The following is a 111,002-nucleotide window of genomic DNA, read 5'->3' as shown; positions in this document are numbered from 1 at the left end:
TTAGTTGCGCACCTCACGAATTGAAGACAGGATACATCCAAAGATAGAAAACGATCGGGAGGACTGGATGAGACTGCTCGGGAGGCTGGAACTCGCCGCTGCCGCATGCTTGCTTTGGGCCAACGCCGCCGCAGCTGACACGATCGTCAAGTGGTTGCACATCGAGCAAGATCCATCCCAGGTGAAGGTCTGGGAGGAGGTCGCGCGCGCCTATGAGGCGTCGCATCCGGGCGTCAAGGTCGAGATGCAGTACCTCGAGAACGAGGCCTATAAGGCCAAACTGCCGACCATCCTGCAATCCAAGGATCGGCCGAACATCATCTACAGCTGGGCCGGCGGCGTCCTGAAAGCGCAAATCGAGGCTGATGTCCTCGAGGACATTACCGATCAGGTGAAGGGTTACAGCGACAGCCTGACGCCGGCGGCGCTCGCCGCCTTCACCAGCAATGGCCGGATCTATGGCCTGCCCACCGCGGTGTCGCAGGTCGGCTTTCTCTGCAACAAGGAACTGATGGCCAAGGCCAAGGTCGATCCCGCAGGGATCAAGAGCTGGGACGATCTGCTTGCGGCCGTGAAGACGTTGAAGGCGGCCGGCGTGACCCCGATCGTGGTTGGCGGCGCCGACAAGTGGCCGTTGCACTTCTATTGGACCTATCTTGCGGTGCGTATCGGCGGCAAGCCGGCGTTCGATGCGGCCCTGCGGGGCGAGAATGGCGGCTTCGCCGGCGAGACCTTCCAGAAATCCGGTGAGCTGTTCAAACAGCTCGTCGATCTCCAGCCGTTCCAGAACGGCTTTCTCGGCTTCAAGAATCCGCAGGCCGTCGGCTATTTCGCCGATGGCAACGCGGCGATGACGCTCGCGATCAGCACGGTCTATCAATCGCAGCGCGCGCTCGCCGCGGACAAGGTCGGATTGAGCGAAGAGAAGATGTGCTGGTTCGACTTTCCGGTGGTGGCCGGCGGCAAGGGCGCGCCGTCCGACACGCTCGGCGGCATCACCGGCTGGCTGATCACCAAGAACTCCCCGAAGGAAGCGGTCGATTTCTTGAAGTACTTCATCTCGAAGGACGTGCAGACGCGGCTTGCGGCAGGCAACTTCATCATCCCCGTGGTGCAGGGTGCGGATGCCGGCTTCAAGAGCTCCTTCATGAAGCGGATTGCCGCCAATCTGGCGAAGTCGAACTACCACCAGAACTTCTACGACCAAAGCCTCGGCCCCTCGGTCGGTCGCGTCGTCAACGACGTCACCGCTGAGATCGCCGGCGGCAGCATGAGCCCAAAAGACGCGGCTCAGGCGATCGAGGCGGCGTGGAAGCAGGGGAACTGACGTGGCGCGGCGGATCGCGAGTTCGCCGACGATAGGCGTTGCGGAGACATCGTTCTCGCCGCTCGTGGTGCGCGGCCCGAGCTGGGATGGCCGCTTCACCGTCCTGGTCCTGTTCCTGCCGCCGGCGCTGCTGTTGTTCACGCTGTTCGTGGTGCTGCCAATCGGCGAGGCCGGCTGGTACTCGGCCTTCAACTGGAACGGTTTCGGCAGGCCAACCAACTGGATCGGCTTCGACAATTACCGCTTCGTGTTCCAAACGCGGGCGTTCTGGCTCGCGCTCCGCAACAACGGCATGATCATCGTGGTCTCGCTTGCGATCCAGCTGCCGCTGGCGCTGTCGCTGGCCCTGATGCTTGCGGAACGTTTTCGCGGGGCGGTGGCGCTGCGCATGCTGTTCTTCATGCCCTATATCCTGGCCGAGATCGCGACCGGGCTGATCTTCAGCTTCGTGTATGATGGCGACTATGGTCTCGTCGCCTCGATCTGGCGCACCTTCGGAGCCGAGCCGCCACATCTCCTGGCCTCGACTGACACCGCGATGCTGGCGGTGCTGATCGTAATCGTCTGGAAGTACTTCGGCTTCCACATGATGCTGTTCATCGCGGCGCTCCAGAGCCTCGACAAAAGTTTGATCGAAGCCGCCCGGATCGACGGCGCGACACGATCGCAAACCCTGCGCCATGTCATCATCCCCTTGCTTTATCCGACCATCCGGCTCTCGGTGTTCTTCGCTATCATCGGCTCGCTGCAGCTGTTCGACCTGGTCATGCCGCTGACGCGCGGGGGGCCCGCGGATTCCTCGAACACGCTGGTGAGCTTCCTCTACAACAATGGCATCTCCCGCATGCGGGTCGGCTATGGCAGCGCCATCGGCGTCATTCTGTTCGTGATCTGCGTCACCTTTGCCTTCACGTACAAGCGATGGTTCATGCGCGATGAGTAGGGCCGAGACCACCCAAACAGCGCTCGATCCCGCCCTGCTGTTCAAGGTGGTGTTCCTTGCCGTTGTCGCCGTCGTCGTGTTGGTGCCGCTGCTCGCGACCGTGCTCGGCGGCTTCAAATCCCTCGGCGAATTGCGCGTCAATCCGTTTGGCCTCCCTGATCACTGGGAGTGGCAGAACTATGCCGACATCCTGTTGTCAGCGCGCTACTGGCAGCTCTTGCGCAACTCGCTGATCATCTCCACGCTGGCGGTGACATTGACCCTGATTGTCGCCTCGATGGCGGCGTTCACCTTCGCCCATGTCAGGTTCTACGGCAGCTCGATGTTGCTGAGCTACCTGACGCTCGGCCTGCTGTTTCCGGCAGCGACCGCCGTGTTGCCGCTCTTCATCAGGGTCCGCGATCTCGGGCTGCTCGATACCTATTTGGGCGTCGCGCTGCCGCAGGTGGCCTTTAGTCTCGCCATGAGCGTGCTGCTGCTGCGGCGCTTCTTCAAGGACATTCCCTACGAACTGCTCGAAGCGGCGCTGGTCGACGGCTGCAGCTACATCAAGTTCTTCCGCTACGTGACGCTGCCTTTGTCGCGACCAATCCTGGCGACCGTCGGTACCATTACCTTCGTCAACAGCTGGAACGCCTATCTGTTGCCGCTTGTGATGCTCAACACCGATGCGCTCTATCCATGGCCGCTCGGCATCATGGTTTACCAAGGCGAGTATTCCTCCGAGTGGAACCTGATCCTGACCTTCATCACGCTGACCATCCTGCCGACGATCATTTTCTTCCTGCTGGCTCAGAAGCACATCGTCGCCGGCCTCACGTCAGGCGCGGTCAAGGGATGAGTCCATAGCTCACGGAGAACATAATGAGAAAAGTAGGGGTCGGAATCGTTGGCTGCGGCTATATCAGCACCGCCTATCTGACGGCAGCCCAGCGCTTCCCGATGATGGAGATCAAGGCGGTTGCCGATATGCGCAGCGACGCTGCGGAGCGCCAGGGCGCCGCCTTCGGATTGCCGGTGATGCGGGTCGATCACTTACTCAAGCGCGATGACATCGAGATCGTCATCAATCTCACGGTGCCGCTGGCCCATACCGATGTCAGTCTCGCGGTGCTGAATGCCGGCAAGCATGTCTATTCCGAGAAACCACTCGGCATCAACGTGGCGGAAGCCCGCAAGGTGATGGAACTCGCCGCCGAGAGAAACCTGCGCGTCGGCTGCGCGCCCGACACGTTCCTCGGCGGTGGGCACCAGACCGCGCGTAAGCTGATCGACGACGGCGCGATCGGCACGCCTGTGGCCGGCAGCGCCTTCTTCGGCTGCCCCGGCCACGAGCGCTGGCATCCTGCGCCGGGGTTCTATTATCTGCGTGGCGGCGGGCCGATGCTTGACATGGGCCCATACTACATCACCGATCTCGTGCAGTTGCTCGGCCCGGTCGCGAGCGTGATGGGTTCGACCGCACGGCCGAAATCGGAACGCCTGGTTACCAGCCAGCCCAACAACGGCACGCTGATCCCGGTCGAGGTTTCGACCCATGTCGCGGGCACCCTCGAATTCGAAAGCGGGGCGGTCGTCTCGGTCACGATGAGCTTTGACGTGCCGAAGCACCGGCACGCCCCGATCGAGATCTATGGCGACAAGGGCAGCATGCTGGTGCCGGACCCGAACCGCTTCGGGGGCGAGGTGCAGGTCGCAAAGACCGGCGGCGACTGGGAGGCCGTGCCGCTGACGCACGGTCATGTCGATGGCGAGTTCCGTTCCATCGGCGTCGCCGACATGGCATCCGCAATCCTGAACGACCGGCCACATCGTGCGAGCGGCGCAATCGCGTTCCATGTGCTGGAGGTGATGGAGGCGTTCCAGACCTCCGCCGATGAAGGGCGACGCGTCAAGATCGAGAGCAGCGTGGAGCGACCGGCGATGCTGCCGGCCGGATGCGAGACCGGGCAGATCGACTGAGGACAGAAACATGCGCAGCGCAATGATTGTTTGGGGCGGCTGGCCGGGACATGATCCCGATCTCTGTGCCTCGATGATCCGGGGGTGGCTGAAGGCTGAAGGCTTCGAGGTGCGGATCGAGACCACGACGGCGGCGTTCGCTGATCCCGCAATTCACGATCTGTCACTGATCGTCCCGATCTACACCATGTCGAAGATCGACAAGGCGGAAGCGCTCAACCTCTGCGCGGCGGTGCGGGGCGGCGTCGGACTCGCCGGCCATCACGGCGGCATGTGCGATGCGTTCCGCGAGTCCGTCGACTATCAGTTCCTATGCGGCGGGCAATGGGTCGCGCATCCCGGCAACATCATCGACTACAAGGTCGATGTGACGAAGCCGGATGATCCCATCATGAGGGGGCTGAAGAGTTTCGAGCATCGTTCCGAGCAATATTATATGCATGTCGACCCCGCCAACGAGGTGTTGGCGACCACGACTTTCACCGGCGAGCACGCACCCTGGATCGAGGGCGTGGTGATGCCGGTGGTCTGGAAGAAGCGATACGGCGCGGGCAGGGTGTTCTATTCCTCAGTCGGCCACCGTGCCTACGAGCTCGACGTACCGGAGATCCGAACGCTGATGACGCGCGGGATGTTGTGGGCGGCACGCGAATGACGGCCGGCGCGACCCAGCCGGCGATCCGCGCCACGCTTGAGGACGTCGCGCGCGCGGCCGGCGTTTCGCTTGCCACTGTCGATCGTGTCGTCAACCGGCGCGAGGGCGTGCGGGCCAAGACTGTCGCGCGCGTGGAGGCCGCCGTCGCCAAGCTCGGTTACCGCGCCGACGTCGCGGCCGCGCGGCTCGCGCGTGGGCAGAGTTTTCGTTTCGCCTTCGTGTTGCCGACCGGCAGCAACAGCTTTATGACCAATCTGACCGAGCAGGTGCAGCGCACCGCGGACTGGCTTGCAGGTCAGCGCGGCTTCATTGATATCCTCAATGTCGACGTGTTCGATCCGGATGTGCTGGCCGGCGCGCTCGAAAACCTGTCGCCGGTCTATCAGGGCGTCGCCGTCATCGCGCTCGATCATCCGAGGGTGCGCGCAGCTATCGACGAACTCGCCGCGCGCGGCGTTGCTGTGGTGACCCTTGTGTCGGACGTGCCGAGCTCGCGCCGCCTGCACTATGTCGGTATTGACAACCCGGCCGCGGGGCGGACTGCGGCAACGCTGATGGGACGTTTCCTCGGTAGCCGCGAGGGAACCGTCGCTGTGATTGCGGGATCGTTGTCGCTGCGCGATCATACCGAGCGGCAGTTCGGCTTTCACCAGATCCTGTCCAGCGAGTATCCGAACCTGCTCGCGCTACCGGTCCTCGAAGGCCGCGACGACAGCGAGCGCACGCGGAAGCTTGCTGGTGCGCTGCTCACCCGCCATGCCGATCTCCGCGGCATCTACTGCTGCGGCGCGGGGAACCGCGGCATCGCCGATGCGCTCGAGGCCTCGGGCCGCGCGCGCGAGGTGGTCTGGATCACTCATGAGCTGACCCAGTACACGCGGCGTTTCCTGGTCCGCGGCACGCTGGATGCGATCATCAACCAGGATCCCGGCCACGAGGCGCGGTCCGCGGCGCGCGTCCTGCTCGCGCATTGTTCGGGTGAGCCGATCAGCGCCGACCAGGAACGCATCCGCATCGACATTTTTCTGCGGGACAATCTGCCGTAACTTCGGGTCCGTGGGGTCGCACGGTCGTGAGCGCCTCGATGCCATGGCGATCGGCGATGTGGGCGTGGATCAGGAGCCGTCGGCGGTCGACCGCCCCTCGATCCAGGTGTCGAGCACCCGCAGGTCGTCGTCGAGATGCACGAGGCTCGCGAGATGTCCGGGCGCGATGCGACCGAGCTCCGTGTCGCGCCGCAGGAACGTCGCCGGAACGCGCGAGGCCATCGCAAGCGCATCGCCGAGGGCTAGCCGCGCGACCTTGACGGCATAGCGTACAGCTTCGTCCATGGTCAGAACTGATCCCGCGAGCGTTCCATCGTCGAGCCGCAGACAGCCGTCCACGCTGCTCACACGGCGGCCCTGCAGATCGAACTGGTCGGGCCCGCCGGCCGCCGGCGGCATCGCATCGGTAATCAGCATGAAGCGGTCATGCCGCTTGGCGGCGAAGGCAATACGCAAGTTCGCGTCGTGCACATGGTGACCGTCTGCGATGATTCCAACGAAAGCATCGGTGAGATCGAGCGCGGCGCCGACCATGCCCGGCTCACGTCCGGCCGGCGCACTCATCGCATTGTACAGATGGGTGAACGCGCGCGCTCCGGCCTTCACGGCGGCGCACGCCTGATCATAACTTGCGTCGGAGTGGCCGAGCGAGACCAGCACGCCGTGCTGTACCAGTTCGGTGATGCGCTCCACGGCGACCCGGTTGGGGGCGAGCGTCAGCATGACCGCGCCGCAATTCGCCGCGGCGATCGTCGTGACGTCGCCGGGTTCGAGGTCGCGGATGTACCTAAGCACATGCGCACCCTTGCGGCGCGGATCCAGAAACGGTCCCTCCAGATGGATGCCAAGGGTGGCCGGGGTCAGATGGCGCGCCCCGCGCGTGGCTGCAATCGCCGCGGCCATCACCTCCGTCGCGTCGGTCACCAGCGTCGGCAGTAGGCCGACGGTGCCGTGCTTGCGATGGGCAGCGGCGATGCGGGCGATGCCTTCGGGCGTCGGGTCATCGTTGAACAGGACGCCGCCGCCGCCATTCACCTGCACATCGATATAGCCGGGCGCAAGCAGGCCGCCGCCGAGATCGCGCACGGCGCCGCGAGGTTTCTCGGAGTAGGGGACGATCGCGGCGATGCGCCCGGCTTCGACGACAACCGCGTGGTCATCGCGAAAGCGTTCGCCATCGAAAATGCGCGCGCCGGACAGAACGATCATCAAAGGGTCTCCGTCACCTTGCGAAGGTTGCGCGGACGGTCCGGGTCGCGCCCGAGCCGCAGCGCAAGCGCCTCGGCAAGGCGGTAGAAGCGGTGGATCATGACGACGGGCTCCAGCAGGGTCGCCTCGACTTTCGCCGTGGCAAGACGATGGGCGTCGTCCGCGCCGCCCGCCTCGATCGCGATCACGGTCGCGCCCGCATCGGCTAGCGTCGCGAGCGTCGGCAGCATGCCCTGGCGGGCCGCGTCGGACGGCAGAAAAGCGATGACCGGAAAGCCGGACTCCACGAGCTCGGCCGGGCCATGCAGCACCTCAGCCGCGGAGTAGGCTTCGGCATGGATCGCACAGGTTTCCTTGAGCTTCAACGCCGCCTCCGCGGCGATCGCGAGCGTCGCGCCGCGGCCGAGCACGAAAGCACTGCGGGCATTCGCGAGCTGCTCCAGCATCTCCGTGGGCGGTGCCGCCGTCTGTCCGCGCAAGATCTCCGGCAGGCCGGAGAGAGCATCTGCGAGTTGCTGATCCTCGCGCCAGGCTGCCACGAGGCTGGCGCCTGCGGCGAGACCTGCGACCATCGACTTGGTCGCAGCGACCGAATGTTCTGCGCCCGCGCACAACGGCAGTAGAACCTCGGTCTCTTCGGCGAGTGGCGAGGCCACGTCATTGACCAATGCAACGGCCAATGCTCCGCCGCGTCGCGCCGCGCGCTGCATGTCAACGATATCGGGGCTGCGCCCGGATTGCGAGATCGCCACGGAAACGCAGCCCCCAAGCCGCATCGGCGTCCGATAAAGCGTCGCGATGGACGGGCCGATGGAGGCGCAAGGAATACCGGACGCGATCTCGACGAGATATTTCAGATAGAGCGCACAGCAATCCGACGAGCCGCGGGCAATGGTCGCAACGAGCGGCGGATCCAGTGCCCGCAGCCGCGCTCCAAGCTCGGCGAGCCGATCGACATTGTGACCAAGCTGACGCCCGACCGCTTCGGCTGCCTCGCCGATCTCCCGCAGCATGGTGCTGGTCATCGGCGCGCCTTTCGGATCGGCGGTGACAGAGTGAGTTCGGAGACGAAATCATAGGCGTCGGCGCGGTACCAGGATTTCGTGAATTCGACGCAGGAGCCGTCGGCGAGATAGGCGATCCGCTGGATATAGAGCGCCGGACTGTTGTGCGCGACACCGAGCAGGTCCGCATCCGCGTCGCAGACGAGCGTCGCACGCAAGCGCTGCAGGCCGCGGGTTGGCTTGAAGCCGCGCGAGGCGAGCGCCTCGTAAAGCGAGGCGCCGACGGAGTCCGGTTCCGGCAGATAGCGCATCGGGATGGCGGCGCGCTCGATCGCCATGGGTGAGCCGTCGGCCAGCCGCAAACGGCCGAGTCGGAATACGCGTTCGTTCGGCCCTGCGCCGAGCATCATGGCCTCTTCCGGCGTCGGCAGGAACACGCCGCGCTCGAGCTCGCGCGAACTCGCTTCCAATCCGCGCAGCCGCATGTCCTCGGTGAAGCTTGTCAGGCGCGAAGAGGGCTGTTCGACGCGTGGAGTTGCGCGATGAATGAAGGTGCCGGCGCCGTGGCGGTGATACAACACGCCTTCGTCGATCAGATCCGCAATCGCCTTGCGCAAGGTCGTGCGCGATACGTCGAGCAGCTCGCACAATTCGCGCTCGGCCGGAAGTAGTTGCGTCTCCGCGAAACGTCCGGTCTCGATCTGGCGCCGAAGCGCGTCGACCACCGCGCGATAGAGTTTCTGGCCTGGTGCGGCCTCCACCATCATGGACATGAGGCGTCGTCCGCGAGTTTTCCGCCGGCAAGCAGGATCGCACCGTCGACTGCGTCGCGCCGAGGCTGGGAGAGGCGCTGCGCGACATCAGGCGGCAGAAAGGGACGCAAGGGCTCACCGAAGCCGCCAGCGAGCGCGATGCGTTCGGCACCGAGTGCACCCAAAGCATTCGCGAGCGCCGCAATCGCGCCGGCGGCTTCGCCGACAATTTCACGCGCGCGTCCATCGCCAGACCTGGCGACCTCCAGAATCTGGGGTGCGAAGGCGCCATAGTCGCGGGGCCTTGCATCCGATGCCCACCGGCTCATTCGCAGCGGATCGCTATCGAAATGACGCGCCAGCGCCGTTGCGAGTCCGCTCGCCGGTTCGAGGCCGTCGAGCGCGCGCAAGGTCGCGCGTAGCGCCGCTTCACCGAGGCGTGCAGCGGACCCGTCGTCGCCGAGCCAGAAGCCGCGGCCGCCGATGATGGTCGTCTTGGCTCCAACGCGAGCGATGCCGGCCGAGCCCGTGCCCGCGATGATCAGGCCGCCATCGCCAAGGCCGTTGGCGCCGACGCAGGCCGCGACCGCATCATTGACGGCGACGACGCGCGCAAAGCCGGGCAGGGCAGCAGCAACGCGCTCCGCTTCCTTCTCGTCCGAAAGCCCGGCGAGGCTGAGGCCGACCGCGATCTCCTGAGTGGCAGTACCGCCGGCGATCGCAGCCTCAATGGTTTCGCGGACGACCCGCATGGCCTCGTCGAAATCGAGATAGATGTTCGACGCCGGCCCGAGCCCGCGCCCCAGCTCGCGGCCGGACGAATCCCGCAGCCTCGCGCGGCAGCGCGTTGCGCCACCGTCCACACCGAGGAAGAACTGCGTCGTCGCCAAGATGCCTCCTAAAAAATACCATAACACCTCTAGACAAGTGGTATGTCACGCGCCTAAAACAAATACAAGAGGTATCTACCATTGGTATTCACGATGCCGATACTGCCGAGCTTGGAGACGGACGCGGAGGAGTGGGATGACACCGGCGCTGCCGCGATGACTGACGAGGCGGCGTTCGCCGAGGCGATGCTTGCATCCTACCGTCGTGCGATGGCGTCGGTTTCGGCTGTCTCCAGCGACATCCGTGCCGCCGCACGTCGCCTCACGTCGATCTGGCGTGAAGGTGGGCGTCTCGTCTACACGGGCGCGGGCTCCTCCGGCCTTGCCGCGGCCGAAGACGCAGCCGAGCTTCCCGGTACTTTCGGCCTCGATGCGAGTCGTATCGCGATCGTCTTGCCCGGTGGCACCGACGAGCCGTTCCGCATCGATGGCTCCGCGGAGGACGATGCCGCCGCAGGTGAGCAGGCCATCGCGGAGCTTGGTGATCTCACCCGCGACGCTGTGATTGCCGTATCGGCGAGCGGCTCGACCCCATTCACCGTCGCCGCCGTCGCAGAGGCGCGCCGCCGCGGCGCGTTTGTGATCGGTATCGCACATCATCAGGGCTCGCCCTTGCTCGTTGGTGCCGACGCGCCGATTCTGCTCGAGAGCGGCGAGGAGGCGTTGCGCGGCTCGACACGGCTCGCCGCCGGAGCGGCGCAAAAGGCCGCGCTTGGCATGCTCTCATCATTGATGGGATTCGGGCTCGGCCACATCCATCAGGGCCTGATGGTCAATCTGAAGGCTGATAATGCGAAATTGCGCGAACGGGCGCGCGGGATCGTCGCGACGATTGCTGGTGTCAGCGATGCCGAGGCGGAAGGCGCGCTTCGCAAGGCGGGCGGCGAGGTCAAGCCGGCGGTCCTGATTGCCTGCGGTGTTAGCGTTGGCGCAGCCGTCACATGCCTCGCCGCCGCAGGAGGCCGTATCGATGAGGCCTTGCGCCGCGCGGCAGTCAGCGGAGCAGTCATGGGCGAGAAACCGAACGAACAAGGGAGCGTAGCATGAGACGGACATTCAAGGCTGGAATGGGAGCTGGAGTCGCCGCGGTGGCGTTGTTCGCGGGGCTCGCGGTCGCCCAAGCAGGCGCGCTGAAGATCGAGAGCTGGCGCAATGACGACGCCGACATCTGGAATTCGAAGATCATCCCTGCCTTCAACAAACACTATCCCGACATCAAGATCGAATTCGCGCCCTCCGCGCCGAAGGAATACAACGCGGCTCTCAACGCTCGCCTCGACGGCGGGACGGCCGGCGACCTCATCACGTGTCGCCCGTTTGACGCCTCGCTCGCGCTCTATCAGAAGCACCAGCTCGACAGCCTCGACGACCTCAAGGGCATGGACAATTTCTCCGATGTCGCCAAGGCGGCGTGGCAAACCGACGACGGCAAGACCACCTTCTGCGTGCCGATGGCATCCGTCATCACCGGCTTCATCTACAATAAGGAAGTCTTCGCCAAGCTGGGTCTTGCCGAGCCGAAGACCCTCGACGAATTCCATGCGGTGCTGGAGAAGCTGAAAAAGGACGGAACCTACATCCCGCTTGTCATGGGCACTGCGGACCAGTGGGAGGCCGCGACCATGGGATTCCAGAACATCGGTCCCGACTATTGGAAGGGCGAGACCGGTCGCACCAATCTGATCGCGGGCAAAGAGAAATTCACCGACCCGCAATACGTCGCGGCGTTCAAGGAGATCGCAGGCTGGGCGCCGTATCTCGGGTCCGGCTTCCAGGCGCAGACCTATGCCGACAGTCAGAACCTGTTCTCGCTCGGCAAGGGCGCGATCTATGCCGCCGGCTCCTGGGACATCTCGACGTTCCGAGGCCAGGCGCAATTCGCCATGGGGGCGTTCCCGCCGCCGCAGCCGGCCGGCACGACGGATTGCTATATTTCCGATCACACCGACATCGCGATGGGCGTCAATGCGGCATCCAAGAACAAGGAAGATGCCAGAAAGTTTCTGGAGTGGCTGACAACCCCGGAATTCGCCACGATCTACGCCAACGCGCTGCCCGGCTTCTTCCCGCTCGCCAAGACACCGGTGAAGATTGATGACGACGTCGCCGCAACGATGGTCGGATGGCGACAGACCTGCAAGTCGACGATCCGTAATTCGTATCAGATCCTGTCGCGCGGTACGCCTAATCTGGAAAACGAGCTCTGGAACGTGTCCGCGCAGGTCGTCAACGGCAAGCTGACGCCCGAGGCCGCGGCCAAGCAACTGCAGGACGGCCTCGACAAGTGGTACAAGCCCGCAAGGTGATGCCGGTCCCTCTCTCCGAAACGGCGGGGAGAGGGAGCCGTGCTTGTCTTGTTCGATCGGTGCTGCACACTCCGCTAGGTCTTGCCACAACGCGCAAGCGCGGAGAGGATGAGCACGCGCTGTAGGTCCGATCTTCTTCTGTCATGCCTGAACCGGTCTCCAACATCATCTCCCAGATGCCGCGCCTAAGACTCGCGGCCCTTCTGCTGTTCTTTCTCGGACCGGCGCTCGCGGTCTACAGCCTGTTCTCGATCTACCCGCTGGTCGCGACGATGGCGTTATCGACCTATACCAGCGACCCGTCGGGAGCCCGGCATTTCATCGGGATCGCCAATTTCCAGGCGTTGCTCGGCGACGCGTTGTGGTCGAAGCCGTTCTGGAACGCCTTCCGCAACAATCTGATATTCTTCGCCGTGCACATGTGCGTGCAGAATCCGATCGGCATCGCGCTGGCCGGACTTCTGAGTCTGCCGGGCCTGAGGTTGAAGGGCTTCTACCGCACCGTCATGTTTCTTCCGACGATGCTCTCGGTCGTCATCGTCGGTTTCTCCTGGAATCTGATTCTCTCGCCGCTCTGGGGCGTGGCCGCCGGCGCCTTGAAGACGGTATGCCTGGGCTCCCTGTTCGCCCCCTGGCTCGGCCTCGAGTCGAGCGCGCTCGTCACCCTGTCCCTCATCTCAGTCTGGCAATTCGTCGGCATCCCGATGATGCTGATCTATGCGGCCTTGCTCAACATCCCCGACGAATTGATCGATGCGGCGCGGGTCGACGGGCTCGGACATTTCCGCATCTTCTTGCACATCAAGCTTCCTCTCGTCCTGCCGACGATCAGCCTGGTCTCGATCTTGACCTTCGTCGCCAACTTCAATGCTTTCGATCTGATCTACTCGGTCAAGGGCGCGCTCGCGGGGCCGAATTTCGCGACCGACATTCTGGGCACGTTCTTCTATCGCACCTTCTTTGGAAACCAGCTCCAGCTCGGCAATCCGACGATGGGCGCCGCGGTCGCGACCATCATGTTCTTCATCATCCTGGTCGGTCTCTGTCTTTATCTCGTCCTCGTGCAGCGGCGCATCCGCCGCTACGCATTCTGATGGAGACGGCATGAGCGGAAAGCAACGCGCCAGGAGCTTCAGTGTCCATCTTATCCTGATCGCCTACAGCCTGCTTGCGGTCGGTCCGATCCTGCTCGTCGTGATGAATTCGTTCAAGATGCGCAGCGCCATCTTCGGCGCGCCGCTCGCTCCGCCGGACGCTACCACCTTCAGCCTCATCGGCTACCAAAAGGTTTTTCGCACCGCCCATATCCTGACCTACTATTCGAATTCGCTGATCGTCACCCTGGTCAGCATGGCGCTGGTGCTGCTGTTCGGTGCGATGGCGGCCTGGGCGCTGACCGAATACCGCTTTCGCGGTTCGACCGCGCTCGCGCTGTTTCTCTCGATCGGGATCATGGTGCCGATCCGGCTCGGCTCTGTCGCGATTCTCAACATGATGCGGTCTGCCGGCCTCAACGACACCCTGACGGCCCTGATCCTCGTCTATGTCGCGCAAGGCCTGCCGATGTCGATCTTCATATTGAGCGAGTTCATCCAGCAGATCCCGAAGGATCTGCGTGACGCCGCGCGCTGCGACGGCGTGCCGGAGATCCGCATCTTCTTCGAAGTCGTGGCGCCTCTGCTGCGCCCCGCCATCGCGACCGTCGCCGTGTTCACCATCGTGCCGATCTGGAACGACCTCTGGTTTCCGCTGATCCTGACCTCGAGCGATACGACGCATACCGTCACGCTCGGCGTCCAGCAGTTTCTCGGCCAATACATCACTGACTGGAATTCCGTGCTCGCAGCGTTGTCGATGGCGATCCTGCCCGTCGTTGTGATCTACGTGATCCTTTCGCGCCAGCTCATCGCAGGCCTCACTTCCGGCGCAGTCAAATAGGTTTGGAAAATGGCCAATCTGCGCATCGAGCACCTCAACAAGCGTTACGGCGCGACGAAGGTGCTCAACGACATCAACCTGAACATCGAGGACGGCGAGTTCGTCGTTCTCGTCGGCCCTTCAGGATGCGGAAAGTCGACGCTTCTGCGTATGATCGCCGGGCTCGACGGCGCATCGGGCGGCGACATTCATATCGCCGGCAAGCTCGTCAACGCGCTCGCTCCGGCCGAGCGGGGCATCGCCATGGTGTTCCAGTCCTACGCGCTTTATCCGCACATGAATGTGCGCAAGAACATGACCTTCGGGTTAAAGTTCACTGGTGTGCCACCGACAGAGCGCGAACGGCGCGTCGCGGAGGCCGCTCGCATGCTGCGGCTCGAGGAGTTGCTCGATCGCTATCCGCGCGATCTCTCCGGCGGCCAGCGCCAGCGCGTTGCGATCGGCCGCGCCATCGTGCGCGAGCCCGCGGTTTTCCTGTTTGACGAGCCGCTCTCCAACCTCGATGCGGCCTTGCGCGTCTCGACGCGGGTCGAGATCGCGAATTTGCATCGGATGCTGAAATCGACCATCGTCTATGTCACGCACGACCAGGTCGAGGCGATGACGCTGGCCGACCGTATCGTCGTCATGAACAGGGGCTGTATCGAGCAGGTCGGCAGGCCGCTCGATCTTTATTATGCGCCCGCCAACCTGTTCGTCGCCGGCTTCATCGGCTCGCCTGCGATGAATTTCTTTGAAGCGAAGGTCGAGCGTGTCGAGAGCGGATGTGCGCGCGTTGCTGGAGCCGGCTTTCGCAGTTTCGAGCTGTCGGCGCCATCACTTGAGGTCGGTGACCTGCTGACGGTCGGCGTCCGTCCGGAGCATCTTGGTCGCGGAGCAGACGGTCCCTTCGCCGTGGAAGGCGTTGTCGAACTGGTCGAACGGCTCGGCGAATCCTCTTTCGCCTATCTGCGCCGCGCGGACAATAGGCTGTTTGTTGCCGAGGTCCGCGGCCGGCAGACGCCGACGCCGGGCGAGCGAGCCACGCTCGTCGCGGGGGCTCGGGACGTGCACGTCTTCGATGCTTCAGGCCTGAGGGTTTCGACGCAGAACGAGGCCTAACGGTTCGGAACGCATCGGTCGGCCCGGCACGCCGGCCGATCGTAAACAGCCTTGGTGGGTGAGCATTGAAACCATGATGAGCGTCGTACGCTATCTCACCCATCCTCAAGTGAACATCGATCCGGCGATCCCCGTCCCATCCTGGGGCCTGAGCGAGATCGGAAGAACGCGCACGGAGACGATCGGGAGCACGCGTCAGCTTGCTCGCACAACGCAGATCATCTGCAGCGGCGAGCGAAAGGCGATCGAGACCGCCGAGATCATTGCCGCCAGGCTGAACGTTACCGTCGAGGTTCGCGAGGCGATGCACGAAAATGATCGATCTGCGACCGGGTTCCTGGTTCCGGACGAGTTTCAGGCGGTCGCCGATCAGTTCTTTGCCCAGCCCCACATCAGCGTCCGGGGCTGGGAGCGGGCGGTTGATGCCCAGTCGCGTGTCGTCCGCGAGGTGGAAGAGGTCCTGGCGCGAGATGAACCAGGCGACGTCCTCTTCGTCGGCCATGGTGGCGTCGGCACCTTGCTGTATTGCTACTATTCGGGTGTTGCGATCGACCGAGTCTATGATCAACCTGCCGGCGGCGGTTGTTTCTTCGCATTCACCAAGGCGTGCCGTCGCGTGCAGCATTCGTGGCGTCCCCTCGAAGACCTCTGATCGTGCCGAGGGGGTACTGCGGTTGGACGGTTGTCGGTGACAAGCTGGTCCGCTAACGGATGAGCGCTCGAGCGGACTGGTCTCGCGCACGCATTAGCGAGGCGGCGACCACGCGTCTGTTCACGTCTTCTGACGGCCGTAGATCAGGAGCATCAGGATGATCACGGCGCCGTAAATCAGCTGGCGGCCGGCTTCGGAAATCTGCATCACCGACAGGATCGACTGCAGCAGTGTGATCAGCACGACGCCGGCCACCGTGCCGAGATAGCTGCCGCGGCCGCCGAGAATATGCGTGCCGCCGAGCACGACCGCCGCGATGGAAGGCAGCAGGTAGGCATCGCCCATCGACTGCGCTGCCTTGGATGCATAACCCGCGAGCAGCACGCCGCCGAAGGCGGAGAGGGCGCCGGACAGCGCGAACGCCAGCATGGTGACGCGCCGCGTGTCGATGCCCGAGAGATAGGCGGCCTGTTCGCGGTTTCCGATCGCATAGATGGAGCGGCCGAACGTGGTGCGGGACAGCATCCAGATCGCTGCGGCTCCGACGACAGCCCAGACCAACACCGCATTGGGAAGGCCGGGAACGGCGTTGCCAGTGGCAAGATAGCGCATTGCCCTGGAGGCCGCGTCCTGCGGAGCGAAGCCACCGGTGTACGCGACCATCAGCCCCTGGGCGACCGCATTGGTCGCGAGCGTGATGATCATCGAAGGAATGCGCAAGTAAGCGACGCCGATGCCGTTCACGATCCCGATGGCTGCACCGCAGAGAATGCCGCAGGGAATGGCGATGACGGCACCGATGGTCCCATGGGCGGCGACCGCGCACGCCATCATCGCGCCTGATGTCACCACCCACGGCACCGACAGATCGATCTGGCCGAGCAGGATAACGAGCATCATGCCGGTGGCGATCACGCCGAGGAAGCTCGCGACCTTCAGCTGCTGCAGAAGATACTCCGGCGACAGGAAGCTGCGCGAATAGAGACTGCCCAGCAGCAGCAGGAGCAGGATGCAGCCGAAGGACGCGGCCACGGCCGGGTCGAGCCGGCGCAGCATGGCGGTCCCGCGCTGGACCGATCGGGATGCCGTCGCGTCGCTCATCCGAACCACTCCAGCCGATTGCGCACGCGAACCAGGCCGAACGCGCCGATCGAAACCGCGAGCATCAGCACCAGGCCCTGGAACAGCGGTTGCCACAACGGATCGAAGTCGAACACGAACAGGAGATCGCCAATGGTTCGGAACGCGAGCGCGCCGAAGATGGCACCGATTGCGCTGCCGCGTCCGCCCATCAGCGACACGCCGCCAAGCACCACGGCCGCGATCGAGAACAGTGTGTAAGCATTGCCGCTCGCATAGGCCGCTTCGCCTGTGTAGGAGAAGAAGGTCAGGAACAGGCCGCCGATGGCGGACAGCAAGCCGGCGAGCGTGTAGGCGGTGAACTTGGCGGCGCGGATCGGGGCGCCGGACATGTAGGCGGCGACCTCGGAGGAGCCGGTCGCGAAGGCGGCACGGCCGACGACCGACCGGCTGTAGGGCACCCAGATCACGAGCGCCGTCACGGCCAGGGCCATTAGACTGGTCGGCAGCACGCCGAACAGCCGCCCGGTCAAGGCATCCGCGAGCGTCTCGTTGACCGACCCTCCGGGATTGGGCCGCAGGAATAGCGCGACGCCGTAATACATCGCGCCGGTGGCGATCGTGGTCACGATCGGCTGCAGGCGCCCGAAGATCACGACGGCGCCGTTGATCATGCCGCAGAGCAGGCCGGCGCCGAGCACGCCGATCACGCCGAGCGCCGTCTCGGTTGCGGTGCCGACCACGATCCAGGAGGCGAGACAGTTGGTCAATGTCAGGATCATGCCGACGGACAGGTCGATGCCGGCGGTGATCACCACGATCGCCTGGGCCATCGCGACGAAGGCCAGCAGCGTCGCCTTGTTGGCCGCAGTCTGCACCATGTTGACGCTGAACCCGGCCGGATGGTTGGTGGCATAGATCAGGAACATCGCGACGAAGATGCCAATCGCCAGCAGCGTGCCGCGCTGTTCTGAGAACCAGTATCGCCACTCAGTCATGGCACGCTCGCTTCAGCCGGTTCGGTGTCCTGCACATTGAGGGCGCTGCTGACCAGCGCGCGTTCGGTGATGTCAGTGCCCACCAGCTCACGCTTGATGGCGCCATCATACATCACTAGCACGCGGTCGCAGCAGCCGATCAGCTCGTCATAGTCGGTCGAATAGAGCAGGATGGCGGCGCCGTCGTCGGCGAGCCGCCGCAGCAGGCGGTAGATCTCCTGCTTGGTGCCGACGTCGATCCCGCGCGTGGGATCGTTGAGCAGGATGATGCGTGGCTTGTTCATCAGCCATTTCGCGATGACGACCTTCTGCTGGTTGCCACCGGACAGCGCGCTGACGGCGAGGTCAGGGGAGGCGGTCTTGATCTCGATCAATCGGATCATCTCGTCGATCAAGGCGGACTGCCGCTGTCGATCGATGACGCCGAAGCGCGAAAAGCGGTCGAACGCGGCGGCCGAGAGATTGTCGCGCACCGACATCGGCAGCATCAGCCCCTCGGTCTTGCGGTCCTCCGGGATGAGGGCAAGCCCGATGCGTTCGGACTTGGCGGCGACGGGGCTCTCGATCTTCACGTTGTTGCCGTCAATCAGGATGTCGCCGCGGCAGTCGCGCAGCACACCGAACAGAGCGAGCAGCAGTTCGCGCTGGCCCTGGCCGTCGAGGCCGCCGAGGCCGATGATCTCTCCGGCATGCAGCGAAAAGGAAATATCTTTCAGCCGGTCGGCCCAGCCGAGGCTTCTGCATTGCAGAGCCGGCGGCCGGCCGTCGGCTTTCGGCCCGGGTTTTTCGGGAAAGGCATGCTTGTATTCGCGGCCGATCATGAGCTCGATCACTTCCGCGTCGGTTTTGGTGCCGGCGGCGAAGGTCGCAATCCTGCGGCCGTTGCGAAACACGGTGCACTCGTCCGCGAGCTCGGCGATCTCGTGCATGCGATGGGAGATGTAGAGCAGCGCCAGCCCTTCGGTGCGCAGGCGCTTCAGCACCTCGAACACCTTCGTCACATCGGACGCCGTCAGCGCCGACGTCGCCTCGTCGAGGATCAGGATCTTCGGTTGCCGGGCCAGCGCCTTGGCGATCTCGACCATCTGCCGGCGCGAGAGCGGCAGATCCTTCACCAGCGCACGCGGATGGATGTCGCCGGCGCCGGCACGTTCCAGCGCCTCCTCGGCGATTCGGCGCTGGCGTGGCCGATCGATCATGCCGAACCGCGTCGGCGGGTGGGAGATCATGATGTTGTCAGCGACCGACAGATCGGGAATCAGCGACAATTCCTGGAAGATGCAGATGACGCCCGCGTCAGTCGCCGCTGCCGGACGCGCGAAGGCGACCTCGCGGCCCTCCAGCGTCATGCGGCCTTCATCCGGCGCGACCACGCCCACCATCAACTTGATGAGCGTCGACTTCCCGGCGCCGTTCTCGCCGAGGATGGCGTGGATCCGGCCCGGACGAACCTCGAGGTCCGCCCGGTCGAGAGCGATCACACCGCCGTAGCGCTTGGAAAGCCCCTCGGCGCGAAACAGCGGCTCGGCCGCGATCATGCTTGCTCCCTTAGGGCTCGAACGAGCCGACCACGCTGGACGCGAACGCGTTCGCGTCCAGGCTCACGATCCGAGGTGACATGCGCACGACAGGTCTACCTCACTGTCGGCGGGCTGTGAGGCCTACTGGTTTTCCTTCGACTGGCCCATGATTTCCTGCGCCGTGAAGTTGATGCCGCAGGTCGGGAAGGAGTTGCCGACGAAGAAGTTATCGGACTGGGCGGGGAAGTAGTCCTGATCCTTCTTGAAGTCGGGATCCTCGACCACCGCGAGCGGCAGCTTGACCGATTGCGGCACCACCTTGCCTTCCAGCGCGGCGAGCGCCACTTTGATCGCGACCGCGACCTGCGCGGGTCCGGTGCCCGCCGAGGAGCACTTCAGGCCTTCCGACGCCTTGGTAGCGCAGAATTTGCGAAAGCCGTTCTCGGTCTCACCGCCGAACGGCACCATCTTTTGCTTGGCATCGAGCATGGCCTGCACGATTCCGGTGTCACCGCCCTGGCCGGAAATCGCATCGAACGGTCCGTTGGTCGCGATCGCATCCGCCGTCGCCTTCTGGGCAACACCGTCGTCCCATTTGCCGACCACCTCGGTGACCTGCCACTTCTTGCCGGAGCCGTCGAGGACTGCATGGAATCCGTTGTGCCTGTCGGTATCGACCGAGGTTCCGGCCACGCCGCGCACCTCGAGCACCTTGCCGCCATCAGGCACGTTCTTGACCAGCCATTTCGCCCAGAGCTCTCCAAGTCCCTTCTGGTCGACATTCACGTTGATGGCGTCTTCGGTCGCGAGAATGTTGTCGAAGGCGACCAGGATCACGCCGGCCTGCTTGGCGCGCTTGATCACCGGACCGAAGGCGGTCGGGTTCTGCGCGTTGACGACGATCGCGTCATAGCCGGAGTCGATGAAGTTGTTGATCGCCGAAATCTGCGCCGGCACGTCTTCGCCGGTCGAGACGACCTTGAATTCCTTCAGCTTGGCCTTGACCTCCGGCTGCGCCGCATAGGCCTTGGCGGTCTGGATCATCTGGATGCGCCAGGTGTTGGCGATGTAGCCGTTCGCCAAGGCGATCCGGTAGGGGCCCTTCTTGGCCGGAAACTTGAAAAACTTGGTGTCGGTGGTCCACGGCACCATGCATTGGGGATCGGACGCCGGACCCTTGACCGTCTCGGGTTCTGCCAACGCCTTGCTGGCGAAGGCTGACAGCAGCACGAGCGATGCGCAGGTTGCAAGGCATCGCGCCCTCATCGACTTGGACGACATTTGTGACCTCCCCTGTTGTTGTGGTGCCAATGCGTGACGCCAGCGCGAGATGCCTCACTTCTTTTACGGAGGTTTTCGGGCGTGGCCCGCCATCTCGACACCTCAAGGGTTACTGGCCTATGATAGCGCTGTCAATTGCCCTTGCCCGGTTTGCCGCGCGGTATGTGTCAAGCCATAGGTGAGGTCAGCACAAAAGCTCCTGGAACTACGCATCGGAGATCATGCTTCAGAAGCGTCGCACCACCTTGGAGGACGTCGCGCGCCTTGCCAATGTCAGCGCTATCACCGTTTCGCGGGCGCTGCGGCGGCCCGATATGGTCTCGCCCGAGCTGCGCAAGCGGATCGATGCGGCGGTCGAGCGGCTGGCTTACGTGCCGAACTTCGCTGCGAGCCGGCTCGCCTCCGCGCGCACGCATTCGATCGGGGTCGTGGTGTCATCGCTCTCCAACGGCATCTTCGCCGACTACCTGCAGGCAATTTATGACAGCCTGCTGCCGCTCGGCTTCCGGCCGGTGGTCGTGAGCAGCCGGTACTCGGCCGAGGAAGAGGAGGGAGCGATCAAGGCGCTCCTCGGTCAGAACGTCGAAGCGCTCATCCTCGTCGGGGTCAACCAGACCCGGGCAGCACAGCGTGTGCTGGAGCGTTCGCGCATCCCCGTCGTACAGACGTTTGAGCTCGCCGATGATCCGATCGACCTCAATGTCGGCCTGTCGCAGCGCAAGGGCGGCTATGCCGCGACCCGGTTTCTCCTGGATCTCGGGCACCAGCGGATCGCCTACCTCTCCGGCCAGCGCGACGATCGTGCGCGGGCCCGGCTCGAGGGCTATTGCGCGGCGCTGGAGGAGGCGGGACTGGACTGTTCGTCGCTGGTCGGCTGGCTGCCGGCGCAGGCGACGATCTCGCTCGGGCGCAAGCTGACATTGGACGTGCTCGCGGTCGAGGCGCCCGATGCGATCTTCTGCTGCGACGATAATATCGCGCTCGGGGCGCTGTTCGCCTGCCAGCAGGCGGGACTCGATGTCCCCGGTCGGATTTCGTTGATCGGCTTCAACGACCTCGAATTCGCCGTGGCGTCCAATCCGCCGCTGTCGACCGTGCTGACCCCGCGCGCCGACATGGGGCGCGTGGCGTCAGAGCTGGTGCTTCAGGTGATTGCCACGGGCAAGCGGCCTGCGCGGCGCCAGATCGATCTCGGCTTCGAGATTGTGGCGCGGGGCAGCACCGGCCCTCGCGGCGCTCGCCTATAAATGACAAACGCCGCCCGATGTGCCCGGGGTTCGGGAGGCTAACTGACGACCTCGGGCATCCTCTGTCTTGCGCCGTCCAGGAACGTCAGTACCGCATCTCGAACGATCTCGTTCATATCAGCAGGCACCGGAGTAGCGTAGATGAACTTGCGAATCGCGAGATAGAAGATGCGGCCATGCAGCCCCCAAAACAGCTCGGTTTCGCGCTCCGTGAGCTGGCTGGCCTGGATGTTCGCCAGTCCCAGCTCATGGCGCAGTTCGATGGTCGCCGGCTCGATGATCTCGCGGCGGACCAGGTCGAGATAGCGCCCGGCAATGCCGAACGATTTCATGCCGGAGAAGACGAAGATGCGGACCCAGTTGTACTCGAACACGCGGGCGACATAGTCCAGGTAGAACCGTGTCAGTCGCGCCTCCAGCGGCAACTCACGATCGCGGATCAGGGGAGCCCAGTCGGGTGACCAGCGGCTGAGATAGACCTCCTGGTAGACGCGTTCGATCAGCGCTTCCTTGCTCGGGAAATGACGGTAGATCGCCGAATGGGTGATGCCCATGCGCTTGGCGAGCTCGCGGGTCTGGCCCTCGAAGCCGTGCTCGGCAAAGAACCGGATCGCTTCGTCCACGATTGCCCGCTCGCGTTCGGCCGCGCGCATGTTGCGCCGCCTCGGGTGCGCCCGCGCTGCATTGCTCCGTCTCGGGGCGGTTTTCTTCGCCGCTTTCTTCGCTATCCGTGCCATTCTCGTCGATGAATTTGCGATGGGACTGTCTTGATAGCTCAAGCCGCATTTGTGACCAAATGGTCATTTCCTGTTGACCGCGCTCTGTCGCCGTGTCAGGATTTTGAGACCAGATGGTTACAAATCTGGCAATCCAGGCTGGCGAGCCGGGGGATCGAGGAAACGGCGGTGAAGGCGAGGGCTTTCAGCTATTTTCGTGCGCGCACGATTGAAGAAGCGTTCGACGCCCATGTTCGCTGCGCCGACGAAGCCCGCTACATCGCGGGCGGCCAGAGCCTCGTGCCCGCGTTGTCCTTGCGCCTTCAGGCGCCGCGGCTGTTGATCGACATCACCCATATTGCCGAACTGCGCGGCGTCAGGCGCGAAGGCGAATTCTTGCGCATTGGCGCCCTCACGCGCCATTGCGAGATGCTGAGCGAGCCACTGATCGCGGAGTTCGCGCCGCTGCTGCGGGCGGCGGCGCCGTTCGTCGCCCATCCGGCGATCCGTAATCGAGGAACGCTCGGCGGCAGCATCGCGCTGGCTGATCCGGCCGCCGAGTTTCCGGCCATGGCGCTGGCGCTCGATGCCGAGATCGAGATCGCCGGCCGCTCCGGAAAGCGGCGCGTCAAAGCCGACGATTTCTTCATCGACCTGTTCGAGACCGCGCTGGAGCCCGGCGAATTGATCGTCGCGGTCCATGTCCCGCTATTCAAATCCGGCCAGCGCATTGCGTTCGACGAGCTGGCGCGGCGGCGCGGAGATTATGCGCAGGTCGGTTGCGGCATGCTCGCGACCTACACGGACAAGCGCGTGGACGACATCCGTATCGCGTTCTTCTCAGTCGGCAGCGTGCCGACGCGGGCGAAGCAGGCGGAGTCGGTCCTGGCCGGAGCCGTCCTCGACGCTGCCCATGTCGCCGCGGCTCAGGCCGCGCTTGCGAATGATCTGATGCCGCCCGACAGCGACGACGTGCCGCCGGCGATGCGGTTGCATTTGGCCCGGGTGCTGCTCGGTCGCCTGCTCGGCCGTCTCGGAGAGGGCGCATGAGCGAGCGCGACGCCTATGTGCCTGATGAGGCCGAGGAGACTGTTCGAGTTCGTTTCGTCGTCAATGGTCGCAAGGTCGCATGCGACGCCAGCCCGCGCGAGACCCTGGTCGATTGCCTGCGGACGACGCTCGAACTGACGGGCACGCATGCCGGGTGTGAGATGGGGGCCTGCGGCGCCTGCCTGGTGCAGCTCGATGGACGGGCCGTCCATTCCTGCCTGATGTTCGCCGTACAGGCCGACGGCGCCGCCATTGATACCATCGAAGGATTGTCTGAAAGCGGCGCGATCTCCGATCTGCAGGCCGAATTCCATCGCCGCAATGCGCTGCAATGCGGCTTCTGCACGCCGGGCATGCTGGTCAGTGCCCATGAGCTGTTGTCGCAAACGGCGCGGCCGACCCGCGACGAGATCCGCGATGCGCTGTCGGGCAACTACTGCCGGTGTACCGGCTATGAGGCGATCGTCGACGCCATCGAGGCGGTGGCAAAGGCGCGCGCGTCAGCGTCTTGCGAGGATGGAGGCGTAGCATGAGTGCGCCGCTGACCTCGCTCGATCGCCCGAACTCATACATCGGCCGTTCCGTGCCGCGGCCCAACGCCAAGCGGCTGCTCGCGGGACGGGGCCGCTATGTCAGTGACCTCCGGCTGCCGCGCATGCTGCACGCGGCTTTTTTGCGCAGCCCGCATCCGCATGCGAAGATCGTCTCAATCGATTGCGAGCAGGCGCGTGCGCTCGAAGGCGTGCATTTCGTCGCCACTGGTGAGGACCTCGCCAAGATCTGTACGCCTTGGACCGGCACGCTCGATCATTTCAAAGGCATGACTTCGGAGCCGCAGCTGCCGTTGCCGCTGGATCGCGTGGCCTGGGCCGGGCAGGCGGTGGTCGCCGTCGTTGCCGAGAGCAGGGCGATCGCCGAAGACGCGCTGGAATTGATCGTGGTCGACTACAAGGAACTGCCGAGCGTGATCGATCTCGACACCGCGCGCCAGAGCGGCGCGCCGTTGGTCAATCCCGGCAGCGCCAGCAATGTCTGCTTCCGCAGCCAGCTCGACAGCGGTGGCGTCGACGACGCCTTTGCGACGGCGACCCATATCGTGGAAGGGGAGTTCTCCTTCGGCCGTCACACGGCCGTGACGTTGGAGCCGCGCGCCATCGTCGCCGATTACGATCACAGCGCCGGCATGCTGACGGTGCACCACGCCACGCAAACGCCCTATCAATTCCAGGATCTCTATTCCCGCCACTACGGCATTCCTGAGGCGCGGGTTCGCGTGATCGCGACCGATATCGGCGGCTCGTTCGGCATGAAGCTGCACGTCTATCACGAGGATATGGCGGTGGTCGGCCTCTCGATCCTGCTGGGCCGCCCGGTGAAATATGTCGCTGACCGCACCGAGTCCTTCGTCTCCGACATCCATGCCCGCGACCATCGTGTGCGCGCGCGCATGGCGCTGAACGCGGACGGGGAGATCCTGGCGATGGATGTGCAGGATCTCACCGCGATCGGCGCGTTCTCGACCTATCCGCGCACGAGCGTGGTCGAAGGCAACCAGGTGATCCGCCTGATCGGCGCACCCTATGGGTTCAAGAGTTACCGTGCCGCGCTTGAGGTGATCTTCCAGCACAAGGTGCAGACCAGCCAGTATCGCGCGGTCGGTCATCCCATCGCTTGCGCCGTTACCGAGCGGCTGGTGGACATGGCTGCGGCCCGCCTTGGCCTCGACCCGTTTGCCATTCGGGACAAAAACGTCATCGCCGACGACGCCTATCCACGGACATCACCGACCGGTTACAGGTTCGAGGCGCTGTCGCATCAGGCCTGCCTGCAGCGGCTGCATGCGATGATGGATTATGACGCGTTGCGGACCGAGCAGGCGGAGCTGCGGACGCGCGGCATCTATCGCGGCATCGGCATCGCAACCTTCGTTGAGATCACCAATCCGAGCCCTGCCTTCTACGGCGTCGGCGGTGCGCGCATCTCCTCCCAGGATGGCGCGACCGTCAGCCTTACGCCGTCGGGCGAGGTACGCTGTCTGATCTCGGTGACCGAGCAGGGGCAGGGCACCGAGGCCATCATCAGCCAGATCGTCGCCGACCAGCTTGGCGTCGTGCAGGATCAGGTCAAGGTCATCACCGGTGACACCGAAGTGACCCCGCATGGTGGCGCGACCTGGGCCTGCCGCGGCGCCGGGATCGGTGGCGAGACCGCGCTGCAGGCTGCCCGTGCGCTCAAGCGCAACATTCTGGAGATTGCGGCACTCATTCTTCAGGAGCAGCCGTCCGCGCTCGATATCATTGACGGCCAGGTCGTCGATGCATCGACGGCGACGCCGCGCCTGCCGATCGCCGAGATCGCGCGCATCGCCTATTTCCGGTCCGACACGCTGCCGCCGGGCACGCAGGCGCAGCTGACGGTCAGCCACCACTTCGCGCCGCAGGGTTACCCCTTTGCCTTCACCAACGGCATCCAGGGCTGCTCGCTGGAGGTCGACGTCGAAACCGGCTTCATCAAACTCCTGAAGCATTTCGTCGTCGAGGATTGCGGCCGCATCATCAATCCCATGCTCGTCGACGAGCAATTGCGCGGCGGCGTGGTGCAGGGGCTCGGTGCGGCCCTGTTCGAGGAATGCCGCTACAGCGACACCGGCCAGCTCATCAACGGCTCGCTCGCCGACTATCTGGTCCCGATGGCGATGGAGATGCCGGATATCATGATCGCGCATGTCGAGACGCCGACCAAGGACACGGCGCTCGGCGCCAAAGGGTGCGGCGAGGCTGGCACGGCGGCCGCCTCTGCCTGTGTGCTCAACGCGGTCAACGATGCGTTGGCGCCGTTCGGCGCATCGATCAATTCAATTCCGATCACGCCGACAACAGTCCTGAAGGCGCTCAAGCGCTTCTAAGAGAACATCATGGAGGAAATCATGCAAAAGGCCGGATCGAAGCCGACAGAGTTGAAGATCTCCCGCCGTACCGCGCTGGCCGGCCTGTCCGCGGGCGCGATGGCGGTCGCGATGCCCCGGCTCGGCCGCGCCGCCGACGACACCGTCCGCATCGGTTTCCCGACGCCGCTGACCGGGCCGTTCGCTGCGGAGGCGCGCGACCAGGTCAAATGCGCCGAGCTCGCGGTCAAGCTCGTCAACGACAAGGGTGGCATCGGCGGTCGCAAGGTCGAGCTGCTGGTGCGCGACGATAAGCTCAATGCGGGCGAGGCAGCGACCCGGACATTGGAGCTGATCGAAAAGGATAAAGTCCACGCTGTCGTAGGCGCGCTCTCCAGTGCGGTACAGCTCGCGGTCAACGAGGTGACCCGCGCGCGCGGCGTGATCTACGTCTCGATCAGCCAGTCCGACACCATCAACGAGGCCAAGGACTTCAGCAAATACACCTTCCACGAGGCGCTCAATCCCCACATGACCACCGCGGCGGTGGCGCAGCACACCTTCAAGAAAGGGATGAAGGTCGCCCATCTGGTGGCTGACTATGCCTATGGCCATGAAATGCTGCGCGGCTTCAAGCGGGCACAGGCGGCGATCGGCGCCGACAGCGTCGGCGAGATCCTGCATCCGTTCGGGGCTGCCGACTACTCGACCTTCATGCCGCGGCTGATGTCGATGCGGCCGGACGTCCTCTGCATCAGCAATTTCGGCCGCGATCAGGCCAACGCGATCAAGCAGGCCGTGGATTTCGGCGTCAAGCAGCAGATGAAGATCGTGGTGCCGGTCCTGCTGCACAATCAGCGGCTGGCGGTTGGCGCCGATGTCTTCGAGGGCGTCGTCGGCGGCGCAAACTACTATTGGGGTCTGGAGACGCAGTCCAAATCGGCCGCCGATTTCAACGGCGCGTTCCGGGCCGCGAATGGCGGCGCCATCCCGACCGACTACGGCGCCTATGGCTATTCCGGCGTGGCCTCTCTGCTGCAGGCCATGCAGGCTGCCGGCGGCACCGACACGGACAAGGTCGTCGATGCCCTGGAGAAGCTGCAATACGATCTCACCAAGGGCCCGCAGCATTATCGCAAATGCGACCACCAGTCGGTACAGTCGGTGCTGGTGCTGGAATCCAAGAAGAAATCCGCCATGGCCAATGACAACGATCTGTTTGCGATCCTGGCCAACGATGCCGGCTCCGAGGATATGCTGCGGAGCTGCAGCGAGCTCGGCCACGCGACCTGAGCCTGCCACACGCCGATGGACCTGTCGCTGATCATCATGCAGCTTTTGTCCGGGATCGCCCTTGGCGCGGTCCTGGTGATCACTGCGCTCGGACTGACGATCGTGTTCGGCATGCTTGGCGTGGTCAACTTTGCCCACGGCGCCATGTTCATGATCGGCGCCTATGCGGGCCTGTATCTCGCGTCCCTCACCGGCTCGTTCTGGTGGGGCCTGTTGCTCGCGCCGATCCTGATCGGCGCGTTCGGTATGCTGATCGAATTCGTTCTGATCCGCAGACTGTACGGTCGCTCGATCGACGATCCGCTGCTATTGACCTTCGGGCTCAGCTACGTCCTGGTCGAAGGCGTGAGGATCCTGTTCGGCAGTGACGGCATCCCGTTCCCGACGCCGTCTCAGCTCATTGGTGTCGTCGATCTCGGCGTCGGCTTCTTCCCCCGCTACCGGATTTTCGTGATCGTGATGGTGGCTGCGGTCCTGGTTCTGCTCTGGTTGATGCTGGAGAAGACCCGCATCGGCCTGATCGTGCGTGCGGGCGCGCGGGATCCTGTGATCATGCAAGTGCTCGGTGTCGACATCGGCCGGGTCTGGCTCGCCATCTTCGGTCTCGGCGTCGCGCTTGCAGCACTCGGTGGCGTGCTGGCCGGCCCGATGCGCAGTGTCAATCCGGAGATGGGTTCGTTGGTGCTGGCCGAGGCGTTCGTCGTTACCGTGATCGGCGGCCTCGGCTCGATTCCCGGCGCCGTTGTCGCCGGTCTCCTGGTCGGCATCTCCATCAGCATGGTGGCGCTGGTTGCGCCCGAGATGGCGACTATCGTGATGTTTGCGTTGATGGCGGCCGTGCTGCTGATCCGGCCGCAAGGGCTGTTCAACGTGCGGGGGAGGGTCGCGTGACCGCGCAATCCAATCGCGCCGCGGCCACAAAATCGGTGTTCGGGGCGCTCGACCGGTTCGGGGACCAGCGTGTTCTCCTGTCAATCGCGATCCTGATCGCGTTGCCGTGGCTGCTGCCCTCGCAGGCGCTGGCGGTCAACGTCCTGATCTACGGCGTCGTGGTGATGGGCTACAATCTCCTGTTCGGCTATACTGGCCTGCTGTCGTTCGGCCAGGCCGCGTTCTTCGGTTGCGGCGCCTATGTCACCGGCATTGCCATCGGCCGTTATGGCATGCCGTGGTTCGCAGCGGTTGCATCCGCCGTCGTGGTCAGCACCATTCTCGCCGCCGTCATCGGCGTGATCTCGACCCGAACCCGGGGCATCTACTTCTCGATGGTGACGCTGGCGCTGGCGCAGCTCGTCTACTACGTGGCGCTGCAGGCGTCCTCTTTCACCGGCGGCGAGAACGGGTTGCGCGGCTTCACGGTCGATCGCATCAGCCTGTTCGGCCTGCAGATCAATTTCCTCGATCCGCTCAACAAATACTACGTCCTGATGGTGTTCGCGGCGGCGGCGCTGTGGTTCCAGTCGCGGATCTTGAACTCGCCGTTCGGGGCGGTGATCGAGGCCATTCGCGAGAACGAGCAGCGCGCCCGGGCCTGCGGCTACGACGTCGAGCGCAGCAAGCTGCTCGTGTTCATGTTGTCGGGATCGATCTCGGCGCTCGGCGGCTGCATGCTGGCGTTGCATCTGTCGATCGTGCCGCTCGACATCCTGCACTACCAGACCTCAGGCATGATCGTGATGATGGTGCTGTTGGGCGGGGCGCGCAGCTTCTTCGGTCCGTTCGTGGGCGCGGCGGCGTTCCTGATCCTGGAGGACGTCATCTCGTTGTGGACTCCGCATTGGCAGATCTTCGTCGGCGCGATCTTCATCCTGTTCGTGCTGTTCCTACCGAAGGGCATCTGGGGCACGTTGCTGGAAACCCTGCCCATCGCAAGGCCGCGACGATGAGCGGCGAGCTGCTGCGTGCCGAAGGGATTGGCAAGCGCTTCGGCGGCTTCGTCGCGCTCGAGGGCATCACGGTGTCGTTCGAGGCGGGTCAGCTGACTTCGATCATCGGGCCGAACGGTGCCGGCAAGAGCACCTTCTTCAACATCCTGTCCGGCGCGCTGTCGCCGAGCTCCGGCACGCTGCATTTCAAGGGCTGCGAGTTGAACGGGCTGCCGCAGCACCGCTTCGTGCATCGGGGCATCTCGCGCTCCTACCAGATCACCAACATCTTTCCCGACCTGACGGTGCATGAGAACGTCCGCGTCGCGGCGCAGGCGCTGAGTGTGAGGTACGATGTGTGGCGCAACCGCGCGCGTCTTGCCGAATTGGGTGCGCGCGCCGACACTGCGCTCCATGCCGTCGGGCTGCTCGACCGGCGCGGCGAGCTGGCAAAATTCCTCGCCCATGGCCAGCAGCGCGCGCTGGAGATCGCGATCGCGCTGGTGTCCGAGCCCGAGCTGTTGCTGCTCGACGAGCCGACCGCCGGCATGGGACCGGAGGAGACCAAGGATATGGTGGCGCTCTTGGAGCGGCTCGCCGACCGGCGCACGATTCTGCTGGTCGAGCACAAGATGAAGATGGTGCTCGGTCTGAGCAGGCGCATTCTCGTGCTGCATCACGGCCGCTTGCTGGCAGACGGAGCGCCGGACGAGATCAGGAGCAACCCGGAGGTTCGGCGGGTCTATCTCGGACAGAGTGAAGGCTATGGCTGAAACTGCGCTGCTCGAAATCCGAGATCTTCATGCCTGGTATGGCGCCAGCCACGTCCTTCATGGGATCTCCGTTGACGTGAAGGCGGGCGAGGTGCTGGCGCTGGTCGGTCGTAATGGTGCCGGCAAGACCACGACGTTGCGGGCGGTGATGGGCTTGATGCCGCGGGCGACGGGACGGATGCGGTTTGCGGGCAGGGACCTGCTGCCGCTTCGCGCCCATCGGCGCTACCATCTGGGCCTCGCCTATGTGCCCGAGGAGCGGCGGATCGTGCCTGGGCTCTCCGTGCGCGAGAACCTGCGGCTTGGTCTGGTCGCGGCTGGAAGCGGCATCAAGGAGCGCACGGCGATCGACGAGATCGCGGAAACCTTTCCGCGCCTGAAGGAGCGTCTCGATCAGGAAGGCGTGACGCTCTCCGGCGGCGAGCAGCAGATGCTGGCGATTGCCCGTGCGCTGATCGCGAAACCGAAGATGATCCTGCTCGACGAGCCCTCGGAAGGCATCATGCCGGTGCTGGTTGAGGAGATGGGCGTGCTGTTTCGAAAGCTGCGCGACCAGGGCACGACGCTGCTGCTCGTAGAGCAGAATGTCGAATGGGCTCTACGGCTGGCCGATCGCGCCGTGATCATCGACCAGGGCGAGATGGTCTATGAAAGCAGTGCCGCGGCGCTGCTCGCGGACAAGGACATCCAGGACCGCTACTGCGCGGTCTGATCGCAGCCATTGTCTTGCGCTTGCCTTGCTTTTGAAGCGCCATCGTCAGCCGGTCTTGGTCGCATATTCGAGCGGGAGATGCTTGAACGGCTTGCGGTGTTCGCGCGGCACGGCGCCGCCAACAATGATTCTGGAGAACGACTCGAGCTCGGCGAAAAAGGCCGGCTTCAGGCTGTCGAGCTTGCTCGCATCGACCACCAGAATGCTTTCGACCGCCGTTGCGATGGCCGCCTGCTTGATCGCCGTCTCATGAAAGTTCGAGCAGCTCGCGCCGCGAACCGCGTGGACACCGCCGGCCGAGATGAAGGCCTTGTTGATGCCGAGCTTGCGCAGATAGGCGAGGCCCTCGTCGGAAGAAAAGGATTGGGAGGAGGGGTGATACAGGCCTCCCATCAGCATCACTTGCGTCCTCGGCCGTTGCGTCATGATCGCAGCGACGTTCATCGAGTAGCAGATCACCGATAACGGCAGGTCATCGGGCAAGCACTCTGCGAGCGACTGCATCGTGGTGCCGCAGTCGATGAAGACCGTATCGCCAGCCTGCAGCAGTGCCGCAGCGGCCCGGCAGGCGAGCCGCTTGTCCTGGGTGTGCTGATCGATCTCCTGCTCGATCGTGTATTTCACCGCGCTCGGTGCGGTCGCATTCACGACGTGGCCGCCAAGGCAGACCAGCGCGGCATCGGCGGTGGCCAGATCGCGCCGCACCGTCATCTCCGAGACGTTCAACAGCTGGGCTGCGTCCTTCAAATGGATCGCGCCGTTCTCGGCGATAGCGCGCCGAAGCCGCTGCAGGCGTTGGGTGCGCGCGTCGGGTTGGCCCGCAGCGCTGGGGGGAATGTCGACCATACCGTTCAATAGCCTTGCGCTCTCCCGGTTGACAATAGCGTCACACGATGTGAGAATTCAAACATGAATACGTTGCGAATATAACAACGGCGGGACGTCAATCGCCGGCCCGTGAGCGTGGGTAGCTGCGCAGCCGGGCTCTGGGAGGATGCCAATGTTACGATCCAAACAGCCGGCGCGACGGCCGCGCCTGTCGTTTTGCTAGTGGCCACGGCGGCTTTCGCGATGTCGCAGAGTGCGTCGATACCGGAGCCATCCCGCGTCCCGTTGCGCGGACGGGAGCGGCCGGTCGCGATCGAGGCCGCCGCGGTCGCGCGCAATGCGGGCTGCGCGCTCGAGCTGGATTGGGTCGACGAGATCAGGATCAATCTGTCAGCGGCCGAGCGCCGCGTCGCCAGCCTGCCGGGCCGGCGCACGGTCAAGAACGAGGCGCAGGCAGCGTGGCTGTTGAAGGCTATCACCTGCATCGATCTGACGACGCTCAATGGCGACGACACAGCCGGCCGCGTCCGGCGGCTCTGCGCCAAGGCCAGGCAGCCGGTGCGCGCAGATATTCTCGACGCGCTGGGCTTCGCCGGCCGCAAGCTGCATACCGGCGCGATCTGCGTCTATCACCGCTTCGTCGCGGCTGCGGTCGAGGCGCTGGACGGCTCCGGCATTCCGGTCGCCGCCGTTTCCACCGGCTTTCCGGCCGGCCTCGTGCCGCATAACGTCAAGCTCAGGGAGATCGAGGCTTCGGTGCAGGATGGCGCCGAGGAGATCGACATCGTGATCACCCGTGAGCACGTGCTGACCGGCGACTGGCGCGCGCTTTATCAGGAGGTGAAGGATTTTCGCGCGGCCTGCGGTCACGCACATCTGAAGACGATCCTCGCCACCGGCGATCTGAAGACATTGCGGAATGTCGCCAGGGCCTCGATGGTCTGCATGATGGCGGGTGCCGATTTCATCAAGACCTCCACCGGCAAGGAGGGCGTCAACGCGACGCTTCCGGTGTCGCTGGTGATGCTGCGGATGATCCGTAGCTATCAGGACCGCACCGGTTACAAGATCGGTTTCAAGCCGGCCGGCGGCATCTCGACCGCAAAGGACGTGCTCAATTATCAGATCCTGATGAAGGAGGAACTGGGACGCGAGTGGCTGGAGCCGTCGCTGTTCCGCATCGGCGCGTCGAGCCTGCTCGCCGACATCGAGCGCCAGCTCGAGCATCACGTCACCGGTCGCTACTCGGCCTTCAATCGTCATCCCGTGGCATGAGGACAAGGCCGTGAGCGTCGCGCAATATTACGAGACGATGGAATACGGTCCGGCGCCGGAGGCGGATACGGAGGCGCGGGCGTGGCTTGCGCGACACGGCGCAAGCTTCGGCCATTTCATCAATGGCGCCTTCGCAGCGCCCGCGGATGGCAAGCACTTCGCGACCTCGGAGCCGGCCACCGGCAAAGTGCTGGCGAAGCTCGCGCATGGCTCCGCTGCGGATATCGATGCGGCTGTGATCGCGGCGCGGAAGGTGCAGCCGCAATGGTTGAGGCTCGGGGGTCATGGCCGTGCCAGGCATCTCTATGCTCTGGCGCGGATGCTGCAGCGTCATGCGCGGTTGTTCGCGGTCCTGGAGGCGATCGACAACGGCAAGCCGCTGCGCGAAACGCGCGACCTCGACATTCCGCTCGCGGCACGGCACTTCCTGCATCATGCCGGCTGGGCCCAGCTTCAGGAGCGCGAGTTCGCGGACTACGCGCCGCTCGGCGTCATCGGTCAGATCATTCCGTGGAATTTTCCGCTGCTGATGCTGGCCTGGAAGCTCGCGCCGGCGCTGGCGATGGGCAACACGGTGGTGCTGAAGCCCGCCGAATTCACCTCGCTCACCGCGCTTCTGTTTGCTGAGCTGGCCGCGCAGGCCGGCCTGCCGGCGGGCGTGCTCAATGTCGTCACCGGCGACGGCGCAACAGGGGCCGCGCTGGTCGATCACGATGGGATCGACAAGATCGCCTTCACCGGATCGACCGAGGTCGGGCGGTTGATCCGGCAGGCCACGGCCGGTTCTGGCAAGTCGCTAACCCTGGAGCTCGGCGGCAAGTCGCCCTTCATCGTGTTCGAGGATGCCGACCTCGATGCCGCGGTGGAAGGCGTGGTCGACGCCATCTTCTTCAATCAGGGCCAAGTGTGCTGCGCCGGCTCGCTGCTGCTCGTCCAGGAGGGGATCGCCGAAAACTTCCGCCAGCGCCTGCTGCGGCGGATGGAGACATTGCGGGTCGGGCCGCCACTCGACAAGGCGATCGACATGGGCGCGATCGTCGATCCGGTTCAGCTCGACCGCATCGCATCGCTGGTCGAGACCGGCGTGAAGGAGGGCGCGCAGAAATACCAGGCGCCCGGCGAGCTGCCGCAGCACGGCTGCTTCTATCCGCCGACCTTGCTCTGGGACGTTCAGCCGTCCTCCACGGTCGCGATCGAGGAAATCTTCGGCCCGGTGCTGGTGGCGATGACGTTCCGTACCCCGGACGAGGCCGTGATGCTCGCCAACAATACGCGCTATGGCCTGGCGGCCAGCGTGTGGAGCGAGACCATCGGCCGCGCGCTCGATATCGCGCCGAAGCTCCTGGCCGGCGTGGTCTGGATCAACGCCACCAACCTGTTCGACGCCGGCGTCGGCTTCGGCGGTTATCGCGAGTCCGGCTTTGGCCGGGAAGGTGGCCGCGAGGGTATCACCGAATATCTCAAGCCGGTCGTATGGAGCGGGCGGAAGCCGCGCGCTGTGCAGCCCGCGGTGACTGAGACAGACGAGCATGCGGGTTTCGCGCTGCCGACGATCGACCGCACGCCAAAACTGTTCATCGGCGGCAAGCAGGTTCGGCCCGACGGCAACTATTCGCGCGCGGTGCTGTCACCGAAGGGCAAGCATCTTGGCGAGGTCGGCGACGGCAACCGCAAGGACATCCGCAATGCCGTGGCGGCGGCGCGTGCGGCCGAGGGGTGGGGCCGGGCAACCACCCACAACCGCGCCCAGATCCTGTATTATCTCGCCGAGAACCTGTCCGCGCGCGGCGACGAATTTGCCGCCCGCATCGCGGCGATGACGGGACTGACGGCTGCCAAAGCCAAAGCGGAGGTCGATGCTGCCGTCTCGCGCCTGTTCAGTTATGGTGCGTGGGCCGACAAATATGAAGGTGCGGTGCACACGCCGCCGCTGCGCGGCGTCGCGCTCGCCATGCACGAGCCGATCGGGGTAGTCGGCGTCGCCTGTCCCGACGAGGCGCCGCTGCTCGCGCTCATCAGCCTGGTTGCGCCGCTGATAGCGATGGGCAACCGCGTCGTCGTGGTTCCGAGCGAGCGGCATCCGCTGGTCGCGACCGATCTCTATCAGGTTCTGGAAACATCGGACGTGCCGGCGGGCGTGATCAACATCGTGACAGGCAAGCGCGATGCGCTGGTCAAGGTACTGGCCGAGCATGACGATGTTGACGCGCTCTGGGTGTTCGGTTCCAAGGAGGCCTCGGCCATGGCGGAGCGATTGTCGGTCGGCAATCTGAAGCGCACACTGGTCGATCACGGGCTGCTGACGGACTGGTACGATGCGGCGGCGTCGGAGGGCCCGATCCTGCTGCACCATGCGGTGCAGGTAAAGAACATCTGGATTCCCTATGGCGATTAGCGACGCGACAACAGGGCACAGGGACCGTTAAGGTCCTGGCCAATCAAAAAAGGGAGGGACCATGCTGAAAACGATCGATCCGCTGCTCAATGCAGATGTGCTCTATGCGCTGCGCGCGATGGGCCATGGCGACCGTCTGGTCATCTGCGACACCAATTTCCCGGCCGATTCGATCGCGCGGCAGACCGTGTTCGGCGAGCTGCTGCGTATCGATAATGTCAGCGCGGCGCGCGCTACCCAGGCGGTGCTCTCGGTGCTGCCGCTCGACACTTTCGTCGACGACGCCGCTGTCAGGATGGAGATCGTCGGTCACCCGACCGAGGTGCCGCCGGTGCAGCAGGAGGTGCAGGCGGTGATCGATCGCGCCGAGGGCAAGTCCTGGCCGCTGGTCGGCGTCGAGCGCCATGCCTTCTATGAGCAAGCCAAGAACGCCTATTGCGTGATCGCGACCGGCGAGCGCCGCTTCTATGGCTGCTTCCTGTTCACCAAGGGCGTGATCCCGCCGGACGGAGCGCAGTAACCATGGCGCAGGCAGGTGTTGCCATTCTTGGCGTGTTCGTTGCTGATCTGGCGTTTCGCGCATCGCGGCTGCCTGCCATCGGCGAGACCATGATCGGCTCGGGTTTCGCGGTCGGACCGGGCGGCAAGGGCTCGAACCAGGCCGTCGCCGCGGCGCGGGCAGGCGCCGGCGTCAGCTTCATCTCCAGGATCGGGAAGGACACCTTTGCCGAGCTCGCGCTGAAGACCTGGGCCGCCGAGGGCATCGTGCCGCGGGTCACGCAGGTGGAGACATCGACAGGCGCGGCTTTCATCTATGTGCACGAGACCCGTGGTGATAACGCCATCATCATCGTGCCGGGGGCCGCGGGTGGTATCTGCGTGGCCGATGTCGACGCGGCGGCTGATGCGATCCGCGCCAGCAAGGTGTTCGTCACCCAGCTCGAGCAGCCGGTCGAGGCGGCGCGGCATGCGCTGACACTCGCGCGCGATGCCGGCAGCATCACAGTGTTCAATCCCGCGCCAGCGATCCCGTTCGATGACGCGCTCTATAGACTCTGCGATTACGTCGTTCCGAACGAGACAGAGGCGGAGGGGCTGACCGGCATCGCGGTTTCCGATCTCGCTGCCGCGCGTCGTGCGGGCGATGCGCTGCTCGCCAAGGGCGTCGGCACCGCGCTGATCACGCTCGGCGAACGTGGCGCATTGTTTCATGCCCGGGATCGCTCGGTGCCTGTGCCGCCATTTGCTGCTGGAAAGGTTGTGGAGACCACTGGCGCCGGCGACGCCTTTGTCGGCGGCTTTGCCGCCGCGCTCGCCGGCGGCGCCGATCCGCTTGAGGCCGCGCGCTTCGGCTCGGCCACTGCTGGCATCTCGGTGACGCGGCCGGGCACGGCGCCGTCGATGCCGCGCCGCGCCGAGATCGAAGCTCTGCTCGAGGGGCAGCCTGCGTCATGATGCGGAACGATCCGATCAAGCACGTCTTCATCTGGCCCGCTGTGCTGGTCGTGCTGGCGATCTCGATCTTTCCGCTGATCTATTCCCTGACCACGAGCTTCCTGAGCTACCGGCTGATCCCGCCGATGCCGCCGCGCGTGGTCTGGCTGGGCAACTACATCCAGTTGCTGCAGGAGCCGCGCTTCTGGAACGCGATCCTGACCACGACGCTGATCGCGGTCACGGCGGTCGGCTTGCAATATGTGATCGGATTCGCCGTGGCGCTGGCGCTGAATGCGCGGATCCCCGGCGAACGCCTGTTCCGCGTCGCTTTCCTGCTGCCGATGCTGCTGGCGCCGGTCGCGGTGGCGCTGGTTGCGCGCATGATGTTCAACCCGACCATGGGGCCGCTCAACCAGTTGCTCGGCCATTTCGGCCTCGTCAACCTGCCGTTTCTGACCAACGGCCGTTGGGCGCTCGCTTGCATCATCGCGGTGGAGGTCTGGCAATGGACCCCGTTCGTGATCCTGATGCTGCTCGCGGGCCTGCAGACCTTGCCTGAAGATATCTACGAGGCGGCCGAGCTCGAGAACGCCAGCAACTGGCAGCAGTTCTGGGGCATCACCTTTCCGATGATGCTGCCGATCTCGGCCGCCGTGGTCTTTATTCGCTTGATCGAGAGCTACAAGATCATGGATACGGTATTCGTCATGACGGGCGGCGGACCCGGAGTCGACACCGAGACGCTGACCTTGTTCGCCTATCAGGAGGGGTTCAAGAAGTTCAATCTCGGCTACACCTCGGCGCTGAGTTTCCTGTTCCTGATCGCGATCACCATCATCGGCGTGACCTATCTGGCGCTGTTGCGGCCTCATCTGGAGAAGCGCCGATGAGTGCGAGCAACCTCAGAGGCCTGTCGCCTTGGTCGCGCCGTCTGATCGCGCTCGGCTGTCTCGCCTGGTGTCTGATCACGGTGTTTCCGCTCTATTGGGTGGTGGTGACCGCGTTCAAGACGCCGCCCGGAGTCGTGGGTGGCCCGACCTACATTCCCTTCGTCGACTTCGCGCCGACGCTGCAGCCCTTCATCGATATCTATCAGGGCATCCGCGGCGCGTTCTTCCATACCTTCCTGAACTCGACCATGGTCGGTTTCTCGGCAGCGCTGCTCGCCACCGCGATCGGTGCGATGGCGGCCTATGCGCTGGTTCGCTTCGAATTCAGGGTACGGCTCGGCGCCGGCCTGGCCTTCTTCGCGCTCGCGCTCGGCGGCTACCTGGCGTTCAACACCTATCTCGGCTTGACGCGGCCACAGGCACTCTTATCGGCGTTTCCGCTGGCGCTGGCCGCCGCCATGATTGCCAATCGGCTGCCGCTGCCGGGGCCGATTCTCGGCAACGAGGACATCCTGTTCTGGTTCGTCAGCCAGCGCATGTTCCCGCCGATCGTCACAGCCTTCGCGCTCTATCTGCTCTATAGCGAGATCGGCCGGCTCGGCTTCCAGCTGATCGACAGCTTTCTCGGCCTGACCCTGTGCTACGTCGCCTTCTCGCTGCCGATCGTGGTCTGGCTGATGCGCGACTTCTTCGAGGCACTGCCGATCGAGGTCGAGGAGGCCGCGATGGTCGACAATGTGCCGAGCTGGCGCATCTTCCTCGGCATCGTGGTGCCGATGTCGATGAACGGGCTGATCGCAACCTTCATGATCACGCTCGCCTTCGTCTGGAATGAATTCCTGTTCGCGCTGTTTCTGACCAACTCGCGCTGGCAGACGCTGCCGATCCTGGTCGCGGGACAGAACAGCCAGCGCGGCGACGAATGGTGGGCGATCTCGGCGGCTGCGCTGGTCGCCATCGTTCCGATGATGGTGATGGCAGCACTGCTGAGCCGGATGATGCGGTCGGGCATGCTGCTCGGCGCGATCAAGTAGCGACCAACAACGTAACGACCAAAGAAGAAGTCTGTAGAGGGAGAAAACACCATGTTGAGACGAACATTGCTGATGCTCGCGACATCGCTGGTCACGGTTTACGCGGTTGGCGATGCCAAGGCCGCGTGCAGTCCGGACTATTCCGGGGTCACGCTGACGGTTGCGACGCAAACCGGACCTTATATCGCGTCGGCGCTGAAGCTCGGTGCCGACGAATGGAGCAAGAAGACCTGCGGCAAGGTCAACGTCGTTGAATTCCCCTGGTCGGAGCTCTATCCGAAGATCGCGACCTCGCTGACCTCGGGCGACGCCACTTTCGACATGGTGAGCTTCGCCCCGGCCTGGCTGCCGGACTTCGTGCCTTACCTTACCGAGATGCCGAAGGACATGCAGTCCGGCAAGGACTGGGACGACATCGAGCCGGCCTATCGTGAGCGGCTGATGGTGTGGGACGGCAAGATCTATTCGCAGTCGATGGATGGCGACGTCCATACCTACACCTATCGCAAGGATCTGTTCGACGACCCCAAGGAGAAGGACGCCTTCAAGGCGAAATACGGTTACGATCTGGCGCCGCCGAAGACCTGGAAGCAGTATCTCGACATTGCCGAATTCTTCCAACGGCCGGACAAGGGGCTGTGGGGCACGGCGGAAGCGTTCCGTCGCGGCGGCCAGCAGTTCTGGTTCTTCTTCAGCCATGCCGCGGCCTACACCAACAACCCGAACTACCCGGGCGCGATGTTCTTCGATCCGGAAACGATGGACGCGCAGATCAACAATCCCGGCTGGGTGAAGGGCCTTGAGGAATACATCCGCGCCTCCAAGCTCGGGCCGCCGAACGCGCTGAACTTCTCGTTCGGCGAGGTCAACGCGGCCGTGGCCGGCGGCCAGGTTGCGGAATCGATCGGCTGGGGCGACACCGGCGTCATCGCCGCCGATCCGAAGCAGTCGAAGATCTCCGGCAAGGTCGGCTCGGCCGTGCTGCCCGGCTCGGACGAGATCTGGAACGCCAAGACCAAGAAGTGGGACAAATTCCCGGAGGTGCTGCCCGGTCCGTTCATGGCGTTCGGCGGCTGGCAGATCGCGGTGCCGAAGGCCGGCAAGAACCAGCAGGCGGCCTGGGATTTCGTCAAGACGCTGACCAGCCCCGAGGTCTCCGGCCAGGCCGCGATCACCGGCGGCACCGGCGTCAACCCGTACCGCAAGTCGCATACTGCGAATCTGGAGCTGTGGAGCAAGATCTTCACGCCGCAGGAGGCCAAGGAATATCTCGGCGCTCAGGCGGATTCGATCAACGGCAAGAACGTCGCGCTCGACATGCGTCTGCCCGGTTATTTCTCCTACACCGAGGTGGTGGAAATCGAGCTCGGCAAGGCGTTGGCGGGCCAGACCACGCCGCAGGCCGCGCTCGATGCGATGGCCAAGGAGTGGAACCGGCTGACCGACGAGTTCGGCCGCGACAAGCAGCTCGCCGCCTATCGCGCGGCGATGGGCCTGCCGCCGAAGAAGTAGTGTGAGCATGAATGGTCCCGGATGGCGCACGCGCCATCCGGGACGGTGCGAGAAGACGGAAAGCATGTGATGGCCGGCGTTGAGATCGATAACGTCTCCAAAGCCTATGGGTCCTACAGGATCATCGAGGGGCTCGACCTCAGCGTTGCCGATGAGGAGTTCGTCGTGCTGGTCGGCCCGAGCGGCTGCGGCAAGACCACGACCTTGCGGATGATCGCGGGTCTGGAGACGGTGACATCGGGCACGATCCGGATCGGGCAGCGCGACGTCACCGATCTGCGACCCGGCTTGCGCAACTGCGCGATGGTGTTCCAGAACTACGCGCTCTATCCGCACATGAGTGTCGCCGAGAACATCGGTTACGGCATGAAGGTGCGCGGCGAGTCCCGTGCGCATGTCGAAAAGGCGGTCAAGGAGGTCGCGCGCGTGCTCGACCTCGAGCCCTATCTCGACCGCCGTCCCAAGCAGCTGTCGGGTGGCCAGCGCCAACGCGTCGCCATCGGCCGGGCCATCGTGCGCAGCCCCGACGTGTTCTTGTTTGACGAGCCGCTGTCGAACCTCGACGCCAAGCTCAGGATCGAGATGCGCACCGAGATCAAGGCGCTGCATCGTCGGCTCGCCAAGACGATCGTCTACGTCACCCACGACCAGGTCGAAGCCATGACCATGGCCGACCGTGTCGTGGTGATGAACAAGGGCCGCATCGAACAGGCCGCCGACCCGATCTCGCTCTATGAGCGGCCATGCAATTTGTTTGTCGCCGGCTTCATCGGCGCGCCTAGCATGAACTTCATCGAGGGCGAGGTCGTCGCGCGCGATGGCGGGCTCGTGTTCACGGAGGCTTCCGGCACTGCGCTCATGCTGCCGAAATGCAGGGAGGCAGTCTACGGCGGACATCTCGGCAAGCCGGTGGTGCTCGGCGTCCGGCCCGACCATATCGCCCGCCAAGGCGCCGCGGCAGGCGCGACCGCTAGCATGATCGTGAAGGATGTCGAGCCCCTCGGCCCGCATACGTTGGTCATCGGTTCGGTCGGCCGTTTTCCTTTTACGGCCCAGATGCCGGTCGGCGTGGCAGCCGAGCCCGACCAGCGCTTCGACGTGCCGCTCGATCTGGACAAGGCACATCTATTCGACAAGGCCACCGGCAGGGTGATCGCGGCATAAGATGCGCTCGAGCCGCATGATCGCGCCGACCCGCTCCAGACGACTCGCTCGGCTCGTGCTCCGCGCAACGCGTTCCTCGGCTTCGATTGTTTGCCGCCAGAGCTCCTTCGTCTAGGATGTGCTAGCTTCGCGCGACTTTGATCCCACGATTTGGAAGCCATCCATTGAGAGCCAAGAAGTCCGGAGCTGCGTGGCGGCATGCCAATATCGGCCGCCTCCTGAACAACGCGGTACGTCGTTTCGAGGCTCGCGTTCTTGAACTGATGAGCGCAAGCGGTCATGCCCAGACGCGCATTGCCCATGTGAACCTGACCCGAAATCTCGACGTGGAGGGGACTCGGCTGACCGAGCTCGCCCGGCGCGCCTCAATGAGCAAACAGGCGATGGGCGAACTGGTCGACCAATGTGCCGAGTTCGGGCTGGTCGACCGTGTGCCCGATCCGAGTGACGGCCGCGCCCGCATCGTCAAGTTTACGCCGGCCGGTCTGGCCTGGCTCGACGCGTTTCGGGATGCCGTGGATGTCGCAGAGCGCGAAATGCGCGCGGAGCTGGACAAGGCGACCATGGATGCCATCCTGCGGGGCCTCGCAGCGTACGGGTCGACCTTCGATACGCTCGACGATGATAGATAGTCAGGTAACTTGACGATTTTGGCGGGTCGCCTTATCCTGCGGGCAATGCCTGATAGGGGAGAGGCGTCTTGGAGACACATCTGACCGCGTCCGTCCTGATTGCGGGCGGCGGGCCTTGCGGACTCATGCTCGCCAATGAGTTGGGTCGGCGAGGCGTCTCCGCCATCCTGGTCGACGAGAAGCCGGGCACGGCATTCAACCCGCAGGCCAATGCGACCCAGGCGCGCTCGATGGAGCATTATCGCCGGTTGGGTTTTGCCGACGAGATCAGGCAGGCGGGCCTGCCGGCCGACTATCCGACCGACGTCGCCTATTTCACCCGCTACACCGGCTACGAACTGGCGCGCTTTCAGCTGCCGTCTTCGAATCGTGCGACCGAGCTGATCAAGGGATTGTCGGGCTCTTGGAGCGCCGCGGAACTGCCGCATCGGGTCTCGCAGAAATTCGTCGAGGCGATCCTGCGCCGGCACGCGGAGCGGTTGCCGGGCATCCGACTTCACTACGGTCACCGGCTCGTCATCTATGCCGAACGGGAGGGCGCGATCATCGGCGAGATCGAGAGCGTCGATGGTGGTCGCCGCTTTCAGGTCCACGCCGATTTTCTGGTCGGTGCGGACGGGCCGCGGTCGACGGTCCGGCAGTCGCTCGGCATTGCCTATGGTGGCGAAACAGGGACGCAGCGCGATTTCATGGGCGGGCGCATGCTGGCCGTCTATGTCAGCTGTCCCGCGTTCTACGCAAGCATCCCTCATCCCAAGGCCTGGATGTACAACTGCTTCAACCGCGACCGCCGTGCCTTCATGGCGTCGGTGAACGGGCGCGATGAGTTCGCGTTCCACACTCAGCTGCGGCCGGGAGAGGATGAGAGCGCGATCACCATGGCCGAGGCGAAGGCCGCCTTCCAGCGCGCCTGCGGAAGGCCGCTCGACTGCGAGGTTCTGTCGTTCCTGACCTGGACGGCCGGGCACGCCTTGGTCGCCGATGGCATGCAGCGGGGCAGGGTGTTCCTCGGGGGCGATGCCGCGCATCTGTTCACCCCAACGGGTGGGCTTGGCTACAACACCGCAATCGAGGATGCCGTCAATCTCGGCTGGAAGCTCGCGAGCGTCATCAAAGGTATCAGTCCGGTCTCGCTTCTCGACAGCTACGAGATCGAACGTCGTCCAGTGGCGCTCCGCAACACCGATCATGCACGGCGGTTTGCGGATTCGCTTGGGCTCTATGCGGCCGCCCCGGAACTCGAGGACGCCACGGACGCCGGCGAGGCGGCCAGACGCGAGGCGGGCCTCTATCTCGACCAGCATGCCCGTGCCGAATTCAACATCCCCGGCATCACGTTCGGCGGCCGGTATGACGGTTCGCCGATCATCATCTCCGACGGCAGCTTGCCGCCGCCGGACGCGGCCAATGTGTATGTCCCGAGCGCCTGTCCGGGAGGCCGCGCCCCTCATGCCTGGCTCGACGATGGCACGTCGCTCTATGACAGCTTTGGCTTCGAATGGACGCTGCTGCAATTCGGTGACGTCGTTTCCAATGCTGCTCCCATCAGCGAAATGGCCCGCGCGATGAAAGCCGATCTCAAGATCATCACGCTGCCGAGGTCCTTGCGCGACCTCTACGAGGCGGATCTCGCCCTCGTCCGCCCCGATCAGATCGTCGCCTGGCGCGGCAGCGCGTCGCAGGCTGGAATGCTCGGGACGGTGCTTGCCCGTGCGCTCGGGCGGCCGGCGAGCGATCCGCCGCGTGCGGCGAATTGACCGACGGCTGCATTCACCGATCGTGCTCGGGGAGCGTTGTTGCGCCGTGCGCGGTTCCTTCTGCCAGACGAGGTATCCGAGGGCCATGAGGATTTCAGGAGTCCGGCTTTCGGCCGATCTGGTTCGGTCCCTCTTCGAGAAATTCCAGTGCTGAGTCGATTTGGGCCAGCAGACGTTCGAGTTCGGCCCGTTCGTGCATGCCCGGCTCCTCCTGCAGCCGGTCCAGCAGCTGCTGCTTGCGCGCGAGAAGTTTTGCCACAGTGGTCATGTCGGTTTCCTGAAGCGGCGCCATTTCGTCAGCCAGGAGAGGGCGGACCGCGGCGCCAAATCCGGGTCGGCAGGCCTATCCGGCTCGCTAGGGGAACCGTCCTTTGCATCGGCGTCCGCCAAACGCTGCAGGAGGATGCCGAGCCGCACAGGGAGGCCTGGCTTGTCGCGAGACAGCTCGAGTCGAAGGTGTTCTGCGATCTTGTCGCGAACCGCACGGTTGTTGTCTGGGGCAAGCGCCATTGCGGGGCCCACGATTTCCAACCAAGAAATCTGTCTTCCGGCGAAGGGTTCCTGAGATGTTTTTGGCCATTCCCGGGAACAAAGACTTACCTGCCGCGTTTCGGTCGCCTGGGGGTTGGCGACTCTGCGGGGAAATCCAACGTGCTCGGTCGAAAGTATATCGCACGGCAGGTGGCAACGCTTTTGCAGTTCGCCAACTCCACCAACAATCCGACGCTCTCAGCCGTTCTCGTTGAGAAGGCGGCCGAGTTGAAAGCGAGGGTCGATGACAGGCAACATGAGGACCTCTCCGCGTCGGCGCCCGACGTGCAGCAACAGGATTGAGGTCCGGGGCAGACTTGCGGCGCGGCTCGTCGCTCTGAAGTTCCCGGAATGAATTTGCAGCTGGCGGCGCGTGGGCGGCAGATCGACGTGACCATGCACTTCGCCAGCCTGAGGGGGTCATCGTGAATGAATTGCCTGTCATTCTCCTGGTCGAAGACGAAGAGGCGCTGCACGATTTCCTCAAGGACGCGCTGACCGACGCCGGCTTCGACCTGACCGTGTCCGCCTCGGCGGACGAGGCGCTGACGCTGCTCACGAGCGGCGTTGTCAACTACCGGGCGCTCGTGACCGACGTCAATCTGAAAGGTCCGATCGACGGCTGGGATCTTGCCAGGCAGGTGCGGGAGATCGAACCCGCTTTTCCCGTCGTCTACATCACGGGAGAAGCTGCGGATCATTGGGCCTCGCAGGGCGTGCCCAACAGCATCCTGGTCAAGAAGCCGTTTGCGCCCGCCCAGCTGGTCACGGCCATATCCCAGTTGTTGAACGTCGGGTCGGCCCATCCGCCGCTCTGAAGCTCCCCTACGTCCACTGCTGTGTCCTCTGCCGTCCACCATGTCAGCGCCAGCTACCAAGGCCAGCCGCTCAGGCGCTGAGCTCGGACATCACCTTGTAGAGATCGGCCTTGCCCTCGAAACCGATCCCAGGCAGCGGCGGCAGGGTGACGTGGCCATTCTCCACGCGGACGCTGTCCGGGAAACCGCCGAACGGCTGGAACAGGTCGGGATAGGATTCATTGCCGCCAAGGCCCAGGCCCGCCGCGATCGCGAGCGACATCTGATGGCCGCCATGGGGGATGCAGCGCGACGGCGACCAGCCATAGGACTTCAGCATGTCGAGCGTGCGCAGATATTCGACCAGCCCGTAGCTCAGGGCGCAATCGAATTGCAGCCAGTCGATCTCCTTGCGCATGCCGCCGTAACGGATGAGGTTGCGCGCATCCTGATGGCTGAACAGGTTCTCGCCGGTGGCCATCGGCTTGGCGTAGTGCTGCGCCAGCTCGGCCTGCAGCTCGTAATCGAGCGGATCGCCGGCCTCCTCGTACCAGAACAGATCATAGGCCGAGAGCGCCTTGGCATAGTCGACGGCGGTCGTCAGGTCGAACCGGCCGTTGGCGTCGACCGCCAGCCGGCAGCCTGAGGGTAGCATGCCGAGCACGGCTTCGATGCGGGACAGATCGTCCTTCAGCGGCACGCCGCCGATCTTCATCTTCACCACCGTATGGCCGCGGTCGAGATAGCCTCGCATCTCGTCCTTCAGCTTGGTGTTGTCCTTGCCGGGATAGTAGTAGCCGCCGGCGGCATAGACGAACACCTTGGGGTTGGCGGCCCGGCCGTGGGCGTCTGCCAGATATTGGAACAGCGGCTTGTTCGCGATCTTCGCGGTCGCATCCCACACCGCCATGTCTATGGTGCCGATGGCGACCGAGCGCTCCCCATGCCCGCCCGGCTTCTCGTTGCGGAACATGGTGGCCCAGATCCTGTGCGGGTCGAGATTGTCGCCGGCGTCGTTGAGCAGGCTGTTTGGCTCGGCCTCCATCAGGCGGGGGATGAAGCGCTCGCGCATCAGCGCGCCCTGGCCGTAGCGGCCGTTGGAATTGAAGCCGTAACCGACCACCGGCTTGCCATCGCGGACCACGTCCGTGATGATGGCGACCAGGCTCAGCGTCATCTTGCTGAAATCGATGTAGGCGTTGGCGATGGGCGAGGCGATAGGGTAGGTACGTTCACGGATGTCGACGATGCGCAAGGCGAGCCTCCTGGTTCGTGAGGTCGTTGTGGCACCCGATCCGGTGACGATGCCAATGCCGATTTCGTATCGGGCGAGGCGCAAACGGCATCAAGCGGTGCCATGAGCTTGGAAGCGGACCATGGAGCTGATCTGGCTCGAGGATTATCTCGAGCTTGCCCGCACCGGCAATTTCTCGCGTGCCGCCGAGGCGCGGCATCTCACGCAGCCGGCCTTCAGCCGCCGCATTCGCGCGCTGGAGGAGTGGGCGGGGGTGACGCTGTTCGATCGCGCCACCCAGCCGGTGCAGCTGACCGTGGCGGGGCGTGAATTCCAGCCGCTGGCGGCGATGCTGATCCGCCGCATCGCCGATGCCCGCGCCCATGTGCGCGAGGTTGCGGCGGCGGAAGCGGCGACGATCCGGATCGCGGCCACGCACGCGCTGTCGCTGATCTTCTTTCCGCCCTGGCTCAAGCGTCTGGAGGCCGCGGGGCTGATCTGCTGCGTGCAGCTGACCTCTGACACGCTGAGCGCGGTCGAGACGCTGCTGCTGGATGGGCGCGCGCATTTCCTGCTGTGCCATGTGCATGACGAGGTTCCGCTGCGCCTGCCGGCGAACGAGTTCGTCTCGGCGGTGGTCGCGAACGATCGCTTGATGCCCTGCGCGGCGCCGGGCCTGGTCGCGAGCGGCGCCGCGCTGTCGGACGCGCCGCTGCTCGCCTATGGCGCTGGCTCTGGATTGGGTCGGATCCTGCGCAGTTTGCTCGGCGCGCGACTGCCGCGGCTGTTGTCGGCGCCGGCGTTGACGGCGGATCTCGCCGGCGCGCTGCGGGCGCTGTGCCTGGATGGGCGCGGCGTCGCCTGGCTGCCCGCGACGCTGGTCGAAGATGATTTGAAGTCCGGCCGGCTCGTGACCTTTGCCGATGCGTCCCTCGAGGTGCCGGTCGCTGTCAGGCTGTTCCGGCCGCTGATGCCGCTGACGCCGACGGCGGAGGAGTTGTGGCGGCTCGCGCAGGAGCAGGGGAGCTGAGTGGCCGCAAACCACGGCGTCGGGGTCATCGTGGCGAGTTGCGCTGGCATTCGGCTCGGTCCGAGCGTCCGTCTGAGCACACCGGGCATCGTCCATCCGAAATCCTTTGCATCTCGCCGGGCATGATGCCGCGCTCTCGCGGCGCGCCTGGCGTCCGAGCTGTGTCGATCAGTTCGGCCCTCGCAAGACGAGGGCGCAGGGAAGGCCGGATGCAGGGCCTGCACCCATGGCCCGCCTGCATCAAAGAAAGCAGGCGGCAGTTACCACAGGTACGACCGAACACCGGCCTTCCCTGCGCGATGGTTTTGACGGCTGCTTCGCGTTCTCCCCGGTGCGCCGGGCTTGTTGGCCACCGTTGCCTGCGCGACGCGTGAGCGTCGTCGCAAGCGTAATCCTAGCGTCGGAGGATCAGGACCGCGCGACTTGACCGTGCGCGCCAGTGTTGTTCGTCGGCGAGATCAACCCGCTGCAACACCGACACGCCCACCGCATCCCGCACTCAACGTCCGTGACGACCGCGATACGCCCCTCGAGCGAGGCGGGACGTGGAAAGAGAAGCATGATTTCTGATAAAACGAAACAGGAAAATTTGGCCCGGAGGCCATAAGAGGGGTGATGCGATTGAACCGGCTTGCGAAATGAGTTTTTCGGCGCACGTCGTTTCAGCAGAAATTGCGCCTTGATCGGCGAGAGACACGAAACTGGATCGCACATCTGCGCCCAGATGATTTGCCCGACGGGCAGGACCATCGGGGCGACGATTTTCATGCGGCGCGCTTTGGCGCACTCAAGAATCACGCCGTCATCTCGTATAAGGCATAGCCAACGGTGAATTCGAAGCCCGATCTGGACTGCATCCAGTGGGTAGATGACGAAAGTCAGCAGCTTCTGGTAAAGCAAAAGATGCCCTTCGATAGGGTTACAGGCGGACTTGCTATCCAACCTTGGAAAACTAAGCGGCGTGAAAGCACCAAAAAATGCGTACGGTTTTTCTGCTTTGGCATTGTCGACCACGCGACAACGGAATCGATGAACACGATACCGACGACAAGCTCGTGGGAGTCTACAGTAGTGCCAGCGGGGCTGACGCTGCAAAGAATCGAAAGCTTCGGTTCGAAGGCTTCCGGGATTACCCCGACTGTTTTCTTGTATCCGAATATGTCCTCGATAAGGACGCCTGGAGCGAAGGATTTATCAAGTGACAGCAAGCGTAGCCCGGATGAGCGTAGCGACATCCGGGATCGTATCCCCCGCATGTCGCTCAGCTCATGCGGACTACTTGCTAGTTGCTACTCAATCAGGCGCTTGGCCCCTCGGATGAAGCGAGCACTATAATCCCGGTGATCTTGCTGCCCAAGCCTTGGTGGTCTGGCAGCTTTCCATCGCTCGGGCGTAGGCAGGGCGTGCCGTCGTGCGGGCGAGATAGTCTCGCTCGGTAGAACCGGGGACGTAGTTGCCAGTTCGCAGGCCCAGCAGCAGGGCGTAGCTCACCGAGATGTCGGCAGCAGTGAATCGGTCGCCGGCGAGATAGGGGCAATCCGCGAGGCGGCGGACAACCAACCCTAACCGGCTCTCGAAGGTCTCGAGTGCCCAGCAGGTAACCCGGGCGTCTCGCTCGGCTTCGGGCGCCAGTTCGCGGCCGACAAAGACGGTGTTCATCGGCCCGGCGAGCCCAGCCTCGCCTAAGTGGAGAAGTTGCAGATAGCAGGCAAAGGCGGGATCATCCGGAGCGACGGCAAGCGAACCTGAGCCGTGGCGGGCGAGCAGATACTCAAGAATCGCGATCGATTCGACCATGATCGTCTCGCCGTCCTGCAGTGCGGGAATGAAGCCGGCGGGGTTGATCGCGAGGAAATCGCGATCGGTTTCGACTGCCAGCAGATCGACCGGGCGCAGCCGATATGCCAATCCTAATTCCTCAAGCAGCCAAATAACACGGAAGCCACGACCTTCGCCATAGACGGTGAGCATAGTTAAGCGTTCCTGGATTAGGCTAGATATATTAACTTACATAGGTAAGCCAGTCGCGCAAGGTAATGCGCTCAAGGCTTGGCGCATATTCGTCATCCTATTAGCGCGAGCCTGCCCACTTTATGGGTTCACGACCTAGAGTCAGCAAGTGTAGCCCGGATGAGCGTAGCGATATCCGGGATCGTATCCCCCGCCTGTCGCTCCGCTCATGCGGACTACTTGTTAGTTAGCTAGTTGAAACGGAGATCCAAAGACGACCTCTCGATCCGAGCGCGCCGAGTCTTTTCACCGCACGCGGACATCGTTCGGCGGATTGTTCCTACGCACGCCAAGAGGCTTATGTGCAGTCATGCTATTGACGCAATGTCTGTCTTAGTCGGTGTGAACTAAGAACCTGTGCGCGGACCAACGAGGTTCCCCACAACGGTTCCATCGCCAGCAATTGGCGAGTCCGCAACAAACAGCCGAGTTCGATAACGCTTCGCGTTCGCTCGATCCTGTTTTGCGCATCGGGAACCGGACGATCCAGAAAAGGCAATCAAGGAGTTATGATGGTGTTCCGTTCGAGCGCCGCCGTTTGCGGCGCCGTCGTCGCGCTTAGCGTTTCCGTTACAATGGCTCGAAGTGAAACTGGTGGAGTTCATGCTGGCGCCAAAGTCAATGAAGCTTCAGGGGATGCGATCGTTGGCGCAGCATCCATGTACAATCCGTTCCGGCCCGGATGGCGGGAGGGGACCCGGAACACGGCCTCCGGCGAGCGGTACAATCCGTCAGCCTGGGCGGCTGCCATCAAGACCAGTCTGCGTCAGAAATTTGGTGGGGTCCATTATGGCGCGAAGCCAAAGTATGCCCTGGTCGAGGCAGTAGGAAAGAAGGTGATTGTGAAGATCAATGACGTCGGGCCGCTGACGCCTGGCCGCATCATTGACCTCAACGAGCGGACCATGCGTCACTTCGATCCAAGTCTGCAGCTCGGGGTCATTCATGATGTAAAGGTCAGGCCCCTCGCCGGAGACGATTGGACACCGGGACCGGTTGGCTGAACATCGCACGCGAAAGAGCGCGTCGCGCGGATCAATCGACCTTCGTCCACCGTCGGTAGAGGGGTGATCGTTGTGTGGGATGGTCGTGATCAGCGTCTATTCCAGCCCGTAGTGCCGGTGACATGAGGCGCAGATACTGTCGAGACGGTCGCTGACCTCGGCGACCGTCTTCAGGTCGTGAGCCTCGGCGGCCTGATAGGCTCTGTCGGCGGCATCTGCGAGCGTCTTGACGTAGGAATTCCATTCAGCGTCCTGCGCGCGGCCCGGGATCATCAGCGCGTTGGTGGCTTCGGCAAGCGTCGCCGCGCCGCTGGTGATGGTCTCCCAATCCTCATCCGTCTTGGGCGAGAGGTCGTGCTCGCCCTGGGCGTCGATCATCGTGCCGTTGACGCTCCAGATCACTTTTGCTGCCGGCGTGAGCACATGCTCCATGAAGGTCTTCATGTCGACATGGGCCGTGAACGGCGGCATGGAAGCCGCGCCGTCGGAGATCGACGGTGAGGAGCCCAAGACCGACAGGACGAGGGCTGAGATCATCTTTGCGGACAAGCGAGAGCCGATCATCGCTACAGCACCTGCATGGTGAAGCCGATCCAGCGTCCGCAGGCGACGACCGTGATCCAGAGCAGGATCGACAGCAGGCCCGCGAGCCGCGCCCGCAGCGGCGGCACGGCCTGTGTCTCCCATTGCGGCAGATCCTTTGCGCTGATGGCGTGGAAGATGATCATGTTCAGCCCCGCCGCGCAGATCAGGATGATCTTGGCGTCGAAATAGCCGTTGGCGAGATATTTGGTCGCGTTCGAGATGAACAGCAGGAAGCCGGAGGCGGCCGCGACCGCGAACGCACCCCAGGTCACCGGCAGGATTGCGCTCGCGAGCCGGCTCACGGGGCGCCCGACCGAGGCGAGCCCGAGCAGGCGCAAGTCGATCGCGAAGATCGTGCCGACGACGAGGCAGATCGCGATCACATGCACGGATTCAATGAAGGGAAACAGCGTGTCGCTTTCGCGGATGGCGGCGGCGACGCCGCTCTCCTCAAAGACGCCAACGAGGTCAGAAAACTGCGACATCACAACCCGGCCTGTGTGTAGGCGATCCAGCGTCCGGCAAACAGGATGCCGCACCAGACCAGGACCGAGAGCGTTGCCAACGCCTGGCCGGTGAGCCGCCGACCGTTGTCCTCAAACAGGCCCGGTGATGCGACGGCCGCCCGCTGCAACGTCGCGGTCAGCAAGACGGCAACGATGAGCAGCGCCATCTTGAGATAAAAGGTGATGTTGACCAGCGACCGGCGCGGCTCGCCGATGATCAGCAGGCTGCCGGTAATGAGCAGGATGACGAGCACCGGCCAGATCGGCGTCAGAAAGCGCTGCGTGATGACGCTCAAGCGTTGATCGCGCTCGAACAGGCGGAAGATCCGCAAGTCGACCAGCACGGCCGAGGAGAAAACGATGGCCACACACAGAATATGGATGGTCTGAAGGGTCGGGATGATCCAGGTGACGGTCTGGATGGTGTGGCTGAGCGAGGTCGCTGCCAGCCATTTCGAAAAACCGGTCAGCAGCGCTTCCATCACCTGATCACTGCTCTTCCGGTGTCAGGCTGTAGGTCAGCTCCTTGCCGTCAGGCAAGGTGACCTTGCGCAGGAAGCCACCTTGCTTGCCGTCGCGTAGCGGCAGATAGTCGAAACTCGCGTGATCGCCTGGGTTCAGCGAGCGCTTGGTCCAGCCGGAGCGGGTGAGAACCCCCGGGCTCGACACCTCGAACACCCAGGTGCCGGCCTGCGGCCCGTCCTTGGCATCGGTCTCGACCACGAAGGTGATGTGCGGGTTGGTCCAGTTGACCTGCTTGACGGTGCCTTCAACCTTCTGCGGATGGTCGCTGTCATAGGCGGCATTCGAATGATGCGCCATGGCCAGGCCGCTCGAACTGGCGACCAGGCAGGCGGCAAGAAGTGTGGCCTTCGGTGACATTTCGATCATCCCTTGTTATTGCGCGACCTTACTTCGCGGTGTGAACCGTCCCGAACGCGCCCTGCGGGTTCGGGAGGAAAACATCGTTGCCATGCTCGTCCTTGCCGGGCATCAGATCTTCCTGCTCGCATTCGCCTTCGGCAATTTCATAATGCCGATCCGGGTAGCGGCGAAAAATCCGTGTCGTCTTCCAGGTGTCGGTGAGAACGTTCGGCGCGGTGATCTCGAGATCGTCATGCATGACGTTCGGTTCGGCGAGATGGATGCGTTCGACGATGTGCATGTCGCCGTTGTTGGGAATGCCGACCGCCTCGCTGATCGCGATATAGGCCTGCGGCATGATCGCCGTGGTGTCGACCACCAGCGTGTCGCCCTCCCAATGTCCGATGGAGGTGCCGTGCAGTGACGGGTCGGGGTCCTCCGGCGGCTTGCGGCCGTCGAGATAGATGCGACGCATCCTGTTGCCGTCGACTTCGCCGAGCAGGGTGATGCGACCGGGCGTCCTCAAGAGCTCGAACGCGTTATGCGTCATCAGCATCCAGCTCGGCATGCCGTGCGGCAGGCAGTGGCTGAGCACCAGGAAGGGGCGGCCCGCTTTTTCCTCGGCGACGAGGTGCTGAACCTGCTTGAGAATGTCCGGCTTCCACGGCGGCATATTCGCCGTTTCCTGTCGCTTCTGGTCCCTGATGTCGGGAAGCCAGACTCCGCTGAGATCGGGCTCGGCAAACGCGCTTGGCGCGCCGGCGGTCACTGCGAGCACAGCCGAAACACAGCCTGCGATCGCAAACGCCTTCATCTTCTCGATAAGCATGCGAACTTCCGATGCATTCCGAGCCGCAGCATAGATCGTGCTGAGGCCAAAGGAAGCTCGTCGTGCAACAAAACGCTTCAAGATTGCGCGAAGTATCATCGCAGTTGAACAGGGTGATCGCGCTCGCGCGATTAGTTGCGGCTCTAAGGGGACGGTGAATTATTCGCGGCGATGAACGAGGCTGCGTGCGCGCCAAAGCTGCCCGCTTGCGGTCACCTGGAGTTCAACGGCGGCGTTCTTGTCGGTTGCGAAACGACCCGGCGTTCCGCTCAACCATACGCATCGCTGTTGATGCCGTATTCCTCGTAGATGGTCAGCGGGTCGCGGTCGGGACAGAGCCGGCACTTGGCCTGGGCGAGATGGAGCTTGACGACATCGGGGGCGCGGCCGTTGGCCAGGAGCTTGCGCAAATCGTCCATATGCGCGCGCGGCTGGTGTTTTTCGGGGAGCTGCTCCAGTGCCACGAGCGCAGTCGCCAGCGCTTCGGTGACGACCCAACCGTCATGACCCGTGATTCCCGGTCGCGGCATCGACGCACCTCATCCCTTTTCGGAACGCGCCTCCAGCGCGCACACTCTACCGCAATCCGCCGCGGCCGGCCATGGCAGGCTGCCAGGCCGCTTCCGGAATGGCCGCCTAAAATACGGGCGCCGTCGGCGGCTCTCGTCACGCCTCGGCGCCTGCTTGCGCGATCCGGTGCAGTTGCTCGAACAGGTCAGGCGATTCGCTGGTGCAGAGGCAGATGCCGAGCGCGGACTCGGCGCTGCCGGCGTTGAGATAGGCGTGGCCCATGGTGCTGTCGATATACATGCCGTCGCCCTCATGCAGGATCTCGGGCGCGTAGAACTCGGTGTGGACGGCGATCGACCCGCGGGTCACCATGAAATATTCCTCGCCGGCGTGGCGCAGCAGCGGGCCGAATTCCTCCAAGGTGCGGGCGCGCACCTCTGCCAGCATCGGCACCATGCGCTTTCCGATCAGGTCGGTGCATTGGTAGGTGTAGGTGTAGAACTTGGTATTGACGATCTGGCCCTGGCCGACGCGGCAGATGCTGCGGCGGGCAGTGACCGCGCGCTCGGCATCGGTACGAGGCGCAGCCGGGCTGAACAGCTCGGCGATGTCCATCTTCAGACCTGAGGTGAGCTGCAACAGCTTGTCGTAAGTCAGCGACATCAGGCCGTTTTCGACCTTCGACAGGGTCGACAGCGCCATCCCGGTCTTCTCGGCCACCTGCTTGAGCGTCAGGCCGCGAGCCAGGCGCGCCGCCTTCAGGCATTGGCCGAGCTGGGAATGCGGGCCCTCGGCCGCGACCTGATCATTCACACCGGTATCTGCCATAAGCATCCTTCGGAAAATCGTTTAGCGGATCGGACATTTTGATTGCATCGCTCGCGTGACCCGACTTTCGCGCGAAATCGCTGACATTTCAATCAAGAGCTTGGCCGGGCGGATATTTATGCAGAATTGCCGGCCGTATGCTGCATTTTCGTGCCAGCAATCTTGTTTCTCTTATGCTAAATAGTTTTCAGGTTTGGAAAGGGAAGAGCTGTGGAATCGATCTGCGACCGGACTGCCGTCGACCTGATGCAGCTGCTCAAGAGCCGGGCCCTGTCGCCGGTCGAGCTGCTGGATGCATGCCTCGCCCGGATCGCGGCGCTTAATCCCGCCATCAATGCGGTGGTGACCCTGGACGAGGAGGGGGCGCGCCGCGCCGCCAAGGCGGCCGAAGCCGCGCTTCTTAAAGGTGAGGATCTCGGGCCGCTGCATGGGCTGCCCGTGCTGATCAAGGACACGCAGGATACCGCAGGCCTGCGCACCACCTATGGCAGCCCGATCCTGGCCGACAACGTTCCCTCGGCCGACCAGGCTTCGGTGGCGCGGTTGCGCGCCGCCGGCGCGATCATTTTCGGCAAGACCAACACGCCGGAATGGGCGGCCGGCGCCAACACCCGCAATCCCGTCTTTGGCGCGACCGGCAATCCGTTCGATCCGATGCGCTCGGCGGCCGGATCCTCGGGCGGCTCGGCCGCGGCGCTGGCCTGTGACATGGCGCCGCTCGCCTCTGGCTCCGACACCGGCGGCAGCTTGCGCAATCCGGCCGCCTTCTGCGGCATCGTCGGCATGCGACCTTCCTATGGCCTGGTCGCGAGCGACAAGCGCGCGCATGGCTGGTCGAACCTGTCGACCGATGGGCCGATGGCGCGCAACGTCGCCGACACCGCGCTGATGCTGTCGGTGATGGCGAGCGACGATCCTCGTGATCCGCTTGCGTACACGCTGCCGAACGAGCCTGTTCGCGGCGTCCCTGCGCGCTGGTCACCGCCGGCGCCGGTCGCGCTCGGCAAACTGCGGCTTGCTTTCACCGAGGATTTCGGGTTCGCGCCGACCGAGAAATCCGTCCGCCGCGTGCTCCGTGCTCGCGTTGCGCGGATCGCGCCGTTGTTTGCTTCGTGCGAGGAAGGCACGCCGGACTGCAGCGGCGCCGATGAGGCCTTTGCGGTGCTGCGTGCCGGGATGTTCCTGACCAACCACGGCAAGAATTTTCGCGAGCGGCCGGAGATGGTTGGCCCCAATGTCCGCGCCAATGTTGAGGAGGGACTGCGCTACAGTCTCGACGATTACGCCAAGGCGGCGGCGGCGCAGACCCGGATCTATCGCGCCTATCAAAGCTTTTTCGAACGCTGCGACGTGCTGGTCAGCCCGGCGATCACGCTATCGCCGCGACCGTGGTCGGAGCTCTATCCGACCCACATCGACGGCGTGCCGACGCGCTCCTACTTCCACTGGCTTGCGCTGGCCTATGCCGTGACGCTGCCCGGCCATCCCGCGCTGAGCCTGCCGCTCGGCGTCGATGAGGCCGGCCTGCCGTTCGGTCTGCAGATCGTCGGCCCGCGTGGCGGCGATGCGCTGGTGCTCAGTGTGGCGGCCGCGCTCGAGAGCGCGTTTGCCGGCGATGCCGAACTGTGCCGTCCCGTGCCCGATCTCGCCAAGCTCGCCGCTGCACCGCCGCTGTCATCAGCGCCGGGCTTCAGGTCCTGGGATTAAAGCCGTGATCCGCATCCTGACGGGTCACACCGCGATCGCCACATACACACCGGATGCCGCTGCGGTATCCGCGTGAAACGAGAGGAGAGACTGATGTCCGTTCCGCCCTCATTGCCGTTCTCGCTCGTGCGCCGCGCCGCTGGGCTGGTGTTTCTGTCCGGTGAAGTGCCGCGCGCCGATGACGGCACGATTCCGGAAGGCATCACCGCGCAGACCGACCTGACCTTGCAGCTGATCGGCGAGACGCTGGCGGAGGAAGGACTGTCGCTGAAGGACGTGGTGTCCTGCACGGTGTATCTCGCCGACCGGGCGGATTTTGCTGCTTTCAACGACGCTTATCGCAAACATTTCAGCGATCCGCTGCCGGTGCGCACCACCGTCGAGGCCAAGCTGATGCTGGATGCCAAGCTCGAGATCACCGTCATTGCGGCCGAGCGCAAATAAGGAGTTCTGACGATGCGCAGCGCGATCGTTCTCGGCGGCGGCATGGTGGGTGTCGGAACGGCTCTGCATCTGCAGAGCCGCGGCTGGTCGGTCGCGCTGATCGACCGCAACGAGCCCGGCCGCGAAACCAGCTATGGCAATGCCGGCATCATCCAGAGCGAGGCGGTGCGTCCTTATGCGATGCCGCATGATATCAGCGGCCTGTTCGACATCGCGACCGGCCGCACCAATGACGTGCATTATGAGCCGCTGGCGCTGCCCTATCATCTCCGGCCGCTGCTGCAATATTGGTGGAACTCGTTCCCGAAGCGGCATGAGCAGATCGCGCAGACCTATGCGCGGCTGATCGCGCGCGCCACGCCCGAGCATGAGCCGCTGATCGCGGCCTCCGGTGCGGGCAATCTGGTGCGCCGCGACGGCTTCCGCGTGATCCATCGGGAGCAGGCGCAATTCGACAAGGAGGTCGAAGAAGCCGAAGCGGTGCGCGCGGCCTATGGCGTCAAGTTCAAGGTGCTGTCGGCGCGCGAGCTTGCGCAGGCCGAGCCTGGTCTGTCAGACAGCGGCCTCGGCGGCATGCAATGGTTGGAGCCGTGGACCGTCGCCGATCCCGGCGGTCTCGTCACCTGCTACGCCGAATTGTTCATCCGGCGCGGCGGCAGGTTCGTGCACGGTGACGCCACGACCTTGGCGCAGACCGGGACCGGCTGGTCAGTCACGACGGCCGATGGTCCGATCGATGCCGAGGCTGCGGTGGTCGCGCTCGGGCCATGGTCGCCGGAGTTCTTGAAGCGTTTCGGGTATGACATCCCGATGGTGCGCAAGCGCGGCTATCACCGACATTACAGCGGCGGCGCGCCGCTCGATCTGCCGCTGCGCGATGCGGCCTTCGGCTATCTGATGAATCCGATGGTGAAGGGGGTGCGCATCACCACCGGTGCGGAGCTGTCCGGGCCGGACGCAGAACCGACGCCGGTGCAGCTTGCCAAGGCGGAGACTGCGGCGCGGCAACTGATCGATCTCGGCAAGCCGGTCGAGCCCGAGCCCTGGCTCGGCACGCGGCCGTGCATGCCCGACATGCTGCCGGTCGTCGGACCGGCCGCAGGTCACAAGGGGCTGTGGCTGCACTTCGGTCACGGTCATCAAGGCTTCACATTAGGTCCCACCACCGGGCGCCTCCTCGCCGAGATGATGAATGGCGAAGAGCCAAGCGTCGACGCGACGGCCTGCGCGCCTGCGCGCTTCGGCGCCTGATCCACTATTTGTGATTGATCAGTTCGCGGGGCAGACAGCACAGGCTGTCGCGCGCCGCGTCCGGGCGGGAACTATCAAGCGATGCGCGCGGCTCAATGGACCGCTCAAGAGGTAAAAGAAGCTGCGCGCTCGTCGTTCTATGCCCTGTTAGGACGCCGCAGTGATCGCGGCCTTTGTCAGCCGCCGGGGTAGGATGCGGGATTGCTTGATCCGGCCAAGCCGGATAAGCTTCTTTGCCATTGGGCTTGCCGGGCCGGATGACAAAGCCCGGTTGACTTTGAGACATTTTCGCTTGCGTGAAGTTGCCAAGCTTGACGTACGTACTGACTGAAAGGGCGTCATATAGTTCGTAGTTGAGTCAGAGGTGAGGGTGCCAGTGGGTGTTGATTCCCGAGTGCCGCATCGAACTGCCTCTCGAGCGGCGGCGATTCCAAATGGACGCGGCTCTTCAAACGCTTTCATGCTCTTCGAACGGTTTGCATGGAAGGGCGCGGCGTCAGCGGCGCAAGATATTCTCGTTTACGGCCCTCGCGAACCAGTCGTGCTCTTGCCGGACGCTTGCCGCCGGTTTGCGTCCTGCCAACCGGTTGCCGATCCCCAGCTATCCCGTACGGAAATGACCATCCCCGCTGCGCAGTGGTCGGGCAACTGATCACAGCTGGTAGTTTACGTGCTGTTTTGCAGCAAATTGCGGGGGACATCTAAGTAGTAAATCGTTCGTTCGAACTATTATCTAACTCATAAACTCTACTGCCGCATCCGCGGTGGCAACTGCCCCAGAATTTTTAGGCGAGCAAGTGATGTTCAAAGATTTCTTCATGTCGGATTTCAAAGATGACCGCGCAAGTCTACCGATACATCGAAGAGCCCGAGCTCACCATTCTCATTCCCTGCCTCAACGAGGCTGAGACGATCGAGCGATGCGTCGAGAAAGCCAAGCTTTGCCTGTTGCGGCTTGGCGTGCATGGCGAGGTCCTCGTTGCGGACAACGGCTCCACGGACGGCTCGCAAGACCTGGCGATCGCGAAGGGCGCGCGTGTCGTTCATGTTCCGGATCGCGGATATGGAGCCGCGCTGCGTCACGGAATCCATACGGCCCGAGGCCGCTACGTCATCATGGGCGACGGCGACGACAGCTACGACTTTTCCAACCTGGACCCATTCCTGGCGAAACTCCGTGACGGCTTCGACCTCGTGATGGGCAATCGTTTCAAAGGCGGCATCGCGCAGGGCGCAATGCCGTTGCTCCATCGCTATCTCGGCAATCCGGTGCTGAGCTTTTTTGGCAGGCTGTTCTTCAAGATCGATCTGGGTGATTTCCATTGCGGCTTGCGCGGCTTCAACCGCGAGCGGATGTGCGATCTGGAGCTGTACACGACGGGCATGGAATTCGCGAGCGAGATGGTGATTTCCGCCGCGCTGAAATCCTATCGGATCTGCGAGGTGCCCACGACCTTGAAGAAGGATGGCAGGTCCCGGCCGCCGCATCTGCGCACCTGGCATGACGGCTGGCGACATCTCAGCTTTCTGCTCATGTTCAGCCCGCGTTGGCTGTTTGTGTATCCGGGTCTTGCGCTCATTCTCTTGGGCGTGGTGACGGCCGTGATCCTGTTTCCCGGCCCGGTGAGCCTCGCCAACGGCGTCAATCTGGACGTCCACACTTTCCTGGTTGCGGCGATTGCGGTGTTGATCGGCGTTCAGACCCTCACATTCGGCCTCATCGCGCAGCGCTTCGCGATCAAATACCGGCTGCTGCCGCCGGACGCCGCAGGCTCTCGCGGTCTGTCATTCCTCACCTTCGACCGCGGGCTGCTCGTTGCGGCCGCGCTGATCCTGCTTGGCCTGTTCGGCATCGGATGGTCTTTGTTTACTTGGGCCTCGGTCGATTTCGGGCCGTTGCGCTATCCTTCGGTGATGCGCGTTCTCATCCTCTCGCTCACGTCCATAGCGATCGGGGTGCAGCTTGGATTCACCGTGTTTCTTTCCGGAATCATGAACATCCCGAACAAGCGGGATCGAATACGCGCCGCGGTCGAGAATGCTCTGCTGCGGAGCGGACATCATCGCAGATAGGGAAGCTATCATAAAAGCTTGTAGTAATAGTCGGTGGTCCCGATACGTGACCACCCCTCGGTGTTGGCCGTCGAGGGGACGCCGCTCGCCACAACGATACGCGCTCCGGCGCGGCGAAATACATCGAGCGCGAGCGCTTGCCGCGTGAGCGAAACATCCCAGAATTCCTTTTGATTGAGCGGGTCCGACGGGAAAGCTTCGCTGACAATCTTGACCTGCGCAAGGAACGCCCAGTCGCTGATGCTCGCGACCGACCAATGCATCTGGTCTTGGTGGTCGATCGCGGCGACGGGCGTACCCGGGTGAATTCCGATTCTGAAGAGCTCGTCAGCGACCAGCCACGCATCTGCATGCACATGGCCGCGAGATCTGACCAGATCCGCAGCGGTCCTGGCCAGGCGCGGGCCGGCATCTATCGCCACGCCCGTAATGAGCAGGGCGACCAGCGCTGCCCCGATCGGTCGCCTTCGTGTCAGCTGCGTGCGAAGACTGACCAGAACAACCAGCCCCAACAGTGGAAGACATCCGGCCAGGTATCGGGGTTCGACCAACAGCACCAGATAGAGAAGCAGATTCGCTGCGGCGACCAGACCGAGCAGCTTGATCGGCAGCGGTGCCGACATTTCAAGGGCGAGGGGACGCCGAAGCAGGGCGAGTGCAATTCCGAGAGGAATTGCAAACCAAAGCAGGACCGCGAGGCGTTTGACGTTTCTCAGCAGCGCCCGTCCATAGTCCCAGGTGCCGAAATGCAGAACGGCTCCTTTGTTCCAATAGGTCGGATCGTACCACGGCGGATAGGTCGCCGAGATCGGCTGAGCGAACTCGTAGACATCAGGGTTGTCGAGAAGCTTCCGCGTTGGATGTTCCGGGAGCCCGTGATCCGAAGGGCCTCCTTGCCAATGAACAAGCGGCATCATGAGAACGTCGGTCCGAAACGTATTTCGTCCGCTTTCTCCAAATGTCAGATGGCCATACTTCAGCGACAGGGCGCCAACGAGCGGGGCCGCAATCACCAGAAAGACGGCGGCACTCAATAGCAGCCGTCGATCGGCACGATAGGCCAGGCAGGCGCAGGCCGCAGCGAGCAGGAAGAGAAAGGCCAGCGGAAAGAATATGGCTTTCAGCAAATAGCCAATCCCCAGCACGGCTCCGAACAGCGCGAAGGTTGTGACGGACGCCGTCTGGTCTTCCAGCGAGAGAAACAGCGCGGCGCTAGCGAATGTGACGGCTGCCACGCAAAGGTCCGGGCTGATCCTCGATACGACCGTCAGGTCGAAGCAGCCCCACGCCAGCAGTGCGTAACCCGCAAGCAAGACTTGCGAGCGCGACAGCAACGGACTGGCCTCGGGCGGCTTCGCCGTCAGCTGAGCCCGGTCCCAGAGCCGGGTCAGGACGAAATGAAATGCACCGATCGTCACCAGGAAAACGAGAAAGTTGAGCACCCGCACGGTCGCAAATTCCAGGGAAGGCGCCGTGCCGATCGGCTCAATGAAGGCCGCAATCAGCAGGGGGTAGAGCGGACTCCAATGCCCATTGATCGCCTGCTCAAGCTGGCCATGTTCGATGGCGCGAGCCATGTCCATGTAGCTGATCGTGTCTCCGGCGACGTAGCTCTGCCGACCGAACCACGCATCGACTGCGCCCAGTGCTATCAGGAACAAGAACAGAAACGAGAACCATTTGCTGTTTGGCGACACGACGCCTCCAAAATACGATGACAGTCAAAAGGCATTTCAAAAATTGAGTTCTTAAAAATGCGGAGTTGAGTTGCGGCTGTCTCAGCGGGAACCCTATCGATCCGTGCATTCCAGGCACCGATCATCCGAGCAGATTTATCTGCTGATCGCAATCGGCCAGTGACGGACGCCGCTGCGCCAGCGTCCATTTTTTGCGGCACAACGCCCCTGGTGGAGCGATCTTAAGGCGATTTCCGTGGTGCAAATAAACCAAAAATTGCTTGTTCCAAGACGGTTTGATTAGAGATCCGCCTGACGAACTCGCCCGGAGATTGCAGGGCCACCGAACAAGATTGTGGCGCAATACATCAGTTTGTCGAACCTTTCTTCAATCCATTCGTGTATAGAACTGTCCTGCTGCGCCCAACTCGAAAACGAATCGATGTCGCCGCGTCGATGCAAGTCGGATACGAGCGCGCCTCATGCGCGCCGTCCGGTTTCTGTCATTGCCGGTCATCGAAAGAGCACCAGGTCGGAACGATGCGACTGTTCGCCATCATCTATCGCTTCATCTACAACTTTGCGTTCCTGGCCATGGTCTATCTCAGCCTGAACTACATTGAGAAGTACCACAACCGGGCCGTGCTCGCGATGTTGATCCTGGCCTATGCGGGCATGCGCAGCGTGTCCGTGGTGCGCTCGTTTCATTTTTTCACCCGCATCGAACGGCTGGAAGGCGAGACTCGCCGAATGATCGGCCTGGTGGGGGAGGGGCCGAGCGGTTCGGCCGCGCGCAAGCAGGTGATTGCCGATGTGAGCCTGCTGCGCCGCGACGGCGAAATCAAATCCTATATCGATCTGTTCTTCCTGGCCGCCGTCGTCATCCTCTGCGTTGCCAAGATCGTCACCGATTGATCCGGTTCAAGCAGCGCGCGGCTGTGCCCTCAAGTGCGATGAGATGAGGATGAATCTCATCGCACTTCAGGGTTGTTGTTTGAGCGGAGTCTCCGTGCAAACGCGTTCCGCGTTTGTCGCGAAGGACCGCTCGCACTTTTCCGGATCATACTCAACGAGAGCCGCGCGAGGAGAGCTGCGCCGGTCAGCGCTTTCTCAGGCTCGCAAGGCGCACCGCGCGCGCAGCCGGCTTGATGGCGGCGGCTCTGGCCGCGGGCTTTGACTGCACGGGCGGCACGCCCGCCACGTGGTGTCGGGACGGCGCGGTGGGCATCGGATCGGGCATCTCGAACAGGCTGGCGGCCGGCACCGGCAGCGCGGGGGCCACGTTGCGCGGCGCGGATGAGCCCGCCGCGTGCGGCCACGCTGTTTCGTGCCGGAGCGAGGCGCTGTCGGATGGTCCCGCCGACAGCACGTCGAGATCCGCCACGGTCGCACGGGAGTGCGTGACCGAGCCAGAGAAGTCGAACGTCGGAACCGCCGGCCATTGTGCCACCGGAACCTCGTCTGCATGCGGGTGGACCAGCCACTCCTGCGGCTCGGTCGGAGTTGCCGGCCGCTCGGACGTAGCCGGCACCACCTGCACGATGCGATAGCCGCGCGCCTTCATCTCGCTGAGGATCTTCGGCAAGGCCTGCACCGTGCGCTCGTGGATGTCGTGCAGCAGCAGAATGCCCTTGCCGCGCGCCTCGAGCCGCTTCATCGCCAGCTCGTAGACGCGGCTAGCCGAGATGTTGCGCCAGTCATCGGCAAGAAAATCGGCGCTCCACATCTGGAGTCCGAGCGAGGCCACGTAGGTTTCCACGCCTTCGCCGCGCGAGAGGCCGGGCACCCGGAAGAACGGGGTGAGCACCGAGGGATCGGTGAGAGCAGCCGACACCGAGGCAATCCCCTGATCGACCTCCGGCTTGGACTGCTCGACCGTCAGCCTGCTGAAGCCTATCGGATGATTCTGGCTGTGCGTGCCGATCGTGTGGCCGGCGGCGGCGAGCTTGCGAACGCCCTCGGGATCAGCCTTGGCCTGGCGGCCGATCGTGAAGAACGTCGCCTTCACGCATTGGTCGGCGAGAATCTGCAGCACCTGGTTGCTGTATTTCGGCACTGGGCCGTCATCGAAGCTCAGCACCACCTCGTGATCATGCAGCGGCAGCGTTTCCCGATACTGCATCGCGCCGATGCGCGGATGCGCAAGGGGATCGACAACGAGCACGCGGGAGGTGCCGAGCGCATTCGGATGGCCGGGGCAATCCGCGGCGGAGGCGGGCGTGGTCACGCTGGTGAGTGCAGCTGACAACGCAGTCAACAGTGCGGCCCCGAGCGCTGCGCTCACAATCCGCTGTCCGACGCCAACTGAACGATCACTCCGCATCACGCCGTCCGCTTCGTCTGTCCGTTTCGTCAGGTTGAATCCAGGCTGCCGGGCCCAGTTACCGTCATAGCAGGGATCGTCTGCAGCCGCGACCCGCGATTGTCGAATGCCGGGGTTTCCATTTTCCTGTTGCATGATTGCAAAGCCGCATACATCCGCCTGCGATGTAAAGCGTAGCCAGCACCGCATGAATGACGCATTAATCGCGGGCGGCGTGGACGCCCGGCGGAGCGGCATCGTCCGGCTGGTTCATCGTTGAAGCTGGCACAATGTGGACCACCTTGTAGCCGTGCTGCTTCAGATAGCGCAGAAACGTCGGCAGCATCGCCACGGTGCGCGGCTGCGGGTCGTGCAACAGGATGATGCCTTTGCGGTCCTGTTCGAGTCGGCTGGTGAGAATCTTGAGTTCCTGCTGCGGCGAGACCGGGTTCCAATCACCGGCCCACAGATCCGCACCGAACACGGCGATCCCGCGGGACTGCAGGAATTCGAGCATGGCCGGCGTGGATTCAAAATAGGGGAAACGGAAGAACGGCGTCGATGGTGTCGTGGTCGAGACCCCATGCAACGCCAGTTCGTCGCCGGCGATGCCGCGGTCGATTTCCTCCACGGCCTGCGCCGGCGTGAGGCGTGGAATGTGGGCATGGGTATAGGTGTGGTGTCCGACGGTGTGGCCCTCGGCCGCGATCCGCTGCACCAGGGCTCCGCGTCCCGACGCCGGCTGGCCGACCAGGAAGAAGGTCGCGCGCACACACTCCTTCGCGAGTGCGTCGAGCACCCTGTTGGTCATCGGCGGCGAGGGACCATCATCGAAGGTGAGCACGACCTCGTGATCCCGCAGCGGCAGCGTATCCGGAAAGCTCTTCAGGCCGACGCGCGGATAGATCTTGGGATCGACCGCGAGAACCCGCGAGGTGCCGAGCGTGCCCTCGCGCTGACATTCCGCGGATGCCGCGCTGACAGCGTGGGGTAGCGTGAGCCCAACGCCGAGTCCAAGCTCGAGGCCAAGCCCGAGCAGGATCGCCGCCGCGTTCACCCAACTTCTCATTTCACTCGTCATCCATAGCCTCCGCGGCATCTTTCTCATTGCATCGCCTGCGGCCCATTGGGTAATGCGTCAAAGTACGATTGAGACCAGTTTGCGTTGATCTGTCAAACCCGCGAGGCCCGTCATGGATGAACAATTGGACGCGGCCCACAATGCTGTGATCGTCGACCGTGCTCTGATGCGGACAGACAACGGCGAGATCCGACCCGAGTTCATCGAGTCCATCACGGCGGCGATCGCCGCGGAGGACGAAACGTTCCTGCGATCGGAGGTCGCGGAACTCCATGAGGCCGATCTCGGCGACCTCATCGCGGCGCTGGCGCCCGAAGACCGGGTGCGGCTGGTCGAGCTCACCAGCACCGATTTCGACTTTTCCGCGCTGAACGAGGTCGACGATGCCGTTCGTGAGGAAATCCTCGAGGAACTCGCGCCGGCGACCGTCGCCGAAGGCGTCCGCGAGTTGGAATCCGACGACGCCGTCGAGCTGCTCGAGGGCCTTGATCAGGAGGATCAGGAGCAGATTCTCGACCGGCTGCCGCCGTCCGAGCGCGATGTGCTCGAGCGCAGCCTGGAATACCCGGAAGGATCGGCCGGGCGGCGCATGCAGAGCGAATTCATCGCCGTGCCGCTCGAATGGACGGTCGGCCAGGCGATCGACTACATGCGGGAGACGCCGGACCTGCCGGACCGGTTCTACGAGATCTATGCGGTCGACGGGTCGCAGCATTGGCAGGGCGCGGTTTCGCTCGATGCGCTGTTGCGGGCGCGGCGGCCGGTCAAGCTCCCCGAGCTGATCCATGAAGATCGCCGCCGGGTCGCGGTGACCGACGAGCTTGCAGAGGTGGCGCGGCTGTTCGGCAAGTACAACCTGGTCGCTGCTCCCGTCGTCGACGCGGACAATCGGCTGGTCGGCGTCATCACCGTCGACGACGTGGTCGACGTGATCGAAGAGGAGGCGGATGAGGACTTCAAGGCGCTGGGCGGCGTCTCCAGCGACGAACAGCTCTCCGACAGCGTCTGGACCATCGCCAAGGGCCGTTTCAACTGGCTGCTGATCAATCTCGCCACCGCCTTCCTGGCGTCGTCGGTGCTCGGCCTGTTCGAAGGCCAGCTCGAGAAGATGGTCGCGCTCGCGGTGCTGGCGCCGATCGTCGCGAGCCAGGGCGGCAATGCCGCGACCCAGACCATGACGGTTGCGGTGCGTGCCCTGGCCACGCGCGAGCTCGGCTCGAACAACGCCTTCCGCGTCGTGATGCGCGAGGCCCTGGTCGGCCTGGTCAACGGCCTCGCCTTCGCGCTGATCACGGGCGTCGCTGCGGTCGCCTGGTTCAAGATCCCCGGGCTTGGGATCGTGATCGGACTGGCGATCATCTCCAACCTGGTCGCCGGCGCGCTCGGCGGCATCCTGATCCCGATGGTGCTCGATCGCGTCAAGGCCGACCCCGCCGTGGCGTCCGGCACGTTCGTCACCACGGTCACCGACGTCGTCGGCTTCTTCGCCTTTCTGGGCATTGCCACGGCCTGGTTCGGGCTCAAATAACCTCGATTTTTGAGGGACTTTTATCGTTAATCCGACCTTAACGGGGACTTGCGAAAGTGGGGCACCGAGACGGAGTCGGACCCATGCAACAACGCTTGCGCTTGAAAGCAGACGGACGGATCGTGGAGCTGCGCGACGGCCAGGAATTTCCGCTGGCCCCGGCCGCGCAGCCGACCGGGCCGGCCGAGGTCCGCGACCTCCGCCGCCGCGCCCATCTGACCCAGCAGGAGTTTGCCGCCAAGCTCGGCGTTCCCGTCGAGACCATCCGGAACTGGGAGCAGGGCAAGCGCATGCCGCGCGGGCCGGCGCGCGCGCTGCTGACGGTGATCGCGCACGCGCCGGACATGGTGTTCGCAGCCTTAGCCAAGACTTAAGCTCAAACCTAGTCTCGCATTGGCACCATCGGCGTCCGGAGACATAATGCTTGCAATTGGAGGGCGCGGCCATGCAAGCAATTGAGGCCAACGGCGCCAGCATCCCGGCGATCGGACTGGGAACCTGGGAATTGCGCGGGAGAACCTGCGCGCGCATCGTCGAGCAGGCATTGACGCTCGGCTACCGCCATATCGATACCGCCCAGGTCTATGAGAACGAGCGCGAGGTCGGGGAGGGCTTGCGTGCCTCGCATATCCGCCGCGATCAGGTGTTCCTGACCACCAAGGTGTGGACCACGCATTTTGCACCGCACGATCTCGAGCGTTCGACCAAGGAGAGCCTGGTGAGACTGCGCGTCTCCGAGGTCGATCTGTTGCTGCTGCACTGGCCAAATCCACACGTGCCGCTGGCGGAAACGCTCGGTGCGCTGGCGCATGCGAAGTCGCTCGGCCTGACCCGTCACATCGGCGTGTCAAATTTCACGGTGGCGCTGATCGACGAGGCCGTCGCGACCAGTCCCGAACCCCTGATCTGCAACCAGGTCGAATATCATCCCTATCTCGACCAGACCAAGGTGCGCGAGGCCTGTGCCCGTAATGGCGTCGCCATGGTCGCCTATAGTCCGGTGGCCAGGGGCAAGATCAAGAACGATGCGACGCTCGCCCGGATCGGACGCGCTCACGGCAAGACGCCGGCGCAGATCTGCTTGCGCTGGCTGGTGCAGCAGAACGTCGTCGCCATTCCGCGCACCTCGCGCGTCGAGCGCCTGTCGGAGAATATCGACGTTTTCGATTTCACTTTGTCCGATGCCGAGATGGACGAAATCTTCGCGCTCGGAGGCGCCGAAGACCGCATGACCAATTTCGCCTTTGCGCCGAAATGGGATTGAGGACCGACTGCGGCTTGCTATGCTGGGCCGGGTGTGGCACCCGCGACCGGCGACCGCCAAGGTCGTGATGGTCGAAACCTGGTGGTGATCGCCGCGCGCAGGCGCCGGTCAGGCGCGGGCGCAAAGAAGCAGCATGGAACGGTGGCCATTCATACGTTGGGGCATCGCGGCATCGGTGCTCGCGCATATCGTCGCCGCGGCCCTGATCTTCCTGTCGACCGACGTGCGCCGTTTCGAGGCTCCTGCACCGGAGGCCGTTGCCGTCGACATCGTTGAGTCCGACGAGCCCGAGAAGCCGCTCCAACCTGCCCCGAGCCCCTCGCCATCGCCCGATCTGGCCTTGCCCAAGCCGGACACCTCGTCGACATCGGCAACGGCTGCCCCCGCACCGGCCCCTGCGCCGGCATCGGCTCCTACGCCGCAGCCGACGCCAACGCGCGAGGCAAAGGCGCAACCGCCGTCCCAGCCGCAAGCGCAACCGCAGCCGCCTGCAGAGACGCAGCAGACCCCGACACCCGCTCCGACCCCAGCACCGTCGAGCGCGTCGAGCTATGTCCCCCAGCCCGATCTCACGGTCAAATATGGCGTGATGCTTGGACTGCCGCCGCCTTTGCCACCTTTGCCGGCATCAGGAAACGATGCGGACGAGAGCAAGGATGCCGGGCCTTCAGCGAGCACCAATCTCACCGCCAATCTGACCGGGCCGTTCCGGCAGCATCTGAGGAGCTGCTCGAAATTGCCGGCCTCCGTGTCCCGTTCCGACAACATCATGGTCAAGCTGCGTGTGGTCATGACCCCGGACGGCCGGCTTGCCGCGGATCCCGTGCTGCTTGCGGGGACCGCCTCGGTGAAGGCCCTGGAGATGAAACAGAGCGCGGTCCGGGCGCTGGCCGCCTGCCAGCCCTACGCGATGCTGCCGCCGGATCGCTACCGCGAGTGGAAGGTGCTGGAGCTGTCGTTCACGCCGCAGGATTTCGTGGACTGATCCGCCGAATGAGCTAGTGGCCCATCGCGTCCCAGGCGCTGGAGGCGAATTGCCGGCGCCAGGTCACGATGACCACGGCCGCCGTGGTGATGAACAGCACCCAGGGGCTCACGAACCAGCCGAGATAGCCGAGCGCGAAGAAGAAGGCGCGCTGGCCGCGGTTGAAATGGCGCGCGCCGGCTTCGAACAGGCGCGTGGTCCGGATCACATGAGCCTCGGCCTCCGGCGTGCCGCGCTGCGCCGCCAGCGGCATGCCGCCGATCAGGATCGCGACATAATTGAACAGGCGGTAGGCCCAGGCGAATTTGAAGAAGGTGTAGATGAAGATCAGGACCAAGCCGACGCACTTGATCTCCCACAGGGCCGGGTGCGGACTAAGATCGACCGGAAAGGTCTTGAACACGGCCAGCGCATCGCTGGTGGAGCGCACCAGTGCGAGCCCGCCGCCGATCGCGATCAGACTCGAGGAGGCAAAGAAGGCGGTGCCGTTCTGCAGCGACGACATGATCTGCATGTCGACCATCCGCGCCTCGCGCTCGAGCAGGCGCCGGATCCAGACCTCGCGGTAGGCATTCATGCGTGCCGACAGGCTGTTGCGCCCATAGGCCGTGTGCTCCAGGGTGATCGCATAGACGACCCATTCCAGCGCGAAAAAAGATACCGCGACGATATCGACGGTATAGGAGCCCATCCTGTATTCCTCGTCATGACCGGCGCAGAGCCGCTGCAATGGAGACAGGTTCGGACATGACGTTGAAGCTCGTGATCGGCAACAAGAATTATTCCTCCTGGTCGATGAGGCCCTGGCTGGCGATGCGCGGCTGCAACATCGCTTTCGAGGAAATCTTCGTACCGATCTATACCGACGACAAAGCCGACAAGGACCGCCTGTTGAGCTTCTCGCCAGCGGGAAAAGTGCCGATCCTGATCGACGGCGACATCACGGTGTGGGATTCGCTCGCGATCATCGAACATCTCGCCGAGCGTTTTCCGGATGCCGGGCTGTGGCCGCAGGGCATTGCAGAGCGCGCGCATGCGCGGGCGATCTCGGCCGAGATGCATTCCGGCTTCGTGCCGTTGCGCAGCGCGTGCGGAATGAATTTGCACCGGCCGGTGCGCGCGATCCCACTCTCGGACGAGGTGAGGGCCAATGTCGCGCGGATCGAGCAGATCTGGAGCGATTGCCGGGCGCAGTATGGGGCACGCGGGCCGTATCTGTTCGGCGCGTTCTCGGCTGCCGACGCGATGTACGCGCCGGTCGTCCACCGCTTCCGCACCTATGCGATCGATGTCACGCCCCAGACGCGGGCCTATATGGACACGATGATGGCGATGCCGGCCTTCGCGGAATGGACCCGGGACGGGCTTGCGGAAACTCTGCTCATCGCGCGGTTCGAAGACGTCTGACCGCGTCCAGGCCGCGGGCTGTCGAACTTTGGTCTGTCGTGTGGTCCTGTTATGATCCTGCTGAAGCGGATGGAGTCAACGGTCATGGGATTTCTCGACGAACTCAGAAACTCGTCAGCCTTTCAAGGCGCCTTGGGACAGCTCGAGGCCGCCGTGCTTCCGGTCGTCCTGAACGAGGTCTTCGGCCAAGGTGGGCAGGGCGGCCTGAACAATATCGTCGCCAAGCTGGAGCAGGCCGGGTTCGGGGCCCAGGTCAAATCCTGGCTCGGCAACGGCCAAAACCTGCCGATTTCGGCTGAGCAGCTGCGCGAGGTGCTTGGCAGCGACACGGTCAAGCAGCTGGCCGCCCGCTACAATATCCCGGTCGACCAACTCTCCAAGGGGCTGGCCGAGCAGCTGCCGCTGGCCGTGGATCATGCGAGCCCCGACGGGAAGCTTCCCCATACCGCCTGATCCGGCCATTCTGCCGGGCCGCTCAGAATGGGCGGAACTCGGGCCAGACGGCCCAGCATCGTGCTGAAAAGGCTACAAAATTGACGCATTCGCCATGGCGGCAATGACTGGCCATGGCGCGCGCCGACATGCTATAGACGCCTCTATTAAAAAGAGAGCCGATCCACTGCAGCGGGGACCGTTGGCCAGGACCGGCGTTTGAGCAGGAGTGGGCGTTGAAGCACAAGTTTCCCGTCGGATCGACCGTCACCTTCACGGCGAGCAATATCTCGCGCCCAGCCGCCAGCGGTACCTACGAAATCATCCGCCAGCTCCCGACCGAAGGCGACGACTGCCAATACCGCATCAAGAGCTCGACCGAAGCCTTCGAACGCGTGGCCAGGGAAAGCCAGCTCGCGCAGTCCTAGGCGGCGCCGTCTTGGCCGTCAGCGGACCGCAGGTTCCGCCACGAGGCGTCATCGAGCCCGTTGCATCTCGTGCTGCGGGCATGAGCGAGGGGGAAGAACAGCAAACTGACGCGATGCCTGCTCGCTCCGCCGCGGAGAGGGGGCTGCCGGATGGGGTGGGGATAGCTGCTCGTTTTGAGGTACTCTTGCCGCGCGCCGTGCGCGGAATCGGCCTATGGTCGGGCCCGCGGGGGCCATAGACTGAGGTGAGTATTTGGATTTGGCCATTGTTTATCGCTGATCGCGCCCCGCTATCCCGGGCGTAACACTCGCAATCGATCGCCGGCTCGTCTAAGGGACCGTTGCGCATGAACTTGACTCCGCCGACCTCGCTCGACCAGTTATTGAGCTCGCCGGCTTTCCCGATGTGGCTCACTTTGGCCGCAGCGGCGTTTTTCGGCCTGATCGTCCTGGTCACGCTGTTGCGCGCCGAGAAGTCGGTCGCCAATGGAGCGCTGAGCATCATCACTCTGCTCGCGGTCGGCATCGCGGTGGCCTCCACCATGAAAAGCCTGGATGAGAGCGGCCGCGGCGGAACCGGTGAAAATTCCAGCACCGCGCCGGCCAGTGCCATGCTGCCCGCGCTTGCCTGCGTCGAGGACCTCGCCGGCGATCTTGTGCTGTCGAACTGCGAGAAGAACCTGTTCGGGACCGCGGACGCCACCGCCGCTGCCGTGAGCTACGCCGGGTCCATGATCTCGCGCCTGATCGCCTACGGTGATGCCGCCCCTGCCAACAAGGCGATTACTCCCGAGCAGCTTGCGCTGCGGCGGGCGGTCGAACGCGACCGCTACGGCTTGATGGCCTATGTGCTGCTCACGCGCGACCGCTGCACGCCTGCCGACTGCTACGTGTTCCGGTTGTTGACGGATTCCCAGCAGATCGTCAGCAATATGGAGGCGCGCACCTACGAGGGCCTGGTGACGCGCTATGCGTCGCAATGGAATGCCCCCCCGCAAGCCCAGGCGCCGCAGGCGCAAGCGGCTGCGTCAGGAGCCTTCGCCGGATTGGTGCCGTCGATGCCGACCGGCAAGCCGACCAACGCGGAGTTCCCAAGCGCGGCCTCGACGCCGCCGGTGAGCATCATGGCCCCCGAGCCGACCGCATCGACGTCGCGCTCCGCAGCGCCTGCGGCGGCCGCTCCGGCGCCGCGCGCGCAACCATCGCCTGCGGTCGCGGCAAGCCATGCCCAGGTGCCGGCGAAGAAGCCTGCGCCACCGAAGCCAAAGCCGCCGGCTGCGGCGCCCGCGCCGCAGGCCGCGCCCGAAGCGGCTGAGCCGTCCGGTAAAGAGTAAGCGTCAAAGATCCCATGCCCCTGCACCTGATCAAGCTGGCCGTCGGCTGCGAGTCGGTCAAAGAGTTGAAGCAATGGATCGCCGAGCGCATGCAGGCGGCCAGGAAGAAGGGCCTGCCGGAGCACCACATCCACGTGACCCGGATGACGCCGAAGCGGATCGAGGAGATCCTGGCGGGCGGCTCGCTCTATTGGGTGATCAAGGGCGAGATCGCGGCACGCGAGAAGCTCATCGCGATCGAGCCGTTCCGTGATCGCGACGGCATCGGCCGGTGCCGGCTCGTGATGCAGCCGAAGGTGATGGCCGTGTCGCCGCGGCCGATGCGCCCGTTTCAGGGCTGGCGCTACCTGAAGCCGGCCGATGCGCCGCCCGACCTCGGCAAGGCGAGCGCGGACAGCGTCGCGGCGATGCCGGAGCCGATGCGGCGCGAATTGCGCGATCTCGGGCTTCTATAGCGGGGACCGCATATCGCGCCCTGCGTGCAGAGCGCAGTCTCAGACTCCGATATTGTCGATCAGCCGGGTCTTTCCGAGCTTGGCGGCCACCAGGATCCGCAACGGTCCATCCTTGAGTTCCTGCTTGGATCCATTCTTGGAGGAGGCGATGGGCGCGAGTGTCTCGGCATGCCGGACTTCGAGGTAGTCGAGCACGAAGCCGGCGTCGGTGATCAGCTCGGCGGCGCCCGCGACGGCCGCTTCGATCCTGTTGCCGGCGCGGATCCTGCCCGCGATCTCCTTCATGGTCCGATAGAGCGTGGGCGCGACGCGGCGTTCCTCAGGGGACAGATAGACGTTGCGCGACGACATCGCGAGGCCGTCGCGCTCGCGCACCGTGCGCGAGCCGATCACCCTGACGCCGAGGTCGAGATCGCGGGAGAGCTGGGTCACCACCCGGAGCTGCTGAAAGTCCTTCTCCCCGAACACCGCGACGTCCGGCCGGCACTGGGTGAAGAGCTTGGCAACGACGGTCGCGACGCCTCCGAAGAAATGCGGGCGGAAGCGATCTTCGAGGCCGGCCGATGCCGCGCCCTCCGGGACGATACGGGTCGCGAAGCCATCCGGATACATTGCCTTGGCGTCGGGGTGCCAGATCGCGTCCACCTGCTCAGCGGCGAGCTTCGCCACGTCCTCCTTCCAGGTCCGCGGATAGGAACCGAAGTCCTCAGTTGGTGCGAACTGAGTCGGGTTGACGAAGATCGAGACGACGACCTTGTCGGCGCGCCGCTTCGCCAATCGGACCAGCGACACATGCCCGTCATGGAGCGCTCCCATCGTCGGGACCAATGCGAGGGTCGCTTTCCTCGCGCGCAAGCCGTCGAGTGCGCGACGCAGCGCAGGCATAGTACGGACGATCTGGGGGCTTCGTGACATTTTTGCTCTAATCCGCGGACTGAAGTTGTGAGCTCGTGTGTTCGGTCTTGACCGTTGGAACGCCGACCTTATCAAGGACAATGCGAAGCTACCAAGCGCACTTGAACACGTCTGCTCACTGTCGAACGCCTCTTGCGTCCGGAGACTGATCAGTTGTGGCCGAGATGCCGCGAGCCTCGCGCCTCGCGAGGCGAATTTACATTCCGCACGCATTTCACTTGACCGCGGGCAAGCGTGACTCGAAGATGATCGTGAGGGGTCGGAATATGCTGGTGCAGACGAGCCAGGGGCAATCGGGTTCGGCCCATGTGATTGTCCTCGGTAATGAGAAGGGCGGTTCAGGCAAGTCCACCACCGCTCTGCATATTGCCGTTGCCCTGATGAAGGCGGGCCAGCGCGTCGCCACCATCGATCTCGATTGCCGGCAGCAGAGCTTCACCCGCTACATCAACAACCGCAGCGCCTGGGCACGGCGCACCGGGCTGCCGCTTGAGCTCCCGACCCACTATTGCATCAAGCTCGGCCAGACGATGCAGATCGCCGACAACGAGAGCACCGAGTTCCAGCAGTTCATCGAGGCGGTCGGCGCGGTCGAACACAGCTTCGACTTCATCGTCATCGATACGCCGGGGACCGACAGCTATCTGATGCGGCTCGCGCACTCGATGGCCGACACGCTGGTCACCCCGATCAATGACAGCTTCCTGGATTTCGACGTGCTGGGCACCGTCGATCCCGCGACCTACGCGGTCACAGGTGAAAGCCACTACGCGGAGATGGTCCGCGACGTCAGACGCAAGCGGCGGCAGGTCGACGGCGCGACCACCGACTGGATCGTGGTGCGCAATCGTCTGTCGATGCTGGGATCGCGCAACAAGCAGCTGGTCGCCGAGGGGCTGAAGGAACTGTCCTTCCGGCTCGGCTTCCGCTCGATCGACGGTTTCGCCGAGCGGGTCGTCTACCGTGAGTTCTTTCCGCGCGGCCTGACGGCGCTCGACGATATCGACGAGGCCACGCTCGGGACCCGTCCAAATCTTGGCCATGTGACGGCCCGGGAGGAGGTGACGAGCCTGTTGCGGCAGCTGAAGCTGCCATTGGACGAGCGCGGCCGGCGGCGGGCCGCAAACCGGGCCGAATGGTTTGCCCAGGTCGACAAGCCGCTGGATGTCCACGACATCATCAGCGCCTGAGGGCCTGCTCGCTTTGTTCCTTCGCGTTCCCGACCGCGAAAGACCGGTAATACTACGGGCCGGGCACTCATGCCTGAAAATTGGCCGATTTGTCGCACCTCAATGCCGGAACGCCAATTTACGTGTTCGGTTCTTTATGGAAAATTTTAGCGCCAGCTTGAACCTGAGCTTCAGATAAGAACCTCAGAGAGGAGGGCGCGCGTGAATGCTGCACAGCAGTTAGCTGCAGCGCACAACGTTCAGGCGGCCGGGACACAACATTTAGTCTTTCTGTCACAGCGCTGTTGCATATATTAAACACAAGGGACGGCGACAGTAGATAGGGCTGTAGCCACTTCAGGTTGTGGATCCAGAGGACGAACATGAAGCGTGGAATCATCGTTCTAGTCTCTGCCGGGGTTCTGGCTGTTGCCGGCTACGTGACCGCCAGCAAATGGGCGATCCGGCACGAGACGCTTCGCTTCCATGACGCATCCCGCGAAAACCGCCTGGTGGAGGTGGATATCGCGGTTCGACGCGACAAGGAAATGCAGGCCGACGCTGGAATGATCAAGCTGCCGGTCGCGATCCTCAATCACGGCAATACCGTCAAATTCACCGAATATTCCTTCCTCGCGAACGTCTTTGCCGCGCGAGGCTACATGGCGGTCAGCATCCAGCATGACCTGCCGAGCGATCCGCCGATGGTCACGAAGGTCGGCGAGCTCTATGTCGGCCGCCTGCCGCAGATCCAGCGCGGTGTCGCCAACATCAAATTCGCCGTGGAGCAGATGCGCGAGGTTCAGCCGAACGCCGACTACGACCATCTGACCATCGTCGGGCATTCGATGGGTGGCGATATCACGATGTACTTCGCCAAGCAGTATCCTGACGAGGTGCGCAAGGTGGTGACGCTCGACAATCTGCGCGTCCCCTTCATCACCAACGGCAAGGTCAAGATCCTGTCGTTCCGCTCGAAGGATCCGCAATTCAAGACCGACCCCGGCGTGCTGCCGAGCGACGACGTCTGCGAGAAGGCCGGGATCACCGTCGTGAAGACCGACTTCCAGCACAACGACATGCGCGACACCGGTCCGGATGAGGCCAAGTCGTCGATCCAGGCCATGCTCGACAAGTTTCTGGCCGACGCCGACAGCTCAAGCGACCTCGCCCCGGTAAAGACCAAGTCGCCGCTGACCGATCCCGGCCCGGTGGCGCCCTATGCACCGACTGCACAAGCGCCGGCGAAACAGCTGACCCACTAGTCGGGGCATTCCGGAGCCTACAGCGCCGTGTTGAACGTCGTGGCGCGGCTGCCCACATTCTGTGCGCAGCTTCGCGAGCGATGATGACGACAGACCCTACCAAGATCCGCCCAGGCGACGTGGCCTCGTCCAATGCGAAGGCCGGTGAAGGCAGCTTGCCAGACCCAGCGCCGTCGAGCGCAGCCTCGATCGCCGATTTCGTCGCCAAGGTACGCGCGATGGCGCCGAATGCCGTGGGCGCGCGTGGCCGTCTCATCTTCGCGCTCGACGCCACGATGAGCCGGCAGCCGACCTGGGACATGGCTTGTGGGTTGCAGGCCGACATGTTTCGCGAGGCCGCCTCGCTCGGCAGCCTCGACATCCGCCTGATCTATTATCGCGGCTTCAACGAATGCCGCGCCACCCGCTGGATTTCCGACAGCGGCGAGCTTGCGCGCCTGATGACCAAGATTGATTGCCGCGGCGGCAATACTCAGATCGGGAAGGTGCTGAGCGAGGCGCGCCGCGATGCCACCGCCTCCGGCGTAAGGGCGCTGGTGTTTGTCGGCGATGCCATGGAAGAGAGCGTAGACGAGCTCTGCACCAAGGCCGGTGAGCTCGGCATCCTCAAAGTTCCGATTTTCATGTTCCAGGAAGGCACCGATCCCGGGGTCGAACAGGCGTTCCGCGAGATCGCGCGGCTGAGTGGCGGAGCCTGGTGCCGGTTTGATCCCGGTGCAGCGGCCCAGTTGCGCGAGCTGCTGCGCGCCGCTGCCGCCTATGCAGCCGGCGGCCGCGAAGCGCTGATGCGGCTCTCAGCGCGGCAGCCCAGCGCGGCGCACCTGCTCGAACAGATGAAATAGGCGCGCAGGCCTCCGATAGGACGAACCGATGCTTGGTTGTGTGCCGGAGGTTCGCGCAATCTCCATCCTGCTTTTTGCCGCGCTGGCGATTATATTCAGCCCATGACTCTGGTCGCAGGCGCTGTCGCCGTCATCACCCTTTATTTGCTGCTGCAGATGTTTCGCGCGGCAAATCCTGCTGCGCTCGCTCGGGCGATCAAGCTCGTCGGCGGAATTCTGTGCCTGGCTGTCGCCGCCTTCACCGGGATTCGCGGTGAATTCGTTGTGGCTGTTCCGATTGGGCTGTTCGGCGCCGGCCTCTTGGGCTGGACGCCTTCCGGTCTCGGCGGGTTCGGAAGCCTGTTCGGAATGGGGGCGTCCCGATCTGCGGGCAGCAACAGCTCGCGGGTGCGCTCGCAATTCATCGAGATGATGCTTGATCACGACAGCGGGCAGCTCGCCGGGCGATTCGTCGCCGGTCCGCATGCAGGCCGCTCGCTGGACGATTTCGATCTGCCGCAGCTCGCGGCGATCATCCCGACGCTCGACGTCGACAGCGTCGCGTTACTTGAAGGCTATCTGGACCGCCGGTTTCCCGCTTGGCGTCAACACGCGGAGCGAGATACGGCAGCGGGGCAGGGCCGCGCGGCGTCGAGCGGCAAAATGACGGACGAGGAGGCCTATCAGATCCTTGGCCTGCAGCCGGGGGCGGGACGCGACGAAATCGGGCGTGCCCACCGTGCGCTGATGAAGAAACTGCATCCCGATCAAGGGGGGTCGACGTATCTCGCCGCCAGGGTAAACGAGGCCAAGGATACTCTGCTTCGCACGCATCACGGCTGACTCCGGCAACGCCACTCACGCCACAAGACCGAAACTCCGCTTTCATCGCCTGCTCTGTCGACGCCAGCGGTCGCCCGCCGTTACCAGGCGTGCTCGATCCTTCATGGTGAAAAAGTTCTAGCTGCAATTTCTTGACGAGAGGTTTGCGCCGGCCTCTTGCAGGCCCTCTCGTGGAGAGGCCCAACGAAAAAGGCCCGTGCGGTGTGGCGCACGGGCCTCATCAAGGAGATCCTGGTGATCTAGTTATGCACGGTCATGCAGGAGATGTCGGCGCGCTTCAGCTTCTTGCAGACCGCTTCGGCCTGATCGCGATCGAGACCGGCGAAGCGGGCGCGGATCAGGGTCTTGTCGCCCTTTGAGACCGTTTCGGTGAACGGATCGGCCTTGCTGAGCAGGCCCTGAGCCTGGCTGCGCGCGGCTTCGATCCGCTTCTGCGCCTCCGCTTCATTGTCGAGCGCGCCGACCTGAACGATCCAGCCATTGTGGGTCACGGCGGCTTTCGCAGCCACTTCCGGCGCCGGAGCCGCAGAGGCTTGCTGGATCGGTGCCGGGGCTTGCGGGGCGGGTGCGGGGGCGGCATAGGCCATGGCCTGCGACGAGGACGGCGGCAGGCTCGAGGCCGGCAGCACGCCGAGGATGCCGTTGCCGGTACCGTGCCCAGGCGGCTGCGGCGGGAGGTCGGCACGCTGTGGTTCGGGACGATAGGCATCGCTTCGTGCCGGCTCGACCGCATCGTTGCGCGGCGTCGGCACGGGCGCGACCGGCTGCGGGGCCGCCGAGGCGAGCTTCACCGCACCAGCCTTGACCTGAACCGTCTTCACTCTGACCGGCTTCATCGGCTCCGTGGAGCCGGGAATGATCGACATCGGCTGGCTGTCGATCACGCCCGAAGTCATCGGAGCCGGTTCGGCCTTGGCTTCGGTGCGGATGTCGGCCTTGATGTCGGTCTTGGCTTTGTTGTCCCTGGGCTGCGCCGGCGGCAGCGCCGCGGTCGCCTCCGAGAGGGCTGAGATGATCTTGGTGGCACGGCTCGGGGCGGGAGCCGGCGCATCAGGGGTAGCCGAGGCGAGTTGCATGCCGCCTTGATCGGCGGTGTCGGTCGCGGCGTCGGATCCGCTGCGTTCGGTGACGGCCACAGCCGTCCGCTTGGTTGCGGCCTTGTCGAGGTTCTCGGCGAGCAGGCTGCGCATGATGGCGTCACGCGATCCGCCGCTGCGGCCGCCCAGCACGACGCCGATCAGGAATCGGTTGCCCCGATGCATCGAGGTGACGAGGTTGAAGCCGGAGGCGCGGGTGTAGCCGGTCTTGATGCCATCAACGCCTTCGACGCTGCCGAGGAGGTGATTGTGCCCGGTGATGGTGTGGCCGCGGAAGTTGAAGGCCGTCGTCGAGAAATAATGATAGTAGCGCGGGAAGCGGTCCTGCAGTGCACGGCCGAGGATCGATTGGTCGCGGGCCGAGGTGACCTGTTCGTCGTTCGGCAGGCCGGAGGCGTTGCGATAGACCGTGCGGCTCATGCCGAGCGCATGGGCCTTGCGGGTCATCATCCTGGCGAAATTGTCTTCGTCGCCGCCGATCGCCTCGGCGATCACGACCGCGGCGTCGTTCGCCGAACGCGTGATCAATCCCTTGATCGCATCTTCGACCCTGATGGTCTGGCCGGGCCGAAGACCGAGCTTGGTCGGATCTTGTTCTGAAGCGTGCTCGGAGACGGACATCTCGGTATCGAGCTTCATCTTGCCGGCATCGAGACGCTCGAACAGCAGATAAAGCGTCATCATCTTGGTGAGCGAAGCCGGATGCCGCAGCCCATCGGGATTGGTCGCCGTCAGCGTCGCTCCGGAATTGCCGTCGACGATGATGGAGGAGAAGGAGGGGCTGTAGCTGCCTTCATCATTACGCGGCGAATGATGCGCAGTGTGATGACGCCGATGGTGCCGACGTGCTTCGGCGCTGTCGGTCGTGAAGACCGCAACGGTCGTGAGCGTGAGTAGCCCGTAGACGCCAACCCGCACCAGGCGCGAGGAAGCCAAGTTTTTGCGAAGCATGAAATCCCCGTCCAATTTCCGACTTGATCACCGGCTCGTGAGGCGAAATTGTGCCGAACGCTCCCGTGACATTGAGCCTGTCCGGGCTGCCGATTGGCCGGTAAAGATGGCCAGAAATCGAAAGGCCGGACTGAAGTGTTGTTAAGGTGCTGTTTTGGAACAGCTTTGTAGACCTGCCGAACGCCGACAGGGCCATCGGGAAGGTTAGGGCGAGCGGGTTGCCAAAAGATTAAAGAAATCTTGCGGGGATCTCAGGAATATGGCCCTAATGCCCTGAATTGTGCATTGCACAAGATTCTTGATTTTATTGTGCGGTGCAGGATATATGACAATGCGCCTCAGGAGAGCAAAAGCTTGTCTTGTGAGCGCTTCGGTCAGGGAAAGGGATGCCATGTTTAAGGTCGAAGACTTCCAGAACTACGGCAAGGAGCAGTTCGAAACCGTCGTGAACTCGGCGACGACCGTGCAGAACGGCCTGCATGCAATAGCCACCGCTTACGGCGACTACACCAAGAAATCGTTCGAGGACACCAAGTCCTTCGTCGAGAAACTCTCGGGCGTGAAGTCGCTCGACAAGGTGCTCGAAGCGCAGAGCGAATACGCCAAGTCGGCCTATGAGACCTTCGTTGCAGACTCGCAGAAGATCGCAGGCCTCTATTCGGATCTCGCGAAGCAGGCTTTCAAGCCGCTCGAAGGTTTGGCTGCCAAGTTCACCCCGCCGGCCGCTACGCACTAAGCCGCCCGCGTCATTCGGGGACACCAAAAAGCCCGGCGAATGCCGGGCTTTCTTTTGCCGGTTCTGTCGTGCTGACCGATGTCATGACGCGACACGCAGCTTCGAAATTTCCTCGACGGCGTTCCGCGTGCGTCTGCTGTCTGGATGAACTCGGCGATGATCCGGCAAGGTCGTTGCCGCTCGCGCCATCCTGCAGGAACTCCGTGGTCGTGTAGAGGTGCGAGAAGGGACCGGCGTTGCTCGATCCCGATAGGGTTCTGGGCATCGCGGTCTTGGTCGCCATCAGTGTGAGGCGAAGCCGCGACGATGTCGCTGCTCAAGAGCGCGGCGCCAGGTGGTCTGTCGTCTTGCAGGTGGTCTGTTGTCTTGAAGGCAAAGCAGGACTGGACCGGTGATGGAGTCGGTCACGAGGTGCAGCCGGGCAGAGGAAGCTGCCGAGATTTCGGGCTGCGCCGTTGGACGGATGGACAAGCGCCCGAGCAGACTGCGGCGAACCTCGGGAGTCGATAACTTGCTCGCCAGAACAGGTTCCTCCCCAATTCCCACTGAATCCGCTTTGTAAAATCCGGACGAATTGTTTAACCTCATCGATCATCGCCGAGGTCGGAGAATCGGTGCTGGCGGAAGCGCGTTCGACCGCGATGTGCGCTTGCGGCAGACCGGTAACTGACCCATATTCCTGATGTCGGACCGGTCGGCTGGGATAAGGCGATTTGGGAAGCAGGTCCGGGCTGCCAACGTGGCCCCGGCGGGACAAGGTGGGAACCTGTTAGGGATCCCGCAACGGTATCTAACGCGTGTGCCATGTCGCAGCTAACGTCCAGATTTGATCTGTCAAAGCCTCTCCCAGTGCCCAGGATGAGCAGCAACGAGAATCGGCCCAGCGGCAATAACGGCCCCGCCACCTCGGTCATCACCAAGGTCAAGCCGAAGACCAAACGCCCGAACCTTTATCGCGTCCTGATTCTCAACGACGATTACACGCCGATGGAATTCGTCGTTCACGTCTTGGAAAAGTTTTTCAACAAGGACGTTGAGGCGGCGACCAAGATCATGCTCCATGTCCACCATCACGGGATCGGCGAATGCGGTGTCTTCACCTACGAGATCGCTGAGACCAAAGTGACTCAGGTGATGGATTTCGCGCGCAAGCACCAGCATCCGCTGCAATGTGTGATGGAGAAGAAGTAGGAATATCTGGCCGAAATCGGCCCTATCTATCAGGCGACTGAAGCCGGAGCGGGCTCAGCCGGCCAATCTCCGGACTTTTGCGGCCTTTTCTCGAGTCGGCCGCGCCTTCACGCCATCGTCTCGCACATGATCGCTCCACGAATGCAGCGGAAGAGCGAAATCTGCCGACGACAAGAGCGATTCAAATCGGCGTCTGCGCCCGCCGTCACACTCGGAACGGGTTTTGCATTAACGATCCGGTGAAAGGGCAATCGGGTGGCTCGACCGGTCTTTTGCCGCACTCGATTATAACTATATTTGACGAAGGTTGTTGTTGCCTGACCGGGCGGCGGCGATCATGATGCCAGGGGGCCATAGAGGACGCGCATGCCGACTTTTTCTCAAAGCCTTGAACAATCCCTGCATCGTGCGCTGGCGATTGCCAACGAGCGTCATCATCAATACGCGACACTGGAACACCTCTTGCTGTCCTTGATCGATGACTCCGATGCAGCGGCCGTGATGCGCGCATGCAGCGTCGATCTCGACAAGCTGCGCGGCAGTCTTGTCAACTATCTCGAAACCGAGTTCGAAAATCTGGTCACGGACGGCAGCGACGACGCCAAGCCGACCGCAGGCTTCCAGCGCGTAATCCAGCGCGCGGTGATTCACGTCCAATCCTCCGGCCGCGAAGAGGTGACGGGCGCCAACGTGCTGATCGCGATCTTCGCGGAGCGCGAAAGTCATGCCGCGTATTTCCTGCAGGAGCAGGACATGACGCGCTACGACGCCGTCAACTATATCAGCCACGGCATTGCCAAGCGGCCGGGCGTCTCCGAGGCACGCCCCGTGCGCGGCGTCGACGAGGAGACCGAGAACAAAGGCAGCGAGGACTCCAAGAAGAAGGGCGAGGCGCTGGAAACCTATTGCGTCAACCTCAACAAGAAAGCGCGTGACGGTAAGATCGACCCGGTCATCGGCCGGAACTCCGAGATCAACCGCGCCATCCAGGTGCTGTGCCGCCGCCAGAAGAACAACCCGCTGTTCGTGGGCGAGGCGGGCGTCGGCAAGACCGCGATCGCGGAAGGGCTTGCCAAGCGCATCGTCGACAGTGAAGTGCCGGAAGTTCTGGCGGCCGCGACGGTGTTCTCGCTCGACATGGGCACGCTGCTTGCCGGGACCCGCTATCGCGGCGACTTCGAGGAGCGCCTGAAGCAGGTGCTGAAGGAACTCGAGGCCCATCCGAACGCGATCCTGTTCATCGACGAGATCCACACCGTGATCGGCGCCGGCGCCACTTCTGGCGGCGCGATGGACGCGTCCAACCTGCTGAAGCCGGCGCTGGCCTCCGGCACGATCCGCTGCATGGGCTCCACGACCTATAAGGAGTACCGCCAGCACTTCGAGAAGGACCGCGCGCTGGTGCGGCGCTTCCAGAAGATTGACGTCAACGAGCCGTCGGTCGAGGATGCGATCGCGATTCTGAAGGGGCTGAAGCCGTATTTCGAGGATTATCACCGGCTGAAATACACCAACGAGGCGATCGAGGCCGCGGTGCAGCTGTCGTCGCGCTACATCCACGACCGCAAGCTGCCGGACAAGGCGATCGACGTGATCGACGAATCCGGTGCGGCACAGATGCTGGTGTCCGAGAGCAAGCGCAAGAAGACCATCGGCATCAAGGAAATCGAGACCACGATCGCATCGATGGCGCGGATCCCGCCGAAGAGCGTGTCGAAGGACGATGCCGAAGTGCTCAAGCACCTTGAGCAGACCTTAAAGCGCGTCGTGTTCGGCCAGGACAGGGCGATCGAGTCGCTGTCGGCGTCGATCAAGCTCGCCCGCGCGGGATTGCGCGAACCCGAGAAGCCGATCGGCTGCTACCTGTTCTCGGGCCCGACCGGCGTCGGCAAGACCGAGGTCGCCAAGCAGCTCGCGGCCACCTTGGGTGTGGAACTGTTGCGCTTCGACATGTCCGAATACATGGAGCGGCATACGGTGTCGCGCCTGATCGGCGCACCTCCCGGCTATGTCGGTTTTGACCAGGGCGGCCTGTTGACCGACGGCGTCGACCAGCATCCGCATTGCGTGGTGCTGCTCGACGAAATCGAGAAGGCCCATCCCGATCTGTACAATGTGCTGCTACAGATCATGGATCATGGCCGGCTCACCGATCACAACGGCAAGCAGGTCAACTTCCGCAACGTGATCCTGATCATGACCACGAATGCGGGCGCGGCCGACATGGCCAAGCAGGCGTTCGGCTTCCATCGCTCCAAGCGGGAAGGCGACGACCACGAGGCGATCAACCGGCAGTTCGCGCCGGAATTCCGCAACCGGCTCGATGCGATCGTGTCGTTCGCGCATCTGTCGGTCGACGTGATCGGCATGGTGGTCGAGAAGTTCGTGCTGCAGCTGGAAGCTCAGCTCGCCGACCGCGACGTCACCATCGAGCTGTCGGAGCCGGCCAAGGCCTGGCTGATCCAGCATGGCTATGACGAGCAGATGGGCGCGCGTCCGATGGGCCGCGTGATCCAGGAGCACATCAAGAAGCCGCTGGCGGACGAGGTGCTGTTCGGCAAGCTGAAGGGCGGTGGGCACGTCCGTGTCGTCCTGGTCAAGGACGAGGCCAATCCGGAGCTCGAGAAGATCGGCTTCGAGTTCGTCGAAGGTCCGGTCACGCCGAAGTCGGAAGTGCCGGCGGCCCGCAAGCGGAAGCCGAAGTCCGGCGGATCCGGCGGCGGCTCCAAGGGCCCGGCCTCGAAGGGACCGCTGGTCAAGGTCTGAGCGGCGCCAAGCCCTAGAAGACATCGCACTGCAAGAGGCCGGCCATTGCGCCGGCCTTTTTGCGTCCGGCGAGTCTATGCGCATTCGACAGGCCTGCCGAGTTGGATCGGTCGCAGCCTCCGCCGGCCGTCGTGGCTACTCGCCCTTCAGCCGCTGGCCATCCCGCACGCGGACATGCTCGGCGCCCCTGGCACCGACGGGAGACAGGCGGAGCATGCTGAGCATGGCGCCGAGCAGCGCGAAGCCCACGCCGGTGGCGAGCGACAGCCGCGTGCCCTCGATGGGGCTGACCGCCAGGAACATCGCAACCAGCGCCGCGCCCATGGTCTGGCCCAACAGGCGCGCGGTACCGAGCATACCGCTCGCCCCACCAGAACGTTCGCGCGGCGCCGCAGCGATCATGGTGCGGTTGTTCGGGGTCTGGAACAGGCCGAAGCCGAACCCGGCCAGCGCCATTCGCCAGACCACGTCGATCACCGCGGGCTGCGACGGCAACAGCGCCAGCGCGCCGAGGCCGCAGGCGAACAGAAACAGGCCGACACCGCCGAGCAGACCCGCCGGGAAGCGTTCGACCAGCCGCCCGGAGATCGGCGCGGCAAAGGCGACCGCAATCGGCCAGGGCGTGATCAACAGGCCGATCTGTACCGCGGAATAGCCAAAGTGGCTTTCGAGATAAAACGGGATCGCCACGAAGGCGAGCATCTGTCCGCAGAAAGAAGCGATCGAGGTCGCGATCGACAGCGCAAAGATCGGGATGCGCAACAGGTCGAGCGGCAATAGCGGCGAGGCCATGTGGGTCTCGCGGTAGTACAGTGTCACCCCGGAGATGACCGCGACGGCGAACTGGATCGCGCAGGTCAGGAGCGCTTCACCATGGCCGAGACTGTCGATCGCGGCGATGCCGAAGCCGAAGGTGAGCGCGCTCAAGGCCGCGCTCTGCCAATCGAACATGTGGGGTGAACGCTGCGTGTGCGGCAGACAACGCGCGCCGAGCGCGAACGTCACAAAGCCGAGCGGCACGTTGATTGCGAACAGATAAGGCCAGGTCCCGACCGAGAGAATGCCGGCCGCGATGGTCGGGCCGACCGCAGCCGAGATCGCAACCACCATGGCATTGATGCCGATGCCGCGGCCCAGCAACGCATGCGGATAGATGAAGCGCACCAGCGCCGAGTTGACGCTGAGGATGCCGGCCGCACCAAAGCCCTGCAGGATGCGGGCGAGCGTCAGCAGCAGCAGCGTGTGCGACAGGGCGCAAGCCGCCGAGGCGATGGTGAACAGCACGAGGCCTGCGAGATAGACCCGCCGATAGCCGATGATCTCGCCGAGCGAGGCCAGCGGCAGCAGCGAGATGGTGACGGCGAGCTGGTAGCCGTTGACGATCCAGATCGAGAAGGCCGGGCTTGCGTTGAGATCGCGCGCGATCGTCGGCAGCGCGACATTGGCGATCGCACCGTCGACCACGGCCATGACGATCCCGAGCGCAATCGTGACGATCGCCCAGCTACGCTGCGGCAGCGGAAGGCCATCGGGATATTCGAGGGCAGTGGCACTCATCCGTGAAATGGCTCCAGGACGCTTGGCAAGGCGCTTTGCCCCTGCGGTATCCGGTGCGGATCGCGACGGGCAACGGACCGAGCAGGCGTCAGTTCCCAGAGCGGGCCCGGCCTCGCGGGGTCATTTCGCCTTCGGCCGGGCCTGGATGGCCTTGAGATAGTTGACCACCGCCTCGGCGTCGGCGCGATTGAATTGGAAGGTCGGCATGTCCGGATGGATCGTCGACAGCCCGGCTTGCAGGCGCTCTGCAAAGTCTTCGTCGTAGAGTTTGTCGTCGCCAAAGCTGCGGAAGGGCGGGGCATCGGGGTGTGGGCTGGTCCCAGTCTGACCCACCGCATGGCATCGACTGCAAAGCGTTTGCAAGAGCGCTTTTCCTCGGCTCTGCTCGCCATCCAGCGCATGGCTGGCGCTGGACGTCATGGCCAGCAGCAAAATGGTGTATCCCGCTCGTCCTATCATGGTCTCATCCGCGTCAGGGCAAAGCGGCGCATCCGATCGATCCCGGCACCGGCCGAATTGTTCAAGGAATCGGCACGTGTCTGACTTTAGCGCGCCGGGCTGCTGCGCCGCCACTGGCGTGGCGACATGCCAAACTGTTCGCGAAAGACACGGCCGAAATGCGAGGCGTCGTTGAAGCCCCAGGCGAAGGCGATCTCGCTGATCTGCCGATGGGTCAGCGCCGGCGCGGCGAGGTCGCGCCGACACACTTTGAGCCGCTCCGACAGCAGGAAGCGCTGGAACGACAGCCCTTCATCCGAGAACAGATCGTTGACGTAGCGCGCAGACAGCCCGAGCTCGCGCGCGACCACCGGCAGCGAAAGATCGGGATCGGACAGGTGCGTGCGAACATGCGCCTTGATGCGATAGAGCAGCGCCGCGCGATGGCTGGAGACCGGCAGAGGCTGGGTTTGGAGCCGCTCGGCCAACGTCATGGCCAGCAGGTCGGCAGCCTGGTCGGACAATCGCTCGGCGTGCTCGGCGCCGATGTGATCGGCGCGCTCGCACAGCTTGACGATGAAATCGTAGACAAGGGGCTGGAGCGGGCTGTCGGCGCCGAAGGTCATTGCCGTCACCGGTTCGGTGGGGCCGATTCTGCGCTGCAGCATCTGACGCGGCAGCTTGAACACGATCTGCTTGAAAGCGGCGTCGAACTGCAGCTCATAAGGACGCGTCGTGTCGTAGATCGCGAACTCGCCGGGCCGGATCACCGTGTCGCGGCCATCCTGGACGACGCCGCCGATCCCCTCACGCCCCAGCGCGACCAGCACGAAGTCTGCATCTGAGCGGGAAATCCGTTGATGGGTGCGGTGAACGCGCTGCTGGTCCGAGCACACTTCGGAGCACACGGCCTCGCCAAAAGCCGCATAGGTCACGCTGCCCCGAAAGGCGCTGCCCAGATCGGACCTGCAGTCGAGGCCGACATAGACATCGCAGACGATGTCTTGCCACATCGCCAGTCGGCGGTGAGCCGGGCTTTGGTCCGTGGTGAACAGGATCGGCATCGGTCCGTCTCCTCCTACACCTGTGTCGATTGGATATCCGGCAATGCAGCAAAATCCGGGCCGGCCGGACGGTTGGCCGCGGTCGTAGTCGAATTTTCGTTCCCTGCGAGACGAGCGCGAATGACGGCCGGGGTCAATAGTGCGCGCGATCGTGGTGCGGCGGGATGCGCCGCAATTGGCAGCAGGAGCAGCGGCGATGGGTATCGTCTATCCGAAATACAAGGTGGCGGTGGTGCAGGCGGCGCCTGCCTGGCTCGACCTGGACGCCTCGATCCAGAAGACAATCGGGCTGATCGAGGAAGCGGCAGACAAGGGTGCCAAGCTGATCGCATTCCCGGAGGTCTTCATCCCCGGCTATCCCTGGCACATCTGGATGGACTCGCCGGCCTGGTGCATCGGGCGCGGATTCGTGCAGCGCTATTTCGACAATTCGTTGTCCTATGACAGCCCGCAGGCGGAGGCCCTGCGTGTCGCGGTGCGCAAGGCGAAGCTTACGGCTGTGCTCGGCGTTTCCGAGCGCGATGGTGGCAGCCTCTACATCGCGCAGTGGCTGATCGGTCCCGATGGTGAGACCATCGCGAAGCGCCGCAAACTGCGGCCGACCCATGCCGAGCGTACCGTATATGGCGAAGGCGACGGCAGCGACCTCGCCGTCCACGCGCGGCCCGACATCGGCCGGTTAGGCGCGCTGTGCTGCTGGGAGCATCTGCAGCCGCTGTCGAAATACGCGATGTATGCCCAGAACGAACAGGTTCACGTCGCGGCATGGCCGAGCTTCTCGCTCTACGATCCGTTCGCGCCGGCGCTTGGCGCCGAGGTCAACAATGCAGCGTCGCGCATCTATGCGGTGGAAGGCTCGTGCTTCGTGCTGGCCCCGTGCGCCACAGTCTCGCAGGCGATGATCGACGAGCTGTGCGATCGCCCCGACAAGCATGCGCTGCTGCATGTCGGCGGAGGTCACGCCGCGATCTTCGGTCCTGACGGCAGCTTGCTGGTCGAGAAGCTGCCGCCCGAGCAGGAAGGTCTGCTGATCGCCGAGATCGACCTCGGCATGATCGGCATCGCCAAGAATGCCGCCGATCCGGCCGGGCACTATTCGCGTCCCGACGTCACGCGGCTGCTGCTCAACAACAAGCCGTTCAGTCGCGTCGAGCATTTCTCGTTGCCTGGCGACCATGTGACGCCGGCCGCTCCGGCCGGAGAGGTTGCAGTCGCCCGGTCGGGCGAAGCGGCTTGAGGGGAGGGGATCATGGAGTCCGCGATACCTCCACATCTGATCACCGCGCGCCGTCGCCATCGCCGTGTGGATGACGATTACAAGCCGCCTTACCCGTCATTCGTCGCCCGCTACAAGCCCGGCGTCGCCCGCGTTGTGATGGCTTATTTCGGCCAGCAATATCGCGGCGAGGTGCCGCTGACGGCGGCCTCCTCGACGGCGGACTTCGTGAAGCTCGTATCGGAGGCGCATGGACCATCGCATTGGGACCATGCGTACTATGTCGACCAGGCTGGATTCGCGAACGAGGTTTTCGTCGCCTATTGGGACGACGTCGCGCGCTTCGACGCGTGGTTCGTGCCGGCGCGCGCCGCCTGGACCGGGTCCGGCGTCGACGGTGTCGGTCGATTCATCGAAGTGCTGCGGCCGGCGGTCGATCGCTATGAGACGTTGTTCTCCTCGCTGGGCCGGCCCGAAGGCGTCGCGGTCATTGCCGGGGGGATGAGTGGGGAGGTGCTGGAGCATGCCTATTGGGGCGGAATGCGCGACCGCATCCCGCTGTCTCTGACCGACGAGATGAGGTCCTCGGGCAAGCCGACTTTGCTACAGGACGGACCGCGCCTTCGCGTCCTGGCCGCGGACAATCTCTGCATGATCCGCTCAGGCCAGGACTGGAGCGACACGGACACGGCCGAGCGCCGCATGTATCTGGAAGACGTCGAGCCGGTCCTGCGCGAGGGCATGGATTTCCTGCGCGACGATGGGATCTCGATCGGCTGCTACGCCAATCGTTATATGCGACTGCGGGGACCCGATGGCGCGCTGACCGAGAAGTCCTACGGGCAGAGTTGGTGGCAAAGTCTGTCCGCGCTGGAGCGCTGGGCGGAATCGCATCCGACCCACGTCAGGATCTTCGGAGCGGCGATGAAGTATCTGTCATCACTCGGTCCGGCCGCGAAGCTTCGGCTCTATCATGAGGTGACGGTCGCGGCCGCCGATGAGCAGTTCTTCGAATATCGCGGCTGTCACCCGAAGACCGGGATGCTCGCCGCGGTCGGCTGACTGGCCAGGGCCGAGACGGAGTGCGCTACCACCGTCCGGTCACCTTTCCATGGACGTAAAGCACGGCAAGGCCGATTGTGACCAGGATCGAGAAGATCAGGACGATGCGGTCCCAGCGCAGCGGCGTCTCGTCGTCCCTGCTGAAGGTCAGCAGCGCGAACAAGGCTTTGAGAGGTGCGCGGCGCATCGGACCCTTCTCCGTAGAGAATGTTCCAGGAGCGTGAAAGCGCCGCGGCCCGGGACGTTCCGGCGTGCGGCTTAACCCAGTCGCTGCGCCACGACTCGAACTGCAGATCGAGTCGAGCTTTCTGCCACCCTATCATTTCAACGGGCAGATGCGCGAGGGAGACGCCGATTCCGTGGCTGCGCCGACCCGTGTCCCCTCAGGTGCCAGCTTCAGGCGCCGTCGGGGCGGGCCGGCGCTGCCGCGCTGGCCGTGCCGGTGCTGCGGCTCTGTGCGGCTGCAGCGTGACGATCACCGGGTTCGGCTTATGATCGGTGGCCGCTCCGGTCGCGGCATCGACTCCCATCCCGATCAGACCGCCCGCGAGGATATTGCCGGCGAAGCCGGCCGCGCCTGCGGCCGGAATGTCCTTCGTCAGCGGCACGATCTGGGTCTCGTAACCGTCCTTGGCGATCGAGACCGAGATGTCGGCGTTTCGCTTGGCTACGAACGCACAAGGCGTACTACACGTGAGCGGCGCCTCGAGTCCTGAAACGGTCGCTTCCGCGCCGGATGGTGTCGAGGAGACACTAATCGTTTCCGTTGTCCCCCGCGTTACCGACGCACAACCGCCCACGATGGCGCAAAGCGCCAAGCACCACAAAACACGCATTAATAGTCGTCCCCCAGAACCCCGCAGCAATCAACCGCAACCGAAGCGTGAGGGCAAGAAGAAAAGCCCCGCGCTCATAAGGGTTCTTGGGAAAACCTGTTAGCTGTTGCTCTCGCGCAGTCCCTTCGCAATCAGCTTCTGCGCATCGAACTCGGCGCGCCGCCGCGCCAATTCCTCCGGGCTGAGCAGCGCGGGATTGCTGTAGTCGCGCTTCCAGCTCGCGTCACTGCTCCAGCGCAGCGGTGATTGCATGGTGGTCTGCGGGCCGGGCGCGCTTTCCAACAGCTGCAACGCCAGCGCGAGCGTCAGGGCCTGCGAGCCGACATCGTGCGGCTTGCCCGCGGAATTGCCGAGCGGGAAATCCGAAAACAGAAAGCGGGGCACGGCGACATGCTCGACGATGTCCTTGGCGCAGCCGATGACGACGGTCGCGATGCCGTTCGCTTCCAGATGCCGCGCCACCAGGCTTACGGTCTGGTGGCAGACCGGACAGTTCGGCACCAGCACGGCGGCATCCACGGCATCGGCCCGGCAGCGCGCCAGGATCTCCGGCGCATCGGTCTCGATGGTGGCGCGATGGCTGCGATTGGTCGGCGCGCCGAAAAAGCGCGGTGCGACCTCGCCGACGCGACCCTCGCGCGCGAGCCGAATGAGTTGGGGCAGCGGGAACCAGGTGCCGGAATCCTCGGCGGAGGTGTGAACGCGGTCATAGGCGATGTGGGAGATGCGCAGATCATGCGGCGCCGACGTATCGCCATCGTAGACGGAATAGAATTTGGCGGCGCCGTTGTACAAAGCACCGGGTCCCTGATCGCCCTTGGCGGGATCGTAGGGCGCAGCCGTCGTGACGATGGTCACGCGGGATTCACGAAGCGGTTTCTTCAGGGTTTGAAATGGCGCGGATGTGTAGTGCGCCCAGCGATAGGGCGTGTCATAGCCGATCGCGAGGTAGTAGTCCCGGGTGCGCGCCATATAGGGCAGGGGCACATCGTCGTCCGGCGCGAAGCCGAACCGATCGTCGGCGGCGGTCATGCCTGACGTTCCTCCGTGATGTCTCGTCGGCTCGGGTGAAATTGCTAACCCCGGCCCCCGCGTGTCAAGCCGTCGCGTCGAGGAACTTGGGGCCTGCAATTGCTTTGAGGTGGGGAACGCCGACGGGGTTTCGAACCGGTAATTCGACCTTTGCAGATGTACAACGTGATCCGCGTCTTCTGTATCGGCCTTTATCTGGCGTTCATAGCGCCGGCAGACGTGTTTGCTGAAGACGTCGCCAAGCCGCCTGTGGCCGAGCCTCCGCCGTCTCTGTCTTCGCCGCCAAGCTCCGCTGAACCCGCCAAGGACGCCGCGAAACGGGATGCAGCGCAGCCAGAGCCCGGCGCAGCCGCGCCGGATAAGGAGGCCAAACGTGACGATCCCAAGGAGAGCGATACGCGCGAGGCGATCTGCCTGATGATCGAATCTGCGGCCCGGGCCAACAACCTGCCGCTCGAATTCTTCGCCCGCGTGATCTGGCAGGAGAGCCGCTTCCAGCCGGATGCGGAGGGGCCGGTCACGCGCAGTGGCCGGCGCGCGCAGGGCATTGCGCAGTTCATGCCGGGCACCGCCGACGAGCGGCGGCTGCTCGATCCTTTCGATCCCGTGCAGGCGCTGCCGAAATCGGCCGAGTTCCTGGCCGAGCTGCGCGATCAGTTCGGCAATCTCGGGTTGGCCGCGGCGGCCTATAACGCCGGACCGCGCCGGGTGCAGGACTGGCTCGCGGGCAAGGGGCAGATGCCCTATGAGACCCGCAACTATGTCTCGGCCATCACCGGCGCGACCGTCGACGATTGGGCCGCCGCAGGCAAGGGCGGCAAGGCGCCGCCGAGCCCGCCGCCGACCTCGTGCCATCAGCTGATGGCGCTGCTCAAGCGCGCGCCGAATCCGTTCGTCACCCAGCTCGAGCAGCATGTGGCGCTCGCCGCGGCCAAGCTCTGGGGCGTGCAGCTTGCCGCCGGCTTCGACCGCAACAGGGCGCTCGCGATGTATGCGCGAGCGATCAAGGGCCTTAGCGCGATCGTCGGCAATCGCGATCCAAGCCTGCTCTCGTCGGTGATGCGCACGCGCGGCTTCCATCCGTTCTACCAGGTGCGGATCGGCGCCGACACGCGCGGTGAGGCCGACGACCTCTGCAACCGTATCCGCCGCGCCGGCGGCGCCTGCTTCGTGCTGCGCAACAGGGGCGTCTGACCAGCGATCGGTTCACCTGCGCTGACCCTTGCGAGCATTGAAAAATAAGATGAATCGAGCGCCCGCGCTGAAATCGGCCAGAGGGGCTTGTAGATAAGAGCATATGCTCTTATCTTGCCCAGTTACGAGCATATGCTCTCGAATGAAAAGGATCGTCATCATGAGTGAGGCCGAGTTTCTTGTGAGCGGCGCCACCGGACGCACCGGGGGAGCCGCCGTCGACGAACTGCTCAGGATGGGCAAGCGGGTGCGGGCCTATGTGCGCAAGGACGATGAAAAGGCCGCTGCTCTGCGGTCTCGCGGCGTCGACATCGCGGTCGGTGATTTCACCGATATCGACGACATCCGTGCGGCAATGGAAGGTATCCGGTCGGCCTACTTCCTTCATCCGATCGCGCCGGGAATTATCAGCGCCTCCGCCTATTTCGCGCAGGCTGCGAAGGAGGCAGGCGTCACCGCGATCGTCAACATGTCGCAGATCTCGGCGCGGCGGGAAGCGGTGAGCCACGCGGCGCAGGATCACTGGCTTGCCGAGCGGGTGTTCGATTGGTCGGGTGTCGCGACGACGCATCTGCGTCCCACCTTCTTTGCCGATTGGCTGATCTATCCACATTGGGGTCGCGAAATCTGGGCCAAGAAGACGATCAGTTTCCCATTCGCCAACGGCCGTCACGCGCCCATCGCGAGCGAGGACCAGGGGCGGGTCATCGCGCATATCCTGGCCAATCCGAGAGGGCACGAGGGCAAGATCTACACGCTCCATGGTCCGGTCGAGATGAACCATACGGAGATCGCCGCGGCCATGAGCGAGGTGTTGGGCGCCAAGATCGACTACGCGCCGAGCTCGATCGAGGAATTCAAGCAGAAGATGGAGCAGTCATACAAATTCCCGCCGTTCCTGGTGCAGCACCTGGTCGAGGTTGCCCAGAACTATCGGGATGGCATCTTCGCGGGCACGAACGACAATGTCGAAAGGATCACCGGGACCCCGGCGCTTTCGGTCCAGGCTTTCATAAAGAAGCACCGGAACGTGTTCGCGTGATGTGCGCAGCGCGTTCGGACCATTGACGGAAATCGAGAGGACAGAGAAATGCTGCAGGCCGACCAACCATTGAGGATCGATGCGTGCAACTGCAACGCGGTGAGAAAGGCGAGCCGGCAGATCACGCGATTCTATGATGCTCATCTGGAGCCGACCGGCCTGCGCATCACGCAATTCCTCATCCTGGCTGCGCTCGCCGAGGTGGGGAGTGCTGCGATCAATCCTCTTGCCGAACGCCTCGACGTCGAACGGACGGCCATGGGCAAGATGGTCGGCCTGCTGGAACGCGACGGTGTGATCAGGCTTCGGCCGTCACCCACTGACGGCCGAAGCCGCCTGATCGAGCTCACTGAAAAAGGACGTCGTCTTCACGCCGAGGCATCGCCTCTCTGGCGCGAAGCCCAGCGACAGTTCGAGCAACTGAACGGCGCCAAGAATGTCAAGGAGCTCCGGCAGGGTTTGAGACAGATGGTCGTCGGCCCTTCCTGAGACCCGGGGCATCTCTGGCTGACCTGAGCGCGCGGCGCCAGCCGGGACAGCTTTTCGCTTGCGGTGGGCCGGGGCTCGCTTGGTCCACAGAGTGCCATCGGCATTGGCCCGGAGATTCGACAGGAACGTGGACAAGCGGCCGCCGACCACCGTAACGGCATTGGATGCGATTACCGCAGGGCCGCAGGCGCCGCGCGACGGTTGACGGCACCCGCTCTCCCCAGCCTTATGGAAGGATGCAATTGCTTCCCGCTCGCCCGTGACGCTTCCTCCGCTCGATTCCCAGCAATGGAATGGCGCGATCCGCGCCTTCGGCTGGGGCTTGCGCGCGACATCGGCGACGATCCTGTCGATGGTGCTGTTCGTCACGTTCATTGGCATCGGCGCGCTCGCCCACGACACTCATTTCAGCATGCTCTGGGCGATCTTGAGCACGGTGTTGGTTTGGGCAGGCCCGGCGCAGATCATTCTGGTGACGACGCTCGGATCGGGGCAGACCATCGTGCAATCGGCGATCGCCGTGACCATGAGCGCGATCCGCCTGTTTCCGATGGTCGTGGCGGTGATGCCGTTGCTGCGCACGCCCGCGACCAAGCGGCGCCAGCTGGTGCTGGTGGCGCATTTCACGGCGGTGACGCTCTGGGTCGAATGCTACCGCTTCCTGCCGCATGTGCCGCGTGAGCGGCGGATCGCCTTTGTCCATGGCCTCGGCACCGGCTTGATCACGATCGGGCTCGTGGCGACCATCATCGGCTATCTGCTGGCGGCCAATCTCTCGCAGACCTTCGGCGCGGCGGTGTTGCTGCTGACCCCGCTGGCGTTCCTGTTTTCCACCGCGCGCAATTCCAGAGAGCTGGCCGATGTGCTCGCGCTGGCATTGGGGCTCGTCTTCTATCCGGTCGCGGCGCTGCTCAACAGCGGCGTCGACATCCTGGTCAGCGGCGTCGCCGCCGGCACCATCGCCTTCGGCGTCCACAAATGGCGGCAGCGCACGTGAGCGACTTTATCGGGGACTGGCATACGCTGGCGGTGCTGCTGGTCGCAGGCGTGATCCCGAACCAAATCTGGCGCATGCTGGGCCTCTGGCTGGGCGGCGGGCTCGACGAGGGCTCCGACCTGCTGGTCTGGGTCAAGGCCGTGGCAACCGCCATCCTCGCCGGCGTCATCGCGCAGATCCTGGTGCATCCGCCGGGCGCGCTGGCAAGCGTGCCGTGGTTCCTCCGCTATGGTGCACTGGCCGCGGGCTTCGCAGCCTTCATGGCGACGCAGCGGTCGATCTTTGCCGGGGTGGTGTGCGGCGAGGTCGTCATGCTCGCGGGCAAATGGTGGCTCGGATAGAGCACGGCTTCCGACATCTCTGGGATAAAGGGCCTGCCAACACTCCTCGATTACAAGCGTTCGCAATTGGACGTGCGGCGATATGATGTGAACTCGGAATCGGCGCACTGGGACCATCAGCGGAGTGGGTTCAGCAACGTGGACAAGAAAGCGCAGAACACCGTGACATCGATGGATGCGATTACCGCTGATCTCGTGGCTGTGCTGGTTGCGGTGAGCGACGGCAATCCCAAGATCATGACGATCGCGCACGCGAGCGCCTTGCCGAGCGGGCCGTTTCAGTTCGCGCACCGCTCGCTGCAGATGGGCCTGCGTGCCTGGGTCGAGGCCCAGACCGGTCGTCCCATCGGCTATGTCGAGCAGCTCTATACCTTCGCCGATCGCGGCCGCACCGGCGATCCCGACGCGCCGCACCGCATCTCGATCAGCTATCTCGGTCTCACCCGCGAGGAGCTGATGCACCACGGATCCGAGGCGCAGTGGTCCTCCTGGTACGACTATTTCCCGTGGGAGGATCACCGAGCCGGGGCGCCTGCACTGATCGCCAAGACCATCGCGCCGAAGCTGCGCGCCTGGGCCAAATCGGAGGTCAATTCCGCGCTCCAGAAGCAGCGCTGGCGCCGCGCCGCCATCACCTTCGGGCTCGACAGCCACGACTGGAACGAGGAGCTGGCGCTGCAGCGCTATGAACTGCTGTACGAGGCCTCGCTGATCCCTGAGGCCGTACGGGACAAGGGGGACGGCGAGCCGGTGGTCCCCGGCCGCGCCATGACCGCCGACCACCGCCGCATCCTTGCCACCGGCATCGCCCGCCTGCGCGCCAAGATCAAATACCGGCCGGTCGTGTTCGAGCTGATGCCGGCCGACTTCACCCTGCTGCAACTGCAACGCAGCGTTGAGGCGCTTGCAGGGCGGCTGGTGCACAAGCAGAATTTCCGCCGCCTCATCGAGCAGCAGGAACTCGTTGAAGAAACAGGCGCAATCGCCGCCGACACGATCGGCCGCCCGGCCAAGCTGTTCCGCTTCCGCCAGGGCGTGCTGGCCGAACGGGCCGTGATCGGAAGCAAGCTCCCGCTCTCCCGCTCTTGACTTGAATTATGCTCAGGATAAGTATAAGCCATAATATACTCAAGGAGAGTATAAATGGCCTTGCTTGAATCGAGCGCGCTTGCGCGCACCGCCCCGCTTTATGATCGCGTCAAACGCGTGATCCCGCCGCCGGAATGGGCGACCTTCGCTGATGATGTCGAGGCGATCCTCGCGCTCAAACGCAAGCGCAATGCGGTGGTGCTCGCTCACAACTACCAGACGCCGGAAATCTTCCATGGCGTGGCCGATATCGTCGGCGACAGCTTGTTGCTGGCGCGCGAAGCGACCAAGGTCGATGCCGACATCATCGTGCTCGCCGGCGTGCACTTCATGGCCGAGACGGCCAAGCTGCTCAATCCCGGGAAGAGGGTGCTGATTCCCGACCTCGAGGCCGGCTGCTCGCTGGCGGAATCCATCACCGCGCAGGACGTGCGGCTGATGCGCGAGCGCTATCCGGATGCGCCCGTGGTCGCCTATGTCAACACCTCGACCGCGGTGAAAGCAGAGGCCGACATCTGCTGCACGTCCGGCAACGCGCTTGCCGTTGTGGAGTCGCTCGGCGCGGGTCACGTGATCATGCTGCCGGACGAATATCTCGCCCGCAACATCGCTGCGCAGACCAAGGTGAAGATCACGGCCTGGAAAGGCCATTGCGAGGTGCACGAGCGCTTCAACGCCGAGGATGTCCGTGCGCTCCGTGAAAATCACCCCGGCATCACGGTGCTGGCGCATCCGGAGTGCCCGCCGGAGGTAGTCGCGGAAGCCGATTTTTCAGGGTCAACAGCGGCGATGTCGAGCTTCGTCGACAACAAGCGGCCCGCGCGTGTCGTGCTGCTGACGGAATGCTCGATGAGCGACAACGTCGCGGTGCTGCACCCCGATGTCGAGTTCATCCGGCCATGCAATCTGTGCCCGCACATGAAGCGGATCACGCTGAAGAACATCCGCCACGCGCTCGAGACCGATGAGCACGAGGTCACGATCGATCCCGAGATTGCCGATCGCGCCCGGCGCTCGGTGGAAAGGATGTTGGTGATATGAGCATCGATCTCTCTGGGCTGGCCAGCCAGCCGGTGATCATCGGCGGTGGTGCCGCCGGCCTGATGACCGCGCTGCAGCTTGCGCCCGAGCCCATGGTGCTGTTGTCGAAGTCTCCGCTCGGCGCGGAGGCCTCGAGCCTGTGGGCGCAAGGCGGCCTCGCCGCGGCCGTGGGCGCGGACGATGACTCTGCGCTGCATCTGCAGGACACGATCGCTGCCGGTGCCGGACTGTGCGACGAGGCTGCCGCCGCGACCATCGTCCGGGCTGCGCCGGCGGCGGTCGACCGCCTCGCGCAGCTCGGGGTCGCCTTCGATCGGCAGCCGGACGGCAGCTGGCGCTTGGGGCTGGAAGCTGCGCACAGCCGCAAGCGGATTGTGCATGCTACCGGCGACGGCACCGGCCGCGAAATCATGCGCGCGCTGATCGCGGCCGTGCGCCGCTGTCCGTCGATTACGCTGCTGGAGGGATTTGAGGCGCGCAGGCTGATCGTCGAAGACAAGGCGATCGCGGGTGTGCTGGCTGCGACGGCCTACGGCCCAGCGATGCTCGCCACCACGCGCGTGGTGATCGCGACCGGCGGCATCGGCGGCCTGTTCCTCGACAGCACCAACCCCAGTGGCTGTTTCGGCCAGGGCCTTGCGCTGGCGGCACGTGTGGGCGCTGAGCTGTCCGACCTCGAATTCGTGCAGTTTCACCCGACAGCTTTCGACGGACCGTCGCGGCCGATGCCGCTGCTGACAGAAGCAATCCGCGGCGACGGCGCGATCCTCATCGACGAAACCGGCGAACGCTTCATGGCCGACGAGCCCGGTGCCGAGTTGGCGCCGCGCGACGTGGTGGCGCGCGCGGTCTGGCGCCATCGCGCGCAAGGACACCGCGTGTTTCTCGATGCTCGCACAAATCCAGGCAAGGATTTCGCCGCGCGCTATCCCGTGATCAGCGCCTTCTGCAGGATGGCCGGCATCGACCCGGCGGTCGATCCGATCCCGGTGCGGCCGGCCGTGCACTACCACATGGGCGGCATCGCGGTGGATCGCGCCGGCCGCAGTACGGTCGAGGGCCTTTGGGCCTGCGGTGAGGTGAGCCGCACCGGGCTGCATGGCGCCAACCGGCTGGCCAGCAATTCGCTGATGGAAGCGATCGTCTGTGCGCAATGGGTGGCGGAAAGTGTCGCCGGCGCGCCGGGCAGGGCCGGCATGCTGCGTAAAATGGCGGCGCTTCCTTCGGCGCCCGACCCGGTCGCGGTGCGGCCGCTGCTTGCAAAAGGTCTTGGTGTGTTGCGCGATCGCCAATCGATCGCAGACGCCGTTCGCAGCCTGCTTCCGCTCGCGGAAGGCGCCGGCGCAGCGGCCGATCCGGCTCTGGTCGGGCTGATGATCGCGGTTGCCGCGCATGGGCGCGCGGAGAGCCGCGGCGCGCATTACCGGACCGATTTTCCGGACACGCTGCCCGTCGCACGACCGTCCACCTTCACTCTTTCACAGGCGATGGATGCCGCACGGGACATCGTCGACGCCGAATATCCGCTCAGGAGTGTGCTGCCATGACCCTCAATCCGCTCTCACCCTTGCTCTATGAGCCGCTGGTGCGCGCGGCCTTGCTCGAGGATCTCGGCCGGGCCGGCGACATCACCACCGATGCGATCGTCCCGCCCGAGCAGGGCGCGTCGCTCGGCTTGAAGGCGCGCCAGCACGGCGCAATCGCGGGGCTGGAGATGGCGCGCTGTGTGTTCCAACTGGTCTCGCCTGCGGTGCGGATGGAGATCGAGCGGCCCGACGGCAGCGCCGTGGCGCCGGGCGACACCATCGCGACCATCAGCGGCCCGGCGCGCGCACTGCTGACCGGCGAGCGGACCGCGCTCAACTTTCTCTGCCGCCTGAGCGGCGTCGCCACAGCCGCCGCGTCGCTCGTCGCGGCGGTGAAGGGAACGCGGGCGCAGATCGTCTGCACCCGCAAGACCACGCCGGGCTTGCGCGCGCTGGAGAAATACGCGGTGCGTGCCGGCGGCGGCGGCAACCATCGCTTTGGCCTCGACGATGCCGTCCTGATCAAGGACAACCACATCGCAGTGGCAGGCGGCATCAGGCCTGCGATCGCGCGCGCAAAAGCCCATGTCGGCCATCTCGTCAAGATCGAGGTCGAGGTCGATACGCTGGCGCAGCTCGAAGAAGCGCTGGCGCTCGGCATCGATGCCGTCCTGCTCGACAACATGACGATCGAGGATCTCAGGCAGGCCGTCGCCATGGTCGGCGGCAAGGCGATCACCGAGGCCTCCGGCCGCATCACCGCGGCGACCGCGCCCGCGATCGCTGCAACCGGCGTCGACCTGATCTCGGCCGGCTGGATCACGCATTCCTCGGCCGCGCTGGATATCGGGCTGGATCACCTGTAAGGGGCAGCGTCCGCGGAATAAATCGTTTACCTCGTGATCCCCGGATGCCAACATTCGCTGACTTGCTTGCCGAATGGGAGCGAATGTCGGGGGATCACCCGGGGTCGCGCCTGTCTATGGGATCAGCTTCATGACAATCGATACCGATCTCCGTCCGGGCGAAGTGGCCATCGACGCGCCACCGCCGCGCGACGCACAGCTCTATTTCATCGGCCGCATCCGCACGCCCTGGACATCCAGGCTGGAGACGCCGCGGCAGGGCAGCCATGAGGGGCCGGTGTGCCGGCTCGAAATCTTCGAGCCGTGGGTGCCGGCGCTGAAGGGCGTCGATTTCTACACCCATCTCGAGGTGATCTACTGGCTGGACCGCTCGCGCCGCGACCTCGTGCTGCAGAGCCCGAAGCATCACGACGAGAAGACCCGCGGTACCTTCTCGCTGCGCTCGCCGGTGCGGCCCAACCCGATCGGGACGTCGACGGTCAGGTTCGTTGCGCTCGAAGGCAACACGGTCCTGGTGCGCGGGCTCGACTGCCTCGACCAGACGCCGCTCCTCGATATCAAGCCGGACCGCTGCGTGTTCTCGCCACTGTCGCAGCGGCAGGTGGTGGGGAGGAATGGCGAATAAGGCTCCCGGAGTTGGTTTTCGAGGTCACAGCTTGGCTTCGTCGGTCGGGGCGATGGCCTGTAGTCCGAGCAGGTCGACGATTCTTGGCAGTGTGGCATCATCGGCAAAAATGAACGTCTCGCTCTCAGAACTGCCTTCCGAAACTCTGATGTAGCGCCCACGTCCTTTGGCTTTGGCGATCCGGTTCATTTCCGCCAGCGCGGGCGTCACGTCCGGACGCTTCAAGCTCTCAATCTCGAATCGACACGCACCAAGTTCTTCGACCTCGAAGGAAACCCTGGTCAGGCCGTTCTTCATGACGCGCAGATCGAGGTGCGCCACGTCTAGGCCGGCCAGGGCAAAAAACTGCCGCACCATATGTTCGAGCGCATTGTCTTCATTGACGAGGTTGATGCTGCTCGCATTGGCGAAAATGGAAGAGCTGTGCTGCTCCAGTATTTCGGTTGCCGCATCATCATCCATCGATGAGAGCGGCGGATATAGCTCCTGCACATCGTCGAGGTAACAGGTCAGGCTATCCGTGCCACCCGCCAGAGCTAAGAAAAGTGGCTGTAGCTTCGGCGCTGGTCTTGTGTCGTCCGTCTTCCAAAGGGACACATCGACCAAGGCCCGCGCGACGACGAGATTCCGTTCAAGCTCTGACCAAATGACCAGCCCGTTCGCTTCGAATTGGTCCAGCGCCGTCATGACAAATTCACGGTCGGCAGCGGTGAACATCGGTCGTCGATCCGGCTCGGGCTCACTCGGTGCACTCAGTGCGGGTCTACGAAACAGCCACGACCAAATTGACATGCACGCTACCTTAAGGCGCGAGATTCATAAACTTCGAGCGGCGGGTATACGATCACGCGGGAGAACGCTCGGCGGCCGGTTCACTCCTTCAACGCGGCGGCCAATCTCGCCGCGTGCTCTTCCAGCACCTTAGGCTCTTCCTTGCGGCTCGCGGGCGGCAGCAGGGAATCGCCGGTATGGCGCGGCATCACATGCACATGCAGGTGAAACACCACCTGGCCGCCGGCGTGCTCGTTGAACTGCTGGATGGTGATGCCGTCGGCATTGAACGCGGACTTGGCGGCCCGGGCGATCAGGCGCGTGGCGCGACCGACATGGAGATAGTCCTCCTCGGTGATGTCGAGGATGTTGCGGGCAGGGGCCTTCGGGATCACCAGCGTGTGACCGGGCACGCGCGGCATGATGTCGAGGAAGGCCAGCACATGGTCGTCCTCGTAGACCTTGTAGCTGGGGAATTCGCCGCGCAGGATTTTTGCGAACGGATTGTTGGGATCATAGGCGGTCATTGCTGCACCTCGGGGCTCCTCGGACCGCGTTACTTTCCTTGCCATCCGCCAAAGGTCAATAGCCGGTCAGGACGGCTCGTCAGCCTCTTTACGGAACGGCCCGGCCTCAGCGAGTTCGCGGCCGGCTTCCTCAACATAGGCGCGCTCGCGCTTCAGATAATCGTCGATGGCGCGGCGCAGGCCGCGATCGGCGATGAAGTGCGCGGAATAGGTGGTCTGTGGCAGGTAGCCACGGGCGATCTTATGCTCGCCCTGGGCGCCGGCTTCCACGATTCTGAGCCGGCGCTGGATGGCGAAATCGATCGCCTGATAGTAGCAAACCTCGAAATGCAGGAATGGGTGGTGCTCGATCGCACCCCAGTTGCGGCCGAACAGCGTGTGGGAGCCGATAAAGTTGATGGCGCCCGCGATCCAGCGGCCCTCGCGCTTGGCCATCACGAGCAGCACGTCGTCGGCCATGCTCTGGCCGATCAGCGAGAAGAACTTGCGGTTGAGATAGGGCCGGCCCCATTTGCGCGAGCCGGTGTCCATGTAGAAATCGAAGAAGGCGTCCCAGGCCTCCTCGGTGATGTCCTTGCCGGTCAGCCGATGGATGGTGATGCCATTCGCGAGGGCATCGCGCCGCTCGCGCTTGATCGCCTTGCGATGGCGCGAATTCAAGGTCGCCAGAAAATCGTCGAAGCTCGAAAAGCCCTGATTGTGCCAGTGGAACTGCTGGTCGGTGCGCTTGAGGAAGCCTTGGCCGGCCAGAAGCTCCCATTCGTGCTCGCGGGCGAAGGTGACATGCACGGAAGAGGCCTCGCTGATCCCGCATAGCGCGATCAGCCCCTGCGCGAGCGCATTGCCGATTTGACTCCGATCCTCACCTGCACGGATCAGGAGCCGGGGACCGGTCGCCGGCGTGAAGGGAACCGAGACCTGCAGCTTCGGATAATAGCGGCCGCCGGCGCGCTCATAGGCGTCGGCCCAGCCGCGATCGAAGACATATTCGCCTTGCGAATGTGACTTGAGATAGCAGGGAACGACGCCGACGATCCGCTCGTCGACCTTGGCCACCAGATGGCGGGGCGCCCAGCCGGTACGGATGGTGGCGCAGCCTGAGGCTTCGGCCGCCGACAAAAACGCATGCGAAACGAAGGGGTTGTAGGCTTGGCCGAGAGCGCTGCACGAGCTGGCCAGCGGCTCCGGTGCCAGCGGATTGGCGCAGGCGTTCCAATCGACCGCCGGGATCTCGCCAATTCCGGGCAGTGCTTCGAGCGTGATCTCAGATGATGCCATCGAACCCTTAGGTGAGGTGGAGGGAATGATCCCCGTCAGCCCCGCCTCCCTAAGATCGTGCATTGCAGCAGCGACTGCAAGGTCGCTCTCATGCTTCCGGCGTAAAGCCTTCGAAGATCATCTGATCCGCGTAGCGCCCGGCAGCCTGGCGCTGCTCCGGGGTGCGGACCGTCCAGGCCAGGAGCGGACAGCCGAACACGTTGCGGGCGATCCAGGGCGCCGGTGCCGGCAGCTGGTTGACCCAGAAGGCAACGAAATGCGGCCTCGTTTGGAACCCGTGGCGTAGATGCAGCATGCTGTCGCGCTGCGCGCGCGTCAGCTTCTCCCAATAGCCGTCTTCGTAGGTCCGCTGGGCAACGATGCCGCGCGTCAGGTTCGGCATGGTCTCACGCAACGCCAGGACCTGATCGGGATCGAACGACATGCCGACGGCGGGACCGGAATAGGACGAGAGCACCTCGGCCATCCGCTTCACCAGCCTGCGATCGCCGTTGAAATAGCTTTTCACCTCGATCACCAGCGGCACGCGGCCCGCGACGAGACCGCAGAGATCGGCGAGCGTCATCATCCGCTCGTCGGTGTTCTTGAAGGACAGCTCCTTCAGCTCGGCCGCGGTCTTCTCGATGAGGTAGCCGGAGCCCTCGGTAAGGCGGCCGAGCTCATGGTCGTGATGCACCATGGCCTCACCGTCGGCGGACAGCTGGATGTCGCATTCGATGGCGAAGTCGCCGGCGACGGCGGCACGCGCCGCGGCCGGCATGTTCTCGACCACGCCGCGCGCGATGTCATGCAGCCCGCGATGGGCGACAGGGCGGGCCGTCAGCCAGTCTGGTGCACGCATATGGCCCGTCCGGTCCCGCGAAGCTCAGGCGATCTCGAAGATGCCTTCGACTTCCACAGCGGCATCTGCCGGCAGCGCGGCCACGCCTACGGTGGTGCGGGCATGGCGGCCCTTGTCGCCGAACACTGCGACCATCAGGTCGGAGGCGCCGTTGAGCACCTTCGGCCCGTCCAGGAAGTCGGGCGCGGAGTTGACGAAGCCGCCGAGCCGGACCACGCGGACGACCTTGTCGAGGTCGCCGATCGCGGCTTTCACCTGGGCCAGCAGGTTGATGGCGCAACCGCGCGCCGCTGCGGCACCGTCCTCGACCGAAACGCCGCCGCCGAGCTTGCCCTTGGCGATCAGCTTGCCGTCGGCGCCGAAGCAGACCTGGCCCGAGACAAACAGCAGATTGCCTGATCGGACGAAGGGGACGTAATTCGCCACCGGCGCCGCGGGCTGGGGCAAGGTGATGCCCTGAGCCACCAAATTCTGTTCAACCGTACCCGCCATGGATATCCCCGTCTGGTCATGAATGGCCGATCCGACGGTCGGATCGGCGGCTTTCTTTGGCGTATCGGACCGTCACTTGCAAGCCGGTGCCGGGGGAGGGCCGCTCGCCGAACGCAGCTGCTGAATTCTGCGGCAATGGCCACGTCCTCCGGCCCATCTGCTTTGAGCGTTTGCACGTTTACGTGAGACGGCCCCAGTTGCGACGCAACGCCACGATCTCTAATGTGACGATTCTCCGATAGGCCTGGGAAAACTCACATGGCTCGTTCGTTTCGACCGGCGCTCCGTGCGCTCGCTGTTGCCGCAATCGCCATCGGCCCGGCACAGGTTGCGGCCGCAGCACCGTTCCTGCCGCATCAAGCCCTCTATGAGCTGAGCCTGGTCAAGTCGCGCGGATCGAGCCCGATCAACAGCGCGCGCGGCCGCATCCTCTACAATTTCACCGGCAGTGCCTGCGAGGGCTACACGTCCGAATTCCGCCAGGTCTCGGAACTCGATGTCGGCGAAGGCAAGGTAACGTTGAGCGACCTGCGCTCGACGGCCTGGGAAGACGGCAGCGGCAAGAGCTACCGGTTCAAGATCGACTCGCGGATGAACGATACCGATTCCAACCCGGTCGACGGTATTGCCGAGCGCACCGGCGACCACATCACGGTCAAGTTGAAGCAGCCGGAGGCCAAGACGTTCACGCTCGATGGCTCGACCGTGTTTCCGACCGAGCAAATCCAGCGCATCATCGCCGCCGCGCGCGAAGGAAAGTCGCTGCTGGAGCTGTCGGTCTATGACGGATCGGACAACGGCGAGAAGGTCTACAACACGCTGACCGTGATCGGACAGCCGATTCACGACGACAAGACGGTCAGCGCCCCCGATCCTGCGACCGCGAGCGAGCAGATGAAGGGCCTGACCCGCTGGCCGGTCACGGTCAGCTACTACGACAGCGAGGCGAAGAAGACCGAAGGCGAGCAGACGCCGATCTATGCGATGTCCTTCGAGCTGTACGAGAACGGCGTCTCGCGCTCGCTCGTGCTCGACTACAATGATTTCGTCATCGCCGGCGCGCTCGGCAAGTTCGACGTCAAGGACGCGAAGGACGAGAAGCCCTGCGGTCACTAGTCCCGCAGCGGCGATCAATATCGTTCGACCGATCACGCAATGCCGAGTTGTGTTCCTTGAACGTCTTGGATGCGCGAGACGTTGAAGCGATGTGAGCCGTTGTTCTCCTTGTGCGCCAGCAGTCGCTGTCCATTTCCATTGATGAAGATCCGCGTCGTGCGGTCTTCTAAATGACATGGAGAGATGACATGGCAAGGCTCGAACTAATCGTGAGCACAGTGCTGGTCGGAGCTGCGCTCGCCGCGCCGGCAATGGCTCGCGAGCATCATGTGAGACCGTCTCGCGCCATGACGGAGGTCCAGGCCAATGCTGGCGTGATCCGCTTCCCCGACGGCCGGGTCTGCATCCCGGCGCCGCGGGTCGGGGCGTTTGCCACCGCGCCGTGGACCAACGACGTTCCCTGTGAGCCGTATGGCTACGGCAACTATGGCTACAATTACGGCTACTGACGCCGAGCCCATCAGGTGATGCGCGCCGAAACAGTCCACACCGACGGCTTGAAACTGTTTCGGGCGCGATCATTGCCTCCATTGCGCTTCAGCCGGCCTTCTCCGGCCCGTCATAGGCGATGCCGCGGATCACGGCGTCCTGGCCGAACTTCCTGCGCAGGGCATCCATGGCGCGCTCGGCTGAGGCCGAGCGGCGGTCGAGCATGTCGCTGTCACCGGCCTCGGACCCCGGGCGCAGCGCGCTGACGCCGGCCCCCATCAGGCGGAACGCCGTGCCGTCGGTTTCGCGCGCCAGCATCTCGCGGCAGATCGCAAAGATCTTGCCGGCGAGCTGCGTCGGCGTGGCGATCGATTGCGAGCGGGTCCGCTGGCGGAAGTCGGCGGTCTTCAGCTTCAGCGTGACGGTGCAGCCCGCAAGATTGCTGGCCTTCAGCCGGTACGAGACTTTCTCGGCAAGGCGCCACAGCAGCTTCTCCAAGGTGGCGTAATCGCGGATGTCGTCCTCGAACGTGGTCTCGCTGGAAATGCTCTTGGCGCCGCGATCGGCAATCACCTTGCGATCGTCGATGCCGCGGGCCAGCCGCCAGAGCCTGCGCCCGTCGCTCGGAAACTGCTTCATCAGCTCGATCTCGTCGGCCCGCTGCAGGTCGGCGATGGTGCGAAAGCCGCGTTGCGCCAGCCGCTCCTGCGTCGCCGGCCCAACTCCGAAGATGAAGCCGACCGGCTTGTCGGCGAGCAGCTCGCGGGCGTCCTCCTGATCGAGCGTGGCAAAGCCGCGGGGCTTGTCGAGATCGGAGGCGATCTTGGCCAGGAATTTGTTGCAGGACAGCCCGACCGAGACCGTGATGCCGATATTTGCTTCCACCTCGCGGGCAAAGCGCGCCAGCACCTTGGCGGCAATCATGCCGTGAACGCGTTCGGTGCCGGAGAGATCAAGGAACGCCTCGTCGATCGACAGCGGCTCGACCAGCGGCGTCAAAGCCTGCATGGCCTGCCGCACTTCGCGGCCGACCCGGACATATTTCGCCATGTCGGGGCGGATCACCACGGCTGACGGGCAGAGCTCCAGCGCCTTGAACATCGGCATCGCCGAACGCACGCCATAGGTGCGCGCGATGTAGCAGGCTGCGGACACCACGCCGCGCTTGCCGCCGCCGATGATGACGGGCCGGTCGGCGACCTCAGGGTTGTCGCGCTTTTCCACCGTGGCATAGAAGGCGTCGCAATCGATATGGGCGAGCGCGAGCGAGGACAGCGCGCGATGCCGGACCAGGCGCGGCGAGCCGCAGGCGACGCAGCGCCTCGCCTTCGCTTCCAGGTCGCTGAGGCAATCCCGACAGAAGCAGGTCGGCCCGGCCGCCGCGCGTAGCCCTGCATCCGGCGGGGGAGCGCTCACGGCACGTCGCGCTCCCATTTTCGGTCCCCCAATACCTCCCGGGCCGCCATGATATTGGTCGGGTGGAGCTTGGAGGCCTCGGCGAAAGCCTTAACGCTATCGTCGTCCTTCAGGATGAAATCGAGCACATGAGCGAGGAAATTCGGGTCCGCTGCCGACGAGCGGAGCGTCTCCGGGCCGATGCCCGTCTCGGCCAGAAAACGACCCAGACGCTCGGGGTCGCCGGCCAGGAAAGAAAGGGCCTGAATCGCAACGATTTCAGCAACTTCCCGGGGATTTCGAGCAGGCTTTTTCAACGGCCGGTTTGCCTTTCCGTTAACTTCTGGGCTCTACTTTGGGGCAGCCATCATGCCCGAGTCTTCGAAATCTGTTCAAGCAACTGGAAACCATCTCGCCGAAGATGGAAGATCAACTTTAACGGCTTTACGCGAATCTAGGGCGAGTTTGAATTAGATGAAATCGGCGGGCAGGGGTCCGCCGGAGGGCAGTGGGTGTCAGTGATGAGGAGGGACGGATGGGAAAGACCGTCCTGATCGTGGAGGACAATGAGCTTAATATGAAGCTCTTTCGCGATCTGTTGGAAGCGCATGGCTACCAGACGTCCGGGACCAGTTCGGGTGTCGAGGCGCTCGACATCGTACGCAAGACGCGCCCCGATCTGATCCTGATGGACATCCAGCTGCCCCAGGTCTCCGGGCTCGAGGTAACGCGCTGGATCAAGGATGACCCGGAATTGCGTTCGATTCCGGTGGTCGCCGTCACGGCCTTTGCCATGAAGGGCGATGAGGAGCGTATCCGCGAAGGCGGATGCGAGGCGTATCTTTCAAAACCGATCTCGGTCGGAAAATTCATTGAAACCGTAAGACGCTTTATCGGGTAGGGGAGTTTTCGATGTCCGCGCGTATCCTTGTGGTCGACGACGTCCCGGCCAATGTGAAGCTGTTGGAAGCGCGGCTGTCTGCCGAATATTTCGACGTGCTGACGGCGTCCAACGGCGCGGAGGCGCTGCAGATGTGCCAGCGCGCCGAATGTGACATCATCCTGCTCGACGTGATGATGCCGGACATGGATGGCTTCGAGGTCTGTCGCCGGCTCAAGACGAATCCGGTGACCCATTACATTCCGGTGATCATGGTCACGGCGCTGGACAGTCCGGCGGACCGCGTCCGCGGATTGGAAGCCGGTGCCGACGACTTCCTGACCAAGCCGGTGTCGGATGTCGTGCTGATCGCGCGCGTCAGGTCGTTGACACGGCTGAAGATGATGACCGACGAGCTGCGGATGCGCGCGCTGACCTCGCTCGAGATCGGCGTCCAGGCGCCGGAGCGCGATGCGGTCGCCGACACCGGACGCGGCGGACGCGTGCTCCTGGTCGACGACCGGCCGTCGTCCTATGAGCGGCTGGCGCCGCTGCTGGCGGCCGAGCATGCCGTCGACGTCGAGCCCAATCCGGCCGAGGCGGTGTTCAATGCAGCCGACGGCAATTACGACCTCGTCATCGTCTCGCTCGATCTCGACAATTTCGACGGCCTGAGGCTCTGCAGCCAGATCCGTTCGCTGGAGCGCACCAGGCATGTGCCGATCCTCGCGGTGACGGACGCCGACAACAACACGCGGCTGTTGCGCGGGCTCGAGATCGGCGTGAACGATTATCTGTTGCGTCCGGTCGACAGGAACGAGCTGCTGGCGCGGGCGCGCACCCAGATCCGCCGTCGCCGCTACACCGACCATCTGCGCGACAATGTGCAGAATTCGATCGAGATGGCGATCACGGACGCGCTGACCTCGCTGCACAATCGCCGCTACATGGAGACGCATCTCGCGACCCTGGCCGAGCAGGCCGCCAGCCGCGGCAAGCCGCTGGCGCTGATGATGCTCGACATCGACTTCTTCAAAGCCATCAACGACACCCACGGCCACGACGCCGGTGACGACGTGCTGCGTGAATTCGCCATTCGTGTGCGCCGGTCGATCCGCGGCATCGATCTCGCCTGCCGCTACGGTGGCGAGGAGTTCGTGATCGTGATGCCCGAGACCGACCTGCATGTCGCCGGCATGGTCGCAGAGCGGCTGCGCCGCTCGATCGCCAACGAACCCTTTTCGGTCCAGAAGGGCGAGACGCGCATCGAGGTGACGGTCTCGATCGGGCTGTCGACGCTCGAGCAGAAGGGCGAGCCGATCGGCGACGTGCTGAAGCGGGCGGACACCGCGCTCTATCGCGCCAAGCATGACGGCCGCAATCGCGTGGTCACGATCGCGCCGCCGAACCAGCCGAGCTTCCTGCCGCAGGTCGCCGGCCGCGGCCGCTGAGGGGCAGGGTGGCCCTAAGGGGCGGCCGCTGCCAGCTCTGTCGTTGATAAATGCGCGCATCTCTCTCCAGATCGTCATTCCGGGGCGCGACGAAGTCGCGAGCCCGGAATCCATAACCACCATCGTGAGTATGGATTCCGGGCTCGCGCTGCGCGCGCCCCGGAATGACGGTGAGTTTGTTGCACGATCCGTCCAGACATGACCATCCGTCCTCGCCACGCATCCTGCGTCCGAGCTTTGAAATTCATCGCCCATCGAAATGAAGGGCGCAGGGAAGGCCGGGAGCTCGCCGCTCCCATGGCCCGCCTGCAACAAGAAAAGCAGGCGGCAGTCACCACAGGCTCGGCCGAAACATCCCGGCCTTCCCTGCGCGATGGCTTTACGGCTTATACGTGATCTCCTCGGGGACCGGCTTGTTTGCCCCCGTCCA

At 64.0% G+C, this 111,002-nt stretch carries 113 protein-coding genes; 72 read left to right on the top strand and 41 right to left on the bottom strand.

Annotated elements, in window-relative coordinates:
- Window positions 1-67 precede the first annotated feature (67 nt).
- Genes BRAS3843_RS06715 through BRAS3843_RS06690 form a run of 6 tightly spaced genes read left to right on the top strand, consistent with a single transcriptional unit; the run spans window position 68 to window position 5,933 of the window.
- Window positions 68-1,327 carry an extracellular solute-binding protein gene (locus tag BRAS3843_RS06715; RefSeq protein ID WP_008968023.1) on the top strand — a complete coding sequence of 420 codons (1,260 nt, stop codon included), beginning with the start codon at window positions 68-70 and terminating at the stop codon, window positions 1,325-1,327.
- Between the two features lies 1 nt (window position 1,328).
- Entirely contained in the window at window positions 1,329-2,270 is a 942-nt protein-coding gene (locus BRAS3843_RS06710; protein ID WP_008968022.1) for a sugar ABC transporter permease, read from the top strand.
- A complete protein-coding gene (locus tag BRAS3843_RS06705; protein ID WP_008968021.1) occupies window positions 2,263-3,111 on the top strand; it encodes a carbohydrate ABC transporter permease in 849 nt (282 codons plus the stop codon). The genes BRAS3843_RS06710 and BRAS3843_RS06705 overlap by 8 nt, the downstream gene beginning before the upstream one ends.
- Before the next feature lie 23 nt (window positions 3,112-3,134).
- Window positions 3,135-4,232, top strand: coding sequence for a Gfo/Idh/MocA family oxidoreductase (locus BRAS3843_RS06700; protein ID WP_008968020.1), 1,098 nt, complete (start codon window positions 3,135-3,137; stop codon window positions 4,230-4,232).
- Between the two features lie 10 nt (window positions 4,233-4,242).
- A complete protein-coding gene (locus tag BRAS3843_RS06695; protein WP_008968019.1) occupies window positions 4,243-4,887 on the top strand; it encodes a ThuA domain-containing protein in 645 nt (214 codons plus the stop codon).
- On the top strand, window positions 4,884-5,933 hold the full coding sequence (locus BRAS3843_RS06690) for a LacI family DNA-binding transcriptional regulator (protein WP_008968018.1): 1,050 nt from the start codon (window positions 4,884-4,886) through the stop codon (window positions 5,931-5,933). The genes BRAS3843_RS06695 and BRAS3843_RS06690 overlap by 4 nt, the downstream gene beginning before the upstream one ends.
- A 69-nt stretch (window positions 5,934-6,002) precedes the next feature.
- On the opposite strand, the gene nagA is transcribed toward BRAS3843_RS06690, so the two are convergent.
- The 4 genes from nagA to BRAS3843_RS06670 are packed head-to-tail and all read right to left on the bottom strand — an operon-like array spanning window position 6,003 to window position 9,788.
- Window positions 6,003-7,142, bottom strand: coding sequence for an N-acetylglucosamine-6-phosphate deacetylase (nagA, locus tag BRAS3843_RS06685; RefSeq protein WP_008968017.1), 1,140 nt, complete (start codon window positions 7,140-7,142; stop codon window positions 6,003-6,005).
- A complete protein-coding gene (locus BRAS3843_RS06680; RefSeq protein WP_008968016.1) occupies window positions 7,142-8,167 on the bottom strand; it encodes an SIS domain-containing protein in 1,026 nt (341 codons plus the stop codon). Before BRAS3843_RS06680 ends, nagA begins: the two co-directional genes overlap by 1 nt.
- Entirely contained in the window at window positions 8,164-8,919 is a 756-nt protein-coding gene (locus tag BRAS3843_RS06675; protein WP_035980968.1) for a GntR family transcriptional regulator, read from the bottom strand. Before BRAS3843_RS06675 ends, BRAS3843_RS06680 begins: the two co-directional genes overlap by 4 nt.
- A complete protein-coding gene (locus BRAS3843_RS06670; RefSeq protein WP_008968014.1) occupies window positions 8,910-9,788 on the bottom strand; it encodes a BadF/BadG/BcrA/BcrD ATPase family protein in 879 nt (292 codons plus the stop codon). Before BRAS3843_RS06670 ends, BRAS3843_RS06675 begins: the two co-directional genes overlap by 10 nt.
- A gap of 93 nt (window positions 9,789-9,881) precedes the next feature.
- Between BRAS3843_RS06670 and BRAS3843_RS06665 the strand changes: the two genes are divergently transcribed.
- The 6 genes from BRAS3843_RS06665 to BRAS3843_RS06640 all read left to right on the top strand — a co-directional run bounded on the left by BRAS3843_RS06665 (window position 9,882) and on the right by BRAS3843_RS06640 (window position 15,785).
- Window positions 9,882-10,835, top strand: a complete 954-nt coding sequence (locus BRAS3843_RS06665) for an N-acetylmuramic acid 6-phosphate etherase (protein ID WP_050886363.1) — start codon at window positions 9,882-9,884, stop codon at window positions 10,833-10,835.
- On the top strand, window positions 10,832-12,094 hold the full coding sequence (locus BRAS3843_RS06660; protein ID WP_008968012.1) for an ABC transporter substrate-binding protein: 1,263 nt from the start codon (window positions 10,832-10,834) through the stop codon (window positions 12,092-12,094). The genes BRAS3843_RS06665 and BRAS3843_RS06660 overlap by 4 nt, the downstream gene beginning before the upstream one ends.
- Window positions 12,095-12,237: 143 nt before the next feature.
- The gene (locus BRAS3843_RS06655; protein ID WP_008968011.1) at window positions 12,238-13,188 is read left to right on the top strand and encodes a sugar ABC transporter permease; all 951 of its coding nucleotides are present in this window, start codon (window positions 12,238-12,240) and stop codon (window positions 13,186-13,188) included.
- A gap of 10 nt (window positions 13,189-13,198) precedes the next feature.
- Window positions 13,199-14,032 carry a carbohydrate ABC transporter permease gene (locus BRAS3843_RS06650; RefSeq protein WP_008968010.1) on the top strand — a complete coding sequence of 278 codons (834 nt, stop codon included), beginning with the start codon at window positions 13,199-13,201 and terminating at the stop codon, window positions 14,030-14,032.
- Between the two features lie 9 nt (window positions 14,033-14,041).
- Entirely contained in the window at window positions 14,042-15,133 is a 1,092-nt protein-coding gene (ugpC, locus tag BRAS3843_RS06645; RefSeq protein ID WP_008968009.1) for a sn-glycerol-3-phosphate ABC transporter ATP-binding protein UgpC, read from the top strand.
- Between the two features lie 76 nt (window positions 15,134-15,209).
- A complete protein-coding gene (locus tag BRAS3843_RS06640) occupies window positions 15,210-15,785 on the top strand; it encodes a histidine phosphatase family protein (RefSeq protein ID WP_035980978.1) in 576 nt (191 codons plus the stop codon).
- Between the two features lie 120 nt (window positions 15,786-15,905).
- On the opposite strand, the gene BRAS3843_RS06635 is transcribed toward BRAS3843_RS06640, so the two are convergent.
- From BRAS3843_RS06635 to BRAS3843_RS06620, 4 genes are all read right to left on the bottom strand, one after another.
- Window positions 15,906-16,886 carry an ABC transporter permease gene (locus BRAS3843_RS06635; RefSeq protein WP_008968007.1) on the bottom strand — a complete coding sequence of 327 codons (981 nt, stop codon included), beginning with the start codon at window positions 16,884-16,886 and terminating at the stop codon, window positions 15,906-15,908.
- Window positions 16,883-17,863 (bottom strand): ABC transporter permease, encoded by a 981-nt coding sequence (locus BRAS3843_RS06630; protein WP_008968006.1) that lies wholly within the window; start codon window positions 17,861-17,863, stop codon window positions 16,883-16,885. Before BRAS3843_RS06630 ends, BRAS3843_RS06635 begins: the two co-directional genes overlap by 4 nt.
- Entirely contained in the window at window positions 17,860-19,401 is a 1,542-nt protein-coding gene (locus tag BRAS3843_RS06625; RefSeq protein ID WP_008968005.1) for a sugar ABC transporter ATP-binding protein, read from the bottom strand. The genes BRAS3843_RS06630 and BRAS3843_RS06625 overlap by 4 nt, the downstream gene beginning before the upstream one ends.
- A gap of 123 nt (window positions 19,402-19,524) precedes the next feature.
- Window positions 19,525-20,664, bottom strand: coding sequence for a sugar ABC transporter substrate-binding protein (locus BRAS3843_RS06620; protein ID WP_008968004.1), 1,140 nt, complete (start codon window positions 20,662-20,664; stop codon window positions 19,525-19,527).
- Between the two features lie 221 nt (window positions 20,665-20,885).
- Between BRAS3843_RS06620 and BRAS3843_RS06615 the strand changes: the two genes are divergently transcribed.
- On the top strand, window positions 20,886-21,911 hold the full coding sequence (locus tag BRAS3843_RS06615; RefSeq protein WP_008968003.1) for a LacI family DNA-binding transcriptional regulator: 1,026 nt from the start codon (window positions 20,886-20,888) through the stop codon (window positions 21,909-21,911).
- Window positions 21,912-21,949: 38 nt separating this feature from the next.
- Here BRAS3843_RS06615 and BRAS3843_RS06610 read toward each other — a convergent pair whose 3' ends face one another.
- Window positions 21,950-22,564, bottom strand: a complete 615-nt coding sequence (locus BRAS3843_RS06610) for a TetR/AcrR family transcriptional regulator (protein ID WP_008968002.1) — start codon at window positions 22,562-22,564, stop codon at window positions 21,950-21,952.
- Between the two features lie 252 nt (window positions 22,565-22,816).
- Here BRAS3843_RS06610 and BRAS3843_RS06605 point away from each other — a divergent pair, with 252 nt between their 5' ends.
- The 8 genes from BRAS3843_RS06605 to BRAS3843_RS06570 are packed head-to-tail and all read left to right on the top strand — an operon-like array spanning window position 22,817 to window position 31,204.
- Window positions 22,817-23,677: a xanthine dehydrogenase family protein subunit M gene (locus BRAS3843_RS06605; RefSeq protein ID WP_008968001.1), complete on the top strand. Its 861-nt coding sequence runs from the start codon at window positions 22,817-22,819 to the stop codon at window positions 23,675-23,677.
- Window positions 23,674-24,210 carry a (2Fe-2S)-binding protein gene (locus BRAS3843_RS06600; protein ID WP_008968000.1) on the top strand — a complete coding sequence of 179 codons (537 nt, stop codon included), beginning with the start codon at window positions 23,674-23,676 and terminating at the stop codon, window positions 24,208-24,210. Before BRAS3843_RS06605 ends, BRAS3843_RS06600 begins: the two co-directional genes overlap by 4 nt.
- On the top strand, window positions 24,207-26,582 hold the full coding sequence (locus BRAS3843_RS06595) for a xanthine dehydrogenase family protein molybdopterin-binding subunit (RefSeq protein ID WP_008967999.1): 2,376 nt from the start codon (window positions 24,207-24,209) through the stop codon (window positions 26,580-26,582). The genes BRAS3843_RS06600 and BRAS3843_RS06595 overlap by 4 nt, the downstream gene beginning before the upstream one ends.
- A 21-nt stretch (window positions 26,583-26,603) precedes the next feature.
- Entirely contained in the window at window positions 26,604-27,854 is a 1,251-nt protein-coding gene (locus tag BRAS3843_RS06590; RefSeq protein ID WP_008967998.1) for an ABC transporter substrate-binding protein, read from the top strand.
- 15 nt (window positions 27,855-27,869) lie between these two features.
- Entirely contained in the window at window positions 27,870-28,745 is an 876-nt protein-coding gene (locus BRAS3843_RS06585) for a branched-chain amino acid ABC transporter permease (RefSeq protein WP_008967997.1), read from the top strand.
- 35 nt (window positions 28,746-28,780) lie between these two features.
- Complete coding sequence (locus BRAS3843_RS06580) at window positions 28,781-29,740, top strand: branched-chain amino acid ABC transporter permease (RefSeq protein ID WP_050886369.1); 960 nt, start codon at window positions 28,781-28,783, stop codon at window positions 29,738-29,740.
- Window positions 29,737-30,492 carry an ABC transporter ATP-binding protein gene (locus BRAS3843_RS06575; protein ID WP_008967995.1) on the top strand — a complete coding sequence of 252 codons (756 nt, stop codon included), beginning with the start codon at window positions 29,737-29,739 and terminating at the stop codon, window positions 30,490-30,492. The genes BRAS3843_RS06580 and BRAS3843_RS06575 overlap by 4 nt, the downstream gene beginning before the upstream one ends.
- Window positions 30,485-31,204 carry an ABC transporter ATP-binding protein gene (locus tag BRAS3843_RS06570; protein WP_008967994.1) on the top strand — a complete coding sequence of 240 codons (720 nt, stop codon included), beginning with the start codon at window positions 30,485-30,487 and terminating at the stop codon, window positions 31,202-31,204. Before BRAS3843_RS06575 ends, BRAS3843_RS06570 begins: the two co-directional genes overlap by 8 nt.
- A gap of 45 nt (window positions 31,205-31,249) precedes the next feature.
- Here the strand turns inward: BRAS3843_RS06570 and BRAS3843_RS06565 are convergent, their stop codons facing one another.
- Window positions 31,250-32,050, bottom strand: coding sequence for a DeoR family transcriptional regulator (locus BRAS3843_RS06565; protein ID WP_008967993.1), 801 nt, complete (start codon window positions 32,048-32,050; stop codon window positions 31,250-31,252).
- A gap of 225 nt (window positions 32,051-32,275) precedes the next feature.
- On the opposite strand from BRAS3843_RS06565, the gene deoC reads away from it, so the two are divergent.
- From deoC to BRAS3843_RS06515, 10 genes are all read left to right on the top strand, one after another.
- Window positions 32,276-33,307, top strand: coding sequence for a deoxyribose-phosphate aldolase (gene deoC, locus BRAS3843_RS06560; RefSeq protein ID WP_139024757.1), 1,032 nt, complete (start codon window positions 32,276-32,278; stop codon window positions 33,305-33,307).
- A 10-nt stretch (window positions 33,308-33,317) separates the two neighbouring features.
- Complete coding sequence (locus tag BRAS3843_RS06555; RefSeq protein ID WP_008967991.1) at window positions 33,318-35,702, top strand: aldehyde dehydrogenase family protein; 2,385 nt, start codon at window positions 33,318-33,320, stop codon at window positions 35,700-35,702.
- Between the two features lie 61 nt (window positions 35,703-35,763).
- Window positions 35,764-36,222 carry an RbsD/FucU family protein gene (locus BRAS3843_RS06550; protein WP_008967990.1) on the top strand — a complete coding sequence of 153 codons (459 nt, stop codon included), beginning with the start codon at window positions 35,764-35,766 and terminating at the stop codon, window positions 36,220-36,222.
- Window positions 36,223-36,224: 2 nt separating this feature from the next.
- Complete coding sequence (locus tag BRAS3843_RS06545; RefSeq protein WP_008967989.1) at window positions 36,225-37,157, top strand: ribokinase; 933 nt, start codon at window positions 36,225-36,227, stop codon at window positions 37,155-37,157.
- Window positions 37,154-38,029: a sugar ABC transporter permease gene (locus BRAS3843_RS06540; RefSeq protein ID WP_008967988.1), complete on the top strand. Its 876-nt coding sequence runs from the start codon at window positions 37,154-37,156 to the stop codon at window positions 38,027-38,029. Before BRAS3843_RS06545 ends, BRAS3843_RS06540 begins: the two co-directional genes overlap by 4 nt.
- Complete coding sequence (locus tag BRAS3843_RS06535; protein WP_008967987.1) at window positions 38,026-39,063, top strand: carbohydrate ABC transporter permease; 1,038 nt, start codon at window positions 38,026-38,028, stop codon at window positions 39,061-39,063. The genes BRAS3843_RS06540 and BRAS3843_RS06535 overlap by 4 nt, the downstream gene beginning before the upstream one ends.
- Before the next feature lie 51 nt (window positions 39,064-39,114).
- Window positions 39,115-40,575, top strand: coding sequence for an extracellular solute-binding protein (locus tag BRAS3843_RS06530; protein ID WP_008967986.1), 1,461 nt, complete (start codon window positions 39,115-39,117; stop codon window positions 40,573-40,575).
- A 69-nt stretch (window positions 40,576-40,644) separates the two neighbouring features.
- On the top strand, window positions 40,645-41,739 hold the full coding sequence (gene ugpC, locus BRAS3843_RS06525; RefSeq protein WP_008967985.1) for a sn-glycerol-3-phosphate ABC transporter ATP-binding protein UgpC: 1,095 nt from the start codon (window positions 40,645-40,647) through the stop codon (window positions 41,737-41,739).
- 164 nt (window positions 41,740-41,903) lie between these two features.
- Window positions 41,904-42,371 (top strand): MarR family transcriptional regulator, encoded by a 468-nt coding sequence (locus BRAS3843_RS06520; RefSeq protein ID WP_008967984.1) that lies wholly within the window; start codon window positions 41,904-41,906, stop codon window positions 42,369-42,371.
- 68 nt (window positions 42,372-42,439) lie between these two features.
- Complete coding sequence (locus BRAS3843_RS06515; RefSeq protein ID WP_008967983.1) at window positions 42,440-44,128, top strand: FAD-dependent oxidoreductase; 1,689 nt, start codon at window positions 42,440-42,442, stop codon at window positions 44,126-44,128.
- Window positions 44,129-44,222: 94 nt separating this feature from the next.
- Here the strand turns inward: BRAS3843_RS06515 and BRAS3843_RS06510 are convergent, their stop codons facing one another.
- The gene (locus BRAS3843_RS06510; protein WP_035980965.1) at window positions 44,223-44,420 is read right to left on the bottom strand and encodes a hypothetical protein; all 198 of its coding nucleotides are present in this window, start codon (window positions 44,418-44,420) and stop codon (window positions 44,223-44,225) included.
- A gap of 164 nt (window positions 44,421-44,584) precedes the next feature.
- On the opposite strand from BRAS3843_RS06510, the gene BRAS3843_RS40565 reads away from it, so the two are divergent.
- Together BRAS3843_RS40565 and BRAS3843_RS06500 are read left to right on the top strand one after the other, a co-directional pair.
- Complete coding sequence (locus tag BRAS3843_RS40565; protein WP_139024756.1) at window positions 44,585-44,962, top strand: hypothetical protein; 378 nt, start codon at window positions 44,585-44,587, stop codon at window positions 44,960-44,962.
- Between the two features lie 122 nt (window positions 44,963-45,084).
- On the top strand, window positions 45,085-45,477 hold the full coding sequence (locus BRAS3843_RS06500) for a response regulator (protein ID WP_008967979.1): 393 nt from the start codon (window positions 45,085-45,087) through the stop codon (window positions 45,475-45,477).
- Window positions 45,478-45,547: 70 nt separating this feature from the next.
- On the opposite strand, the gene BRAS3843_RS06495 is transcribed toward BRAS3843_RS06500, so the two are convergent.
- Window positions 45,548-46,711, bottom strand: a complete 1,164-nt coding sequence (locus BRAS3843_RS06495; RefSeq protein ID WP_008967978.1) for a mandelate racemase/muconate lactonizing enzyme family protein — start codon at window positions 46,709-46,711, stop codon at window positions 45,548-45,550.
- Window positions 46,712-46,832: 121 nt separating this feature from the next.
- Here BRAS3843_RS06495 and BRAS3843_RS06490 point away from each other — a divergent pair, with 121 nt between their 5' ends.
- The gene (locus BRAS3843_RS06490) at window positions 46,833-47,720 is read left to right on the top strand and encodes a LysR substrate-binding domain-containing protein (RefSeq protein WP_008967977.1); all 888 of its coding nucleotides are present in this window, start codon (window positions 46,833-46,835) and stop codon (window positions 47,718-47,720) included.
- A 408-nt stretch (window positions 47,721-48,128) separates the two neighbouring features.
- Here the strand turns inward: BRAS3843_RS06490 and BRAS3843_RS41355 are convergent, their stop codons facing one another.
- Both BRAS3843_RS41355 and BRAS3843_RS06480 read right to left on the bottom strand, forming a co-directional pair.
- On the bottom strand, window positions 48,129-48,734 hold the full coding sequence (locus tag BRAS3843_RS41355) for a hypothetical protein (protein WP_175361088.1): 606 nt from the start codon (window positions 48,732-48,734) through the stop codon (window positions 48,129-48,131).
- A gap of 315 nt (window positions 48,735-49,049) precedes the next feature.
- Window positions 49,050-49,691 carry a glutathione S-transferase family protein gene (locus BRAS3843_RS06480; RefSeq protein WP_008967975.1) on the bottom strand — a complete coding sequence of 214 codons (642 nt, stop codon included), beginning with the start codon at window positions 49,689-49,691 and terminating at the stop codon, window positions 49,050-49,052.
- A gap of 551 nt (window positions 49,692-50,242) precedes the next feature.
- Here BRAS3843_RS06480 and BRAS3843_RS06475 point away from each other — a divergent pair.
- Window positions 50,243-50,734 carry a septal ring lytic transglycosylase RlpA family protein gene (locus BRAS3843_RS06475; RefSeq protein ID WP_083841329.1) on the top strand — a complete coding sequence of 164 codons (492 nt, stop codon included), beginning with the start codon at window positions 50,243-50,245 and terminating at the stop codon, window positions 50,732-50,734.
- 96 nt (window positions 50,735-50,830) lie between these two features.
- Here the strand turns inward: BRAS3843_RS06475 and BRAS3843_RS06470 are convergent, their stop codons facing one another.
- The 7 genes from BRAS3843_RS06470 to BRAS3843_RS06440 all read right to left on the bottom strand — a co-directional run bounded on the left by BRAS3843_RS06470 (window position 50,831) and on the right by BRAS3843_RS06440 (window position 54,856).
- On the bottom strand, window positions 50,831-51,271 hold the full coding sequence (locus BRAS3843_RS06470; RefSeq protein WP_139024755.1) for a hypothetical protein: 441 nt from the start codon (window positions 51,269-51,271) through the stop codon (window positions 50,831-50,833).
- 29 nt (window positions 51,272-51,300) lie between these two features.
- Window positions 51,301-51,804 (bottom strand): DUF6644 family protein, encoded by a 504-nt coding sequence (locus BRAS3843_RS06465; protein WP_008967972.1) that lies wholly within the window; start codon window positions 51,802-51,804, stop codon window positions 51,301-51,303.
- Entirely contained in the window at window positions 51,804-52,307 is a 504-nt protein-coding gene (locus tag BRAS3843_RS06460; protein WP_008967971.1) for a DUF6644 family protein, read from the bottom strand. Before BRAS3843_RS06460 ends, BRAS3843_RS06465 begins: the two co-directional genes overlap by 1 nt.
- 7 nt (window positions 52,308-52,314) lie before the next feature.
- Window positions 52,315-52,707, bottom strand: a complete 393-nt coding sequence (locus tag BRAS3843_RS06455; protein WP_008967970.1) for a DUF6152 family protein — start codon at window positions 52,705-52,707, stop codon at window positions 52,315-52,317.
- 28 nt (window positions 52,708-52,735) lie between these two features.
- A complete protein-coding gene (locus tag BRAS3843_RS06450; protein ID WP_008967969.1) occupies window positions 52,736-53,518 on the bottom strand; it encodes a hypothetical protein in 783 nt (260 codons plus the stop codon).
- 269 nt (window positions 53,519-53,787) lie between these two features.
- Entirely contained in the window at window positions 53,788-54,048 is a 261-nt protein-coding gene (locus BRAS3843_RS06445; RefSeq protein ID WP_008967968.1) for a hypothetical protein, read from the bottom strand.
- Window positions 54,049-54,184: 136 nt separating this feature from the next.
- Window positions 54,185-54,856 (bottom strand): XRE family transcriptional regulator, encoded by a 672-nt coding sequence (locus tag BRAS3843_RS06440; protein ID WP_008967967.1) that lies wholly within the window; start codon window positions 54,854-54,856, stop codon window positions 54,185-54,187.
- Between the two features lie 210 nt (window positions 54,857-55,066).
- Here BRAS3843_RS06440 and BRAS3843_RS06435 point away from each other — a divergent pair, with 210 nt between their 5' ends.
- The 4 genes from BRAS3843_RS06435 to BRAS3843_RS06420 all read left to right on the top strand — a co-directional run bounded on the left by BRAS3843_RS06435 (window position 55,067) and on the right by BRAS3843_RS06420 (window position 60,331).
- Window positions 55,067-56,563: an amidase family protein gene (locus tag BRAS3843_RS06435; protein WP_008967966.1), complete on the top strand. Its 1,497-nt coding sequence runs from the start codon at window positions 55,067-55,069 to the stop codon at window positions 56,561-56,563.
- A gap of 93 nt (window positions 56,564-56,656) precedes the next feature.
- Entirely contained in the window at window positions 56,657-57,007 is a 351-nt protein-coding gene (locus BRAS3843_RS06430; RefSeq protein ID WP_008967965.1) for a RidA family protein, read from the top strand.
- Window positions 57,008-57,019: 12 nt separating this feature from the next.
- Window positions 57,020-58,258 (top strand): FAD-dependent oxidoreductase, encoded by a 1,239-nt coding sequence (locus BRAS3843_RS06425; protein ID WP_008967964.1) that lies wholly within the window; start codon window positions 57,020-57,022, stop codon window positions 58,256-58,258.
- Between the two features lie 834 nt (window positions 58,259-59,092).
- Window positions 59,093-60,331 (top strand): glycosyltransferase family 2 protein, encoded by a 1,239-nt coding sequence (locus tag BRAS3843_RS06420; RefSeq protein WP_008967963.1) that lies wholly within the window; start codon window positions 59,093-59,095, stop codon window positions 60,329-60,331.
- A gap of 8 nt (window positions 60,332-60,339) precedes the next feature.
- On the opposite strand, the gene BRAS3843_RS06415 is transcribed toward BRAS3843_RS06420, so the two are convergent.
- Entirely contained in the window at window positions 60,340-61,914 is a 1,575-nt protein-coding gene (locus BRAS3843_RS06415) for a hypothetical protein (protein WP_139024754.1), read from the bottom strand.
- Window positions 61,915-62,547: 633 nt separating this feature from the next.
- On the opposite strand from BRAS3843_RS06415, the gene BRAS3843_RS06410 reads away from it, so the two are divergent.
- Window positions 62,548-62,922 (top strand): hypothetical protein, encoded by a 375-nt coding sequence (locus BRAS3843_RS06410; protein WP_008967960.1) that lies wholly within the window; start codon window positions 62,548-62,550, stop codon window positions 62,920-62,922.
- A gap of 184 nt (window positions 62,923-63,106) precedes the next feature.
- Here BRAS3843_RS06410 and BRAS3843_RS06405 read toward each other — a convergent pair whose 3' ends face one another.
- Both BRAS3843_RS06405 and BRAS3843_RS06400 read right to left on the bottom strand, forming a co-directional pair.
- Window positions 63,107-64,291, bottom strand: coding sequence for a polysaccharide deacetylase family protein (locus tag BRAS3843_RS06405; RefSeq protein ID WP_244425137.1), 1,185 nt, complete (start codon window positions 64,289-64,291; stop codon window positions 63,107-63,109).
- Window positions 64,292-64,529: 238 nt separating this feature from the next.
- A complete protein-coding gene (locus tag BRAS3843_RS06400) occupies window positions 64,530-65,390 on the bottom strand; it encodes a polysaccharide deacetylase family protein (RefSeq protein WP_244425136.1) in 861 nt (286 codons plus the stop codon).
- 112 nt (window positions 65,391-65,502) lie between these two features.
- On the opposite strand from BRAS3843_RS06400, the gene mgtE reads away from it, so the two are divergent.
- From mgtE to BRAS3843_RS06380, 4 genes are all read left to right on the top strand, one after another.
- Window positions 65,503-66,918 (top strand): magnesium transporter, encoded by a 1,416-nt coding sequence (mgtE, locus tag BRAS3843_RS06395; RefSeq protein WP_008967957.1) that lies wholly within the window; start codon window positions 65,503-65,505, stop codon window positions 66,916-66,918.
- A gap of 83 nt (window positions 66,919-67,001) precedes the next feature.
- Complete coding sequence (locus BRAS3843_RS06390) at window positions 67,002-67,292, top strand: helix-turn-helix domain-containing protein (RefSeq protein WP_008967956.1); 291 nt, start codon at window positions 67,002-67,004, stop codon at window positions 67,290-67,292.
- Between the two features lie 71 nt (window positions 67,293-67,363).
- Entirely contained in the window at window positions 67,364-68,182 is an 819-nt protein-coding gene (locus tag BRAS3843_RS06385) for an aldo/keto reductase (protein WP_008967955.1), read from the top strand.
- 133 nt (window positions 68,183-68,315) lie between these two features.
- Complete coding sequence (locus BRAS3843_RS06380) at window positions 68,316-69,167, top strand: hypothetical protein (RefSeq protein WP_008967954.1); 852 nt, start codon at window positions 68,316-68,318, stop codon at window positions 69,165-69,167.
- Between the two features lie 13 nt (window positions 69,168-69,180).
- On the opposite strand, the gene BRAS3843_RS06375 is transcribed toward BRAS3843_RS06380, so the two are convergent.
- Window positions 69,181-69,858: a DUF599 domain-containing protein gene (locus tag BRAS3843_RS06375; RefSeq protein ID WP_008967953.1), complete on the bottom strand. Its 678-nt coding sequence runs from the start codon at window positions 69,856-69,858 to the stop codon at window positions 69,181-69,183.
- A gap of 56 nt (window positions 69,859-69,914) precedes the next feature.
- Between BRAS3843_RS06375 and BRAS3843_RS06370 the strand changes: the two genes are divergently transcribed.
- The 5 genes from BRAS3843_RS06370 (at window position 69,915) to BRAS3843_RS06350 (ending at window position 73,223) form a co-directional block, all read left to right on the top strand.
- Entirely contained in the window at window positions 69,915-70,574 is a 660-nt protein-coding gene (locus tag BRAS3843_RS06370) for a glutathione S-transferase family protein (RefSeq protein WP_008967952.1), read from the top strand.
- An 84-nt stretch (window positions 70,575-70,658) separates the two neighbouring features.
- Window positions 70,659-71,027 (top strand): YidB family protein, encoded by a 369-nt coding sequence (locus BRAS3843_RS06365; protein ID WP_008967951.1) that lies wholly within the window; start codon window positions 70,659-70,661, stop codon window positions 71,025-71,027.
- Between the two features lie 215 nt (window positions 71,028-71,242).
- Window positions 71,243-71,434 carry a hypothetical protein gene (locus tag BRAS3843_RS06360; protein WP_008967950.1) on the top strand — a complete coding sequence of 64 codons (192 nt, stop codon included), beginning with the start codon at window positions 71,243-71,245 and terminating at the stop codon, window positions 71,432-71,434.
- A gap of 347 nt (window positions 71,435-71,781) precedes the next feature.
- Window positions 71,782-72,768, top strand: a complete 987-nt coding sequence (locus BRAS3843_RS06355; protein WP_008967949.1) for a hypothetical protein — start codon at window positions 71,782-71,784, stop codon at window positions 72,766-72,768.
- A gap of 14 nt (window positions 72,769-72,782) precedes the next feature.
- Complete coding sequence (locus BRAS3843_RS06350) at window positions 72,783-73,223, top strand: DUF1489 domain-containing protein (RefSeq protein WP_008967947.1); 441 nt, start codon at window positions 72,783-72,785, stop codon at window positions 73,221-73,223.
- A 39-nt stretch (window positions 73,224-73,262) separates the two neighbouring features.
- On the opposite strand, the gene panC is transcribed toward BRAS3843_RS06350, so the two are convergent.
- Window positions 73,263-74,138, bottom strand: coding sequence for a pantoate--beta-alanine ligase (gene panC / locus BRAS3843_RS06345; protein WP_008967946.1), 876 nt, complete (start codon window positions 74,136-74,138; stop codon window positions 73,263-73,265).
- Between the two features lie 266 nt (window positions 74,139-74,404).
- Here panC and BRAS3843_RS06340 point away from each other — a divergent pair, with 266 nt between their 5' ends.
- The 4 genes from BRAS3843_RS06340 to BRAS3843_RS06325 all read left to right on the top strand — a co-directional run bounded on the left by BRAS3843_RS06340 (window position 74,405) and on the right by BRAS3843_RS06325 (window position 78,236).
- Complete coding sequence (locus tag BRAS3843_RS06340; RefSeq protein ID WP_008967945.1) at window positions 74,405-75,328, top strand: division plane positioning ATPase MipZ; 924 nt, start codon at window positions 74,405-74,407, stop codon at window positions 75,326-75,328.
- A 362-nt stretch (window positions 75,329-75,690) separates the two neighbouring features.
- The gene (locus BRAS3843_RS06335) at window positions 75,691-76,572 is read left to right on the top strand and encodes an alpha/beta fold hydrolase (protein WP_008967944.1); all 882 of its coding nucleotides are present in this window, start codon (window positions 75,691-75,693) and stop codon (window positions 76,570-76,572) included.
- Window positions 76,573-76,655: 83 nt separating this feature from the next.
- Window positions 76,656-77,414 carry a hypothetical protein gene (locus BRAS3843_RS06330; RefSeq protein WP_035980972.1) on the top strand — a complete coding sequence of 253 codons (759 nt, stop codon included), beginning with the start codon at window positions 76,656-76,658 and terminating at the stop codon, window positions 77,412-77,414.
- Window positions 77,415-77,516: 102 nt separating this feature from the next.
- Complete coding sequence (locus BRAS3843_RS06325) at window positions 77,517-78,236, top strand: DnaJ domain-containing protein (protein WP_008967942.1); 720 nt, start codon at window positions 77,517-77,519, stop codon at window positions 78,234-78,236.
- 239 nt (window positions 78,237-78,475) lie between these two features.
- Here BRAS3843_RS06325 and BRAS3843_RS06320 read toward each other — a convergent pair whose 3' ends face one another.
- Window positions 78,476-80,284 carry a serine hydrolase gene (locus BRAS3843_RS06320; protein ID WP_008967940.1) on the bottom strand — a complete coding sequence of 603 codons (1,809 nt, stop codon included), beginning with the start codon at window positions 80,282-80,284 and terminating at the stop codon, window positions 78,476-78,478.
- A gap of 391 nt (window positions 80,285-80,675) precedes the next feature.
- Between BRAS3843_RS06320 and BRAS3843_RS06315 the strand changes: the two genes are divergently transcribed.
- The gene (locus tag BRAS3843_RS06315; protein ID WP_008967938.1) at window positions 80,676-81,020 is read left to right on the top strand and encodes a phasin family protein; all 345 of its coding nucleotides are present in this window, start codon (window positions 80,676-80,678) and stop codon (window positions 81,018-81,020) included.
- Window positions 81,021-81,030: 10 nt separating this feature from the next.
- On the opposite strand, the gene BRAS3843_RS40555 is transcribed toward BRAS3843_RS06315, so the two are convergent.
- On the bottom strand, window positions 81,031-81,303 hold the full coding sequence (locus tag BRAS3843_RS40555) for a hypothetical protein (RefSeq protein WP_139024753.1): 273 nt from the start codon (window positions 81,301-81,303) through the stop codon (window positions 81,031-81,033).
- Window positions 81,304-81,878: 575 nt separating this feature from the next.
- On the opposite strand from BRAS3843_RS40555, the gene clpS reads away from it, so the two are divergent.
- Window positions 81,879-82,211, top strand: coding sequence for an ATP-dependent Clp protease adapter ClpS (clpS, locus tag BRAS3843_RS06310; RefSeq protein ID WP_008967937.1), 333 nt, complete (start codon window positions 81,879-81,881; stop codon window positions 82,209-82,211).
- A 366-nt stretch (window positions 82,212-82,577) separates the two neighbouring features.
- A complete protein-coding gene (clpA, locus tag BRAS3843_RS06305; protein WP_008967936.1) occupies window positions 82,578-84,977 on the top strand; it encodes an ATP-dependent Clp protease ATP-binding subunit ClpA in 2,400 nt (799 codons plus the stop codon).
- Between the two features lie 135 nt (window positions 84,978-85,112).
- On the opposite strand, the gene BRAS3843_RS06300 is transcribed toward clpA, so the two are convergent.
- From BRAS3843_RS06300 to BRAS3843_RS06290, 3 genes are all read right to left on the bottom strand, one after another.
- Entirely contained in the window at window positions 85,113-86,534 is a 1,422-nt protein-coding gene (locus BRAS3843_RS06300) for an MFS transporter (protein ID WP_008967935.1), read from the bottom strand.
- A 120-nt stretch (window positions 86,535-86,654) separates the two neighbouring features.
- A complete protein-coding gene (locus BRAS3843_RS06295; protein ID WP_008967934.1) occupies window positions 86,655-86,993 on the bottom strand; it encodes a cytochrome c in 339 nt (112 codons plus the stop codon).
- Between the two features lie 86 nt (window positions 86,994-87,079).
- A complete protein-coding gene (locus tag BRAS3843_RS06290; RefSeq protein WP_008967933.1) occupies window positions 87,080-88,036 on the bottom strand; it encodes a helix-turn-helix domain-containing protein in 957 nt (318 codons plus the stop codon).
- A gap of 196 nt (window positions 88,037-88,232) precedes the next feature.
- Between BRAS3843_RS06290 and BRAS3843_RS06285 the strand changes: the two genes are divergently transcribed.
- Window positions 88,233-89,273: a carbon-nitrogen hydrolase family protein gene (locus BRAS3843_RS06285; RefSeq protein ID WP_008967932.1), complete on the top strand. Its 1,041-nt coding sequence runs from the start codon at window positions 88,233-88,235 to the stop codon at window positions 89,271-89,273.
- Window positions 89,274-89,285: 12 nt separating this feature from the next.
- Entirely contained in the window at window positions 89,286-90,314 is a 1,029-nt protein-coding gene (locus tag BRAS3843_RS06280; protein ID WP_008967931.1) for a phenylacetaldoxime dehydratase family protein, read from the top strand.
- Between the two features lie 25 nt (window positions 90,315-90,339).
- Here the strand turns inward: BRAS3843_RS06280 and BRAS3843_RS41350 are convergent, their stop codons facing one another.
- From BRAS3843_RS41350 to BRAS3843_RS06270, 3 genes are all read right to left on the bottom strand, one after another.
- Window positions 90,340-90,501 (bottom strand): hypothetical protein, encoded by a 162-nt coding sequence (locus BRAS3843_RS41350; RefSeq protein ID WP_008967930.1) that lies wholly within the window; start codon window positions 90,499-90,501, stop codon window positions 90,340-90,342.
- A 196-nt stretch (window positions 90,502-90,697) separates the two neighbouring features.
- Window positions 90,698-91,150, bottom strand: a complete 453-nt coding sequence (locus tag BRAS3843_RS06275) for a PEGA domain-containing protein (protein ID WP_008967929.1) — start codon at window positions 91,148-91,150, stop codon at window positions 90,698-90,700.
- 99 nt (window positions 91,151-91,249) lie between these two features.
- The gene (locus tag BRAS3843_RS06270) at window positions 91,250-92,182 is read right to left on the bottom strand and encodes a glycine/sarcosine/betaine reductase selenoprotein B family protein (protein WP_008967928.1); all 933 of its coding nucleotides are present in this window, start codon (window positions 92,180-92,182) and stop codon (window positions 91,250-91,252) included.
- A gap of 156 nt (window positions 92,183-92,338) precedes the next feature.
- Here BRAS3843_RS06270 and BRAS3843_RS06265 point away from each other — a divergent pair, with 156 nt between their 5' ends.
- The 10 genes from BRAS3843_RS06265 to tsaA all read left to right on the top strand — a co-directional run bounded on the left by BRAS3843_RS06265 (window position 92,339) and on the right by tsaA (window position 101,392).
- Window positions 92,339-93,376: a lytic transglycosylase domain-containing protein gene (locus BRAS3843_RS06265; RefSeq protein ID WP_008967927.1), complete on the top strand. Its 1,038-nt coding sequence runs from the start codon at window positions 92,339-92,341 to the stop codon at window positions 93,374-93,376.
- Window positions 93,377-93,536: 160 nt separating this feature from the next.
- Window positions 93,537-94,418: an NmrA family NAD(P)-binding protein gene (locus BRAS3843_RS06260; protein ID WP_008967926.1), complete on the top strand. Its 882-nt coding sequence runs from the start codon at window positions 93,537-93,539 to the stop codon at window positions 94,416-94,418.
- 48 nt (window positions 94,419-94,466) lie between these two features.
- Complete coding sequence (locus BRAS3843_RS06255; RefSeq protein ID WP_008967925.1) at window positions 94,467-94,907, top strand: MarR family transcriptional regulator; 441 nt, start codon at window positions 94,467-94,469, stop codon at window positions 94,905-94,907.
- Between the two features lie 259 nt (window positions 94,908-95,166).
- Window positions 95,167-95,904, top strand: coding sequence for an AzlC family ABC transporter permease (locus BRAS3843_RS06250; protein WP_008967924.1), 738 nt, complete (start codon window positions 95,167-95,169; stop codon window positions 95,902-95,904).
- Entirely contained in the window at window positions 95,901-96,245 is a 345-nt protein-coding gene (locus tag BRAS3843_RS06245; protein WP_008967923.1) for an AzlD domain-containing protein, read from the top strand. Before BRAS3843_RS06250 ends, BRAS3843_RS06245 begins: the two co-directional genes overlap by 4 nt.
- A gap of 171 nt (window positions 96,246-96,416) precedes the next feature.
- Complete coding sequence (locus BRAS3843_RS06240) at window positions 96,417-97,334, top strand: hypothetical protein (protein WP_050886364.1); 918 nt, start codon at window positions 96,417-96,419, stop codon at window positions 97,332-97,334.
- Window positions 97,335-97,388: 54 nt separating this feature from the next.
- On the top strand, window positions 97,389-98,375 hold the full coding sequence (gene nadA, locus BRAS3843_RS06235; RefSeq protein ID WP_008967921.1) for a quinolinate synthase NadA: 987 nt from the start codon (window positions 97,389-97,391) through the stop codon (window positions 98,373-98,375).
- Window positions 98,372-99,922: an L-aspartate oxidase gene (locus tag BRAS3843_RS06230; protein ID WP_008967920.1), complete on the top strand. Its 1,551-nt coding sequence runs from the start codon at window positions 98,372-98,374 to the stop codon at window positions 99,920-99,922. The genes nadA and BRAS3843_RS06230 overlap by 4 nt, the downstream gene beginning before the upstream one ends.
- Complete coding sequence (gene nadC / locus BRAS3843_RS06225) at window positions 99,919-100,767, top strand: carboxylating nicotinate-nucleotide diphosphorylase (RefSeq protein WP_008967919.1); 849 nt, start codon at window positions 99,919-99,921, stop codon at window positions 100,765-100,767. Before BRAS3843_RS06230 ends, nadC begins: the two co-directional genes overlap by 4 nt.
- A 130-nt stretch (window positions 100,768-100,897) precedes the next feature.
- Window positions 100,898-101,392, top strand: a complete 495-nt coding sequence (gene tsaA, locus BRAS3843_RS06220) for a tRNA (N6-threonylcarbamoyladenosine(37)-N6)-methyltransferase TrmO (RefSeq protein WP_008967918.1) — start codon at window positions 100,898-100,900, stop codon at window positions 101,390-101,392.
- Window positions 101,393-101,416: 24 nt separating this feature from the next.
- Here tsaA and BRAS3843_RS06215 read toward each other — a convergent pair whose 3' ends face one another.
- From BRAS3843_RS06215 to BRAS3843_RS06195, 5 genes are all read right to left on the bottom strand, one after another.
- A complete protein-coding gene (locus tag BRAS3843_RS06215; protein ID WP_008967917.1) occupies window positions 101,417-102,109 on the bottom strand; it encodes a hypothetical protein in 693 nt (230 codons plus the stop codon).
- Between the two features lie 155 nt (window positions 102,110-102,264).
- Complete coding sequence (locus BRAS3843_RS06210; protein ID WP_008967916.1) at window positions 102,265-102,690, bottom strand: HIT family protein; 426 nt, start codon at window positions 102,688-102,690, stop codon at window positions 102,265-102,267.
- Between the two features lie 66 nt (window positions 102,691-102,756).
- Window positions 102,757-103,968, bottom strand: coding sequence for a GNAT family N-acetyltransferase (locus tag BRAS3843_RS06205; RefSeq protein ID WP_008967915.1), 1,212 nt, complete (start codon window positions 103,966-103,968; stop codon window positions 102,757-102,759).
- 88 nt (window positions 103,969-104,056) lie between these two features.
- The gene (locus BRAS3843_RS06200; protein ID WP_008967914.1) at window positions 104,057-104,809 is read right to left on the bottom strand and encodes a glycerophosphodiester phosphodiesterase family protein; all 753 of its coding nucleotides are present in this window, start codon (window positions 104,807-104,809) and stop codon (window positions 104,057-104,059) included.
- 24 nt (window positions 104,810-104,833) lie between these two features.
- Window positions 104,834-105,301 (bottom strand): RidA family protein, encoded by a 468-nt coding sequence (locus BRAS3843_RS06195; protein WP_008967913.1) that lies wholly within the window; start codon window positions 105,299-105,301, stop codon window positions 104,834-104,836.
- A 258-nt stretch (window positions 105,302-105,559) separates the two neighbouring features.
- On the opposite strand from BRAS3843_RS06195, the gene BRAS3843_RS06190 reads away from it, so the two are divergent.
- Both BRAS3843_RS06190 and BRAS3843_RS06185 read left to right on the top strand, forming a co-directional pair.
- Window positions 105,560-106,417, top strand: coding sequence for a cell envelope integrity EipB family protein (locus BRAS3843_RS06190; protein ID WP_008967912.1), 858 nt, complete (start codon window positions 105,560-105,562; stop codon window positions 106,415-106,417).
- A 188-nt stretch (window positions 106,418-106,605) separates the two neighbouring features.
- Window positions 106,606-106,866, top strand: a complete 261-nt coding sequence (locus BRAS3843_RS06185; protein WP_008967911.1) for a hypothetical protein — start codon at window positions 106,606-106,608, stop codon at window positions 106,864-106,866.
- A gap of 88 nt (window positions 106,867-106,954) precedes the next feature.
- Here BRAS3843_RS06185 and BRAS3843_RS06180 read toward each other — a convergent pair whose 3' ends face one another.
- Together BRAS3843_RS06180 and BRAS3843_RS06175 are read right to left on the bottom strand one after the other, a co-directional pair.
- Window positions 106,955-108,280, bottom strand: a complete 1,326-nt coding sequence (locus BRAS3843_RS06180; RefSeq protein WP_050886362.1) for a DNA polymerase IV — start codon at window positions 108,278-108,280, stop codon at window positions 106,955-106,957.
- On the bottom strand, window positions 108,259-108,558 hold the full coding sequence (locus tag BRAS3843_RS06175) for a DUF3572 domain-containing protein (protein ID WP_008967909.1): 300 nt from the start codon (window positions 108,556-108,558) through the stop codon (window positions 108,259-108,261). Before BRAS3843_RS06175 ends, BRAS3843_RS06180 begins: the two co-directional genes overlap by 22 nt.
- Window positions 108,559-108,776: 218 nt before the next feature.
- Between BRAS3843_RS06175 and BRAS3843_RS06170 the strand changes: the two genes are divergently transcribed.
- On the top strand, window positions 108,777-109,142 hold the full coding sequence (locus tag BRAS3843_RS06170) for a response regulator (protein WP_008967908.1): 366 nt from the start codon (window positions 108,777-108,779) through the stop codon (window positions 109,140-109,142).
- A gap of 11 nt (window positions 109,143-109,153) precedes the next feature.
- Window positions 109,154-110,572, top strand: coding sequence for a PleD family two-component system response regulator (locus BRAS3843_RS06165; protein WP_008967907.1), 1,419 nt, complete (start codon window positions 109,154-109,156; stop codon window positions 110,570-110,572).
- Window positions 110,573-111,002 lie beyond the last annotated feature (430 nt).

Origin of the sequence: Bradyrhizobium sp. STM 3843 (assembly GCF_000239815.1) — a bacterium.
Classification (GTDB): Bacteria; Pseudomonadota; Alphaproteobacteria; order Rhizobiales; family Xanthobacteraceae; genus Bradyrhizobium.
This window is presented reverse-complemented; position numbering and strand designations above follow the sequence as displayed.

Coding starts and splice junctions, on each gene's coding strand:
- BRAS3843_RS06715 (WP_008968023.1), top strand. CDS start 68: ATGAGACTGCTCGGGAGGCTGGAACTCGCCGCTGCCGCATGCTTGCTT.
- BRAS3843_RS06705 (WP_008968021.1), top strand. CDS start 2,263: ATGAGTAGGGCCGAGACCACCCAAACAGCGCTCGATCCCGCCCTGCTG.
- BRAS3843_RS06700 (WP_008968020.1), top strand. CDS start 3,135: ATGAGAAAAGTAGGGGTCGGAATCGTTGGCTGCGGCTATATCAGCACC.
- BRAS3843_RS06695 (WP_008968019.1), top strand. CDS start 4,243: ATGCGCAGCGCAATGATTGTTTGGGGCGGCTGGCCGGGACATGATCCC.
- BRAS3843_RS06690 (WP_008968018.1), top strand. CDS start 4,884: ATGACGGCCGGCGCGACCCAGCCGGCGATCCGCGCCACGCTTGAGGAC.
- nagA (WP_008968017.1), bottom strand. CDS start 7,142: ATGATCGTTCTGTCCGGCGCGCGCATTTTCGATGGCGAACGCTTTCGC.
- BRAS3843_RS06680 (WP_008968016.1), bottom strand. CDS start 8,167: ATGACCAGCACCATGCTGCGGGAGATCGGCGAGGCAGCCGAAGCGGTC.
- BRAS3843_RS06675 (WP_035980968.1), bottom strand. CDS start 8,919: ATGTCCATGATGGTGGAGGCCGCACCAGGCCAGAAACTCTATCGCGCG.
- BRAS3843_RS06665 (WP_050886363.1), top strand. CDS start 9,882: ATGCCGATACTGCCGAGCTTGGAGACGGACGCGGAGGAGTGGGATGAC.
- BRAS3843_RS06660 (WP_008968012.1), top strand. CDS start 10,832: ATGAGACGGACATTCAAGGCTGGAATGGGAGCTGGAGTCGCCGCGGTG.
- BRAS3843_RS06655 (WP_008968011.1), top strand. CDS start 12,238: ATGCCTGAACCGGTCTCCAACATCATCTCCCAGATGCCGCGCCTAAGA.
- BRAS3843_RS06650 (WP_008968010.1), top strand. CDS start 13,199: ATGAGCGGAAAGCAACGCGCCAGGAGCTTCAGTGTCCATCTTATCCTG.
- ugpC (WP_008968009.1), top strand. CDS start 14,042: ATGGCCAATCTGCGCATCGAGCACCTCAACAAGCGTTACGGCGCGACG.
- BRAS3843_RS06640 (WP_035980978.1), top strand. CDS start 15,210: ATGAGCGTCGTACGCTATCTCACCCATCCTCAAGTGAACATCGATCCG.
- BRAS3843_RS06635 (WP_008968007.1), bottom strand. CDS start 16,886: ATGAGCGACGCGACGGCATCCCGATCGGTCCAGCGCGGGACCGCCATG.
- BRAS3843_RS06630 (WP_008968006.1), bottom strand. CDS start 17,863: ATGACTGAGTGGCGATACTGGTTCTCAGAACAGCGCGGCACGCTGCTG.
- BRAS3843_RS06625 (WP_008968005.1), bottom strand. CDS start 19,401: ATGATCGCGGCCGAGCCGCTGTTTCGCGCCGAGGGGCTTTCCAAGCGC.
- BRAS3843_RS06620 (WP_008968004.1), bottom strand. CDS start 20,664: ATGTCGTCCAAGTCGATGAGGGCGCGATGCCTTGCAACCTGCGCATCG.
- BRAS3843_RS06615 (WP_008968003.1), top strand. CDS start 20,886: ATGCTTCAGAAGCGTCGCACCACCTTGGAGGACGTCGCGCGCCTTGCC.
- BRAS3843_RS06610 (WP_008968002.1), bottom strand. CDS start 22,564: ATGCGCGCGGCCGAACGCGAGCGGGCAATCGTGGACGAAGCGATCCGG.
- BRAS3843_RS06600 (WP_008968000.1), top strand. CDS start 23,674: ATGAGCGAGCGCGACGCCTATGTGCCTGATGAGGCCGAGGAGACTGTT.
- BRAS3843_RS06595 (WP_008967999.1), top strand. CDS start 24,207: ATGAGTGCGCCGCTGACCTCGCTCGATCGCCCGAACTCATACATCGGC.
- BRAS3843_RS06590 (WP_008967998.1), top strand. CDS start 26,604: ATGCAAAAGGCCGGATCGAAGCCGACAGAGTTGAAGATCTCCCGCCGT.
- BRAS3843_RS06585 (WP_008967997.1), top strand. CDS start 27,870: ATGGACCTGTCGCTGATCATCATGCAGCTTTTGTCCGGGATCGCCCTT.
- BRAS3843_RS06575 (WP_008967995.1), top strand. CDS start 29,737: ATGAGCGGCGAGCTGCTGCGTGCCGAAGGGATTGGCAAGCGCTTCGGC.
- BRAS3843_RS06570 (WP_008967994.1), top strand. CDS start 30,485: ATGGCTGAAACTGCGCTGCTCGAAATCCGAGATCTTCATGCCTGGTAT.
- BRAS3843_RS06565 (WP_008967993.1), bottom strand. CDS start 32,050: ATGGTCGACATTCCCCCCAGCGCTGCGGGCCAACCCGACGCGCGCACC.
- deoC (WP_139024757.1), top strand. CDS start 32,276: ATGTCGCAGAGTGCGTCGATACCGGAGCCATCCCGCGTCCCGTTGCGC.
- BRAS3843_RS06550 (WP_008967990.1), top strand. CDS start 35,764: ATGCTGAAAACGATCGATCCGCTGCTCAATGCAGATGTGCTCTATGCG.
- BRAS3843_RS06545 (WP_008967989.1), top strand. CDS start 36,225: ATGGCGCAGGCAGGTGTTGCCATTCTTGGCGTGTTCGTTGCTGATCTG.
- BRAS3843_RS06540 (WP_008967988.1), top strand. CDS start 37,154: ATGATGCGGAACGATCCGATCAAGCACGTCTTCATCTGGCCCGCTGTG.
- BRAS3843_RS06535 (WP_008967987.1), top strand. CDS start 38,026: ATGAGTGCGAGCAACCTCAGAGGCCTGTCGCCTTGGTCGCGCCGTCTG.
- BRAS3843_RS06530 (WP_008967986.1), top strand. CDS start 39,115: ATGTTGAGACGAACATTGCTGATGCTCGCGACATCGCTGGTCACGGTT.
- ugpC (WP_008967985.1), top strand. CDS start 40,645: ATGGCCGGCGTTGAGATCGATAACGTCTCCAAAGCCTATGGGTCCTAC.
- BRAS3843_RS06510 (WP_035980965.1), bottom strand. CDS start 44,420: ATGGCGCCGCTTCAGGAAACCGACATGACCACTGTGGCAAAACTTCTC.
- BRAS3843_RS06490 (WP_008967977.1), top strand. CDS start 46,833: ATGGAGCTGATCTGGCTCGAGGATTATCTCGAGCTTGCCCGCACCGGC.
- BRAS3843_RS06480 (WP_008967975.1), bottom strand. CDS start 49,691: ATGCTCACCGTCTATGGCGAAGGTCGTGGCTTCCGTGTTATTTGGCTG.
- BRAS3843_RS06475 (WP_083841329.1), top strand. CDS start 50,243: ATGGTGTTCCGTTCGAGCGCCGCCGTTTGCGGCGCCGTCGTCGCGCTT.
- BRAS3843_RS06470 (WP_139024755.1), bottom strand. CDS start 51,271: ATGATCTCAGCCCTCGTCCTGTCGGTCTTGGGCTCCTCACCGTCGATC.
- BRAS3843_RS06465 (WP_008967972.1), bottom strand. CDS start 51,804: ATGTCGCAGTTTTCTGACCTCGTTGGCGTCTTTGAGGAGAGCGGCGTC.
- BRAS3843_RS06460 (WP_008967971.1), bottom strand. CDS start 52,307: ATGGAAGCGCTGCTGACCGGTTTTTCGAAATGGCTGGCAGCGACCTCG.
- BRAS3843_RS06455 (WP_008967970.1), bottom strand. CDS start 52,707: ATGTCACCGAAGGCCACACTTCTTGCCGCCTGCCTGGTCGCCAGTTCG.
- BRAS3843_RS06450 (WP_008967969.1), bottom strand. CDS start 53,518: ATGCTTATCGAGAAGATGAAGGCGTTTGCGATCGCAGGCTGTGTTTCG.
- BRAS3843_RS06445 (WP_008967968.1), bottom strand. CDS start 54,048: ATGCCGCGACCGGGAATCACGGGTCATGACGGTTGGGTCGTCACCGAA.
- BRAS3843_RS06440 (WP_008967967.1), bottom strand. CDS start 54,856: ATGGCAGATACCGGTGTGAATGATCAGGTCGCGGCCGAGGGCCCGCAT.
- BRAS3843_RS06430 (WP_008967965.1), top strand. CDS start 56,657: ATGTCCGTTCCGCCCTCATTGCCGTTCTCGCTCGTGCGCCGCGCCGCT.
- BRAS3843_RS06425 (WP_008967964.1), top strand. CDS start 57,020: ATGCGCAGCGCGATCGTTCTCGGCGGCGGCATGGTGGGTGTCGGAACG.
- BRAS3843_RS06420 (WP_008967963.1), top strand. CDS start 59,093: ATGACCGCGCAAGTCTACCGATACATCGAAGAGCCCGAGCTCACCATT.
- BRAS3843_RS06415 (WP_139024754.1), bottom strand. CDS start 61,914: ATGGACATGGCTCGCGCCATCGAACATGGCCAGCTTGAGCAGGCGATC.
- BRAS3843_RS06410 (WP_008967960.1), top strand. CDS start 62,548: ATGCGACTGTTCGCCATCATCTATCGCTTCATCTACAACTTTGCGTTC.
- BRAS3843_RS06400 (WP_244425136.1), bottom strand. CDS start 65,390: ATGACGAGTGAAATGAGAAGTTGGGTGAACGCGGCGGCGATCCTGCTC.
- mgtE (WP_008967957.1), top strand. CDS start 65,503: ATGGATGAACAATTGGACGCGGCCCACAATGCTGTGATCGTCGACCGT.
- BRAS3843_RS06390 (WP_008967956.1), top strand. CDS start 67,002: ATGCAACAACGCTTGCGCTTGAAAGCAGACGGACGGATCGTGGAGCTG.
- BRAS3843_RS06385 (WP_008967955.1), top strand. CDS start 67,364: ATGCAAGCAATTGAGGCCAACGGCGCCAGCATCCCGGCGATCGGACTG.
- BRAS3843_RS06380 (WP_008967954.1), top strand. CDS start 68,316: ATGGAACGGTGGCCATTCATACGTTGGGGCATCGCGGCATCGGTGCTC.
- BRAS3843_RS06375 (WP_008967953.1), bottom strand. CDS start 69,858: ATGGGCTCCTATACCGTCGATATCGTCGCGGTATCTTTTTTCGCGCTG.
- BRAS3843_RS06370 (WP_008967952.1), top strand. CDS start 69,915: ATGACGTTGAAGCTCGTGATCGGCAACAAGAATTATTCCTCCTGGTCG.
- BRAS3843_RS06365 (WP_008967951.1), top strand. CDS start 70,659: ATGGGATTTCTCGACGAACTCAGAAACTCGTCAGCCTTTCAAGGCGCC.
- BRAS3843_RS06355 (WP_008967949.1), top strand. CDS start 71,782: ATGAACTTGACTCCGCCGACCTCGCTCGACCAGTTATTGAGCTCGCCG.
- BRAS3843_RS06350 (WP_008967947.1), top strand. CDS start 72,783: ATGCCCCTGCACCTGATCAAGCTGGCCGTCGGCTGCGAGTCGGTCAAA.
- panC (WP_008967946.1), bottom strand. CDS start 74,138: ATGTCACGAAGCCCCCAGATCGTCCGTACTATGCCTGCGCTGCGTCGC.
- BRAS3843_RS06340 (WP_008967945.1), top strand. CDS start 74,405: ATGCTGGTGCAGACGAGCCAGGGGCAATCGGGTTCGGCCCATGTGATT.
- BRAS3843_RS06335 (WP_008967944.1), top strand. CDS start 75,691: ATGAAGCGTGGAATCATCGTTCTAGTCTCTGCCGGGGTTCTGGCTGTT.
- BRAS3843_RS06330 (WP_035980972.1), top strand. CDS start 76,656: ATGACGACAGACCCTACCAAGATCCGCCCAGGCGACGTGGCCTCGTCC.
- BRAS3843_RS06325 (WP_008967942.1), top strand. CDS start 77,517: ATGACTCTGGTCGCAGGCGCTGTCGCCGTCATCACCCTTTATTTGCTG.
- BRAS3843_RS06320 (WP_008967940.1), bottom strand. CDS start 80,284: ATGCTTCGCAAAAACTTGGCTTCCTCGCGCCTGGTGCGGGTTGGCGTC.
- BRAS3843_RS06315 (WP_008967938.1), top strand. CDS start 80,676: ATGTTTAAGGTCGAAGACTTCCAGAACTACGGCAAGGAGCAGTTCGAA.
- BRAS3843_RS40555 (WP_139024753.1), bottom strand. CDS start 81,303: ATGGCGACCAAGACCGCGATGCCCAGAACCCTATCGGGATCGAGCAAC.
- clpS (WP_008967937.1), top strand. CDS start 81,879: ATGAGCAGCAACGAGAATCGGCCCAGCGGCAATAACGGCCCCGCCACC.
- clpA (WP_008967936.1), top strand. CDS start 82,578: ATGCCGACTTTTTCTCAAAGCCTTGAACAATCCCTGCATCGTGCGCTG.
- BRAS3843_RS06300 (WP_008967935.1), bottom strand. CDS start 86,534: ATGAGTGCCACTGCCCTCGAATATCCCGATGGCCTTCCGCTGCCGCAG.
- BRAS3843_RS06295 (WP_008967934.1), bottom strand. CDS start 86,993: ATGATAGGACGAGCGGGATACACCATTTTGCTGCTGGCCATGACGTCC.
- BRAS3843_RS06290 (WP_008967933.1), bottom strand. CDS start 88,036: ATGCCGATCCTGTTCACCACGGACCAAAGCCCGGCTCACCGCCGACTG.
- BRAS3843_RS06285 (WP_008967932.1), top strand. CDS start 88,233: ATGGGTATCGTCTATCCGAAATACAAGGTGGCGGTGGTGCAGGCGGCG.
- BRAS3843_RS06280 (WP_008967931.1), top strand. CDS start 89,286: ATGGAGTCCGCGATACCTCCACATCTGATCACCGCGCGCCGTCGCCAT.
- BRAS3843_RS41350 (WP_008967930.1), bottom strand. CDS start 90,501: ATGCGCCGCGCACCTCTCAAAGCCTTGTTCGCGCTGCTGACCTTCAGC.
- BRAS3843_RS06275 (WP_008967929.1), bottom strand. CDS start 91,150: ATGCGTGTTTTGTGGTGCTTGGCGCTTTGCGCCATCGTGGGCGGTTGT.
- BRAS3843_RS06270 (WP_008967928.1), bottom strand. CDS start 92,182: ATGACCGCCGCCGACGATCGGTTCGGCTTCGCGCCGGACGACGATGTG.
- BRAS3843_RS06265 (WP_008967927.1), top strand. CDS start 92,339: ATGTACAACGTGATCCGCGTCTTCTGTATCGGCCTTTATCTGGCGTTC.
- BRAS3843_RS06260 (WP_008967926.1), top strand. CDS start 93,537: ATGAGTGAGGCCGAGTTTCTTGTGAGCGGCGCCACCGGACGCACCGGG.
- BRAS3843_RS06255 (WP_008967925.1), top strand. CDS start 94,467: ATGCTGCAGGCCGACCAACCATTGAGGATCGATGCGTGCAACTGCAAC.
- BRAS3843_RS06240 (WP_050886364.1), top strand. CDS start 96,417: ATGGATGCGATTACCGCTGATCTCGTGGCTGTGCTGGTTGCGGTGAGC.
- nadA (WP_008967921.1), top strand. CDS start 97,389: ATGGCCTTGCTTGAATCGAGCGCGCTTGCGCGCACCGCCCCGCTTTAT.
- BRAS3843_RS06230 (WP_008967920.1), top strand. CDS start 98,372: ATGAGCATCGATCTCTCTGGGCTGGCCAGCCAGCCGGTGATCATCGGC.
- nadC (WP_008967919.1), top strand. CDS start 99,919: ATGACCCTCAATCCGCTCTCACCCTTGCTCTATGAGCCGCTGGTGCGC.
- tsaA (WP_008967918.1), top strand. CDS start 100,898: ATGACAATCGATACCGATCTCCGTCCGGGCGAAGTGGCCATCGACGCG.
- BRAS3843_RS06215 (WP_008967917.1), bottom strand. CDS start 102,109: ATGTTCACCGCTGCCGACCGTGAATTTGTCATGACGGCGCTGGACCAA.
- BRAS3843_RS06210 (WP_008967916.1), bottom strand. CDS start 102,690: ATGACCGCCTATGATCCCAACAATCCGTTCGCAAAAATCCTGCGCGGC.
- BRAS3843_RS06205 (WP_008967915.1), bottom strand. CDS start 103,968: ATGGCATCATCTGAGATCACGCTCGAAGCACTGCCCGGAATTGGCGAG.
- BRAS3843_RS06200 (WP_008967914.1), bottom strand. CDS start 104,809: ATGCGTGCACCAGACTGGCTGACGGCCCGCCCTGTCGCCCATCGCGGG.
- BRAS3843_RS06195 (WP_008967913.1), bottom strand. CDS start 105,301: ATGGCGGGTACGGTTGAACAGAATTTGGTGGCTCAGGGCATCACCTTG.
- BRAS3843_RS06190 (WP_008967912.1), top strand. CDS start 105,560: ATGGCTCGTTCGTTTCGACCGGCGCTCCGTGCGCTCGCTGTTGCCGCA.
- BRAS3843_RS06185 (WP_008967911.1), top strand. CDS start 106,606: ATGGCAAGGCTCGAACTAATCGTGAGCACAGTGCTGGTCGGAGCTGCG.
- BRAS3843_RS06180 (WP_050886362.1), bottom strand. CDS start 108,280: ATGGGAGCGCGACGTGCCGTGAGCGCTCCCCCGCCGGATGCAGGGCTA.
- BRAS3843_RS06170 (WP_008967908.1), top strand. CDS start 108,777: ATGGGAAAGACCGTCCTGATCGTGGAGGACAATGAGCTTAATATGAAG.
- BRAS3843_RS06165 (WP_008967907.1), top strand. CDS start 109,154: ATGTCCGCGCGTATCCTTGTGGTCGACGACGTCCCGGCCAATGTGAAG.